Origin of the sequence: Lacinutrix sp. Bg11-31 (assembly GCF_002831665.1) — a bacterium.
GTDB lineage: Bacteria > Bacteroidota > Bacteroidia > Flavobacteriales > Flavobacteriaceae > Lacinutrix.
The window spans coordinates 2364531-2479873 of the sequence record NZ_CP025118.1 but is presented as its reverse complement, the minus strand read 5'-3'; the positions used below and the strand labels follow the sequence as shown (position 1 = coordinate 2479873).

The 115343-nt window shown below is 31.6% G+C and carries 114 protein-coding genes and 1 tRNA gene (2 of these 115 cut by a window edge); 67 read left to right on the top strand and 48 right to left on the bottom strand.

All coding sequences use genetic code 11. From position 1 onward, the window contains the following. The 3 genes from CW733_RS11195 to CW733_RS11185 form a co-directional block, all read left to right on the top strand. On the top strand, window positions 1–817 hold the 3' portion of the coding sequence (locus tag CW733_RS11195) for a deoxyguanosinetriphosphate triphosphohydrolase (RefSeq protein ID WP_100997263.1). The gene continues 524 nt to the left of window position 1, outside the view; 817 of the gene's 1341 nt are visible here — the last part of the coding sequence; its start codon lies off the left edge, out of view; its stop codon occupies window positions 815–817. An 82-nt stretch (window positions 818–899) separates the two neighbouring features. Continuing rightward, window positions 900–4892, top strand: coding sequence for a thrombospondin type 3 repeat-containing protein (locus CW733_RS11190; protein WP_100997262.1), 3993 nt, complete (start codon window positions 900–902; stop codon window positions 4890–4892). A 5-nt stretch (window positions 4893–4897) separates the two neighbouring features. Beyond that, window positions 4898–5617, top strand: coding sequence for a hypothetical protein (locus tag CW733_RS11185; RefSeq protein WP_100997261.1), 720 nt, complete (start codon window positions 4898–4900; stop codon window positions 5615–5617). A gap of 40 nt (window positions 5618–5657) precedes the next feature. Here the strand turns inward: CW733_RS11185 and CW733_RS11180 are convergent, their stop codons facing one another. The 3 genes from CW733_RS11180 to CW733_RS11170 are packed head-to-tail and all read right to left on the bottom strand — an operon-like array spanning window position 5658 to window position 8348. Continuing rightward, the gene (locus CW733_RS11180) at window positions 5658–7430 is read right to left on the bottom strand and encodes a 1-deoxy-D-xylulose-5-phosphate synthase (protein ID WP_100997260.1); all 1773 of its coding nucleotides are present in this window, start codon (window positions 7428–7430) and stop codon (window positions 5658–5660) included. A gap of 31 nt (window positions 7431–7461) precedes the next feature. Further along, complete coding sequence (locus CW733_RS11175; protein ID WP_100997259.1) at window positions 7462–7956, bottom strand: energy transducer TonB; 495 nt, start codon at window positions 7954–7956, stop codon at window positions 7462–7464. After that, window positions 7944–8348 carry a hypothetical protein gene (locus tag CW733_RS11170; protein WP_100997258.1) on the bottom strand — a complete coding sequence of 135 codons (405 nt, stop codon included), beginning with the start codon at window positions 8346–8348 and terminating at the stop codon, window positions 7944–7946. Before CW733_RS11170 ends, CW733_RS11175 begins: the two co-directional genes overlap by 13 nt. A gap of 76 nt (window positions 8349–8424) precedes the next feature. Between CW733_RS11170 and CW733_RS11165 the strand changes: the two genes are divergently transcribed. Further along, window positions 8425–8874 (top strand): nucleoside deaminase, encoded by a 450-nt coding sequence (locus CW733_RS11165; protein WP_100997257.1) that lies wholly within the window; start codon window positions 8425–8427, stop codon window positions 8872–8874. Between the two features lie 50 nt (window positions 8875–8924). On the opposite strand, the gene CW733_RS11160 is transcribed toward CW733_RS11165, so the two are convergent. The 5 genes from CW733_RS11160 to aspS all read right to left on the bottom strand — a co-directional run bounded on the left by CW733_RS11160 (window position 8925) and on the right by aspS (window position 14295). Beyond that, complete coding sequence (locus tag CW733_RS11160; RefSeq protein ID WP_100997256.1) at window positions 8925–9161, bottom strand: hypothetical protein; 237 nt, start codon at window positions 9159–9161, stop codon at window positions 8925–8927. 100 nt (window positions 9162–9261) lie between these two features. Further along, window positions 9262–11040 carry a chloride channel protein gene (locus CW733_RS11155; protein ID WP_100997255.1) on the bottom strand — a complete coding sequence of 593 codons (1779 nt, stop codon included), beginning with the start codon at window positions 11038–11040 and terminating at the stop codon, window positions 9262–9264. Window positions 11041–11106: 66 nt separating this feature from the next. Then, a complete protein-coding gene (locus CW733_RS11150) occupies window positions 11107–11943 on the bottom strand; it encodes a tetratricopeptide repeat protein (RefSeq protein ID WP_100997254.1) in 837 nt (278 codons plus the stop codon). After that, window positions 11915–12475, bottom strand: a complete 561-nt coding sequence (locus CW733_RS11145) for a hypothetical protein (RefSeq protein ID WP_100997253.1) — start codon at window positions 12473–12475, stop codon at window positions 11915–11917. Before CW733_RS11145 ends, CW733_RS11150 begins: the two co-directional genes overlap by 29 nt. A gap of 71 nt (window positions 12476–12546) precedes the next feature. Further along, window positions 12547–14295 carry an aspartate--tRNA ligase gene (gene aspS / locus CW733_RS11140; RefSeq protein ID WP_100997252.1) on the bottom strand — a complete coding sequence of 583 codons (1749 nt, stop codon included), beginning with the start codon at window positions 14293–14295 and terminating at the stop codon, window positions 12547–12549. A 190-nt stretch (window positions 14296–14485) separates the two neighbouring features. Here aspS and CW733_RS11135 point away from each other — a divergent pair, with 190 nt between their 5' ends. Then, a complete protein-coding gene (locus CW733_RS11135) occupies window positions 14486–17110 on the top strand; it encodes a TonB-dependent receptor (protein WP_100997251.1) in 2625 nt (874 codons plus the stop codon). Window positions 17111–17211: 101 nt separating this feature from the next. On the opposite strand, the gene CW733_RS11130 is transcribed toward CW733_RS11135, so the two are convergent. The 4 genes from CW733_RS11130 to CW733_RS11115 are packed head-to-tail and all read right to left on the bottom strand — an operon-like array spanning window position 17212 to window position 23855. Beyond that, a complete protein-coding gene (locus CW733_RS11130; RefSeq protein ID WP_100997250.1) occupies window positions 17212–20715 on the bottom strand; it encodes an efflux RND transporter permease subunit in 3504 nt (1167 codons plus the stop codon). Window positions 20716–20726: 11 nt separating this feature from the next. After that, the gene (locus CW733_RS11125) at window positions 20727–21896 is read right to left on the bottom strand and encodes an efflux RND transporter periplasmic adaptor subunit (RefSeq protein WP_100997249.1); all 1170 of its coding nucleotides are present in this window, start codon (window positions 21894–21896) and stop codon (window positions 20727–20729) included. Window positions 21897–21920: 24 nt separating this feature from the next. Continuing rightward, window positions 21921–23246, bottom strand: a complete 1326-nt coding sequence (locus CW733_RS11120; RefSeq protein ID WP_100997248.1) for a TolC family protein — start codon at window positions 23244–23246, stop codon at window positions 21921–21923. Between the two features lie 3 nt (window positions 23247–23249). Further along, entirely contained in the window at window positions 23250–23855 is a 606-nt protein-coding gene (locus CW733_RS11115) for a TetR/AcrR family transcriptional regulator (protein WP_100997247.1), read from the bottom strand. A gap of 124 nt (window positions 23856–23979) precedes the next feature. On the opposite strand from CW733_RS11115, the gene CW733_RS11110 reads away from it, so the two are divergent. Next, window positions 23980–24954, top strand: coding sequence for a polyprenyl synthetase family protein (locus CW733_RS11110; RefSeq protein ID WP_100997246.1), 975 nt, complete (start codon window positions 23980–23982; stop codon window positions 24952–24954). Window positions 24955–25037: 83 nt separating this feature from the next. Next, window positions 25038–25388 (top strand): hypothetical protein, encoded by a 351-nt coding sequence (locus tag CW733_RS11105; protein ID WP_100997245.1) that lies wholly within the window; start codon window positions 25038–25040, stop codon window positions 25386–25388. A gap of 113 nt (window positions 25389–25501) precedes the next feature. Here CW733_RS11105 and CW733_RS11100 read toward each other — a convergent pair whose 3' ends face one another. The 13 genes from CW733_RS11100 to CW733_RS11040 all read right to left on the bottom strand — a co-directional run bounded on the left by CW733_RS11100 (window position 25502) and on the right by CW733_RS11040 (window position 37211). Then, on the bottom strand, window positions 25502–27502 hold the full coding sequence (locus CW733_RS11100; RefSeq protein ID WP_100997244.1) for a TonB-dependent receptor plug domain-containing protein: 2001 nt from the start codon (window positions 27500–27502) through the stop codon (window positions 25502–25504). A gap of 104 nt (window positions 27503–27606) precedes the next feature. Next, window positions 27607–28458 carry a hypothetical protein gene (locus tag CW733_RS11095; RefSeq protein ID WP_100998792.1) on the bottom strand — a complete coding sequence of 284 codons (852 nt, stop codon included), beginning with the start codon at window positions 28456–28458 and terminating at the stop codon, window positions 27607–27609. A gap of 100 nt (window positions 28459–28558) precedes the next feature. Next, window positions 28559–28861, bottom strand: coding sequence for a hypothetical protein (locus CW733_RS11090; RefSeq protein WP_157811569.1), 303 nt, complete (start codon window positions 28859–28861; stop codon window positions 28559–28561). 150 nt (window positions 28862–29011) lie between these two features. Beyond that, a complete protein-coding gene (locus CW733_RS11085) occupies window positions 29012–29440 on the bottom strand; it encodes a hypothetical protein (RefSeq protein WP_100997242.1) in 429 nt (142 codons plus the stop codon). A gap of 2 nt (window positions 29441–29442) precedes the next feature. After that, entirely contained in the window at window positions 29443–30225 is a 783-nt protein-coding gene (locus CW733_RS11080; RefSeq protein WP_100997241.1) for an ABC transporter permease, read from the bottom strand. After that, window positions 30218–30925 (bottom strand): ABC transporter ATP-binding protein, encoded by a 708-nt coding sequence (locus tag CW733_RS11075; RefSeq protein WP_100997240.1) that lies wholly within the window; start codon window positions 30923–30925, stop codon window positions 30218–30220. The genes CW733_RS11080 and CW733_RS11075 overlap by 8 nt, the downstream gene beginning before the upstream one ends. Next, complete coding sequence (locus tag CW733_RS11070) at window positions 30919–32154, bottom strand: nitrous oxide reductase family maturation protein NosD (RefSeq protein WP_100997239.1); 1236 nt, start codon at window positions 32152–32154, stop codon at window positions 30919–30921. Before CW733_RS11070 ends, CW733_RS11075 begins: the two co-directional genes overlap by 7 nt. A gap of 4 nt (window positions 32155–32158) precedes the next feature. Beyond that, window positions 32159–32596 carry a nitrous oxide reductase accessory protein NosL gene (locus CW733_RS11065; protein ID WP_100997238.1) on the bottom strand — a complete coding sequence of 146 codons (438 nt, stop codon included), beginning with the start codon at window positions 32594–32596 and terminating at the stop codon, window positions 32159–32161. Between the two features lie 29 nt (window positions 32597–32625). Next, window positions 32626–33243: a hypothetical protein gene (locus CW733_RS11060; protein ID WP_100997237.1), complete on the bottom strand. Its 618-nt coding sequence runs from the start codon at window positions 33241–33243 to the stop codon at window positions 32626–32628. Window positions 33244–33388: 145 nt separating this feature from the next. After that, window positions 33389–35359: a Sec-dependent nitrous-oxide reductase gene (gene nosZ, locus CW733_RS11055; protein WP_100997236.1), complete on the bottom strand. Its 1971-nt coding sequence runs from the start codon at window positions 35357–35359 to the stop codon at window positions 33389–33391. A 23-nt stretch (window positions 35360–35382) separates the two neighbouring features. Continuing rightward, window positions 35383–35955 (bottom strand): fasciclin domain-containing protein, encoded by a 573-nt coding sequence (locus tag CW733_RS11050; RefSeq protein ID WP_100997235.1) that lies wholly within the window; start codon window positions 35953–35955, stop codon window positions 35383–35385. A 37-nt stretch (window positions 35956–35992) separates the two neighbouring features. After that, window positions 35993–36496, bottom strand: a complete 504-nt coding sequence (locus CW733_RS11045) for a cytochrome c (RefSeq protein WP_100997234.1) — start codon at window positions 36494–36496, stop codon at window positions 35993–35995. A 181-nt stretch (window positions 36497–36677) separates the two neighbouring features. Next, window positions 36678–37211 (bottom strand): alpha-ketoglutarate decarboxylase, encoded by a 534-nt coding sequence (locus tag CW733_RS11040; RefSeq protein ID WP_232730353.1) that lies wholly within the window; start codon window positions 37209–37211, stop codon window positions 36678–36680. Window positions 37212–37326: 115 nt separating this feature from the next. Between CW733_RS11040 and CW733_RS11035 the strand changes: the two genes are divergently transcribed. The 3 genes from CW733_RS11035 to odhB are packed head-to-tail and all read left to right on the top strand — an operon-like array spanning window position 37327 to window position 41744. After that, a complete protein-coding gene (locus CW733_RS11035) occupies window positions 37327–40083 on the top strand; it encodes a 2-oxoglutarate dehydrogenase E1 component (protein ID WP_100997233.1) in 2757 nt (918 codons plus the stop codon). A gap of 19 nt (window positions 40084–40102) precedes the next feature. After that, window positions 40103–40474, top strand: a complete 372-nt coding sequence (locus CW733_RS11030) for a DUF3887 domain-containing protein (protein ID WP_100997232.1) — start codon at window positions 40103–40105, stop codon at window positions 40472–40474. 43 nt (window positions 40475–40517) lie between these two features. Next, entirely contained in the window at window positions 40518–41744 is a 1227-nt protein-coding gene (odhB, locus tag CW733_RS11025) for a 2-oxoglutarate dehydrogenase complex dihydrolipoyllysine-residue succinyltransferase (RefSeq protein WP_100997231.1), read from the top strand. A 55-nt stretch (window positions 41745–41799) separates the two neighbouring features. Here the strand turns inward: odhB and CW733_RS11020 are convergent, their stop codons facing one another. The 3 genes from CW733_RS11020 to CW733_RS11005 all read right to left on the bottom strand — a co-directional run bounded on the left by CW733_RS11020 (window position 41800) and on the right by CW733_RS11005 (window position 44337). Continuing rightward, window positions 41800–42477, bottom strand: a complete 678-nt coding sequence (locus CW733_RS11020) for a response regulator transcription factor (protein WP_100997230.1) — start codon at window positions 42475–42477, stop codon at window positions 41800–41802. Beyond that, window positions 42470–43273 carry a sensor histidine kinase gene (locus tag CW733_RS11015; RefSeq protein WP_232730352.1) on the bottom strand — a complete coding sequence of 268 codons (804 nt, stop codon included), beginning with the start codon at window positions 43271–43273 and terminating at the stop codon, window positions 42470–42472. The genes CW733_RS11020 and CW733_RS11015 overlap by 8 nt, the downstream gene beginning before the upstream one ends. A gap of 617 nt (window positions 43274–43890) precedes the next feature. Then, window positions 43891–44337: a hypothetical protein gene (locus CW733_RS11005; protein WP_100997228.1), complete on the bottom strand. Its 447-nt coding sequence runs from the start codon at window positions 44335–44337 to the stop codon at window positions 43891–43893. A gap of 198 nt (window positions 44338–44535) precedes the next feature. Between CW733_RS11005 and CW733_RS11000 the strand changes: the two genes are divergently transcribed. Together CW733_RS11000 and CW733_RS10995 are read left to right on the top strand one after the other, a co-directional pair. Beyond that, window positions 44536–45063, top strand: a complete 528-nt coding sequence (locus tag CW733_RS11000) for a phage tail protein (protein WP_100997227.1) — start codon at window positions 44536–44538, stop codon at window positions 45061–45063. Between the two features lie 70 nt (window positions 45064–45133). Continuing rightward, window positions 45134–45934 (top strand): T9SS type A sorting domain-containing protein, encoded by an 801-nt coding sequence (locus tag CW733_RS10995; protein WP_100997226.1) that lies wholly within the window; start codon window positions 45134–45136, stop codon window positions 45932–45934. Between the two features lie 118 nt (window positions 45935–46052). Here the strand turns inward: CW733_RS10995 and CW733_RS10990 are convergent, their stop codons facing one another. Continuing rightward, window positions 46053–46523, bottom strand: coding sequence for an Lrp/AsnC family transcriptional regulator (locus CW733_RS10990; RefSeq protein WP_100997225.1), 471 nt, complete (start codon window positions 46521–46523; stop codon window positions 46053–46055). A 201-nt stretch (window positions 46524–46724) separates the two neighbouring features. Further along, window positions 46725–48089, bottom strand: coding sequence for a saccharopine dehydrogenase family protein (locus CW733_RS10985; RefSeq protein WP_100997224.1), 1365 nt, complete (start codon window positions 48087–48089; stop codon window positions 46725–46727). Window positions 48090–48172: 83 nt separating this feature from the next. On the opposite strand from CW733_RS10985, the gene CW733_RS10980 reads away from it, so the two are divergent. Together CW733_RS10980 and pckA are read left to right on the top strand one after the other, a co-directional pair. After that, window positions 48173–48562: a DUF423 domain-containing protein gene (locus tag CW733_RS10980; RefSeq protein WP_100997223.1), complete on the top strand. Its 390-nt coding sequence runs from the start codon at window positions 48173–48175 to the stop codon at window positions 48560–48562. Between the two features lie 66 nt (window positions 48563–48628). Then, on the top strand, window positions 48629–50251 hold the full coding sequence (gene pckA, locus CW733_RS10975) for a phosphoenolpyruvate carboxykinase (ATP) (RefSeq protein WP_100997222.1): 1623 nt from the start codon (window positions 48629–48631) through the stop codon (window positions 50249–50251). An 84-nt stretch (window positions 50252–50335) separates the two neighbouring features. On the opposite strand, the gene CW733_RS10970 is transcribed toward pckA, so the two are convergent. Then, the gene (locus tag CW733_RS10970) at window positions 50336–51082 is read right to left on the bottom strand and encodes a uroporphyrinogen-III synthase (protein WP_100997221.1); all 747 of its coding nucleotides are present in this window, start codon (window positions 51080–51082) and stop codon (window positions 50336–50338) included. A 26-nt stretch (window positions 51083–51108) separates the two neighbouring features. Further along, complete coding sequence (locus CW733_RS10965; protein ID WP_100997220.1) at window positions 51109–51753, bottom strand: DUF4271 domain-containing protein; 645 nt, start codon at window positions 51751–51753, stop codon at window positions 51109–51111. Window positions 51754–51861: 108 nt separating this feature from the next. Between CW733_RS10965 and CW733_RS10960 the strand changes: the two genes are divergently transcribed. The 3 genes from CW733_RS10960 to CW733_RS10950 are packed head-to-tail and all read left to right on the top strand — an operon-like array spanning window position 51862 to window position 54389. Then, window positions 51862–52584, top strand: coding sequence for a polyprenol monophosphomannose synthase (locus CW733_RS10960; protein ID WP_100997219.1), 723 nt, complete (start codon window positions 51862–51864; stop codon window positions 52582–52584). A gap of 4 nt (window positions 52585–52588) precedes the next feature. Beyond that, window positions 52589–53935, top strand: a complete 1347-nt coding sequence (locus tag CW733_RS10955) for a dihydroorotase (RefSeq protein WP_100997218.1) — start codon at window positions 52589–52591, stop codon at window positions 53933–53935. 7 nt (window positions 53936–53942) lie between these two features. After that, complete coding sequence (locus tag CW733_RS10950) at window positions 53943–54389, top strand: DUF4296 domain-containing protein (protein ID WP_100997217.1); 447 nt, start codon at window positions 53943–53945, stop codon at window positions 54387–54389. A 25-nt stretch (window positions 54390–54414) separates the two neighbouring features. On the opposite strand, the gene CW733_RS10945 is transcribed toward CW733_RS10950, so the two are convergent. After that, window positions 54415–55422 (bottom strand): NAD-dependent epimerase/dehydratase family protein, encoded by a 1008-nt coding sequence (locus CW733_RS10945; RefSeq protein ID WP_100997216.1) that lies wholly within the window; start codon window positions 55420–55422, stop codon window positions 54415–54417. Window positions 55423–55510: 88 nt separating this feature from the next. On the opposite strand from CW733_RS10945, the gene tyrS reads away from it, so the two are divergent. Beyond that, entirely contained in the window at window positions 55511–56821 is a 1311-nt protein-coding gene (tyrS, locus tag CW733_RS10940; protein WP_100997215.1) for a tyrosine--tRNA ligase, read from the top strand. A 416-nt stretch (window positions 56822–57237) separates the two neighbouring features. On the opposite strand, the gene CW733_RS10935 is transcribed toward tyrS, so the two are convergent. The 4 genes from CW733_RS10935 to CW733_RS10920 form a co-directional block, all read right to left on the bottom strand. Beyond that, the gene (locus CW733_RS10935) at window positions 57238–57681 is read right to left on the bottom strand and encodes a YHS domain-containing (seleno)protein (protein WP_100997214.1); all 444 of its coding nucleotides are present in this window, start codon (window positions 57679–57681) and stop codon (window positions 57238–57240) included. A 146-nt stretch (window positions 57682–57827) separates the two neighbouring features. Beyond that, window positions 57828–58808 carry an acyl transferase gene (locus tag CW733_RS10930; protein ID WP_100997213.1) on the bottom strand — a complete coding sequence of 327 codons (981 nt, stop codon included), beginning with the start codon at window positions 58806–58808 and terminating at the stop codon, window positions 57828–57830. 182 nt (window positions 58809–58990) lie between these two features. Next, window positions 58991–59902 (bottom strand): T9SS type A sorting domain-containing protein, encoded by a 912-nt coding sequence (locus CW733_RS10925; RefSeq protein WP_232730351.1) that lies wholly within the window; start codon window positions 59900–59902, stop codon window positions 58991–58993. Window positions 59903–59999: 97 nt separating this feature from the next. Then, the gene (locus CW733_RS10920; protein ID WP_100997212.1) at window positions 60000–61838 is read right to left on the bottom strand and encodes a T9SS type A sorting domain-containing protein; all 1839 of its coding nucleotides are present in this window, start codon (window positions 61836–61838) and stop codon (window positions 60000–60002) included. Between the two features lie 233 nt (window positions 61839–62071). Between CW733_RS10920 and CW733_RS10915 the strand changes: the two genes are divergently transcribed. Both CW733_RS10915 and CW733_RS10910 read left to right on the top strand, forming a co-directional pair. Continuing rightward, window positions 62072–62755, top strand: coding sequence for a response regulator transcription factor (locus tag CW733_RS10915; protein ID WP_100997211.1), 684 nt, complete (start codon window positions 62072–62074; stop codon window positions 62753–62755). Continuing rightward, window positions 62756–63793, top strand: coding sequence for a cell wall metabolism sensor histidine kinase WalK (locus tag CW733_RS10910; RefSeq protein WP_100997210.1), 1038 nt, complete (start codon window positions 62756–62758; stop codon window positions 63791–63793). Here CW733_RS10910 and CW733_RS10905 read toward each other — a convergent pair. Then, window positions 63776–64825 (bottom strand): glycosyltransferase, encoded by a 1050-nt coding sequence (locus CW733_RS10905; RefSeq protein ID WP_100997209.1) that lies wholly within the window; start codon window positions 64823–64825, stop codon window positions 63776–63778. The genes CW733_RS10910 and CW733_RS10905 overlap by 18 nt on opposite strands. 176 nt (window positions 64826–65001) lie before the next feature. On the opposite strand from CW733_RS10905, the gene trmB reads away from it, so the two are divergent. The 7 genes from trmB (at window position 65002) to CW733_RS10870 (ending at window position 69876) form a co-directional block, all read left to right on the top strand. Beyond that, entirely contained in the window at window positions 65002–65676 is a 675-nt protein-coding gene (trmB, locus tag CW733_RS10900; RefSeq protein WP_100997208.1) for a tRNA (guanosine(46)-N7)-methyltransferase TrmB, read from the top strand. A gap of 2 nt (window positions 65677–65678) precedes the next feature. Further along, window positions 65679–66308 carry a LysE family transporter gene (locus tag CW733_RS10895; RefSeq protein WP_100997207.1) on the top strand — a complete coding sequence of 210 codons (630 nt, stop codon included), beginning with the start codon at window positions 65679–65681 and terminating at the stop codon, window positions 66306–66308. 95 nt (window positions 66309–66403) lie between these two features. Then, the gene (locus CW733_RS10890) at window positions 66404–66736 is read left to right on the top strand and encodes an MGMT family protein (protein WP_100997206.1); all 333 of its coding nucleotides are present in this window, start codon (window positions 66404–66406) and stop codon (window positions 66734–66736) included. A 242-nt stretch (window positions 66737–66978) separates the two neighbouring features. Further along, a complete protein-coding gene (locus CW733_RS10885) occupies window positions 66979–68115 on the top strand; it encodes an Mrp/NBP35 family ATP-binding protein (RefSeq protein ID WP_100997205.1) in 1137 nt (378 codons plus the stop codon). A gap of 2 nt (window positions 68116–68117) precedes the next feature. Next, the gene (locus tag CW733_RS10880; RefSeq protein ID WP_100997204.1) at window positions 68118–68360 is read left to right on the top strand and encodes a NifU family protein; all 243 of its coding nucleotides are present in this window, start codon (window positions 68118–68120) and stop codon (window positions 68358–68360) included. A 74-nt stretch (window positions 68361–68434) separates the two neighbouring features. Next, a complete protein-coding gene (locus CW733_RS10875) occupies window positions 68435–69496 on the top strand; it encodes an NAD(P)/FAD-dependent oxidoreductase (RefSeq protein WP_100997203.1) in 1062 nt (353 codons plus the stop codon). 47 nt (window positions 69497–69543) lie between these two features. Beyond that, window positions 69544–69876, top strand: a complete 333-nt coding sequence (locus tag CW733_RS10870; protein ID WP_100997202.1) for a 2Fe-2S iron-sulfur cluster-binding protein — start codon at window positions 69544–69546, stop codon at window positions 69874–69876. A gap of 26 nt (window positions 69877–69902) precedes the next feature. Here the strand turns inward: CW733_RS10870 and CW733_RS10865 are convergent, their stop codons facing one another. The 5 genes from CW733_RS10865 to CW733_RS10845 form a co-directional block, all read right to left on the bottom strand. Next, window positions 69903–70802 (bottom strand): metallophosphoesterase family protein, encoded by a 900-nt coding sequence (locus CW733_RS10865; protein ID WP_100997201.1) that lies wholly within the window; start codon window positions 70800–70802, stop codon window positions 69903–69905. Window positions 70803–70936: 134 nt separating this feature from the next. Next, complete coding sequence (locus CW733_RS10860) at window positions 70937–72115, bottom strand: acyl-CoA dehydrogenase family protein (protein WP_100997200.1); 1179 nt, start codon at window positions 72113–72115, stop codon at window positions 70937–70939. 105 nt (window positions 72116–72220) lie between these two features. After that, window positions 72221–72934, bottom strand: a complete 714-nt coding sequence (locus tag CW733_RS10855; RefSeq protein WP_100997199.1) for a tRNA1(Val) (adenine(37)-N6)-methyltransferase — start codon at window positions 72932–72934, stop codon at window positions 72221–72223. 83 nt (window positions 72935–73017) lie between these two features. Continuing rightward, window positions 73018–73548, bottom strand: a complete 531-nt coding sequence (rimM, locus tag CW733_RS10850) for a ribosome maturation factor RimM (protein ID WP_100997198.1) — start codon at window positions 73546–73548, stop codon at window positions 73018–73020. 193 nt (window positions 73549–73741) lie between these two features. After that, a complete protein-coding gene (locus CW733_RS10845) occupies window positions 73742–74245 on the bottom strand; it encodes a 30S ribosomal protein S16 (RefSeq protein WP_100997197.1) in 504 nt (167 codons plus the stop codon). Between the two features lie 143 nt (window positions 74246–74388). Between CW733_RS10845 and CW733_RS10840 the strand changes: the two genes are divergently transcribed. From CW733_RS10840 to CW733_RS10780, 13 genes are all read left to right on the top strand, one after another. Beyond that, complete coding sequence (locus tag CW733_RS10840; RefSeq protein WP_100997196.1) at window positions 74389–75072, top strand: DUF6252 family protein; 684 nt, start codon at window positions 74389–74391, stop codon at window positions 75070–75072. Between the two features lie 164 nt (window positions 75073–75236). Then, window positions 75237–79628, top strand: a complete 4392-nt coding sequence (dnaE, locus tag CW733_RS10835; RefSeq protein WP_100997195.1) for a DNA polymerase III subunit alpha — start codon at window positions 75237–75239, stop codon at window positions 79626–79628. A gap of 240 nt (window positions 79629–79868) precedes the next feature. After that, entirely contained in the window at window positions 79869–80186 is a 318-nt protein-coding gene (gene trxA, locus CW733_RS10830) for a thioredoxin (RefSeq protein WP_055447606.1), read from the top strand. Window positions 80187–80267: 81 nt separating this feature from the next. Then, window positions 80268–80813 carry a ClpP family protease gene (locus tag CW733_RS10825; protein ID WP_100997194.1) on the top strand — a complete coding sequence of 182 codons (546 nt, stop codon included), beginning with the start codon at window positions 80268–80270 and terminating at the stop codon, window positions 80811–80813. A gap of 117 nt (window positions 80814–80930) precedes the next feature. Beyond that, window positions 80931–81860 (top strand): DUF58 domain-containing protein, encoded by a 930-nt coding sequence (locus CW733_RS10820; RefSeq protein WP_100997193.1) that lies wholly within the window; start codon window positions 80931–80933, stop codon window positions 81858–81860. Window positions 81861–81937: 77 nt separating this feature from the next. Then, window positions 81938–82011 (top strand) — tRNA-Asp (locus tag CW733_RS10815). A 469-nt stretch (window positions 82012–82480) separates the two neighbouring features. Next, window positions 82481–82663, top strand: coding sequence for a hypothetical protein (locus CW733_RS10810; protein WP_100997192.1), 183 nt, complete (start codon window positions 82481–82483; stop codon window positions 82661–82663). Between the two features lie 54 nt (window positions 82664–82717). Continuing rightward, a complete protein-coding gene (locus CW733_RS10805) occupies window positions 82718–82900 on the top strand; it encodes a hypothetical protein (RefSeq protein ID WP_100997191.1) in 183 nt (60 codons plus the stop codon). 54 nt (window positions 82901–82954) lie between these two features. Continuing rightward, entirely contained in the window at window positions 82955–83137 is a 183-nt protein-coding gene (locus tag CW733_RS10800) for a hypothetical protein (RefSeq protein WP_100997190.1), read from the top strand. A 54-nt stretch (window positions 83138–83191) separates the two neighbouring features. Next, complete coding sequence (locus CW733_RS10795) at window positions 83192–83374, top strand: hypothetical protein (protein WP_100997189.1); 183 nt, start codon at window positions 83192–83194, stop codon at window positions 83372–83374. A gap of 54 nt (window positions 83375–83428) precedes the next feature. Further along, entirely contained in the window at window positions 83429–83611 is a 183-nt protein-coding gene (locus tag CW733_RS10790) for a hypothetical protein (RefSeq protein WP_100997188.1), read from the top strand. A gap of 90 nt (window positions 83612–83701) precedes the next feature. After that, entirely contained in the window at window positions 83702–85717 is a 2016-nt protein-coding gene (locus tag CW733_RS10785) for a tetratricopeptide repeat-containing sensor histidine kinase (protein WP_100997187.1), read from the top strand. Window positions 85718–85735: 18 nt separating this feature from the next. Then, a complete protein-coding gene (locus CW733_RS10780; RefSeq protein WP_100997186.1) occupies window positions 85736–86416 on the top strand; it encodes a response regulator transcription factor in 681 nt (226 codons plus the stop codon). A gap of 269 nt (window positions 86417–86685) precedes the next feature. Here CW733_RS10780 and CW733_RS10775 read toward each other — a convergent pair whose 3' ends face one another. Next, window positions 86686–87183, bottom strand: a complete 498-nt coding sequence (locus CW733_RS10775; protein WP_100997185.1) for a DUF456 domain-containing protein — start codon at window positions 87181–87183, stop codon at window positions 86686–86688. Window positions 87184–87416: 233 nt separating this feature from the next. Between CW733_RS10775 and CW733_RS10770 the strand changes: the two genes are divergently transcribed. From CW733_RS10770 to CW733_RS10755, 4 genes are all read left to right on the top strand, one after another. Next, window positions 87417–87785, top strand: a complete 369-nt coding sequence (locus tag CW733_RS10770; RefSeq protein WP_100997184.1) for a BlaI/MecI/CopY family transcriptional regulator — start codon at window positions 87417–87419, stop codon at window positions 87783–87785. A gap of 4 nt (window positions 87786–87789) precedes the next feature. After that, window positions 87790–89250: a M56 family metallopeptidase gene (locus tag CW733_RS10765; RefSeq protein ID WP_100997183.1), complete on the top strand. Its 1461-nt coding sequence runs from the start codon at window positions 87790–87792 to the stop codon at window positions 89248–89250. A gap of 304 nt (window positions 89251–89554) precedes the next feature. Continuing rightward, window positions 89555–90253, top strand: coding sequence for a PDZ domain-containing protein (locus tag CW733_RS10760; RefSeq protein ID WP_100997182.1), 699 nt, complete (start codon window positions 89555–89557; stop codon window positions 90251–90253). A gap of 113 nt (window positions 90254–90366) precedes the next feature. Next, window positions 90367–90843, top strand: coding sequence for a hypothetical protein (locus CW733_RS10755; protein ID WP_100997181.1), 477 nt, complete (start codon window positions 90367–90369; stop codon window positions 90841–90843). Between the two features lie 59 nt (window positions 90844–90902). Here the strand turns inward: CW733_RS10755 and CW733_RS10750 are convergent, their stop codons facing one another. From CW733_RS10750 to CW733_RS10735, 4 genes are read right to left on the bottom strand one after another with little or no spacing between them, the layout of a single operon-like run. Beyond that, window positions 90903–91634 (bottom strand): Bax inhibitor-1/YccA family protein, encoded by a 732-nt coding sequence (locus CW733_RS10750; protein ID WP_100997180.1) that lies wholly within the window; start codon window positions 91632–91634, stop codon window positions 90903–90905. Next, window positions 91634–92509, bottom strand: a complete 876-nt coding sequence (locus CW733_RS10745; protein ID WP_100997179.1) for a hypothetical protein — start codon at window positions 92507–92509, stop codon at window positions 91634–91636. The genes CW733_RS10750 and CW733_RS10745 overlap by 1 nt, the downstream gene beginning before the upstream one ends. Window positions 92510–92563: 54 nt before the next feature. Continuing rightward, window positions 92564–93709 (bottom strand): glycosyltransferase, encoded by a 1146-nt coding sequence (locus CW733_RS10740; RefSeq protein ID WP_100997178.1) that lies wholly within the window; start codon window positions 93707–93709, stop codon window positions 92564–92566. Beyond that, window positions 93706–94677 (bottom strand): lysylphosphatidylglycerol synthase domain-containing protein, encoded by a 972-nt coding sequence (locus tag CW733_RS10735; RefSeq protein WP_100997177.1) that lies wholly within the window; start codon window positions 94675–94677, stop codon window positions 93706–93708. Before CW733_RS10735 ends, CW733_RS10740 begins: the two co-directional genes overlap by 4 nt. A 210-nt stretch (window positions 94678–94887) precedes the next feature. Here CW733_RS10735 and CW733_RS10730 point away from each other — a divergent pair, with 210 nt between their 5' ends. From CW733_RS10730 to CW733_RS10615, 23 genes are all read left to right on the top strand, one after another. Continuing rightward, the gene (locus tag CW733_RS10730; RefSeq protein ID WP_100997176.1) at window positions 94888–95514 is read left to right on the top strand and encodes a cell envelope biogenesis protein OmpA; all 627 of its coding nucleotides are present in this window, start codon (window positions 94888–94890) and stop codon (window positions 95512–95514) included. Beyond that, complete coding sequence (ruvC, locus tag CW733_RS10725) at window positions 95515–96069, top strand: crossover junction endodeoxyribonuclease RuvC (protein ID WP_100997175.1); 555 nt, start codon at window positions 95515–95517, stop codon at window positions 96067–96069. It begins immediately after the preceding gene. A gap of 19 nt (window positions 96070–96088) precedes the next feature. Next, window positions 96089–96673: a hypothetical protein gene (locus CW733_RS10720; RefSeq protein WP_157811568.1), complete on the top strand. Its 585-nt coding sequence runs from the start codon at window positions 96089–96091 to the stop codon at window positions 96671–96673. Further along, the gene (hemW, locus tag CW733_RS10715; protein WP_100997173.1) at window positions 96674–97804 is read left to right on the top strand and encodes a radical SAM family heme chaperone HemW; all 1131 of its coding nucleotides are present in this window, start codon (window positions 96674–96676) and stop codon (window positions 97802–97804) included. Window positions 97805–97806: 2 nt separating this feature from the next. Continuing rightward, on the top strand, window positions 97807–98280 hold the full coding sequence (locus CW733_RS10710; RefSeq protein ID WP_100997172.1) for a hypothetical protein: 474 nt from the start codon (window positions 97807–97809) through the stop codon (window positions 98278–98280). Between the two features lie 10 nt (window positions 98281–98290). After that, window positions 98291–99037 (top strand): cyclase family protein, encoded by a 747-nt coding sequence (locus tag CW733_RS10705; RefSeq protein ID WP_100997171.1) that lies wholly within the window; start codon window positions 98291–98293, stop codon window positions 99035–99037. Window position 99038: 1 nt separating this feature from the next. Further along, the gene (locus tag CW733_RS10700) at window positions 99039–99650 is read left to right on the top strand and encodes a DUF4230 domain-containing protein (protein ID WP_100997170.1); all 612 of its coding nucleotides are present in this window, start codon (window positions 99039–99041) and stop codon (window positions 99648–99650) included. Window positions 99651–99950: 300 nt separating this feature from the next. Beyond that, window positions 99951–100319 carry an MmcQ/YjbR family DNA-binding protein gene (locus tag CW733_RS10695; protein ID WP_100997169.1) on the top strand — a complete coding sequence of 123 codons (369 nt, stop codon included), beginning with the start codon at window positions 99951–99953 and terminating at the stop codon, window positions 100317–100319. 523 nt (window positions 100320–100842) lie between these two features. Further along, window positions 100843–101256 carry a response regulator gene (locus tag CW733_RS10685; protein WP_100997167.1) on the top strand — a complete coding sequence of 138 codons (414 nt, stop codon included), beginning with the start codon at window positions 100843–100845 and terminating at the stop codon, window positions 101254–101256. 3 nt (window positions 101257–101259) lie between these two features. Continuing rightward, complete coding sequence (locus CW733_RS10680) at window positions 101260–101799, top strand: heme NO-binding domain-containing protein (protein WP_100997166.1); 540 nt, start codon at window positions 101260–101262, stop codon at window positions 101797–101799. Continuing rightward, window positions 101799–103757, top strand: coding sequence for a PAS domain S-box protein (locus CW733_RS10675; protein ID WP_100997165.1), 1959 nt, complete (start codon window positions 101799–101801; stop codon window positions 103755–103757). Before CW733_RS10680 ends, CW733_RS10675 begins: the two co-directional genes overlap by 1 nt. 2 nt (window positions 103758–103759) lie before the next feature. After that, complete coding sequence (locus CW733_RS10670; RefSeq protein ID WP_100997164.1) at window positions 103760–104893, top strand: FIST signal transduction protein; 1134 nt, start codon at window positions 103760–103762, stop codon at window positions 104891–104893. After that, window positions 104894–105958 carry an ATP-binding protein gene (locus CW733_RS10665; protein WP_100997163.1) on the top strand — a complete coding sequence of 355 codons (1065 nt, stop codon included), beginning with the start codon at window positions 104894–104896 and terminating at the stop codon, window positions 105956–105958. It begins immediately after the preceding gene. Then, a complete protein-coding gene (locus CW733_RS10660) occupies window positions 105945–106262 on the top strand; it encodes an Hpt domain-containing protein (RefSeq protein ID WP_100997162.1) in 318 nt (105 codons plus the stop codon). Before CW733_RS10665 ends, CW733_RS10660 begins: the two co-directional genes overlap by 14 nt. 9 nt (window positions 106263–106271) lie before the next feature. After that, window positions 106272–106985, top strand: coding sequence for a LytTR family DNA-binding domain-containing protein (locus tag CW733_RS10655; protein WP_100997161.1), 714 nt, complete (start codon window positions 106272–106274; stop codon window positions 106983–106985). Between the two features lie 314 nt (window positions 106986–107299). Then, a complete protein-coding gene (locus CW733_RS10650) occupies window positions 107300–107791 on the top strand; it encodes a CAP domain-containing protein (protein ID WP_100997160.1) in 492 nt (163 codons plus the stop codon). Between the two features lie 123 nt (window positions 107792–107914). Then, complete coding sequence (locus CW733_RS10645; protein WP_100997159.1) at window positions 107915–110515, top strand: T9SS type A sorting domain-containing protein; 2601 nt, start codon at window positions 107915–107917, stop codon at window positions 110513–110515. A gap of 272 nt (window positions 110516–110787) precedes the next feature. Further along, entirely contained in the window at window positions 110788–111765 is a 978-nt protein-coding gene (locus tag CW733_RS10640) for an exo-alpha-sialidase (RefSeq protein ID WP_232730350.1), read from the top strand. A 201-nt stretch (window positions 111766–111966) separates the two neighbouring features. Further along, complete coding sequence (locus CW733_RS10635) at window positions 111967–112176, top strand: hypothetical protein (protein WP_100997158.1); 210 nt, start codon at window positions 111967–111969, stop codon at window positions 112174–112176. A gap of 168 nt (window positions 112177–112344) precedes the next feature. Further along, entirely contained in the window at window positions 112345–112968 is a 624-nt protein-coding gene (locus tag CW733_RS10630; RefSeq protein ID WP_100997157.1) for a hypothetical protein, read from the top strand. 48 nt (window positions 112969–113016) lie between these two features. Beyond that, entirely contained in the window at window positions 113017–114078 is a 1062-nt protein-coding gene (locus CW733_RS10625; protein WP_100997156.1) for an ImmA/IrrE family metallo-endopeptidase, read from the top strand. A 186-nt stretch (window positions 114079–114264) separates the two neighbouring features. Further along, on the top strand, window positions 114265–114819 hold the full coding sequence (locus CW733_RS10620; RefSeq protein WP_232730349.1) for a TlpA disulfide reductase family protein: 555 nt from the start codon (window positions 114265–114267) through the stop codon (window positions 114817–114819). A gap of 6 nt (window positions 114820–114825) precedes the next feature. Then, window positions 114826–115343: the 5' portion of a thioredoxin family protein gene (locus CW733_RS10615; RefSeq protein ID WP_232730348.1), read on the top strand. It continues 277 nt past the right edge of the window; only the first 518 of its 795 coding nucleotides appear in the window; it begins with the start codon at window positions 114826–114828; the stop codon falls past the right edge of the window.

Sequence of the window (115343 nt, the reverse complement as noted above, 5' to 3'; positions counted from 1 at the left end):
AGGTGGCTTGCGTTTAAGTTATGCAACACTTGGTGCTTTTACAAAATACCCAAAAGAATCGTTACCAAAAAAGCCAACTAACCATATTGCAGATAAGAAGTATGGGTTTTTTCAGAATGAAAAAGAAGCATTTATAGATGTTGCAGAAGAATTAGGATTAGAGAAGAGAAGTGAAAAAGATATTAGTTATGCTAGACATCCTTTGGCTTTTTTAGTAGAAGCAGCAGACGATATTTGTTACACAATAATAGATTTTGAAGATGGCATTAATTTAGGGTTAATACCAGAAGCTTTTGCACTAGAGTATTTAATAAACTTGGTTAGAGATAAAATTAAAACCGAAAAGTATCACACGCTTTCTAATACCGAAGACCGTATTAGCTATTTAAGAGCTTTAGCAATTGGAGCATTGATTGAAGAGGCTATTGATATGTTTATGAAAAATGAAGAAGCCATTTTAGCAGGAACGTTTAGTGATGGATTATTAGATAAAAGTAAATACGAAGCCCAAATTGATGACATCATTAAGTTAAGTGTTGAGAAAATTTATCAATCTACAGAAGTTGTTGATAAGGAAATTGCTGGTTATGGAGTATTAAGTACTTTGCTTGAAACCTATACAAAAGCAGTGAATAATTGTTTTGATAATACAGCGTCTAATTACGATAAACTAATTCTAAAAGGTTTACCAAAAACTATAAAAATAGACCAAGAAAGTTTATATGAAAGACTTTTGAGTGTTTGTCATTACATCTCTTTATTGAGTGATAGTCAGGCTATTATTCAATATAAGAAAATAAAAGGGTTTAGTTTTTGATTATAGGATCTTTTAAATTTTAACAATAAAACTCTTAAAGTATTAATAAAAATAGGTATTTTTAAAAACTTAAAAAAAAAACATGAAAAAGAAAATTATTATTCTAACATCTTGCGTTTTAGTATTTATCGCACTCTTTACATTATCCAATAATGAAGAGAGGCAACTTACAAATCAAGTTGCTACTAAGAAAACTCATAAAGAGAACTTGGAAAAAAGCCCATTTAAGGACATGCTTAAACTAAGTAAGCCTGAAAGGAAAGCTGCGGGTTTAACACCTAATAAATATTATGAGCAAGAATGGGAGTTGACTATGAATCCTGTATTAGGAAGACCAACCTATGAAAATTTAAAACAAATTAGAGCAGACCAAGTACAGAAAAGAGATGCTTTTTTAGCCTCTGCAAGAGTGCCTGGAGACGCTATTGATAATAGTTGGATAGAAAGAGGTCCAAACAACGTAGGAGGAAGAACAAGAGCAATTATGTTTGATCCAAATGATTCTACTAACGAAACGCTTTTTGCTGGAGGTGTTAGTGGAGGTTTATGGAAGAATACTAAAATTTCTGATGCTAATACAACTTGGACAAGAGTTGATATTCCAGAAAATTTAGCAGTAAGTTGTATTACTTTTGACCCTAATAATTTCAATATCTTTTATGTTGGAACAGGAGAATCATATGTTAATGGAGATGTTAATGGAGATGGTGTATGGAAGTCTGAAGATGCTGGGACAACTTGGGCTAAAGTATTTGGAGGTATAACAGGACCAACTACTTTTGAGTCTGCTTCAAATATTACAATAAATACGCCTAGTAGTATTACAGGAGATTATTTATCTTTTCCTACTACTGCTTTTGGTACACAAATAACTAATGTAATAAGTAGTGATATAGTATTGATTGAGTCAGCTAGTGTTACTCAAAACGGAAATACATCTACTTCAGCACAAGGTTGTGGAGCTGTAACAAATCCTGCTGCACTTAGTGGTAAAATAGTTCTAATAAGAAGAGGTGTATGTAATTTCACCGTAAAAGTTAAAAGCGCTCAAGACGAAGGAGCACTAGCTGTAATTATGATGAATAATGTAGAAGGACAGCCTGTTCCAATGGGAGGAACTGATCCAGCTGTAACAATTCCTTCTGTTATGATTTCTAAAACCGATGGAGATATTATAGAGGCTGCTGTATTAGCAGGAGCTGTCTCAGGAGATTTAAATCCTTCAACAGATACTTTTACAGGTAACCTAGTACCAGGAATACAGTTTGTAAACGATATAAAGGTTAGAAATAATAATGGTGTTTCTGAAGTATATGTTGCTGCAGGAGATAGTTTTTATGGTGCATCAAATGCAACAACTTATCTTACTGGACCAGAATATGGATTATACCAATCTATAGATAATGGTGTTAGTTGGAATGAAATAACAATGCCTTTAACAGCAGATGGAAATAAACATTGTCCAAATGATATTGAGATTGGTGCTGATAATGATGTCTGGCTTTCTACTACAAATAGCTCTCTCTTTGGAGATGGTGGTGGAAAAATATTTCGATCGGTAGATGGATTAAACTTTACTTTAAAAAGAACTATTCCAACTGCTAGTAGAACACAAATAGCAGTTTCTGCTTCAAACTCAGAGAAAGTATTTGTTTTAGCTCAAGGAGATGATACAAATCCAGTACTTATGGAAAAGACAGAAAATGGTTTTACTACCTCTGTAGATTTAAGTTTGCCAAATGATGCTGATAGTGGAATTGATGCTAATGATTTTACTAGAGGTCAAGCTTTTTACGATTTAATGTTAGAAATTGATCCGAATGATGACGAAACAATTTACGCAGGAGGTATTGATTTATTTAGTTCATCAACTGCAGGTGCAACTTGGATTCAATTTACTCACTGGTATGGTGGATTTGGATACCAAGAGGTACATTCAGATCAACACGCTATGACTTTTGCAAATGGATCTTCATCTGTAGTAGCATTTGGTAATGATGGAGGCGTTTATTTTTCAGCAAATGCTGGTAATACAACAAGCGCAAGAAATAAAGACTTTAATACTTCACAGTTTTACACTGTTGGTGTTGGGCCAACTACAGCCTTTACAGGCGATTATTTTGCAGGTGGATTACAAGATAATGGTACACAGTTATTTGCAAATGCAAATCCTAATCAAACAGATTCTTCAACAGAACCTTACGGAGGAGATGGTGCTTATACTTTTTTCGACCAAGATGGTACAGATAGATATATGATAAGAAATTATGTGTATAATTCAGGTATAAATCTTTTAGACTTAAATACTAATACTAGTATAACTATTAATAATGAAAGTGAATCAAATGGAGCATTTATTAATCCACAAGCGTTAGATTCTAATCTAGATATTTTATACTCAAATTATTCAGCTGGAGGTAACAGTATAATTAGACGATATTCTGGTATAAAATCTCAAGCAACAGTTCAAGGTACAAGTTTAACAGATCCAGAAATGGATTCTACACCGACAGCTTTTACCGTTTCAACTCACACTACAGCTTCTTCAACACTTTTAGTTGGAACTGTTTTAGGTGATGTGTTTAAAGTTGAAAATGCAGAGAGTAACTCTCCTACTTTTATAGAATTAGACTTAGCTAATGTAATAGTCGGAAGTATTTCTGATATTGAATTTGGTCAATCTGAAAATGAAATTTTTGTAACTATACATAATTATGGTGTGCAAAATATTTGGTACACTAATAATAGTGGTGCTTCTTGGCAACAAAAAGAAGGAGATTTACCAGACATGCCTGTTAAAACGATTCTTCAAAACCCATTAAGTTTAGATGAAGTAATTATTGGTACAGAATTAGGAGTTTGGTACACAAACAATTTTTCTGCAGCTAGTCCTAATTGGAATCAAGCTTTTAACGGAATGTCTAACGTAAAAGTGTTAGATTTAGACTTAAGAGATGATAATATGGTCTTTGCAGCTACTTACGGAAGAGGAGTTTTTTCTGGAGAATTTAAAATTGACGGAACTGGTGATGAGGACGGAGATGGTGTTATAAACGATATAGATAATTGTTTAAACACTGCTAACCCTGATCAAGCAGATACAGATGGTGATGGAGTTGGCGATGCTTGTCAAGATACAGATAATGATGGTGTTTTAGATATTAACGATAATTGTCCAACAACAGCTAATACAAATCAATTAGATACAGATGGTGATGGTGTTGGTGATGTTTGCCAAGATACAGATGGTGATGGTGTTGTTGATGCTGTAGATAACTGTATAGATACTGTTAATGCAGATCAAGCTGATACTAATGGAAATGGAATAGGAGATATTTGCGATACTAGTTACACTAATGCAGATAATATTTCTTTAGAAGTTATTTCTGAAACTTGTACAGGAGAAAACAATGGTAAAATAATAGTTAATGCTAACGAGACGTATGTTACTTATACAGCAACTGTTGTTGGTAATGGTTTAAACCTTTCAGAGCAAGTAACATCAAGTTATTCTTTTGAAAACATTGCAGTAGGTTCTTACACTGTTTGTGTTGCTGTTAATGGAACAACATTCGAACAATGTTTTGAGATTAATATAGAAGCCGCAGATGTTATTGATTTACAAATTGTAAATAATAATGATGGTTCTAATATTACTTCTGTAGATGTTAGTAGAGGTACAGCACCATATACTGTTTTATTTAACGATGAGGTAATAACAATAACAAGTGATCCAACTTTTGATTTAGAACTAATAGGTTCTGGAGCATTAGAAATTAAAACAGCTAAAGCTTGTGAAGGAACTTTTAAAGCAACTATTGAAAATGCTTTAAACATTGTAGCGAGTCCAAACCCAGTTATTAACAATCTTAAAATAACATTACCAAACACTGTTACGCAATCTGAAATTAGTGTTCAGGTTTATGATGTAAATGGGAAGTTAGTTATCAATAAAAACTACATAAAAAACAACTCTAATTCTTTAGATGTTCCTTTTGCTAATTTAAACTCAGGAATATATTTTATTAAACTGAATTTAGATACTCCAGAAGTTATAAGAATTATTAAAAAATAAAAGATATGATTAAGAAAATAAAATTATTACCAGTAATACTATTTGTATTTGTTTTAATTACTTCTTGCGGTAGTGATGATGATGGTGGTGGAACTGCAGCTGTAGCACCTACGCCAGAGCCTAATACAGCACCTACAGCAGTAGGTGCACTAACTTACCCAAGTTCAGATTTACTTTGTATAGATAGCACTATAGAGTTTACTTGGTCTGCAGCAACAGACGTAGATGGAGACACTATTAATTATAGATTAACAATTGCACTAGATAGAAATCAAACAAATATTGTAGAGCAAATTACAACTACAGCAACCAGTAGAACAGTAACATTACAAAATGGAACTGCTTATTATTGGAATGTAGTCGCTTTTGATAGTGAAGATGAAGCAACAGCTTCTCAAACTTTTGCTTTTTATACTGAAGGAGATGGTGTATCAAATCATGCTCCATTTGCAGCGTCTTTAAACGCTCCAGCTTTAGATGCTGTTTTTAGTGCAGGAACAACAACCTTAGATTGGTCTGGAAGTGATGTAGATGCAAGTGATACATTAACTTATGATTTGTATTTTGGAGATACTACAGATCCAGCTCAAGTACAATTAGATGTTGCAGCTTCTACTTTTGATGTAACAACAGTAGCAGCAACAACTTATTATTGGAGAATAGATACTAAAGATAATAATGGTGTTAAAAGCATTGGACAAGTTTGGTCGTTTAGTACAAACTAAGAAATAAGTAACTTATATTATTAAATGGCAGACTAAATATTTAGTCTGTCATTTTTTTTAGAAACAAACTTAGATTTTTTGAGTCTAGATGCAGAGATTGTTGCAATTCTAAAACCGTTCCATGTTCTGTAAAAGTATCAGGAACACCTTTTAATATTAATTTATTTTTGTAGTTGTACTTTGCTGAAAATTCTGCAATTGCACTTCCAAAACCACCGGTTATTGCACCATCTTCAATAGAAATAATTGTTTCATGAGTATTAAATATATTCTGAAGCATTGTTAAATCTAAAGGTTTAACAAAACACATATCATAATGTGAAAATGTAGATGTGTCTTCTAATAAATCTAAAGCATCAGTCACATTTTTAGCAATACTACCAATAGAAAGAATGGCTGTTTTTGTTCCTTTTATAAGGCAAAGTCCTTTCCCAATTTCAATTTTAGAAAACGGTTGTCTCCAATCTAAAATTTGTCCTCTTCCTCTTGGGTATCTAATAGCAATAGGATGATCTAAACCTAGCTGAGCAGTGTACATAATGTTACGTAATTCAATTTCATTTCTAGGCGCGAAAATAATAAGGTTTGGAATGCATCTCAAGTAAGCCAAGTCAAAAACACCATGATGTGTAGCTCCATCTTCACCAACTAAACCAGCACGATCTAAACAGAAAATTACCGGTAAGTTTTGTAATGCTACATCATGTATTACTTGATCGTAAGCACGTTGTAAAAATGTAGAGTAAATATTACAAAACGGTACCATGCCTTGTGTTGCTAATCCTGCTGCAAAAGTTACTGCATGTTGTTCAGCTATACCAACATCGAAAGCGCGTTCAGGAATTTGCTCCATCATGTATTTTAAAGAGCTACCAGTTGGCATTGCTGGTGTAATTCCAATAATTTTATCGTTCTGCTTTGCTAATTCAACAATAGTGTGTCCAAAAACATCTTGATATTTTGGAGGCTGTTTTAGTTCTGGTTTTGGAATTAATTCTCCAGTATCCTTATTAAATTTCCCTGGAGCATGATAAGTAACCTGGTTTTCTTCCGCTTGACGTAAACCTTTTCCTTTTGTAGTAATAACGTGTAAAAATTTTGGTCCTTTTACCTTTTTTAATCTTTCTAATTCGTTAATTAAAAGCGGTAAATCATGACCATCTATTGGTCCAGAATAATCAAAATTTAAGGCCTCAAAAATATTATCTTGCTTTTGAGTCCCTTTTTTAACGTTAGTTAAATATTGTTTTAAAGCACCAACACTTGGGTCAATACCAATGGCATTATCGTTTAATATAACTAGTAAATTAGCATCTGTAACTCCAGCATGATTTAGACCTTCAAAAGCCATTCCGCTTGCAATGGAAGCATCTCCAATAACAGCAATATGCTGGGTTTTTAAGTCCCCTTTTAGCTGTGTTGCAATAGCCATTCCTAGAGCAGCAGAAATAGATGTAGAGGAATGTCCAACACCAAAAGCATCGTATTCACTTTCTAATCTATTTGGAAATCCACTTAAACCACCATATTGTCTATTGGTGTCAAAACTTTCTCTTCTACCAGTTAAAATTTTATGACCGTAAGCTTGATGGCCAACATCCCAAACCAATTGATCTTTTGGTGTGTTAAACACAAAATGTAAGGCAATAGTTAAATCTACCACACCTAAACTAGCGCCTAAATGACCTTCTTTAGTAGCTACTATGTTTATAATAAACTCACGTAATTCTTGAGCTAATTCAGGTAACTGCTCTTGTTTTAAAAGACGTAAATCTTTTGGGTAGTTTATATGTTGAAGTAATTTTTGTTTCACTTAACAAAACTACGATATTTAATAATTGTATTTATTCTTCAATATTAAATATTATAGGTAAAATGTAGCTTACAGAAACCGCTTTTCCATCTTTTCTAGCAGGCATTAATTTTGGGAGCTTTTTTAAAACACGTTCGGCTTCTTTTTCTAATTCTGGATAATATGCTCTTGTTCGTTTAATAATTATATTACCAGTATTTGTGATTTCAAAATCTACATATATTTTTTGCTTTACTATTAACTCTAGACTATCAACTACTGTTTTCTTAAAATTGTTTTTAACAAATTGATTTAATTGAGATTGAAATTGCTTTTTATTTTCTTCTTTTGATAATTTTGAAGTAGTTTCTTTAAATTCAGGGTATTCATCTACAATGTATACTGGATAAAGTTCGGTAGGTGAATGTTCTTCAAGTATCATATCACCATCTACAGTAATTACTTTTCCTATAGTAATAATTTCTTTTTTAGGTTTTTGGTATTTAATTACGCTATCTATTCTTTTTGTAGATTCTATAAAACCCAAAACATCAACAACTTCATTTTTTTAGTATCTATTATTTCAATACTATCAATTTTTTGTGGTTTTTCATTTTTAGAATTACAACTAAATAACGATGTTCCCATTACAATTAAAATTACAAAAAAGAATGATTTGTAGACATTATGATTTTGCTGAATTAAACTTAACGGAATTCTAATATTTATAGAATCTAACTTTGTTTGGCTAATATGTCCGCAGATACTTTTGTCTTTTTTTTTAACTAAAAAATCTTGAATTTCTGACACATCCATTTTAGAAAAATCAACTACTGTTTTTGAACATGAGCTACAATAACGACCTTTGCCTTTTGGAGACATTGTTTCCCAGCCTTCGTGACATGGCTCTGGAATTTTAATAGAGAAATATTTTTTCATGGTTAAGAGCTTTTGTTATAATTATCAAAATTCTTGCCGAAGCGTATTATTTAATTTGAAATCGTATTTTTATAGAATGATAAAACCATACGACGATAAATACTTCATGCAAAAAGCATTACAAGAAGCCGAAGAAGCTTTTGAAAAAGGTGAAATTCCTGTTGGTGCTGTTATTGTAATTGAAGATAGAATAATTGCCAGAGCACATAACCTTACAGAGCTTTTAAACGATGTTACTGCACATGCAGAAATGCAAGCTATTACAGCAGCTGCTAATTTTTTAGGTGGCAAATATCTAAAAAACTGCACATTATATGTAACCTTAGAACCTTGCCAGATGTGTGCAGGTGCTTTGTATTGGAGTCAGATTTCTAAAATAGTTTATGCTGCTAGAGACGAGGATCGTGGTTGTATTAATTTAAAGACTAAGCTGCATCCTAAAACTAAAATTGAAGGAGGAATTCTTGAGGAAGAAGCTTCAAAACTAATGAAGCGTTTTTTTATAGAAAGAAGAAACCTAAACTAATACAGGTCATTGTGTAATGAGTAAGACTGAAAATAACAACTAAAATACCGTTATTCTTTTTTTCTGTTTTCTCGTTCACGCATTTTATCAAGATTTTCTTTATTTAATAAATAATCTCTAGGGTTTTTGTCTTTCCAACTATACCATGAAAATAAAGGGATTACAATAAAAAAGAAACCTAATACACCATAACCTATTAATTTTTGTGAATAAGAAACGTCTAAAGCATAACCAGAAGCTATTGAGGCTAAAGAAACAATAAAGAAAAACCAGATAATATATTTCATTTTATAATATGTTTTTATCTTAAAAATGGTGCATTCACTTTGGTGTTTGCTTAAATTTTATGGAATAGTTAAGCCATTGCAAAACTAATCAAATTTAAGATTAAGAAGAAGCATTAATTAATTGTCTTCTATAAGCTGTAAGTAGTTTTGATTTTGAAACGAAGCCAATATACTTTTCATTTTTTATTACCGGTAAATTCCATGCTCCAGAGTCTTGAAATTTTTGCATAACTATTTGCATAGAATCTTTTTCATAAATAATTTTATCTGGAGGATTATGCATTAAAGACTCAACCAAAGTCGAATTATAAAGCGATTGATCGAACATGATATCTCGCACATCATCAAGTAAAATAATTCCAGATAATTTACCGTCTTCGTCTACAACCGGAAATAAGTTTCTAGTCGATTTAGCAACACCTTCGTGAAGCATTTCTCCAAGTGTCATTTTTGGATGTAGTTTAGAAAAACGACTTTCGATTATAGATTCTAAAGTCATTAATGTTAAAACATTTTGGTCTTTATCATGAGTTAAAAGTTGTCCTTTTTCAGCAAGTTCTCTAGTGTAAATAGTGTAATCTATTGCACTTTTTTTAATGCTGAAAGAAATACCAACAGCAATCATTAATGGTATAAATAATTCGTAACCACCAGTAATCTCAGCAATTAAGAAAATAGCAGTTAATGGTGCATGTAAAACACCAGCAATTAATCCAGCCATACCAATTAAAGTAAAGTTGGTTTCGCTAACATTAAACCCTAAACCGATATTGTTTATCACTTTTGCAACTGCGTTGCCAAGAGCGCTTCCCATAACCATTGTTGGAATAAATATACCACCAACACCACCAGCAGCAAAAGTTGTGGTCATTGCAACGGCTTTAAAAACAGTAATGCCAATAAGAAGAGCAATAACCACCCAAATATTATCATTAAAAGCATCAAAAGGTGTTTTGCCTAAAGCCTGAATATGATTTCCTGCAAGTAAATTGTTTATAAAACCAAAACCTTCACCATACAAAGGTGGGATAAAATAAAGCATGATACCAATAGCTAAACCACCAATAATTAATCGCTGAAAAGGAGTCTTAAAGCGCTCGAAAAACTTAAGAATAGCAAAATACATTTTAGTAAAATAAATAGAAGCAAAGCCTGTTCCGATACCTAAAACTGCATAGAAGAGAATATCTTTTATCTGAAATTTATCTGAAAAATTAAAGTTAAATAATAAATCGTCTCCTAAAAAGAAATAAGAAGTAATTACAGATGAGACTGATGCTATAAGTAATGGTAATAAAGAAACAAAAGTTAAATCTAGACTAAAGACTTCTACAGCAAAAATAATAGCAGCAATTGGCGATTTAAAAATAGAAGAAATTGCTCCAGCTGCAGCGCAACCAATAAGTAATGTTCTTGTTTTTCTATTGATATGAAATAGTTTACCTAAGTTAGAGCTTATAGCAGCACCTGATGCTACTGCAGGACCAAGCAAACCAACCGACCCTCCAAAGCCAACAGTTAAAGGAGCAGCAATTAAAGGAAAGTAAATTTTTGAGCGTTTTAAAAACCCACTTTTTCGTGTAAGCGAAAATAGAATAGAAGGAATAGCATGTTCAATAGGTTTTTTACTTACATATTTCACAAATAAATACACTAATAATAAGCCAATTACAGGCAGTATAAAATACAACTGATTTTGAGAAAACACAATACCTTTAGCAAGAAGCGTTTCTATTGTAAACGTAATATTTTTAAGTGTCACTGCTGCTAATCCAGCTAATAAACCAACTAATGCACTTAGTATAAAGGTGAAGTTTTTTTCGGAAATGTGTTTGTATTTCCAAATTAAAAAGCGTTTTAGAAGTGTTCTTTTTGGCATGATTGGTTACTTATATCAAAGTAACAAAAAATCCTGCAAGAAGCAGGATTTTAATATTAAAAGTATTTAGAGATTTTCAATTTTAAATTTGAGGTCTGTTAAATCTTGAGGATAAATTTGTCTCAAGGTCTCTACGTAGGCGCGCTTGTTATTATAACCTTCGTTAAAATCGTCTATGGCTTCATTTATTGTTTCTAAAGCTTTTTTGTTTTTGCCTTCAGCTATAAAAATTTGTGATTTATAATATTTAGCATCTGCGCTGAGGTTACGAGAGTATTCTAATTGTTTGTCGAGATTTAAAAGTGCCTTTTCATAATTACCTGCCTCAAAATAAGCAATGCCATTATATAGGAATGCTGTAATGTCAACGTAATCTTCACCAAATTCTTTGGTTTCTTTAGCGATGTGTTTTTCAAAATAAGCGTTAGAGTTTTTAAAATCGTTTAAACCTAAATAAGCAATACCTCTCCAATAATCTACACTGTGTCCTTGTGGAGCATCTATAAAATCTGGTGTTAATACATCACTAGCATCAAAATCTGCGATTGCTTTTTTATAATCTCTATAAAACCATAAATAAAGATAGCCACGCCATGGAATTCTAGTTACAGAATCGAGTTCTACTGCTTTATTGTATTGTGGTAACCATTTGTGAGGTAAGCCTCTTTTTAAGTCGGCAACAGATAGCTCATAAACACCAGGTTCGTAAGTTGGATCTATTGCAACAGCCTCTGCAATGCCATTTTGAAATGCAGTAGAGCCTTGCCTAAATTGAATTGCAGCTTTATAAGTTTCTTCTGCAAGTGTTATTTTTTCAGAAGCGTTTAAGCTAGCGTCATTTCTGCAAGAAAAAATCACTAGTAAGCAACATAAACTAAGGTATGATTTGAGTGATTTTTCCATTTTCTATTCTGTATGAGATGTAATTGTAATAATTGTATGGCTTATTATTTTTTGGATATTTTAAAATATTCCAGTGTTTTGAGTTTGAAGTAAAGGTTAGTAATTCATCTACTAAATCTTTATTAAGAGGTGTTTCCTCTAGGTCTAAATTCATTTCAATAATTTCAAACCATCCAGCATTACCTTCGCAATTCACTAAAAATCGAAAGTTTAAATACCCAGAATCATTATAATTATTAGTATTGAATTGACTAAATAATTGATCTCTATAATGTTTTTTGTTAATGTTGTATCCTTCTAATGCAGAACCATTGTAAGTTCTTTGTATAAAACCATCTTCACAAAGTTCATATTTATCTTTAAGTAGCGCTTTATCTTGGTCTATATAGCCAATGTAGTTTTGGTAAGGTTTGTTTTCTGTATTGTGAGCTTCTGTGTAATAGTAATAGCCGTAACCAATAATTCCGGCTATGGCTATAATAATTATTAAGAGTACTATTCCAATAATTTTAAAGACTTTCTTTCGTTTCATAAATCTAATCTAACAAAAAAATCCTGCAAAAAGCAGGATTGATTTATAAACGGTTAACTTGAAGGTATAAACTACAAATCAAGCTTTAAACTTAATTCTTTTAACTGTGCTGCGTCAATTGGGGCAGGAGCATCTATCATTACATCGCGACCAGAATTGTTTTTCGGGAAGGCAATAAAATCTCTAATTGTTTCTTGTCCGCCTAAAATAGCAACTAATCTATCTAAACCAAAGGCAAGTCCACCATGTGGAGGTGCACCATATTCGAAAGCATCCATTAAGAAACCAAACTGTGCTTTTGCATCTTCATCGCTAAAACCTAAGTGTTTTAACATGATTGCCTGTGTAGCTTTATCGTGTATTCTTATAGAACCACCACCAATTTCGTTTCCGTTTAATACTAAATCGTAAGCATTAGCTTTAACATCTCCAGGATTAGTGTCTAATAATTCTATTTGACCTGGTTTTGGAGAAGTAAACGGATGGTGCATTGCATGATAATGACCAGTTTCTTCGTCTAATTCTAATAATGGAAAATCAATTACCCATAGTGGAGCAAATACTTTTGGATCGCGTAAGCCTAAACGTGTTGCTAATTCCATACGTAAAGCGCTTAACTGCGCACGTACTTTGTTAGTTTCTCCAGATAGTACACAAACTAAATCGCCTGCTTTTGCGCCTGTAATTTTAGCCCATTTTTCTAAATCGTCTTGATCGTAGAATTTATCTACCGAAGATTTAAATGTCCCATCGTCATTGCAACGAGAATAAATCATACCTAAAGCACCAACTTGAGGGCGCTTTACCCAGTCGATTAATTTATCAATTTCTTTTCTTGTGTAAGCGTTTCCTCCAGGAACTGCAATACCAACAACTAATTCTGCAGTGTTAAAAACACCAAATTCTTTATGTTGTGCAACTTCGTTTAATTCCCCAAACTCCATTCCAAATCTAATATCTGGCTTGTCGTTTCCGTATAAACGCATCGCATCATCGTACAACATTCTTGGGAATTTATCGATTTCAACACCATTTACTTCTTTTAGTAAGTGACGTGTTAATCCTTCAAAAACATTTAAAATATCTTCTTGCTCAACAAACGCCATTTCACAATCAATTTGTGTAAATTCTGGTTGTCTGTCTGCACGTAAATCTTCATCTCTAAAACATTTTACAATCTGGAAATATTTATCCATACCACCAACCATAAGCAATTGCTTAAAAGTTTGAGGCGATTGTGGTAGTGCGTAAAATTCACCTTCATTCATACGAGAAGGCACAACAAAATCACGAGCTCCTTCTGGAGTAGATTTAATTAAATAAGGAGTTTCAACTTCTATAAAGTCTTGGTTTGACAAAAAGTTTCTAACCTCTTGTGTTACTTTGGCTCTAAAAATTAAGTTGTTTTTTACAGGGTTACGTCTTATGTCTAAATAGCGATATTTCATTCTAATATCTTCTCCTCCATCTGTTTTGTCTTCAATAGTAAAAGGAGGAAGAAGCGCTTCGTTTAAGATATTTAATTCTGAAACTAAAATCTCAATATCACCAGTTGGCATACTTGGATTTTTTGAAGCACGCTCTATTACAGTTCCTTTTACTTGGACAACGAATTCACGACCTAGTTTCTGTGCTTTTTCAAGCATGTCTTTAGAGGTTCTCTCTTCGTCGAAAACAAGTTGAGTAATACCGTAACGGTCGCGTAAATCTACCCAAACAATAAAACCTTTGTCTCTTGATTTTTGAACCCAACCAGATAAGGTGATTTCTGAATTTATATGTTTTGCAGTTAACTCACCGCAATTATGACTTCTGTACATGGAATTTTATTTTAAAATGCAAATTTAACATTTATATATTTGACTTTAATTGATGATTCAAAACTTATTATTTTACAATAATAGGTTTGATTTGTTGTTATTTTCTTATTTTTAATTTATTAAAAAACATTAATACTTAGATATTTAACAGTTTTATTGTGTTTTTACTAATTAATTTAAACTATAGATTATGAAAAAAAATCTCTTTATGATGCTGTTCCTATTCTTGGGAGTATCACATCTTATTAATGCGCAACAAGTAACAGGGAAAGTTTCTGATGATTCAGGGCAAATACCAGGAGCTTCGGTTGTAGTAAAAGGAACAACTAATGGAGTAACCACAGATTTTGATGGCAATTATTCCATTGATGCAAATAATGGAGATGTGTTAGTTTTTTCCTACGTTGGCTACAATCTACAAGAAATTACAGTTAATAGTAGTGTTGTAAATGTAACTCTACTGCCTGGTGTATCATTAGATGAAATTGTTTTGGTTGGAAATAGGGCTAAACCAAGAACTATTTTAGATTCTCCTGTACCTATCGATAATATAGGTGTTGCAGAACTAAAAAAAACAGGGCAACCTACTGTAGATAAGATGTTAACTTATAAAGTGCCATCTTTTAACTCTACAACTCAATCTATTTCTGACGGAACAGCACATTTTGATCCTGCAGATTTGAGAGGATTAGGACCAAGTAGAACACTTGTGTTGGTAAATGGTAAACGTAAAAATCAAAGTGCATTAGTATATATTAACGATACTCCTGGTAAAGGAGAAGTTGGTGTTGATTTAAAAAGTGTACCAGCAGCAGCTATTGAACGTATTGAGGTTTTGAGAGATGGAGCTTCTGCTCAATATGGCTCAGATGCTATAGCAGGAGTAATAAACATGGTCTTAAAAAAAGATGTTGAGTTTACTACAGTTAGTGCAAAAGCAGGAGTAACTACAGAAGGAGATGGTTTTAATTTTGGTGCAGATTTAAATACATCGATAAACCTTGGGGAAGAAGGAGGTTATTTAAATTTTACTTTAGGATATTATGAACAAGAACAAACAAATCGCGCAGGAACACCTGGGAAAGATGATTTATTTGGAGTTGCAGCAGACGACCCTACATATGGTTCATGGTTGACAGAAAATCCTGATTTAGGAATGACGGTTGGCCAACCAGAATTAAAAATAATGGATATTTTTGTAAATGCAGGAGCTCCAATTGGTACTAAAGGAGCAGAGTTTTATACATTTGGAGGGCTAACGCATAGAACAGGAAAGAGTTTTGCGTTGTACCGTACACCTTATTGGGTTCAAGATCCTCATAATCTATTACATGATGCAGGAACGGAATATCAAGGTTTTCAACCAACATTTGAAACTGATATTGTAGATAATAATATAACTGCAGGATTTAAGTGGGATTTATTTGGCTTTAATGTTGATTTAAGTGGTACTTATGGAAGAAATGGAGTAGACTACGAAGTTAATAATACCTTGAATGTAGATTTAGGTGCTAGAAGCCCAACATCTTTTGATGTTGGTGCATACACATTTAGTAATACACTGGCTAATTTAGACTTAAGCAAAGAAATTGGAGCGTTTGTAGTTTCTTTTGGTGCAGAAGTAAAAGGTGAACGTTTTACAGCCAAAGCAGGTGATGCAGCATCTTATTATAATCCAACAGGATCGGGAGGAGCACAATCTTTTCCAGGTTTGCAGCCTAGTAATGCTGTAAAAGCTACTAGAGATAATTATGGAGTTTATGGAGCTATTGACTGGGAACCAACTGAAAATATTTTAATTGGTGGTGCTGTTCGTTATGAGGATTTTAGTGATTTTGGAGATAATACCTCATGGAAATTAAACGGGCGTTACTCTTTAGGAGATAAAGGAGCAATTAGAGCTTCTTATGGTACAGGATTTAGAGCGCCTTCGTTACATCAAATTTATTTAAGTAATGTGCAAACGTTAGTTTCTGGTGGTACAATTTCTAATCAAGGAACTTTTAATAATGTAGATCCAATAATTAGAGATGGTTTAGGTGTCCCGCAATTAACAGCAGAAACTGCAAAAAATATTTCTGCAGGAATAACATACAAGCCTTTAAGGAATTTATCATTATCTCTAGATTTCTACAATGTAAAAGTAGATAATCGTGTTTTGTTTACTAATGAAATAGGTTATGATGGTGATGATGGAACAACTAACCCAGTAGAGCAGATACTAATTGATAACTCTATAACAAGCTTAAAATTCTTTGTTAATGCAGTAAGCACTAATACTACAGGTGTAGATTTGGTTGCTAATTATAGAAATATTGAATTAGGTAAAGGTAAATTAACAGCTACATTAGCAGCGAATTTTAATAATACAGAAATAGATGGTAAGATTGATACACCAACTTTACTTGATGAAAATGGGTATGATATTTTTAATAGAAAAGAACAATCAAGAATTCTTTCTTCTAGACCAAAAACAAAAGCATTATTAGGATTTGATTATGAATTAAACAAATGGAGTTTTGCCTTAAATAACACCTATTTTGGGGAAGTGACTTGGCAACATGCTACAGATGTAGATAAAGATCAAACATTTTCAGGAAAAATTATTACAGATTTAAATTTTGGATATGAATTTAGTAATCGGCTTTCTGCATCACTTTCAGTAAGTAATTTGTTAGATGTATATCCAGATGAAATTGAAACTGGTGGAGATGTTGTAACCGATCTTGGAGGCCGATTTAAATATCCTTGGGAAGTTAGTCAATTTGGTACTAATGGAACAACAATTAGTGGAGGCTTAACTTTTAAATTCTAACTTTTATTAGGTTAGCTTTTTAAATAGATTTTAATAAAAACAAAAAAACCAGAGAAGTTAGCTTCTCTGGTCTTTTTGTTATAGGTAACTTACTGTCTATTTTATTCTGTTAACTCTATCGTTTCTTCTTTTTTTTCTTCAGAAGAAAACCGGTCTCTTAACCACATTTTTAATTTCATCGATAAGAAAAATAATATTGGTACTACAATTAAAGTTAAAAATGTAGCAATAAATAAACCATAGATTACTGTCCAAGCTAGTGGTCCCCAAAAAACAACATTATCTCCTCCCATATAAATGTTAGGATCAAAATCCGCAAATAGTGTAAAGAAGTTAATGTTTAGACCAATTGCTAACGGAATTAAACCAAAAATCGTGGTAATTGCAGTTAGTAAAACGGGTCTTAAACGTGCTTTACCTGCTGTTACAATGCTTTCAAAAAGATCTTGACTAGATAAGTAATCTTCTTTTTCTAAATCTAGTTCTGCTTTTTTTCTATCTATAAGAAGTTGCGCATAATCTAAAAGTACCACACCATTATTTACCACAATTCCGGCTAGCGATATAATACCAACCATAGTCATCATGATAACAAATGCGCTTCCCGAAATGACAATACCACCAAAGACACCAATAAAACTAAGAAAAATAGCAATCATGATAATTGTTGGTTTTGAAACCGAATTAAATTGGAATATTAATATAAAAAAGATTAATCCCAATCCAGTAAAAAAGGCACCAACTAAAAAGAGCATTTGTTTGTTTTGTTCTTCAATTTGACCTGTGTAATCAATTTTTATTCCGCTAGGTAAGCCTTCATAAGCTTTCATCTCGTTTTGAATTTGACCTACAATGGCTGCAGCATCTGTAAAACCTGGAGATAATGCAGAATAAACAGTTACAACACGCTTGGTGTCCTTATGCTTTATAGCACTAAAACCTGAGTTGTTTTCATATTTAGTAACAGCAGAAACAGGAACACTTTTTATTTGGCCTGTATTGTCTCTAAACGTAATGTTTTGATTAAATAAAGCGCTTTTATTATATCTATTTTCTTCATTAAAACGAACATAAATATCAAAATCATCTCCATCTTCTTTATAAACACCAGCTTTAGATCCAAAGATAGAATTACGTAACTGTTGCCCAACTTGAGCAGCGCTAATACCTAATTCGCCTGCTTTTTCTCTATCGATGGTAACACGCATTGTTGGCTTGTCTTTATTAACGTCTATTTTAAGTTCATCAATACCAGCAACGTTTTTTGTATTAATAAACTCACGCATATTTTCTGCGACAGCAATAAGTTCATTATAATCATCACCTTCAATCTCTATATTAATTGGAGCACCAGCAGGAGGTCCATCGGCATTTTTTTCTACCGAAATTAAAACACCAGGATAAATACCAACTAATGCAGCTTGTACTTTTTGGCGTAATAACTCACTATCTTCTCCACGTCTAAATTTATACTCACGCATAGAGGCAGTAATCTTTCCTTTATGTGGCATTTCTGCGGCAGATCCACCGTCTGTTTGAGGATTTCCTGCGCCTTCACCAACTTGTGATACTGTACTTTCTACTAAAAAGTTTTTACCAGCATACATGTATTGATCTTGGTTAAGAACTGTATATACACGTTTTTCAATTTCTTTAGTTATCGCATTTGTTTTTTCGATAGCAGTACCTTGAGGGTATTCTATATAAACAATAATTTGATTTGGTTTGTTGTCTGGAAAAAACTCAACTTTTGTTCTTTGCGTAGATAACGAAATACCAAAAGCAATAAAAGAAGCTATTAATAATAAAAATGTACCAATACTTAAAATATAGGGTCTCCAACCTGAAAGTGCACCACGTAATTGACGCTCGTACCAGTTTTCTAAATTTACTAAAGCTTTATTTTGAAAGCTATTTGCCCATTTCCTGATAAAGAAACGATAAGCCCAAAGCATAACAGCTGTAAAAATCATTATAGTTCCTAAGCCTTTATAAGCGCCTCCAAATAGAAGGATAAGTACACCAAAAATAGCAACTATTATTGTTGTTCTAATAATTTGCTTTAAAGGCATGTCTTTGTCTTCTGTAGTCATGAACCGAGACACTAACACAGAATTAAAAAATATAGCAACAAATAATGAAGAGCCTAAAACAACAGATAGTGTAATCGGTAAAATTTTCATAAACTCTCCCATAATTCCTGGCCAAAAGGCTAAAGGTGTAAATGCAGCAACAGTTGTAGCTGTAGATATAATAATAGGGAAAGCTATTTCGCTAATCCCTTTTTTTGCAGCATCAACTCTACTCATACCTTCGTCTTCCATTAAACGGTATACGTTTTCAACAACTACAATACCATTATCCACAAGCATTCCAAGTCCCATAATAAGACCAAAAAGTACCATTGTATTTAAACTTTGTCCAAGTAATTCTAATATCATAAGTGACATGAACATGGACATTGGAATTGCAAAACCAACAAACAAGGCGTTTTTAAACCCTAGAAAGAACATTAAAACGGTTACTACTAGTATAACTCCAAAAATAATATTGTTTACTAAGTCGTCTACTTGACCAATGGTTACAGACGATTGATCGTTAGTTACAGTCACAGATAAATCTTTTGGAAACACATTGTCTATTGCATTTTTTACGATAATTTGAATTTGCTCTGCAGCAGCAACCATGTTTTTACCAGCACGCTTTTTAACGTCTAGCATAACTACAGGTTCTCCATACTCTCTTGCAAATGTTGTTTTGTCTTCTTCTTTAAAACTTACAGTCGCAATATCTTTTAAATAAATAGATTTTCCTTTTTCAGATTTAACGACAAAGTTTTCTAATTCTGAAGGTTTTTCAATTTCTCCTAAAATTCTAATAGTACGTCTTTGTCCACTGGCTTTTAAATTTCCTGCAGACATGGTTAAATTTCCATTATTAATGGCTCCAGTTATGTCGTTAAAAGTAACTTGTGCAGCCATCATTTTATAGATGTCTACTGCAACTTCAACCTCTTTGTCTTGTGCACCACGTATATCTGCCTTTTTAATTTCCGGTAAATCTTCAATTTCATCTTGAAGATATTCTGCAAATTCTTTTAATTTTTGAATTGGATAATCTCCAGAAATATTAATGTTTAGAATTGGCATTTCTTCAGAAAGACTTAACTCAAAAACATCAGGTTCTACTTTTGCTCCATTAAAACTTGGCCAATCTTCACTAGACGTTTCGGTGTCTATTTCGTCTTTAACCTTTTGTTTAGCTTGATCTACGGTAATCCCTTCGTCAAACTCAACAATTAACATTGAATAATCTTCTTGAGATGTTGAAGTAATTTCTACCACATTACTTACCGTTTTTAGCTTGTCTTCTAAAGGGTCTGTAATTAATTTTTCAATGTCTTCTGCTGTGTTTCCGGGATAAATAGAGCTAACATAAATCTTGGTTTCGTTTACTTCTGGGAAATTTTCTCTTGGCATACTAAAAAATGCAGAAATACCTAAATAAAAGATAACTGCAATAAGTACATACATTGTGGTTTTATTGTTAATTGCCCACGATGATAAACCAAATTCTTTATCGACTTGTTTTTTCTTTTTAGTCATTGTTTTTTGGTTTAGTAGTTTATTACTTTAACTGTTTGGCCATCTTTAACACTACGTGCTCCTTCTTTAATAAGTTCTGCGCCAGTTTCGATGTTTTCTAAAACCTCGATAACATCACCTTGAGTTCTTCCTGTTTTAATAATGATTTTACTTACAACACCTTCATCATTATCTTTTTTATCTTTTACAACATAAACGTATTGTTCTCCTTCTGCGTTTTCAGAAATAATACTTTGCGGAACAAGTATTGCTTTTTCGTTTGTATAATCGTTAATTTTAAGCCTAGCTGTTAAGTTTGGCTTAATGCTTCTGTCTTTATTTGGTACTCCAATTTCTACTCTAAAAGTTCTATTTGCAGGATTAATTACTGCTCCAGCCTGACGAATTTTTGTATCTATACTTTTGCCTAAAACAGGAAATTCTACATTAACATTTTTACCTTTTATTACATTAGAAACATAACTTTCTGGCACATCTGTTTCAATATACATATCGTCTAAGTTTACAATTTGCATAAGTGGTGTTTGTCCTGCACCAACAACACTTCCTTTTTCTGTAATAACATCGTCAATAGTTCCACTAAATGGTGCCCTTACTGTTGTTTTGTTTATTTGTTGTTGTAATTGGTTAATTGCTTCTTGTTGAGATTCGTAAGAAGATTTAGCTTGTAAATATTGAATTTCGCTACCAATTTTTTGATTCCAAAGACGTTGTTGGCGCTCAAAAGTTGTTTTTGCTAAGTTAGATTGGATTCTAAATTGTGCTAGTTGTTGACTTAAACCACCATCATCAATTTTTGCTAAAATTTGTCCTTTAGAAACGTGCTGTCCTTCTTTAACATATACGTTTGTTAGGATGCCATTAAATTCTGGTGTAATAATTAATAGGTTTTTAGTTGTTACGTTTCCTTGTAATTCTAAAACGTGATTAAAAACCTCCGCTTTTGCAGTAAAAGTGGTGATTAAAGGAATATTTTGTGTCGTGTCTAATGTTTTAATTCTGTCGTCTAATAACTTTATTTTAGAGTGAACTACATCTTGTTCTGCTACTAATTCTGCTCTTTTTGTACGAATACCTTCTAGGTTATTAGTTTCTAAAACGTTTTCGACTGTGTTTTTTTTATCTCCTCCACAAGAAGATAATAGGAGTGTTACGATTAATAGTGAATATATATATTTCATTTTGATAGTGTTTTTTCGGTTGGATTATTTTTGTGATATGTTATTTAGAACAGTTTCTAACTCCGCTTTTTTGTTAATTACATCTAACATAGTTTGTAATAATTGGTTCTGCGCTGTATATAATTGTGTTTGCGCTTGACGTAACTCGAAACTAGAACCGATACCTTCAAAAAATTTGGTTTGATTCTTTTTTTCAATACGTTCTGCTAACCTTAAATTATCTTTTTTATTATCGTACTCTTCTATTGCAAATTGATATTCGCTTTTTGCTGAAGCTATTTTAAGTTTTAGCTGTTGTTCGGTTTCTTTTAAATTATTTTCAGCAATGTTTAAATTTATTTTCGCACGTTGTGTTCTTGCGCTTTGTAAGCCTACACCAAAAATAGGAATGGTAATTCTAGCTCCAAAATTTGCGGTTCCAACCCATTGTTGGTTGTTATTTAAAAAAGTGAATTTTTGGCTATTCCCTAAATAACCACCACTAATAAAAGCTCCAACAGTTGGTAAAGCTTTGCTTTTTTCAAGTTTGACTAAGAGTTCTTTAGAACGTTTATCGTTATCAGCAATTTTAAAGTCTATTGTGTTTTTAACATCATCACTAATTTCGAATAAAGTGATAGTGATGTTTTGTGCTGCTAAAGTATCTAAACTATCGCTTGTAATAATTACATCGTTAATGTCTTTTCCAAGAGTAATATTCAACATTTTATTTCCAATACCTTGAAGTCTTATAACATTATTAAGATTACTTTTTACACCAGAAAGCGTTATTTTAATTTGCTCAACACTTTCTTCTTCTTCTAAACCATTTTCGAAAATCTTAGTGATGTCATTCAAGTTTTTTTTAAGAATACTTATGTTTTTTTTTAAAATAGAGATACTTTCTTTTGTAAGTAAAACGTTTCCATATGCATTAATTACTGCTTTTCTTATTTCAAGATCTGTTTTTTCTTTACTATTTCTAGAAATCTCTAAAAACACTTTAGATGCTTGAAGTCCAACTAAATAAGAGCCGTCAAAAATTAATTGATTTACTGTTACGTTTGCATTTACAGATTGTTTAGCACCAAAATCTATAATGCCATCGTCTCCAAAATCTACTGGTTCTTTAAACTGTTGTTTAATATTATTAATATAATCGATTGTTGCTCCCATTTGTGGTAAGCCATTTGCAATCGTTTCCCATTGTTGAGCTTTTGCAGAATCAATATTTAAAGTAGCATTTTTAGATTCTCGATTGTTTTCTAAGGCATAATCAATAGCTTCTTGTAAAGAAAACGAGGTTTTGGTTTCTTGACCGTATGCAATTGTGCTAATTATAAAACTAAATAATATGAGTATTTTTCTCATTAGTTAAGATTGGTTTGTGTTAATAAATTTATTCAGTGTTTGCAGTCCTTTATCACTGCAAATAGCTCTTAAATGGTATTCTAAGTAGCTTTCCATTAGATAATCCATTGTAAATAATGTTGAAGGAAAAATGTGGTCGTCTTTAATACCAGACATACCATTAAAGTACATTCTAGAAATAAAATCTACGTCAATGTTTTCTCTAAATAAGTTGGTGTCAACACCTTTTTGTATGCTTTCTTTTACAGAAACATGCATTTTTTCAAATTGTTTAATTTGAAGCTGTTGGTGTATTTGAGGATAATATTTTTTTAATTGATGTTGAGGAGATGTTTTCTCATTTTTTAGATAATTCATCACAAACATTTTAATGTCGTATAATTCTTCAATAGGATTCTCTGATGCATTACAAATGCAATCAATACCACCACAAATGTTTTCAAACATATGTAATGTAGTTGCTTCTACTAGTTTTGTCTTATTATCGAAATGCTGATAAATTGTTTTTTTAGATATGCCTAATTCATTAGCGATATCATCCATTGTAACACTTTTAAAGCCAAGTGTTAGAAACAATTCTGCGGATTTATGTATAATTTTTTCTCTCATAATTTGGTGCAAATATACAATTGGAAACTTTAAAAACAATAAAAGTTTCCAAAGTTTTAGTAATTTTTTAACATAGATTTTTTATTGATTGAATTTATTTAGCTTTTTACATTATTTTTGCGCCATGCAAAACACTCAAGATTACCAAGGCGCATTTTTAGACTATTTAGAAACGTTTTCTAAGGTTAGAGAGCCTAAAAATTTATACGAGCCTATTAGTTATATTTTAAAACTAGGAGGTAAGCGTTTGCGTCCAGTTTTAACATTAATGAGTGCTGAGATTTTTAATTGCGATTATAAAAAAGCTATGAATGCTGCTTTAAGTATAGAGGTATTTCATAATTTTTCGCTGGTTCACGATGATATTATGGACGCAGCACCTCTTAGAAGAGGGCAGCAAACTGTACATGAAAAATGGGACTCTAATACTGGTATCTTATCTGGAGATGCTATGCTTATTATGGCTTACCAATTATTCGAGAATTACGAACCAGAAACATTTCAAGCGTTAGCAAAACTGTTTAGTAAAACAGCTTTAGAGGTTTGCGAAGGGCAGCAATACGATGTGGATTTCGAAACTCGCGAAGATGTTACCATTCCAGAGTATCTAAAAATGATTGAATACAAAACAGCAGTTTTAGTTGGTGCTGCCATGAAAATGGGTGCTATTGTAGCAAATGCGTCAGAGAATGATCAAGATGGTATTTATGAGTTTGGTCGTTTGTTAGGTATTGCCTTTCAATTACAAGACGATTATTTAGATGCTTTTGGCAATCCAGAAACTTTTGGAAAGCAAGTTGGTGGAGATATAATTGAAAATAAGAAGACCTATTTATACTTAAAAGCTTTAGCGTTTTTAAATGCTTCTGAAGCGAGACAGTTAGAGCAATTATTCACTGTTAGTTTGGAAGATAATTTTGAAAAAATTGAAACTGTAAAACAGTTTTTTGTTAAGAGTGGTTCTGCGGAAGCAACCCAAAAGGAAATTGAAAATTATACTAATAAGGCGTTTACGGTTTTAGAAACATTGAATATTTCTGAAGATAAAAAAGCACTTTTAAAAGATTTTGGAAATTCGTTGATGACGCGAAAAGTATAATTTTATAATTCTTACAAAGACATAAAGGCTATAAAACGAAACAAAATTAAAAATAGATTCATGCCTTCTTAGAAATGACAAAGATGAAACTACCAACAACATTTCAAGATTTAATTGAAGAAGCAAATCAATTAGATTTATATAAGAAATTAATTCTTCAACTGAATAAGGATTTTTTGTACGCTAATATCGATCTGGATTTCGATGAAGATATTTTGCCAACAAGTTTAAAATTATTGCTACACGAAACCGTTTATAAGCTTATTCAAGAAAAATTTGCAGAGTATTTAAACCTTCTTTATATTATTGATGTTTCAGAGGATGTTATTAAAAGTTTAGATGGTAGCGATACTTTAATTCTTGCAGAGCAAGTTTTATTTTTAATATTGAAAAGAGAATGGCAGAAGGTTTGGTTTAGGAATGAGTATTCTTAATACTATTTTTAGTTAATTACATTTTTGTTTCAAATTCTAGTATTTCAAATAAAAAAAATCATCAATTAGAATGCTTTAAAGATTGCTCTAATTGATGATTTTTAAAAGTAGTCTTATTTTAAAACAAAAGATATATTCATATAAAAATTACGCCCTTGTCTTGGGATATTATTCCAGTCTGCATAAGTAGAATAATTAGCATCTAACACATTTTCTACACCATATTTTAAAATCCATTTATTGTTATTTGTGTAAAACATGTTTCCTAAATTTAGGTTTACAATCCCATAAGTAGAGGTTTCATCTTCGCCATAGAAACTACTGTATTGGCTTTGGTTGCCATTGCCTTCTAATTGTAAACTTGCATTAAATTTTGAGGTATTATAGCTCGCTTCTGCCAAATAAGAGAAAGGTTTAATATGTTGTAAGTTTTCGTTATTACTACCTTTGCCGTAGTTGTATCCAAGTGTTGCATTAATAGAAAATGATTTAGAAAATTTGTAAGATGAATTTACATAAGTATCAAAAATAGTAGCATTAGGTAAAGCGTTGTATATTCTAACACCATTTGCTCCAATAGTCATTTGGCTTAAAGAAGGATCTATATTTCCAACAATATAATCCATAATATAAAAGTAAGAGGCTTCAATACCTACATGAAATTTATCTGTATGATAATTAGCTTTAGCATTGGCTTCTACTGCTTTTTCGTTTTTTAATGTTGGGTTTCCTATATAATCGTAATTATCGAAACTATTATATAAGAAAAAACCATAACCTTCGCTAACAGATGGTGCACGCTCTCCATAACCTACACCAAAACTATAATCGTAATCCTTTTTTTTGTAGTTATAAGATGTTGCAATACTTGTTAAAAACCGTGTTTTTGTATCTTCCAAATTAGGATAAAAAATGTGTAAACTTTCGAGACCTACTTGTTCTGCAATTTTGTTTTTATGAAAACCAAAGCGTAAAGAAGTGCTAATGGTTTCGTTATCGCTAAAGCGGAAATTATCTTTTGCAAAAACACCTGTATATAGCGTTCTAATATCTGGCCAAGTGTACATAAACATTGCTGGTTGGTTGGTGTCGTTTGGATACATTGTCATTTCTGCAAGAGACCGATTATAAAACCCATTTACATTTAACTGCAACTTATGCTTATTAACGTTTTTTGTTGCTTTACTATAAAAACCATAAGTGTCACTCCAGCCAGGCATATCCATTCTAATTGGAACATCTGGGCGTTTAGAGTCGTCCATAATATGTGTAATGGTATTAAAATAAAGTTTTGTTTCTAGGTTCTGTATAAACGTAGAATCGTTATTGTAATTATGAGTTGCTGAGGTAATTAAAGCTTTAGCTAAAGAGACATCCATAGGTAATGCTGGATAACCAACATCTGTAGCTTTATCGTAAATAATATTAGCATCTATAGATTGGTTTTCTGATAGTTTATAACCTGTTTTTAATGAGATATTATATTTCTGAAATTGGGAGTACAACACTTCTTTGTTGTTTCCTGCATCGTAATTATCTGATTTACGAAAAATCCCATCTGCATTAATATAAAACCGATTACCAGAATATTCTAAGTCCAGACCAGTGGTTTTATAATTCCCATTGGTTTCGTAGCCAAGATCTAAACTTGTTTTTAATCCAGTTTCATTAAATTTTGAACTGGGTAGTTTTAAATCAATTCCACCACCAAGGCAATGTCCGTTTTCTGTTCCAGATTGTCCAGAGCCAATGGTTACTTTTTCTAAATTAGAAACATCTACATAAGAGGTAATTGGGTCCATTTTATCTGTACAAGCACCAAAAATTTGCATGCCATCAATAGTAACATTTAAGCGATCGCTATTCATGTTATTTATTGTTGGTTCCCAAGCGTAGTTACCACGTTTTATCATGGTTATATTATTGGCTTTTTCTAAGTAATTGTCTATGCTCGATAATGTTTTTTCTTGTCGATAATTGCTAAGTTTACGTGTGCCAAATAAAATAACTTCTTCTAATTGAGTAGTATCCTTTTTAATTTTAATCTGTTCTTCTTGAGCAAAAAGGAATCCGCTAAAAAGAAGGCATATTGTGAGTATGATGAAGTTTTTCATCTTAATAAATTTTAGTGTTTTAAAATGCGAGTAAGTATGTTGTTATTAAGCGTAACCAATTAAAATATTTTGGCTACGCTTTTTATAAACAAAAGCGTGTTTGTTTAGAATTCTAATTCTAAATAGAACGAACTTTGTGAGTTTGTTTCAGAGATATCTTCACCTTTTAAAACATCATTTTCAGCATTAAATAGTTTTAAGTTTAAAACCCAATAACCAGTCATGGTTAAAGATAAATTACCGTGATACATAGTATCTGCTGTGTTATAAGTTAAATCTGTGTTATTAGGAGAGCTGTGATTTCCCATTCCTGGCATTCTAGGATCTAATGCAATAGTGTAATTTTCTACACTAGGAAAAGACATCATATTTTCCATTTTAAAAACACCAGCCATAATATTGTTAATTCCAATTATTGGATTATTAGGTTCTATAAGTGCTACAACATAACGACTATCGTCACTACCCATAAAACTAGTTACGTTTTGTTTGGCGCTTTGCATTACTGTAATACTGTCTGTAGCTGTATAATCTACATTATCTATTGAGTAATCTACGCTTAAAGACCAACCAGAACTGTCTAGTGATGTCATTTGATATATTAAATAGCCATTATAAACAGTGTCTTTTCCTGGTGCTTTTGTAATTACAGATTTTGGGCAAGAGTGTTGCATTGTTGGCATTTGCATTATCGGCATCCAGGAAACACTTGCGTTTTCTATGTAGTTATTTGTTGTATTGTCTTTTATGCGAATGCTAATATTGTTATAACCTGTGTAAAAAGTGCCAGAATTATTAAAGAGCTCTATAGTATGTGTACTGTTGGTTAATTCTTTTATTTTTAAAAGGCCTTCAACTTCATTAACGATTCCTGTATCGTTATCATCTTCATCGGTAGAACATGAGGTCGCAAATAATGTAAAAAGGAGGATAGGTAATATGTGTTTTAGTTTCATTTTAATACTATTTAAGTTTTGTTTTTTGATATAATTGTCCTGTTTGAAGCTGTTTTGCTTCAAAAAAGGAAAGTTTGCTCTTTCGAGCATCTAAAAAAATCTAACTTAAATTTGGTGGAGGCGTATCGATATCATAAAACTTTGAAATTGGTAGTTTTAATCTAAAATCGATGTTGTTTTGTAATAGTGAAATTTCTAAATTATTTTTTGGACTAAAAGCGGTTGTTTCAGCAGTAATAAAAACATCTAAACTTGTTTTGTTGGCAGCAGGTAATGGTGCGTCAGAATTAGAATTCGTATTACTTTGTGCGAGTTCTTTTTTTAATTGGCATTTTCCATTACAACCTTTTTGTGCTTCTTTTTGAATACAAAGTGTTTTGGCTATAAAGTCTTGGTTAATCACGAAATTGGTTATAATTACAACATTACTAATGCTATTCGTTAATAAAACGAACGTTAGAAATAATGCAGTGGTTTTATATATAACCTTTAATATCATAGTACTAAATTAGACCTATTTTATCTTGAATAAGATGACATTTGTTAGCTTATTTTAATTTTTAAAGTATTTAAAATAAGTTGCAGTAAGCTGCTGCAAAGTTGTTATTTTTTTTTCAAATACAGAAGGATTTTTTACATCTTTTAAATCACCTATTTCTTCTAAAATGGGTACAAGCACGACGTGAAGTTGATCGTGTGCTTCACCTGTCATATCGCAACTTTTAATAATGTAACTTGTTTGTTTTGATAATGCTTTTCCTACTGTTTCTCCATCTTTAGATGAATTGTTTTTTAGTATAGAGTCTATGCGTTGCATGCTCATATGTGTTTCTTGGTTTGCAACCCATTTTTTGTTATTATTTAGTGTTAAGCCTTCCAATTGAATGGCTAGTACTTCGGTTTTAGAAGTGTCGTTTTTACAAGAGTAGCAACTTATTAATAGTGTTAAAACGAATGCGATATTAGTTATTAAGCGTTTCATAATTAAAAGTCTTTTCTTTTAGATTTAAATACAATGCGGAAGACTGGTAGAATTACCCATATCGTAAGCATTACGAAAGATACAATAAGCCCGAAACTTGTACCGAAAAATTGCTTAAAAACTGCTCCAGTATAACCTAAAAGTGCGGAGATATCTAACTTTAAAAGTATAAGTGTTCTAGATAAATCTATTGGATTTAGCATGGTTCCAATTAACGATATTTTGTCTAAAGGATAATCTTCAAACATAATTAAAGTCATTAAAAATAGGCCGTCATAAATTACAGCAAGAAATAGCCAAAGTAGAATAGCATAACCAAAACCTTTGATTTTATTTTCGTTAGAAAGTGCAATATTAAAAGCTAATGCAGTAAAGATTAAGGTTAAAAATGTTCCTGTAATTAATAATAAAGAAAAGTCCCAAATGGCACTACTTTCAAACAAACCATAAAACACAAACGGAATCCCTAAGCCTAAAATTAAACTCATAGATAAGGATAATGCAACTCCTAAATATTGACCTAAAAATATGGATGATCTTTTTATGGGTTGTGCTAAAAGTAACTCTGTAAATTCTTGTGAATTATAATAATACATAACGCCAAAAATGGTTCCTATTAAAGGTACGAGAACGATTATTACATTCATTAAAGTAATAACTGCTTTAGATAAGTCGTTGTTTAAAAATAGTAACACAACACCAAGCAATAAATAGAATGCAAAATAGACGTAACTCCAACGACTACGCATCAAATCGAAAAAACTATATTTTAATATTTTAAGCATGATTATCTGTTAATATAGACGCAATCGCATGTTCGAAATTTGGCTGATTGGTCTTGGTTTTTAATTCTGAAATAGGTCCTTTAAAGTAAATTTTTCCTTCTAATATAAATACAATTTCATCTGAAATTTCTTCTACAAAACTCATAATATGAGACGTAATGAGGATTGTTTTTCCTTTGGCTTTTTCTGCTTGAATTAAATCTTTTAAACGAATTAATGAAATAGGATCTAAACCTGTTGTTGGTTCGTCCAAAATAATTAATGGACTATCAAACATAAAGGCTAAAACAAGATTTACTTTTTGTTTTGTTCCACCAGAAAGGTTTCCTAATTTTTTATCTAAAAAAGGTTCTAATCTAAACAGCTCTATTAAACGTTGATCTTCATTTGTAGGTTTACGTAAATCTTTAATCATTTTAATTAATTCCTTCACTTTTAAATTGCTTGGAAAATTAGCGATTTGTGGTAAGTAATCAATTTTATGCCTGTAGTTAGAGTTCTTTTTTATGTTTTCTCCAAGTACAGTAATTTTGCCTTTATCTGGAATTACCATTCCTAAAACAGCTTTAATTAAGGTTGTTTTTCCAGAACCATTTGGGCCTAGAACGGCAAAAATACCGCCTTCGTTAATGGTTAAATCTAAGCCACTTAACACTTGGTTTTTACCGAATTTTTTATGTAGATTTTCAATAGTTACCATGTTATTTTTTTTATTTGTGGATTATTATCTAGTAAATCATCTGGAGTGAAAACGGGTGAGACTTTTTCGGAAAAATCAATAATATCAATAAACATACTACGTAATAAAATAATGGTTTCTGGTGTTCGGTTTACTATGTACGAAAACAATTTTACAGGTCTAAAAGGTATATCTCCAATACCATTTTTGTCGAGATCGTAACCTGTATAGTTGCTCCAATAATTTTTATCAAAAACATTGTCATTTACATTACTATTGTATGCAATATCGAAAGAGTTATAGAGGAAATTATTTTCTGTAAACGTATTGGTGTAGCAGGCGCCTTTTACCTTAATTGCCCAACCATTATTCGAGAAATTATTGTGTTTGTAAATAATTCGGTTAGAGCCTTCTATATTAATGCCAATGGTGTTATCTTCAAAAGTATTACCAATAATTTCGGCATCGTTAATTTCTTTAAGTAGCATGCCATAAGATGCAGTTCCCCAATTTTCTTTAAAAAGGTTGTTGTGCATTTTTATGCGTTTGGAGAACATTACAGCAACACCTGCTCCATTGTTTTCGAAGGTATTGTCTTGGTAAATATCATCATTAGAAAACATAAAATGCAATCCATAACGTACGTTTAATGTGCTAACATTATTCTTGATTAAACAATCATCAGAAAATTCTAAATAAATACCATCGCGAACGTGTTGGACAAAATTGTGTTCAATTTGCACATTTTTACTGTACCAAAGTTGAATTCCATTTCCAGAATTGTATTCTTCAACAGCATCTCCAATTATCTTATTATGATACACTTTCCCGTCTCTTGATTTTTCGATATAAATTCCGAAGAAAAGCTTTTCTAAAACTAAATTCTGAATCACAAAATTTTTGCTATTCTTTACACGAATAGCTGCGTAATCTTCGGTATAACTTGTGCCAACATTTATAATAAATAATCCATCAACCGTTACATTGTCTGAAACAACGGTGATTATTTCACCTTTTAATTCGCCATCAATTATAGGGTAATTTTCTCCTATTATTGTAAGTGGTTTATCTACTAAAATAGAATACTCCTTGTAAGTTCCTTTTTTTATAAGTATAGTGTCGAAATCTTTTGCTTGACTAATGGCATCTTTTAAACTAGAAATAGAACATGTTTTACAAACGGTAATAGTTTGAGCAATACTAGTGTTAACCAATAAAATAGCGAATAAAAACAAACTTAGATTCTTCATGAGCCTAGTTTTTTAAATGTGCTATTAACTCTGTCCAAGAATACAACTCTCCGCCTTTTTCTGATTGCATTTTTTTTGCTTCACTCTTGTGTTGAAAAGCGGTTAAAAATGCTCCCATTGGACTAGGGATGTTTTTACTTATTAAATACGTTGCTTTGGTAGCATCTGTAAAAGTTTCAGGTTTTGAAAAATAGTTTGTTAGGTATAATTCTATTTCAGAAGTGTCAAATTCATCAAAATAATTAACCATACATTCTGTTGCATCAAATTTGTAAGCTTTACCTTTTTTGGTAACAAACTCTGCTGCATGTAATTTATCTACAATGGTCATTTTACAAAAGTGGCAACCATCACTACCATATTCTATGGTTTTTGGAGAGACATTACAACTTACAAAAATTAGTAATAATATAAGTGTTAAATAGTGTTTTAGTGTTTTCATTTTTTTAGTGTTTTGAAAATGTAAAATTACTATGTTTTTGTTGTTAAACTCGTTTTTCGACCTAACCAAAAAGCAACAATAGTTAAGGACATGCCTATAAACATTAAATATCCTCCTGTATGTGGTAAAGAAGTAACATCAAAATTTAATAGTTTTTTGAAACCTATTAATGGTGGTTTGTAAGACATTGGTGTACCATCTGGATTGGTTACTTTTATAATAGCATGAGGATCTAAATTTCCGCCATAATCTGTTAGCCAATTGTTAAAGTCGTACATGCCTAATACGCCTAGAACAGACATGAGTAGAAACCAGCCTAAAAAATATTTATAACTTACTTTATTAAAGTAGCCCAATAGTCCAATAATAACACCTAACATAGCCATGCCAAATATAACCTTTGGGAATAATGAGAACTCCCACATTTCGTTTGCTTTTGGTATGGTTTTCATTCCTATGTAGTGATTTAATCCATCTATGTTTTGTAAATCAAATTCTGAAAAGCCTTTAATACCATCAATATAAATATTCATTCCTAAAGGGTCTGGATATTGAGGTGCTCCAAGCATAATATTCCATAAAGGAAATTTGAAAAGTCCTAATAACAGTAATGAGCCTATAATCATTATAATGCTAGCCTTTTTCATGGTGTTTAATATTTAATGTTGTTCTGTCTAGTGAGGTTTCTGAGTAAACAGGATAGAGTGTTTTAAAAAAGAAAGGCGAGAGCGATAATTCAACTCTCGCCTTATTTAGGGAAATAAACACTAAAATAAAATTTCCCTAATATTTTTATTCAATATCTTCTCCAAGAGACCACTTAATTGGTGTGTCTGAATTTGCAGCAGATACTCTTATGTAGCCTTGCATTTCTTGGTGTAATGCAGAACAGAAATCTGTACAGTAAAATGGCCATACACCAACTTGTTTTGGCTCCCAAACAGATGTTTTGGTTTGTCCTGGCATTACTAGTAATTCTGAATTGTTTTGGCCTATTACAGCAAATCCATGAGGTACATCAAAATCTTGTTCTAAATTAGTAACGTGGAAGTAGACTTTGTCTCCAACTTTTACGCCTTCTATATTATCAGGAGAGAAGTGACTTCTAATCGTTGTTAAGTAAATATGTACGTCTTTACCTTTTCTAACAACCTTAGTATCTGCATCAGATTTTGCAGCATAAGGATGTTTGTTATCTGCTAATTTATAGATTTTTTGAGAACGTTCTTTTATTAAACTTGCTTCCATTGCAGCAGCATAATGCGGCTCACCATGTGTAGGGAAATCTAAAAGTAATTCCATTTTATCTCCAGAAATATCATACAATTGTGCAGAATGCTCCATTTCAGGACCTGTTGGTAAATAACGGTCTTTTGTTATTTTATTCATTGCAAACATGTATTTACCTTGAGGTTTTCCTGAATTTCCGCCAGGAATTGTTAAGTGACCAACAGAATAGTATGTAGGTTTTCTATCAATAACTTCCCAAGTCCCTAATTTCCATTTTACAACTTCCGAAGAAATAAAGAATGTAGTATATGCATTTCCTTTTCCATCAAACTCTGTGTGTAACGGTCCTAATCCTGGTTGCTCTACAACTCCAGCTAAAACATCTTCGAAGTTTAAAATTGGAATTCCGTAAGCTTCACCAGCAAACTTTTTGTTTTCAATAGCATCTAACATTTTTGTAAAAGAATGTACCGTTAAATTAGCCGATAGTTTACCATTACCTACAATATATTCTCCAGAAGGATCTACATCACAACCATGTGGTGATTTTGGAGTTGGTAAGAAATATACAGCTCCAGGAACTTCTGATGGGTTAACCACACGTACTTCTTTTTTCATGGTAGATGTGGCAGTATGTGTGCTTTCATCATAAACATTATGTGCGTAATTAGCAGGCATCATTGTTCCGCCACCATTATTAACATATTCTTCAATTTTTTTCCAGTTTATAGCTGCAATAAAATCTTTGTCATTTTGCGAAGCGTTAACCTCTAAAAGTGTACTAGCTTCTTCTGTATTATAAGTGGTAAAGAAAAACCATCCATGAGATTTCCCACGTCCAGGATGTGATAAATCATAGTTGAACCCTGGCATTAGTACCTGAAATTTTATATCCATTTCTCCAGTTTCAGGCGCTACACTTATAAAAGATAAGGCTCCTTTAAAATTACCTTTGTACTCTTTTATAGGCATGTCGCGTTGTGGAATTGGAACAGAAAAACGTGTTCCAGCTACAACATATTCTGTGTTCTCTGTAACAAAAGAAGAACTGTGATTTCCTGCGCTATTAGGAACTTCAATAATTTCTGTTGTTTCAAATGTTTTTAGGTCAATTTTTGCAATTCTAGGTGTATTGTTTTCATTTATAAAAATAAAACGACCGTCAATTTCACCTTTAGTTTGAGAGATGTCTGGATGGTGTGCATCTCCCCAAGGAATAAAACCATGAGAGGTATTTAACATTGGTTTGGTTTCTTCAGAATACCCATAACCTGATGTTGGGAACTGCGAGAATACAGGAATTTCTTTAAACATTCTACCAGAAGGTAAACCATAAACAGTAAGGTTACCACTGTAGCCTCCAGATAAAAAGGCGTAATGCGAATCGTATTCTCCAGGAGCAACATATACTCTTTCTGCGACATTACTAGCTAAGGCTCCAGATTTTTGACCTGAATTGCTCGAATTATTACAACTCGAAAATGTTACTAGAACACCTAAAATTGCAAGGGTTGATTTTAATATATTTTTCATCTTTATTTAAATTAGTGTTATAATTATTCAGTTGGAGGTAATAATACTTTGTCAATTACATGAACAATACCATTACCAGCTTTTATACTGGCTAATATTTTTGCGCCTCCAATCATAGGTTCTCCATCTACTACCTCTACTTTTACATAGTCGTTATTAGCTTGACCTAGTTTTTTAAATTTCTTTAAAAAATCTTTAGAGTAGTTTCCAGGAGTAACATGGTATTTTAAAATATTTGCTAAGGCGTTTTTGTTTTCTGGCTTTAGTAAATTCTCGACTGTACCTTCTGGTAAAGCTTCAAAAGCTTCATTAGTTGGTGCAAATACCATTAACGGTCCTGCATTTACTAAAGCATTTTCTAATTGAGCAGCTTGTACCGCAGCGACTAAAGTTGTATGATCTTTAGAGCCAATAGCTATGCTTAAAACGGTCGTGCTTCCATCGTCTTCAATAAAAGCTTGACCAGTTCTTTCTGATGATTCATTTTTAGTTTGCGAACTTGTAGCTGTCGATGTTGCTTCTTTATTTTCAGTTTTACATGAGATAATCAATGTTAAACATGCAAGCCCTAAAAACAGGTGTTTAAAAGTTTTCATTGGTTTGTGTATTAAGGATTATAGGTATTGTAAAATATTATTTTAGAGTTCTAAAATATTCTAAAACGGCTCTAGCATCTTTTTCTGTAAGACCTTGATTTGCCATTGGTGAACCATTGAATTCCATTAATAACTCTTTAGCTAAAGGGTCTTTTTTAGTCATTTCTTCAGGATTTAAAATCATGTTCATTACCCATTCTGGAGATCTTCGTTCTAAAATCCCTGTTGGAGCTGGACCCACAAATTTTTTGTCTACTCTATGGCATGCTGTACACATTTTCTTGTAAACATCTGCTCCATGAGCCACCATTTCCTGGTCTATAGCAGCACTTAAATCGACCGATTTAACTGGGCCAATACCTTTATTGTCTAAATCTATTTTTTTAGATGCAGGTGTTTTTTCTGCTTTAGGAGCGGTAGTTTGCTCTGTTGGTGTCTTTTTTTGGTAAGAGAATTTTTCTTTCTTTTTTTCTTCTTTGCCTCCACAACTTAAAAGAAGTGTTACAAATAATACCGTAATTAGTTTTAGTGTTGTTTTCATTGTTTATTGATTTTATAGGGCAAAAATAAAACGATAAACAGACATAAAACATGACAAAAGTCATAAACTAGGATAATTTTATCTTAATTAAAATTTAGGCATTATTAGGTTTCGCAATTGACTAATTATTAATTAGTTGCATTTGTTTGTAAACAAATAAAAATAAGATTAAAAATGAGGTTTAAAAATAAACTCTAATAAATGGAGCCCAAGCATTAGCATAAATACTTTTATTTTCATCATAAAGTAAATCGTAACGTACACCAATTGTAATATTATTGGTTCTATAACCTGCTCCAACAAAAAAGGCAGGAGTCCAATAGCTATCATCGGTAATATCTGGATTGTCAAAATTTCTACTAACACGGTTTTGTTCAAATTCACCGGATAATTGAATTTCTTTAATAGGATTATATAAACTAATGATACTTCCACCTATAATTGTCGATTTAGCAATATTTTTCTGGCTGTAATATGTGCCGCTTAATCCCAGGCCTAAAGAGAATTGAGAATCAAAATCGTAAATAGCACTAGGTGATAAAGTGGCACTAAAAACCTTGTTTCCGGTGCTTAATCCTAAGCCACCTCCAAAACGAACATGTTCCCAGAAATCGCTTTTTTGTTTATCATCTTGAGCTGAAATAGTAGAGAAGCTGAAGAGTAAAATGGCGAATAATGCAATTAGTTTTCTGAAAGAATGTGCTTTTAAAATCATAAAAAAAATATTAGATTGTTAAGAAAGACATAAATATAAGAAAAGCATAGCTATTTTTAGAGAAAGTTGTATTTTTGATAAAATTTGTTGAAGCGAACACGACTTATACCTAATAATGGATAAATATTCCTTTTTAAACGCAGCACATACAGCATACTTTGCTGATTTATACGAACAATACCAAGTAAATCCTGATTCTGTAGAACCAAGTTGGAGAGCCTTTTTTCAAGGTTACGATTTTGGTAGTGAGAATTATGGCATGGATGGAGACATTGTAGAAGGAGTTTCTACACAAATACCAGAGCATGTTCAAAAAGAATTTCAAGTTGTAAAATTAATCGATGGCTATAGAAATCGAGGACATTTATTTACTAAAACCAATCCTGTAAGAGCACGTAGGAAATATGCGCCAACTTTAGAGATTGAAAACTTTGGGTTAACATCTTCCGATTTAACAACTGTTTTTAGTGCAGGTGAAATTTTAGGCATTGGAGCACAATCGCTTCAAGAAATAATTAAGCATCTTGAAAGTATTTATTGCGATTCTATTGGTGTAGAATATATGTATATTAGAAAACCTGAAGAGATTCAATGGATTCAAAGCAGGTTGAATATTAATGATAATCAGCCGCAGTTTTCTTCAAACCAGAAAAAACATATTCTTAAAAAACTTAACGAAGCTGTGTCTTTTGAGAGTTTTTTACATACAAAGTACGTTGGGCAAAAACGTTTTTCTCTCGAAGGAGGAGAAGTTTTAATTCCTGCTTTGGATGCCATGATTGAAAAAGCAGCAGAATTAGGAGTTGAAGAGTTTATAATGGGAATGGCACATAGAGGTCGTTTAAGTACGTTAACAAATATTTTCGGAAAAAGTGCAAAAGACATTTTTAGTGAATTTGACGGTAAAGATTACGAAGAGAAAGTTTTTGATGGTGATGTAAAATACCATTTAGGCTGGACAAGTAAAAGAAAGTCAGATTCAGGAAAAGTAATAAGATTAAGTATTGCACCAAATCCATCTCACTTAGAAACTGTTGGAGCAGTAGTAGAAGGTATTGTGAGAGCAAAACAAGATAGATTTTATAAAGACAATTTTAGTAAAGTGCTACCAATAATTGTTCATGGAGATGCAGCAATTGCGGGTCAAGGTTTGGTATACGAGTTAGTGCAAATGGCACAATTAGATGGTTATAAAACAAATGGAACTATACATATAGTTGTAAATAATCAAGTAGGTTTTACAACAAATTACTTAGATGCTAGATCTAGTACATATTGTACAGATGTTGGTAAAGTTACCTTGTCACCAGTTTTACACGTTAATGCAGATGATGCAGAAGCGGTAGTTCATGCTACATTATTTGCTTTAGATTTTAGAATGAATTTTAAGCGTGATGTATTTATAGATATTTTAGGATATAGGAAATATGGGCATAATGAAGGAGATGAGCCACGTTTTACACAACCAAAATTATACAAAGCGATAGCAAAACATGCTAATCCAAGAAATATATATGCAGAAAAATTAATTGCTGAAGGCGTTATTGGTAAAGACCATGTTAAGCAATTAGAAAAGGCCTATAAAGATAGTCTAGAAGAGAAATTAGACGCTTCAAGAAAAGAAGATAAAACAGTTATTACACCATTTATGGAAGCAACGTGGAAAGGTTTCACGCGTGTTGATGAAGTAGAAATGATGAAAACTGTAGACACCAAAGTCTCTAAAAAGAACTTGGCAGATATTACTAAAGTAATTTCAAATTTACCAAAAGATAAAAAGTTTATTCGTAAAATTGAAAGACTAATAAAGTCTCGCCAAACTATGTTCGACGACAATCAATTAGATTGGGCAATGGCAGAACATTTGGCTTATGGTTCACTTTTAACTGAAGGTTATGATGTTAGAATCTCTGGGCAAGATGTAGAACGTGGTACGTTTTCACATAGACATGCCGTAGTAAAGGTAGAAGATAGCGAAGAAGAAATTATTCTACACAATAACATAAGTGAAACGCAAGGACAGTTTCATATTTACAATTCATTATTATCAGAATATGGAGTTGTAGGCTTTGATTATGGTTATGCTATGGCAAGTCCAAAAACATTAACTATTTGGGAAGCACAATTTGGAGATTTTAGCAATGGTGCACAAATCATGCTAGATCAATATATCTCTGCTGCAGAAGATAAATGGAAGTTACAAAACGGATTAGTAATGTTACTGCCTCATGGTTATGAAAATCAAGGAGCAGAACATTCTTCGGCTAGAATGGAACGTTACTTACAACTATGTGCAAAAGACAATATGTATGTTGCAGATTGTACAACGCCAGAAAATATGTTCCATTTGTTACGTAGACAAATGAAATCTAATTTTAGAAAACCATTAATAGTATTTACACCAAAGAGCTTATTGCGTCATCCTAAATGTGTGTCTACAGTAGAGTCTTTTGCAAATGGTAGTTTTCAAACAGTAATACATGATATTGAAGCAAAAGCAGATAAAGTAAAAACATTAGTGTTTGTAACAGGTAAGTTTTATTACGATTTAGATGAAAGACGTGAGCAGCTTAAACGTGAGGATGTCGCTATTATAAGAGTAGAGCAATTATTTCCATTACCAGCTGATGAAATGCGTAAAGCATTAAAAAAATATAATAAAGCAGACGATATTGTTTGGGCACAAGAAGAACCAAGGAATATGGGAGCTTATGCACACATGTTAATGCATTTTGATGAAACTAAAACCTTTAGAGCAGCATCAAGACGTTCTTATGGAGCGCCATCTGCAGGAAGTTCTGTGCGATCTAAAAAGCGTCATCAAGAAGTTATAGATTACGTGTTTGATAAAACAAAAAATAATCAGCGTTAAGCGCATAAATTATAATATTATGAAAAAAATTATATTAATTATAGTTGCAGTATTAAGTTTTTCTTTAGGTTTTTCTCAAACCGAAAAAGCAAATTATAAAACAGTAGTTTCAGGTTTTCAAACTAATTATAATAATGGAGATTTTGAGAGTGTATACAATATGTTTAACGCAAATTTTCAAAAAACATTAACGTTAGAGAAAACGAAATCTTTTTTCAAAACAAATATTAATGCTGAAGCATTAGGAAAGATTAAATCAGTAGAATTAAAAGAAATAATAAGAACAGGTCATAACTACAAAGTGATTTTCGAGAACGGAGTTGGAGAAGCTTTTTTTCTTTTAGATAAAAATAATAAAATTGGTGGTTTACAAATGTATTCATCAAAATAATAAAACAACAGTAACCAAGACATTATAACAAAATTACATTACGATGATTTTAGAAATGAAAGTACCTTCGCCAGGCGAATCTATTACAGAAGTTGAAATAGCAGAATGGTTAGTTCAAGATGGTGATTATGTAGAAAAAGATCAAGCTATTGCAGAAGTAGATAGTGATAAAGCTACTTTAGAATTGCCAGCTGAAGCTAGCGGAACAATAACTTTAAAAGCTGAAGAAGGTGATGCTGTAGCAGTTGGAGCGGTTGTATGTTTAATAGATACAAGTGCTGCTAAGCCAGAAGGGGCTTCTGATGCGCCAAAAGCAGAAACTAAAACAGAAACTAAAGAAGAAGCACCAAAAGCAGCTGTTGAAGCAACAAAAGCGACTGAGACTAAAACCTATGCAACAGGCACAGCAAGTCCTGCAGCAAAAAAGATTTTAGCAGAAAAAGGAATGGACGCAAGTACAATTTCTGGTTCTGGAAAAGCTGGACGTGTAACTAAAGACGATGCTGTAAATGCTGTGCCTTCTATGGGAACTCCAACAGGAGGAAATCGTGGGTCTTCAAATTCTAAAATGTCTATGTTACGTCGTAAAGTAGCAGAGCGTCTAGTGGAAGCAAAAAACACAACAGCAATGCTAACTACTTTTAATGAAGTAGATATGTCTCCAATATTCGCGCTTAGAAAAGAATATAAAGAAACGTTTAAAGCAAAACATGGTGTTGGTTTAGGGTTTATGTCTTTCTTTTCTTTAGCTATTGTTCGTGCATTACAAATGTATCCAGCAGTTAATTCTATGATAGATGGTAAAGAAATGAAAACTTTCGATTTTGTAGATATTAGTATTGCAGTTTCTGGACCAAAAGGTTTAATGGTTCCTGTAATTAGAAATGCAGAAAATTTAACGTTTAGAGGTGTAGAATCAGAAGTAAAACGTTTAGCACTTAGAGCTAGAGATGGTCAAATTACTGTAGATGAAATGACAGGTGGAACATTTACTATTACCAATGGAGGTGTGTTTGGTAGTATGTTATCTACTCCAATTATTAATCCACCACAAAGTGGTATTTTAGGAATGCATAACATTATTGAAAGACCAATTGCACTAAATGGAGAAGTTGTAATTCATCCTATGATGTATGTTGCTTTATCTTACGATCATAGAATTATTGATGGAAAAGAAAGTGTAGGTTTCTTAGTCGCTGTTAAAGAAGCATTAGAAAACCCAATAGAGTTATTAATGAATAATGATATAAAGAAAGCTTTAGAGCTTTAGTAATACAATTTTATATAAGTAAAAAAACTCCTCTAATTAGAGGAGTTTTTTGTTTTTAGAAGCTGTCGTTCTCTAAAGAGACCATTTTGTTTTTTAAAGCATAAATCACTAATCCGGCAACATTTTTGGCTTCAGTTTTTAAAAGTAAATTGTTGCGATGGCCTTCTACTGTTCTTGGGCTTATAAAAAGTTTTTCACCAATATCTGTAGTTGTAAGTTGTTTGCAAATTAGTTCTAATACTTCAATTTCACGCTTAGTAAAGTAGTTCGCATCGAACGTCGATTTGGTTTTTTTATCTTTAGGATTTGTAATGCTTTCATGTACGTATTTCATTACTCGTTCATCATAATGGAATCCTTTTTTAGAAACTTCTTCTATAGTGTTTATCATAAGTGCAGGAGTGCTGTTTTTTGCTAAATAGGCAACAGCTCCAATAGATATCATATTTAAAATAAAAGGTTTGCTAAAATAACTGGTTAATGCTATAACCTTGATTTCAGGAAATTCTTTTTGAATGATCTTAGTAACTTCAACACCATTTAAACCTGGCATTTTAAGATCTGTTACTACTATCTCAGGTAGTTTTTTTGCATCACGTAATTGCTGTATTAAATGCTCACCATCTTTAGCGTCAAAAAGAATGTTTATATGTTCTTCGTTTCCTAAGATAGCTTTTAGACCTTGAAGGAATAGAAGCTCATCGTCTGCTAATACTATATTTATTTTATTCATGGTATTTACATTTTATAATAAAAAGACTACCATTGTTTTTAGTGCTTTCTATTTTTAGTACTCCATTTAAAATTTTTATACGACTCTTAATGTTTTGCAGCCCTATTCCAGATTCCTTATCAATTTCAGATACAATAAAGCCAATCCCATTATCTTGATATCGTATTTTAAAGCCTGTAACGTTTTCTTCCATATAGATAGCTAATTCCTCGGCTTTTCCATGTCGTATAGAATTGTTCATTAATTCCTGAATAATTCTAAATACATGTAATTGATTAGTTCTAGATAATTGAGTTAAGTTTTCTATATTATGCTCGATTTCCAATGTGGTATTCGCAGAAAAATCATCAAATAATTCTTCTAATGCAACCTTAAGTCCAAACTCATCTAAAATTGGCGGCATTAAGTCATGTGCGATTTTTCGTGAACTTTCAAGTGTGGTTGATGTTATTTCTAATATCTGACTTAATGAAGCTTTTTGTTTTTCATTTAAAGATTTGTCAGCCAAAAGCACGTTAGTAGATAGGCTAACAATATTAAGTTTTGAACTAATAGCATCGTGTAAATCTTGAGCAATGCGCTTACGTTCGGTTTCTTGAATAGCAATTGATGTTTGTAATATTTTATGTTGATTTTCAAGTTTTAACGCAGATTTTTCTAATTCTTTTTGAACTATTTTTTGTCTTGAATAATGAAAAAACAGAATTAGTCCAGTAGTTGTTAAAACTAAGAAAATGATGCCATAGACTAAAGCTTGAATTACTAATTTTTCGTTTTCCATAAGCTCTTTTTCCATTCTATTAAAATTAGTATTAAATAGCCAACATAAAACACTTTGTTTAAAAACCAGACATTAATTGACAACTCTCTATCTATTGTAATAATAAGATTGCCTAATATAAAAATAAGTGCGCTTACAGATAAGTATATTAAAACGGCAGAATTTATATACATATACTTTCCTGGTTTTCCCAATGAATTATACAAGTGAATAATTGAATAGATCACTAAGGGAAAGGAGGTTAATAGGATTTCTAATAAATTAAATTTTATAAATAATGATGAATTATTAAAATATTGAATACTTAGTGTTAAAGCAACCAATACAAAAATTACATTAACCCAATTTTTTTGTTTTTTTGTGAATAAGCATTTATAATAGAGAGACAAAAAAACAAATTGAAAAATAAAATAAAAATGAGATAAGAATAAATTGTTTTTTATTCCAAAAAATTCGACAATAATTATACTTAAGCTTAAAACACTAAATGTTAAAATTAGATAAATAGCAAAGTACTTAAGAGTCCTGTTTCTTTTGTTTGAAAAGCAGCTATATGTGTATAATATGGTGTTAATTAAAAGTAATAATACTCCAATGTTTTTAAATATCTCATCAATTAATTTCATTTAAATTTATGGGTTAAATAATGGGCTGTTTGGGTCGCAATTGTTAGGACAAGGTGCTGTGAAATCATAAACACCACTTCCACCATTTAATTTGGTTACAGCAATTTCAACTTTTCTGTCTTTGCATCCAGACGATTTTTCATCATGAACAATATCTCTATGTATGCCATTACAGTCTTTTATTGTTCCTACAAGTAGTAGTTTTTCGGTTTGTGGTGTTGCTGGTGTTCCATCTGGTCTTTTAATAGCCATATATGCACGAACGCCAGTATCTGTATCGTCATTTAATGTGTATTTACCAGACCCATCATTTACCAGTATATTCATTTCTTCTAAACAGGCAATTAAATCGTTAGATGGTATTAAAAAGGCTTTAGCATGAGTTGCGTTTTCATCTTGCCATTTTTTTGCATATGTAATCGCATAATTAAAATCAATTTGTTTTGCTTTCATAGTTTTTAAATTTTAATAGATTAATAGATTTTAAAGTTACTGAATTTAATGACACCAATAAAGGAGTGTTTAAAAATCGGGTATTTCTACCTGATTTTATTTTTAAGTAAATTTACGCTGCTAAAGCCTGTGTTAAAACATTATTTTTGAGATAGTTATTAATCTATTAATCTATTAATCTATTAAAATTTAAAAATTATGGAACAGTTTATTGCACAAATTATGATGTTTGGTGGAAATTTTGCACCACGAGGTTGGGCGCTTTGCGACGGGCAATTATTGGCAATCTCTCAATACCAGGCATTATTTTCGCTTTTGGGAACTAGTTATGGTGGTGATGGTAGAACCACATTTGGTTTGCCAGATTTAAGAGGCAGAGTGCCAGTTCATGCTGGTGATGGCCCAGGGTTGCCTTCTGCAAGATTAGGCCAAAAAGGAGGAGAGGCAGCGGTAACACTTAATGTTAATCAAATACCAGCACATAACCATAGCGCAGCTATACAAGCAGTTAGCCCGCTTCCAAGAGGCGGAGTTACTGTAACAAACCCAGCAAGTGCTTATAATGCTGAAGGCGGAGTTTACGCAATGGGAAAAAATGCGACAATGGCATCAGATAGCGTTTCTGTTGGACAAACTGGAGGTAATCAAGGGCATGATAATATGCAGCCTTATCAAGTTGTAAATTATATAATTGCTTTAGATGGTATATTTCCATCAAGAAGCTAATTAAAAATTTAATCAAAGGCAAAAGGAGTATAATCCTTGCCTTTGGTTTTAAATATTAAAACTTATTATTATGAAAAAAAATTACATTACAATAACATTATTTTCTTGTTTTTTAATTTTGAGTAGTTTGATTTTAGAGGCTCAAAATATAAATTTCACTATTGATACTGCAGTAGATAATGGAGTTAGTATTACTGAAACACTTACGGTAGGACCTGACACTTATGTATTGCAAATTGATGTTGCTGGTACAGGAGCTGAAACTATTGTACCTTTATCTGGAACTGATTTAATATTTTATTTAGGTAGCACAACTCCTGCAAATACATTTATTATAACACTTACAAAAAATGGTAATCCTACAAATTTTAAATTAAACGGAATGGATTATGATACGTTGGAAGATGGATTTATTTCACTTGTAAACCAAGATGATTTAGTGATTTCATCAAATCAAGAGTATTTAGTTGGTGCAGGTGCAGTTAATATTGACAATGCAACAAATGCTTCAAATATTACTGCATTTAAAATACTTCAACCAGATGTGAATGATAATACCGATTTTGCATTTCACAATATTGAGCTAGATGTTCTTGATACATTAGGTGTAGAAGCGTTTTTGTCGTTAGATAATCAAGTTGCTATTTATCCAAACCCATCTAATGGAAACATAACTATTAAAAATTCTGGTGCAACTTTAAATGAAGTTACCGTTACAGACATTAACGGTCGAACAATTGAGGCCATTAATTTAAATGGAATAACAACCGATAAAAACTTAGATTTAAGTTCAAAATTATCTTCAGGGTTATATTTTGTTTCTATTGTCTCTGAAACAGGCACAATCACTAAAAAGTTAATTATTGAATAAATAATTAACTTTTAAAATAGAAAGCTCCTAAATTATTTTAGGGGCTTTTTTTGCTAGTTTGAGTATTTCCATTTTTATAGGCTTTGAAGCTTTGGAGGTAACAGAAAACTTTTACATCTTATATCTTAATCTGTCTATCAATTTGTTGGTTTAAAGAAATAAAAGTTTCTGTTCTCGATACACCTTCTATAGATTGAATGTCTTTATTTAAAACATGCATAAGGTGTTCATTGTCTTTACAGAGAATTTTAATAAAAATACTCCAGTTTCCTGTGGTATAATGGCACTCTAAAACTTCGGGTATTTTTTTTAGCTGTTTTACAGCTTCGGGATTACTCATTGCTTTGTCTAGATAGACACCAATATACGCCATAGTAGTATAGCCTAGTACTTTTGGGTTTATAATAAACTTTGAGCCTGCTATTAATCCAGATTTTTCTAACTTTTTTAAACGTTGGTGTATTGCAGCTCCAGAAATACCAACTTGTCTCGCAATTTCTAGAATAGATGTTCTGGCATCTTCCATTAAAGCACGAAGTATCTTTTTATCGATACCATCTATATGTATGTTTTGATTTATAACTTTCAAGTGGTTATTATGTTTTTAGTTTAAAACATAAAAGTACTAAAATAGTATGAAACTGAAACTTTAATTTAAAACGATGCTAAGGTAAGTGCGTTAAGGATAGAAGTGGCATCCTTTTTTTGCTGCCATATATGGCAAAAAAAGATATAACGTAGAGCCTGACCAAGACAATGCCCTTAGGCTTGCCTTGGTAACGCCCAAATATTATACGTGTAAAGGATTGTAACCTAAATAGGGCACTTTTTTCTCTTTAAAAATGATGCCATAATCTTCTAGTTCTTCTAAAATTGGCTCGTAAACTTCTTTGTTTATTGGTCTTAAAACACCAGGAGTTGTAATTTTCTTGTTAAGTATTGCCATTGCAGCCATGGCTACTGGTAAGCCAACTGTTTTTGCCATTGCAGTGTAGGTTTGGTCCTCTCCTAAAGTCACCATTGTTGAGTCTATTTGGTGTTTTTTACCGTTTAACTCGTAACCAAATTTATGGTACATTACAATCATGTCTTTATCTGTAGGGTCTAGTGTCCAGCTATCCATTAATATTTTTTGCAATATTTGTGCTGGTGTTGCTTTTTTAAGCGTTACCATTTTTGTTGGGCTGAAAATATCTAACTCTTCTAGTTTATCCCAAACAATATCATCTTGGTCAATTTTTAGTGCGTGTCTAAATTTAATTTCTACAGAATCTGTTGGACTGTATGGTAGAAAAGAGTTGACGAAATCACGATAACTCATGTTTTCGCTATCGTCTATTGTGTAGCTGTCGTCTGTTAGGCCAAGTGCCGCGAATATATTCCAAGCACGACTAAAACCAACTTTTCTTATAGTTCCACGATATAATGTTTTAACATCGTCGATACCATAAATACTTTGGTATTTTAATGAATCCCTATTAGCGTAGGCTTCAAAACGGCCAAAACCATCGACTTCTAAAAATTCTGTACGTCTAAATAAACGGTTGTATGGTATGTATTTGTAGGTGCCTTCTTGTAAGAATTTTGCAGCACTACCTTGTCCTGCAAGGACTACATTTCTTGGGTTCCAAGTAAATTTGTAGTTCCATAAATTATTATCACTTTCTGGTGCAACTAATCCTCCTGTAAAAGATTCGAACAAAATTAGTTTTCCACCTTCGGCTTCAATTCTGTCAATTACTTGCATGGCACTCATGTGGTCGATTCCTGGATCTACTCCAATTTCGTTCATAAATACTAAACCTTTTTCTTTTGCTTGTGCATCTAAAGCTTGCATTTCGTCGCTAACGTAAGAAGCTGTTACCATGTTTTTATTGTAGGTAATACAGTCTTTTGCAACTTCAATATGAAAACGTGCTGGTAGCATAGAGATAACCATATCTGCTGCTTTTACAGCTTCAAGTCTAGATTTCGCGTTAAATACATCTAAAGCAATTGCAGTTGCATTTTTATGATTATTTGTAAGCTTTGATGCATTTGCTATGTCTAAATCACCAACAGTTATATGAAGGTTTTCAGTTTCAGACTTGTCTAAAAGATATTTTATTAAATAAGATGCAGATTTTCCTGAACCAATAACTAAAATGTTTCTCATATTAAGAATTGTTAAGTAATTTTGTGTTTAAAATGCGAATGTAATAAATGCTATCGTTATTTAAACTCAAATAATAAAGATATATGAACAAAAAGATGTTAATTTTAGCTTCAATTTTTGGCCTGTTGGCTGTAATAATAGGTGCGTTTGCAGCTCATGGTTTAAGGCCAAAAATTTCTGCAACGTCATTACAATCCTTCGAAACTGGGGTGAGATACCAAATGTATCACGCATTTTTGCTTCTTTTTATTGGGAATATGGAAGTTGTTAACAGAAGAAATAAAAAAATAATTTATTATTTAGTACTATTTGGTGTGCTTCTTTTTTCGGGCTCAATTTATGCTTTAGCAACGAATAGCCTTACTGGTTTTGACTTTAAATCTATTGGTTTTATTACACCTTTAGGAGGGTTGTTGCTTATTTTGGCATGGCTAGTATTGTTAATAAACTTTGCAAAAGCAAGTAAGAATTAATGCTTATTTGTACTAATATCTTATAATAAAGTGTAGTTTTGTAGTCTAATAACAATAATCTAAATTATGGTAAACCATACACAATCTACGAAAACGATTTCGTTAGAACAATACGGTATTAAGAACGCTAATGTTCGATACCAATTATCTCCTAAAGAATTACAAGAAACAACAATTGAGAAAGGACAAGGTGTGCAATCATCTTCTGGAGCTTTAGCTGTTAATACAGGTGAGTTTACAGGGCGTTCTCCAATGGATCGTTTTATTGTAAAAGACGATATTACAAAAGATCGCGTTTGGTGGGGAAATATAAATATTCCTTTTGATTCAGATAAGTTTGATGCCCTTTATAATAAGGTTGCAGATTATCTTTCTGAAAAAGAAGTGTTTGTAAGAGATAGTTATGCCTGTGCAGATGAAAATTACAAATTGAATATTCGTGTAATTAATGAGTATCCTTGGAGTAACATGTTTGCTTATAATATGTTTTTACGTCCAACTGAAGCAGAGTTAAAAAACTTCTCTCCAGAATGGACAGTAGTAAACGCTCCTGGTTTTATGGCTAATCCTGAAGAGGATGGAACACGCCAACATAACTTTGCAATTTTAAATTTCGAAAAGAAAATTGCGCTTATTGGTGGAACGGGTTATACTGGTGAAATTAAAAAAGGTATTTTTTCGGCTTTAAATTTTATTCTTCCTGTATTTAAAAATACGTTACCAATGCACTGTAGTGCAAATGTTGGTAAAGAAGGAGATACATCTATTTTCTTTGGTTTATCTGGAACTGGAAAAACAACTTTGTCTACAGATCCTGACAGAAGTTTAATTGGTGACGATGAACACGGTTGGACTGCCGAAAACACAGTTTTTAACTTTGAAGGTGGTTGTTACGCTAAAGTAATAAACCTATCTCAAGAACAAGAACCAGAAATTTTTGGAGCAATAAAAGAAGGAGCTATTCTTGAAAATGTTAAAATGAATGCTAAAGGTGAAGTAGATTTTGAAGATACTTCAATTACTCAAAATACAAGAGTAAGTTATCCAATTCATCATATTGAAAATATTAGAGTACCATCAACAGGTGAAAACCCTAAAAATATCTTCTTTTTAACAGCAGATGCTTTTGGTGTATTGCCTCCAATTTCAAAATTAACACCAGGTCAAGCTGCTTACCATTTTATTTCTGGTTACACTGCTAAAGTAGCAGGAACAGAAGCTGGTATTACAGAGCCTGTACCAAGCTTTTCGGCATGTTTTGGTGCGCCATTTATGCCATTACATCCTACAAAGTACGCAGAGATGTTAAGTCGTAAAATGCAGGAAGCTGGTGTAACTGTTTGGTTAGTAAACACTGGTTGGACTGGTGGACCTTACGGTATTGGTAGTAGAATGAAATTAAAGTATACACGTGCAATGATTACTGCTGCTATGGATGGTTCTTTAGAAGAAGCAAACAAAGGAAATTACCATACACATTCTATTTTTAAAGTAGAACAACCAAGAACTTGTCCTAATGTACCAACATCTGTTTTAAGTCCAAGACAAACATGGAATAATGATGAAGGTTATTATGCAACTGCAGATAAATTAGCACGTTCGTTTAAAGAGAATTTTAAACAGTTTGAAGACAATGCTAATGATGCTATTTTAGCTGGTGCTCCAAATGTTAAATCAGAAACACTTTAGAATTTAACCAAAATATACATCATAAAAAAGGCTTCTCAATCGAGAAGCCTTTTTTATGATGTATATTTATTAAGGTAAAAGACTTTATTTTTTATTTACAATTGTAATGTACTTCTTTAAAGCCATTGTCATAGAAGGAGTCTCTGGAGTTGGAGCAGCAATATCTACTCTTAACCCTTTTGCTTCTACTGCTTTTATAGTAGTGTTTCCAAACACCGCAATTCTAGTATCTTTTTGTTCGAAATCTGGGAAATTATGAAATAAAGAATCTATACCACTTGGGCTAAAGAATACTAATATATCATAAGTTACATTTTCTAAATCAGACAAATCGCTAATTACAGTTTTGTAAAAAACAGCTTCTTTCCATTTTACACCTAAAGCATTTAAAACTTCAGGAACTTCTGCTTTAAGCTTATCTGCAGCAGGAAGTAGAAAATTTTCGTCTTTATACTTTTTAATTAAAGGAGAAAGCTCTGTAAATGTACGTTTACCAACATAAATTTTACGTTTTCGATACACTACATATTTTTGAAGGTAGTAAGCTACAGCTTCAGACTGGCAGAAATACTTCATACTGTCTGGTACTTTAAAACGCATTTCTTCGGCTACTCTAAAAAAGTGATCGACTGCATTTCTACTTGTTAATATTATTGCGGTAAACTTACTAAGATCAATTTTTTGTTGTCTAATTTCTTTAGAAGGAACGCCTTCAACATGAATAAAAGGACGAAAATCTATTTTAACTTTCTGTCTTTCAGACAAATCGAAATATGGCGAATTTTCAATTTTAGGTTCTGGTTGGGATACTAAAATGGTTTTCACTTTCATATTCTAATAGCTTTTTTAAGACCTTATTATAGTGTATATATCTTATACAAAACTAGATAAGGTGAAATTTCAAGTGCGCAAAGATACAAAATAAAATATAGCCAATTCTTTTTTATAGTTTTAAGATTATCTTTTATAAATATTAGAATACCATAAACATTAATTAATATTAAAAGTATTATAAAGACAGAAGTGCTAATTCGTGTAGGATACCAAGAATATATTAAAATAGCATTTATAGGGATTAATAGTAGACCTAAGAAATTTTTATAACTTACTTTTTGAAAAATGTAGTTATCGATTATAGAGTCCATATTAAGAATACTACTCACTAAACGCTCTAATAATATTTTAATAAGTATTAGCATACCAATACCAAAGGCTAGTTTAGGAGGTGTTAAGTATTCGGCTTCAGGTATGCTTATGCTTAGATTAAAGCATAATAAAATAAAAACAGACAATCCTATAATAAGGTTTGTAAATAGTAAGCCTTCGAACACATCAATAAATTTTTGTTCTCGCGAATACACTTTTAAATATCTAAAGTTTATTAACAACATTAGGAAATCTTGAAAGCGCTTTGGAAACAAAAGTTTAGCGATTGCAACAAGAACAAGACAAATTATTAGTGAAATGGTATAAAGCTCGGTTGAAAGTACTTCTCTTAGCATGCTGTAAAATTATTATAAAATTCTTAAGAAGACGCATCATTTATTAAGAAATTTTTATAAAAAACTAATTGCCAAATATGTACATTTGCCATAAATTAAAAGCTATTAATGCAAGACGCTGTTGTAATTATACCAACTTATAATGAAATTGAAAACATTGAGGCAATTGTCGATGCTGTTTTTAGTCAAGAAAAAACGTTTCATATTCTGGTGGTAGACGATAATTCTCCAGATGGTACAGCAGACAAAGTTAGGGAGCTTCAGCAAAGATATCCTGAGTCTTTATTTTTAGAAGTTAGAAAGGAAAAATCGGGCTTAGGTACTGCATATATTCATGGTTTTAAATGGTGCCTAGAAAGAAAGTATGAGTATGTTTTTGAAATGGACGCTGATTTCTCTCACAATCCCAAAGATCTAATAAGGCTTTACAATGCATGCCACAAAAAAGGAGCTGCTTTAAGCATTGGCTCACGTTATGTGAAAGGTATTAATGTTGTTAATTGGCCTTTAAGCCGAATTATATTATCTTATGGAGCCTCTATTTATGTGAAAATTATTACTGGAATGCGCATAAAAGATAGTACAGCAGGTTTTATTTGTTATCATAGGAGTGTATTAGAAAGTATTAATTTTGATAATATTAAGTTTATAGGTTACGCATTTCAAATTGAAATGAAGTTTAAAGCCTACTTAAAGCATTTTAAAATTGTAGAAGTACCAGTGATTTTTACAGATAGAACAAAAGGAGAATCTAAATTAAGTACTGGTATTATTTCTGAAGCTGTTTTTGGAGTAATCTCAATGAAATTTAAAAGTTTATTCAATAAATAAAATAATGAGCGATAAAATAACACTTATTAAAAATGCCAAGATTGTAAATGAAGGCACTATTTTTAATGGAGACATATTAATTGAAGGTGAATTTATTACTAAAATTGATACATCTATAAGTGCAAAATCTTCAAATGTAAATGTATTTGATGCCGAAGGGAAGTACGTTATTCCTGGAATGATAGACGATCAAGTGCATTTTAGAGAACCAGGTTTAACGCATAAAGCAAATATAGAAACGGAGTCTCGTGCAGCAATTGCTGGTGGTATTACATCGTTTATCGAAATGCCAAACACCAATCCACAGACTACAACCATAGAAAAGCTTAACGATAAGTTTGCGATAGCAAAAGAAACCTCTTTTGCTAATTACTCTTTTATGTTTGGTGGAACTAACGATAACCTTGAAGAGATTTTAAAAGTCGATCCAAAACAAGTTGCTGGATTAAAATTATTTTTAGGTTCTTCTACAGGAAACATGTTGGTTGATAATCCTGAGGTTTTAGAAAAAATATTTAAAAGTACAGATTTGTTAATTTCTGTTCATTGTGAAGATGAAGCAACAATTAGAGCAAATACAGAAGTGTATAAAGAACGTTATGGTGATGATATCCCTGTTAACTTTCATCCAATAATTAGAAGTGAAGAAGCTTGTTATTTATCGTCTTCAAAAGCTATTGAATTAGCAAAGAAAACTGGAGCAAGATTACATGTGTTTCATGTGTCGACAGGAAAAGAAACAGAATTGTTTAGTAACAAAATTCCGTTAAAAGATAAAAAAATCACTGCCGAAGTTTGTATTCATCATCTTTGGTTTAGCGATAAAGATTACGACGAAAAAGGAACATTAATTAAATGGAATCCTGCAGTTAAAACCGAAAAAGATAGAGAGCAATTACTAAAAGCATTGCTAGACGATAGGATAGATGTAATTGCAACAGATCACGCACCACACACTCTTGAAGAAAAAAACAATGTGTATACTAAAGCGCCTTCTGGAGGACCATTAGTACAACATGCTTTACCTGCTTTGTTAGAAATGCATCATCGTGGACAAATTTCTATTGAGAAAATTGTGGAAAAAACAGCACATAATCCTGCTATTTTATTTAACGTAGAAAAACGTGGGTACGTTAAAGAAGGTTACTATGCAGATTTGGTTATTGTAGATTTAAACAATCCATGGACAGTTACAAAAGATAATATTTTATACAAATGCGGTTGGTCTCCTTTTGAAGGCACAACTTTTAAATCTCGTATTTCTCACACGTTTGTAAATGGTGGATTGGCTTATAAAAACTTCAAGTTTTACGATACTAAATACGCTAAACAATTAACATTCGATAGATAATATTTTCATGAAGCTAAAACACCTTTCATTTTTATTATTGTTTTTAACATTAAGCTCTTGTTATAATGTTGTAAAACCAAATAAACCAAATAATCTTATTTCTGAAGACAATATGGTTAATGTATTGGTTGATATGGCTATTATGTCATCGGCTAAAGGTGTTAATAAAAGTAGGCTAGAGAAAAATGGTATTGTTCCAGACGAATACATCTACAAAAAAAATAGTATAGACAGTTTAACTTTTGCAGAAAGTAACGCCTATTATGCTTTCGATATTAAAAAGTACGATGTAATTTACAAACGAGTAAAAGATAGTTTAACTGTTATTAGAGATAAATACAAGGCTATCGATACAAAAGAGAAAGAAGAAAAAAAGATTAAAGATTCTATTAAAAAAGCTAATGTAAATATAGACAAGGGTATAAATACTAATCCTAAATCTAAAAAAAAGTAATTAATCCAATTGCTTTAACTAAGAATTAGTTTTCTTTTAAATAAAGTTTACAAACTTCTTTTATTTCTGTTTCTAAATTAGAGTATTCAAAATCTACATGCGCTTTAATTTTATCACCATTAAATAGAGATTCCGATACTAAAGAGTCTGCAAGTTGTCTTGTTAAAACTCTTCTTTTTCCTGTAACTTTATGTTTTAACCAATCCAGTCTCCAGCCTATTTGCAATAACCAACTTTCGGCCTCTTTTTTAGGTGGTTTTACAGCTAAAGCGTCTGCACAAATTGTCAATAGTTTTTTATAACTCCAATTATTGGATACTATAATAAAACGCTCATTTTTAACATCGCTTTGCATGAGTAAGAATAGTGTGTTTACAACATCGCTTACAGCTACACAACCTACACTGCCCTTAGTGTAATACTTTAAACCATTAGCTACAGTTTTAATAATAGAGCCACTTCCATAATTCCAAATACCAGGACCAATAATAACACCAGGATTAACAATTACAGCATCTAAACCTTCTTGAGTACTTCGCCAAACTTCTAGTTCTGCACCATATTTAGTAATAGCATATACACTATTATCCGCTTCAGGATTCCATTCTGTATCTTCTGTAGTTGCAACGCCAGGTTTTGGTTCGCCAATGGCAGCAATAGAACTTATGTAACACAATTTAATAACATTAAAAGCAATAGAGAGGTTAACAATGTTTGCAGTGCCTTCTACATTTGTTTTCAATAACAAATCGAATTTATCGGGCTCGAAAGATACGAATGCAGCACAATGGTAAACGTGTGTAATGTCTTTAAAAGCTTCAGTTAAAGCTGGAATATCATTTAAATCTGCTTCAACCCAATCTATAGTATTAAAAAGTGTTTCAGCATCATTGGTATAATAGGAGAAAATACGTTTTACGGTATCAAATTTTTTTTCATTTCTATAAATAGCACGAACGGCTTGCTTTTCCTCTAATAATTTAAAAAGCAAATGCGCACCTACAAATCCGGTTCCTCCTGTAACTAAAATCATAATTCGAAGGTAATAAATATTCAATATTGTAAGTTAATTATATAGCTATTTTTATATTTGCTATTCAATACACAAAATCAAGCATAAAATGGCTAATACATTTGTAGAAGAATTACGTTGGAGAGGTATGTTACACGACATCATGCCAGGAACAGAAGAGCAGTTAAATAAGGAGATGACAACGGCTTATATTGGCTTCGATCCTACTAGCGATTCGCTTCATATTGGTAGTTTAGTGCCAATTATTTTATTAGTACATCTAGAAAAAGCAGGACACAAACCTGTTGCTTTGGTTGGTGGTGCTACAGGAATGATAGGTGATCCTTCTGGGAAAAGCGATGAACGTAATTTATTAGACGAAGTAGCTTTGGCACATAATGTAGCCGGAATTAAAAGCGTTTTATCTCGATTTTTAGATTTTAACTCTTCTAATAAAAATGCTCCAGTTTTAGTAAATAACTACGATTGGATGAAAGATTTTAGCTTTATCGATTTTGCTCGAGACGTTGGTAAGCGTATTACAGTAAATTACATGATGGCTAAAGACTCGGTTAAAAAACGTTTATCTGGAGAAGAAGGCAACGTTGGAATGAGTTTTACAGAATTCACATACCAATTAATTCAAGGTTACGATTTTCATCATTTATATAAAACAATGGGTTGTAAACTTCAAATGGGAGGAAGCGACCAATGGGGAAATATAACTACAGGAACAGAATTAGTAAGACGAATGCACGATGGTGATGATCAGGCAAAAGCGTATGCCATGACGTGTCCATTAATTACAAAAGCAGACGGTTCTAAATTTGGTAAGAGTGAAGGTGGCAATATTTGGTTAGATACAGATAAAACATCGGTTTACAAGTTCTACCAATTTTGGTTGAATACATCAGATGATGATGCTGCTAAGTATATTAAAATATTCACATTTTTAGATAAAGCAACAATAGAAACTTTAATTGCAGAACATAGGGAAACGCCACATTTACGTTTATTACAAAAGCGTTTAGCTAAAGAAGTTACTACGTTTGTACATTCTGAAGACGATTTTTTAAATGCTGAAAAAGCCTCTGGAATTTTATTTAGTAAAACCTTTAATGAAGACATACGCACACTAGACGAAAACTTGTTTTTAGATGTTTTTGAAGGTGTATCTCAAGCCGAAGTTACTAAAGCAGATTTAGAAGAAGGACTAGATATGATTGCTGCTTTAGCAGATAAAACTAACTTTTTAAAGAGTAATAGCGAAGCACGAAGAGCGCTTAAAGAAAACGCTGTGTCTGTAAATAAAGACAAAGTAAAAGAAGATTATAAAATTACTGCTCAAGATTTAATACACGATAAGTACGTAGTATTAAACAAAGGGAAGAAGAATACTTATATTTTAAAAGTGGTTTAAAACCTAATACTTTTAAGCCTACAGGCCTCACAAGTTTTTTAAACCTGTGAGGTTTTTTTATTTTAAACCAGTCTAATATGTTTGTCTATTTTCAGCGCAAGTTTCAAAATTTAGAAATAGAATTAATTAGTTTAATTAATCAGCTCTCCTCTTTTTTAAAAGAGGAGAATAAATTTATCTTTTCCTTAAAAAATATAAAGAAAGAGGAGTTAAATTAGGCCTATCTACTTAAAAAGTTACAAACCAAATTTAAAACTAGTCCTCCTAAATAATTTCAATCCACTTTTAAGGCTTTAAAAATTAAAATATTAAACACAAAAAAAGCCCGAATGCAAAGCTGCAATCGGACTTATAAAAATTAGTTAACCAACTAAAAACTAATTTTTCTTTCTCATAACTATTAAACAATCAATAAATCAATGTTTTTTACCAATAGTCTTCCAACTTTGGTCGGCTTTTTTTATTAAACCTTTCACATCTTTTCCTAACCACGACTTTAAAGTGTTATTTCCCCAAGAATTATAGAATAAATAAAGCTTGTTATCTCTAATCTCAAAAGTTTCTGGATCTATAGAAACCTTCTTATTGTACTCTGCAACTGCATAAGCGCAGTAGCCACCATATTGTGGCACGTATTTATTAGGGTTTGCTGTAAACGTATCTAAATGTGCTTGAGATGTAAATTTATATTTAGCACCATCGTAAGTGGTGGTAAAATCTTTATGTCCTTCTATAGCTTTATTTTCGAAATAAGAAACCACATCGTAACCTTCGGCTACAAAACCTTTTTTGGTATTGTAATCTGTTTGCGCTTGGCTTGTTATTATTCCGAAGAAAAAAAAGTATAGTATATATTTCATGCGATTTTTATTATGGTTTTTTATGGTCACATGCTGTTCGCTATTACTGTTTTTTTTAGCGATAAAGTTTTTGCAGCTCGTTTCATATCACGTTTGTCGGAATATATACGAAGAATTTACAAAGGCGGTTTTGTTTTTAGCAATTTTTATAAAACCATAAGGTTGCAGCCTCTAATATCGCTAGTATCAAAACGTCCAATAACCTCAAAAGAGCCATCGTTATTTACTCGACCTAAATCTTGTGTTGCAATAAAAGAGCAAGAGTTAATGTTTGCAAGATCGATAACATTAATACCACCAGTTTTACCACTGTTTTGTATTGTTAAAGCATCTTCCGTATCACGTGTTATAATACGCATCCAATTTGGGTAGTTAAAAACACCATTACCTTTAGAATAGCCTTGACTTAAAAGCTCGGTCATGCCATATTCGCTATGTATCGCGTTTACGCCAAAACCAGATTTTAAAATACTGTGCAGTTCTTCTCTAACTAATTCTTTACGTCTACCTTTCATGCCTCCAGTTTCCATTATAATGGTATTGTTGAGGTTAAAAGCATAGGTTTCTACTAAATCTAGCAATGCGAATGATACACCAATAAGCAACACCTTTTTACCTTCGCTATCCAAACGTTTTAAGGTTTCGCTTAAAGCGGAAAGATTATCCAAGTAAAACCCACTTTCTGGGTGGTTAGAGTCTTTAATCAAACTATCTACCATATAGATAAGAGACGAGCCTTCGCGCTCTAGATAACTAGGTAACAATGCCAATACAACATAATCCTTAATGTCGCCGTAAAACGCATTAAAACCATAGTTAAAGCTGTCTTCGTAGATAGAAACATCTGTAATATAATGCTTGCTAGTTACGCTACCTGTAGTGCCACTACTAGCGAATGTTTTTGCTATGTTGTTTTTAGAACTTAATATGTGATGCGACTTAAAAAACTGAATAGGTAAAAACGGTATGGCTTCTACTGTTTTTATATCGCTTGGGTTTTTGTAGAGTAAATCGCAAAAGGAACGATAGACAGGATTGTTTTCAAACTGAAACTTAAAAACTTGTAAAGCCATAGTGTTAAACCCGGCTTCGGTTTTAATGTTGAAAATTTGCTTTGGGTCTATCATTATTAAATGCTATAGTAGTTTACTATAGCACAAAAGTAGTAAATTAAGGTGGTGATTTTAAAGATCTCGTTGTTAAAACGAGATAAGTTCTATTTGCTGTTTTTTATAAAAAATAGAATTTCACTTAAATAAAAAGAGCGTTACCAATGGCAACGCTCTTTTTAAAAGTATAAAAAATGTAATTACTTAATCACTAATTTTTTAGTAGTTGTAGCTCCATTCTGGCTTAATTTTAAAATGTAAACACCAGCATTTAAATTAGAAACATTTAAACGGTCAGACTTTAAAACAGTATTAATAACTTGTTTTCCTAAAACATTGTAAACAGAAACAGTTGTTGTAGCATTGTTACTTGTTTTTATGTTTACAAAACCATTAGATACAGGATTTGGGTAAATTTTAAAATTAGTAACTTCTAAATTATTTTGGTTAGATAAAGTGGCGTCGTCAAATACTGTTGATACTCTAACATTATCTATAGTTATAGTTTCATCACTACTAGAATTTGACTGTCTAAAAGCAATAGCATCTATAGATGTGGCAATGCCAGATCCTCCTGAGATTGATGTGCTAGATACGTTTACAGGATCAACCCATAATAGAACAGCTGAAGTAGCGAAATTATATTCTATAACTATTTTGTAAGTAGTGTTAAAAGTTAAATCTGAAGGCCAAGTAGAGGTTGCGGTAGAGGAAAATGCTGATATACCAACTGAAAAATCACCAGACCCAGTAGGAGGAACAATATCTGTTCTAGCAGCAAAAGTACCTGTATTAAAATGCGCAAAATATTCACTATCAGTACCCGAAATAGGAGCTGTATCTGTTACGGAAAGATCGAAAGCAAAAAAAATGCTACCAGAATTTACTGCTGTAAAAGTTTTATTAACATCTTCTCTACCTCCACTTCCATGAGACATTACTAATTTACCAGAAGAAATATTTATAGGGTTAGATCCTGCTCCGCTATGTGATGCCCAACCACCATTAGGTACAAGATTGCCATCTGAATAGCTAAAAGCATCTGTTAAAATTGTTTGCCCGTAAGTAAAAGAGCAAATAATAGTAAATAATAAAAAGTAAATTTTTTTCATAGTAATTGTTTTTTTTTAGTTGTGTCCCACAAATATATGTATAAAAAAAGGCTGATAAAAAAATTATCAGCCTTTTAACAATTACTTAATATTGGAGTTATTTAATTACTAATTTCTTAGTAGTTGTAGCTCCATTTTGGTTTAGTTTTAAAATATATACACCAGCGTTTAAACTAGAAACATTTAAAACAGTGTTGTTTACTGTTTGTGATAATACTGTTTTTCCTAAAATATTAAAAACAGTTACCTTAATAGCTTCGTTAGCCGTTGTAGTAATGTTTACAAAACCTGTATTTGTAGGGTTTGGGTATACTGCGAAGTTTGCTTTAGCTTCAAAAGAAGTTGTACTTAACGTTAAATCTGTAAGCGTACGTGCTGTAACTTGTGGCGCACCACTAAATTCACCAACTAAAACAACGATGTCTCCAGATGCTGTTGGTATTGCTTGCCCAATGTAATCTGCTTCACTAAAGTTAGTTCTAAATACCATAGAAGCACCATCGTTAATTGTGTAATCTGTAGCGTTAACAAAACTTCCTGTTTCTGTAAATGTAGCACCTACTATTTTTACTAATTCAGATTGGTAATCTGCATAGTCTGTTAATAAAGTTGCAATAGTAACTACTTCTGGAGTAACTGCTGTACTAGCTACTAAAGTAGCATCTGCAGAAGGATTAAATTGTAAAACACCATTAAATATAGATACTCCACCTGTAAGACCGCTCATTCCATCTGCTTCAGCAAATGTAGTTGCAATATTACCAGGAACATCGTCAATTAAAACACCTGCAGAGGCATCTTGAATGTACTTTTGGTTTCTACTTGTTCTTGTGTAAGTTACTACAGGTACACTTTGTAATAAGTATGTTCCTCCAGTTCCGTTTAAATCAACATCTGCTCTTAATGCAGCAATATCTGCAACAGTTGTTAAAGAACCTACAGAGAAATTTACAGTAACATTAACTGCAGGAGTAATAGGTGTATTACTATTATCTACTAATTCCATAAAAATAGTGTAAGACTCACCATCTGCAACCATTATAGCTTGGTCTGCTGTGTCATATTTAAACTCGTCAAAAGTACCACCTGGTGTTGTTAATATTTGGTGTATGTGTCCATCACCTGTTCCGTTAGCTACCATAAAGTTTTGCACAGTTGTAGTTACATCTACAGATGTAGTTCCAGGTGCATACTCAGTTCCATTTACTGGCGCGGTAATACTAAGAGAAGGCGTTGTAGAGTTATTCATGATGTCATTCCAGTTCTCGGCAACACGAACACCATCTATAGCTACGCTAGGAATATTACTTGATTGACGAAATGCAATTGCGTTAATAGCGGTTCCTGTGTTTCCTGTGTTTGTAGCTTCTGGAGCTGCTGGCTCAGTTACTGCAGCAGCAGATAATACGTGTAAATTAGAAACTCCAGTAGCAATCTCGTAAGAGAAAACTAATAAGTATGTTGTGTTTAAGGAGTAAGGTGTAGTGCCGTAGGTTAATGTAGAACTACTTGTTCCTATTCCAAAAAGAATGTCTCCATTACCATCATCTTTTGCTCCAACTCTTGCTCTAAATCCACCAGAGTTAAAGTGGATGAAATAGTTTCCACTACCAACTGCACTTAAATTTATTAATGCACTTGCGTATACGGTTCCAGTTGAGATTTCTGGGAAAGCTCTGTTTATATCTTGTGAAGCTCCTGAAAAAGTAGCATGTCCACCAATTCCTGAAGAGGGATAACCAGTCATTGTTAAACTTGTTGGCGCTGCAACATAAGCAACTGGATCTGCAGATCCAGAATGCAGAACCCAAGCACCACCACTCATAGTAGTTAAATCTCCGGCAGTTGTTCCATAATCAAAATCTTCTGCCAAAATTTGAGCAAAAGATGCTGAACTTAGTAAAATCGATAATAATAAAAAGTAAATTTTTTTCATAATTGAATATTTATATTTATGCTACAAATATAAATATAATTTCTCGCTTAGCGCTAGTCTATAGGTGGTTATAGTTTGTAATTAACGATTAAATAACATAAAAACAAGATAACTTGTTGAAATTGAAGCCTAAAGATTTTCAATGTTATTATAATGTTACTAATTTGTAATTTTTTAAGAAGTATTCTAATAGTTTTATCTTTGACACTAATAATATTTAATTAAATACTTCGATGAATAAAGAAGACATTAAAATACTACTTGTAGACGATGAGCCAGATATTCTAGAAATTGTTGGTTATAATTTATCGCAAGAAGGCTACCAAGTTTTTACAGCAAGTAATGGATTAGAAGGTGTTGCTAAGGCTAAAGCCGAAAAACCACAACTTATAGTGTTAGATGTTATGATGCCAGAAATGGATGGTATTGAAGCTTGCGAACTTATTAGAAAAGTACCAGAGTTAAAAAATACGATTATTACTTTCTTAACAGCTAGAGGAGAAGATTATTCGCAAGTAGCAGGTTTCGATGCTGGAGCAGACGATTATATTACCAAACCAATTAAACCAAAAGTGTTAGTTAGTAAAGTAAAAGCTTTATTAAGACGTTTAAAAACAGAAGATGCAAGTATTCCTGTTTTAAAAATTGGAGATATTATAATTAATAGAGAAGAGTATAAAGTATCTATTAAAGGAAGAGATATTATTTTACCAAGAAAAGAGTTCGAATTACTATCTTTATTAGCATCTAAACCAGGAAAGGTTTATAAAAGAGAAGATATACTTAATAAAGTTTGGGGAAACGATGTTGTTGTTGGAGGTAGAACTATAGATGTACACATTAGAAAACTTAGAGAAAAAATTGGAGATGCCTCTTTTAAAACCGTAAAAGGTGTTGGGTATAAGTTTGTAGAATAAATGGAAATGAAAAAGACCTATAAATTTGCTTTTAAAACGTCGTTGCACATTACTGCTGTATTAACGTTAGCTATGAGTATCTTTTTATATGCTTTTTATACTATAAATTGGTTTCATCTTTTATTATTTGCTTGTGTTTGTTACGGTTTAGCCTTTTCTGTAATTCAATATCGCGCTCAAAATTTTATTTATAAGCGTATTAATAAAATATACGAAGACCTTACACTTTTAGAGTCTACAACTTATAGAAAAAGACCTGTTACTACAGATATGGCAACACTTACTGCCGAGATAGATAGGTTTGCTAGAGATAAAAAAATTGAAATTGAAACGCTTAAAATTCGAGAAGAATACCGAAAAGAGTTTTTAGGAAATGTATCTCACGAATTAAAAACACCACTATTTACAGTGCAAGGTTATCTTGAAACACTAATTGATGGTGCTGCAGAAGATGAAAAAATAAGAGAAAAATACCTCGATAGGGCAAGCAAAGGCGTAGAAAGACTAGTCTATATTGTAAAAGATTTAGATATGATTACTAAACTTGAGGCTGGAGATGTTCGTATTCAAACAGAATCTTTTAATATTATTGAGTTAATAGAAAGTGTTTTCGATTTGTTTGAAATGAAAGCAGCAAAAAAGAAAATAACGCTCACTTTGGATAGGAGTTATTTAAAGCCTATTCTAGTAAAAGCAGACAAAGATAAAATACAACAAGTACTCACAAATTTAGTGGTAAACTCTATTAAATACGGTAAAGAAAAAGGGACTACAGAGATTAGTGTAGACAATCTTATTAAAAATAAAGTTATTGTTCGTGTTACAGATAATGGAGAAGGTGTAATAAAGGAGAATATTCCAAGATTGTTCGAACGTTTTTTTAGAGTAGATAAAAGTGGCTCTAGAAAAGAAGGTGGTTCTGGTTTAGGCTTAGCTATCGTAAAACATATAATCGAAGCACACGACGAAAAAATCTACATTGAAAGCGAATTTGGTGTTGGTAGCGAGTTTTCTTTTACACTAGAAAAGACTAAATAATACATCAAGATTTGGAGTGCTGTATTCCATATTTAATCCATTAAAAGTTTCTACTTTCTTTAATTCATTTAAATTAAAATCTTTTTGAGAGCAAGTAGGTGTAAGTTTTAAAGTGTTAAAACGTTTTGCCAAATATTCTTGTTCAAATTGTCCTGGTGTTGGTATAAAAAAAGCGTGCTTTCCTAATTTTGCTAAATCCATAACTGTAGTATAACCAGAACGACAGATTACAATATTGCTGCTGTTTATTGCTTTCTCTAAAGCTTCAGAAGTCATAAAATTATAAACAGTAAACTTTTTCGTTATATTTTTAGTTTGCTCAGTTTCAATTTTTCCTTTTACAAATAAAACAGAACCTTTATAATAGTGTAACTCCTTTATTAGTTTATTCTCTAATAAAGAGCGTTGTGGTTCTGGACCGGACAATAGTACCATGAGATCGTACTCCGTTTTAGCTTCCGTTTTATTAAGCCGGCTTAAAGGTCCTAAATACTTAATGTTTAGTTTTGTTTTTTTTGAAATATGCCCAAGTCGTCCACTTAAATTAGCTTCATTTTTAAAATCGGGAACCCAAATTTCTTTAAATTTTTTAAGCTGAAGCTGATTTAATTTCGAACTAAAATAAGTAGTGCTACCACTTAATACATTTAATTGGTGTGTAATAATTACAGACGGAACACTTTTACTATAAATACCAAAACGACAATCAGATATTATACCATCAATTTTATGATGGTTAATAATGCGTTTAATAATTTGTCTTTCGGCTTTAAGCGTTTTTAAAATATGTGGTAATTGCGTAAATAGTTTTAAATCTAAGTTCTTTCCCTTTTTTTGATATTGGATATTAAAAGCAGGTAATGTTATAGATTCTAGGTTTGGAAATTCTTTTTGAAGTAGCAACAAAGCATCACCATCACTCGCAATAATTGGAGTGAAATTACAATCTAAAAGCCAGTTAATTATAGGGATACATCTTGTAGCATGCCCAATTCCCCAATTTAGTGGAGCGACTAGAATTTTTTTCTTCATATTAAAAAACAAAGGTAATCATTATCATGCGCTTGGAAAATTAAGAATCTAAAAACACAAAATTTCAGCTTTTAACCTGCACGAAACAGGAAGCGAAGCAATACTTTTATTGCTCTATCTCTAAGGTAGTAGGTTTCAAAAAATTCTTTATTTTTACCAAAAATTAATTTAAAGCAGTGGGAAGTAAAAATAAGCTTAAGCGATTTAACGAAAACGAAACGTTCTCTAACGTATACCAACCTAAACGAGACGATTTAGTTGGTACAGATTACGAAATGAAAGGCCATTGGAACGAGAAACATTTTAAAAATAACAATCCGTTAATTTTAGAATTAGGCTGTGGAAAAGGAGAATACTCTGTAAATCTTGCCAAAAAATATCCAAACAAAAACTTTATAGGTGTAGATATTAAAGGTGCACGTTTTTGGAGAGGAGCAAAAACAGGAATCGAAGAAAATATTCCAAATGTTGCTTTTTTAAGAACACAAATAGAACTTATCGATCATGCATTTGCAGAAAATGAAGTCGATGAAATCTGGATTACCTTCCCAGACCCACAAATAAAATATAAGCGTACAAAACACAGAATGACAAATTCTGAGTTCTTAGAACGCTATAAAAAGATTTTAAAAGAAGATGGTATAATGAACCTAAAAACCGATAGCGAGTTTATGCACGGTTATACACTTGGGTTATTACATGGTGCAGGACACGAAGTCTTATATGCAAACCATAATGTATACAAACAAGAAGGAAGTCCAGAAGAAGTAACAAGCATTCAAACACACTACGAAAGCATCTATTTGGAACAAAACAAACCAATTACGTATATTAGATTCAAAATTAAATAAACTTGGAGATAACAATAACTTTTGGTATTGCGTTAATAGTAGCTTTGGTAGGTGTAATTCCGCCAGGATTGCTAAACATGACAGCTGCAAAAGTTAGTATAAAAGAAGGGCACACTAGAGGTTTAGTATTCTCTGTTGGTGTTTGTGTAATTGTTATTTTACAAACATTAATAGCGCTCATTTTTGCACGATATTTAAGCAACCATTCAAATGTTGTAGATATTATGCAACGTGTCGCTTTTGTGTTGTTTGTACTCATCACAGTTTACTTTTTAGTTGTCGCTAAAAAAACAGATAAGCCCAATGTCGAGTCTAATGTTAGAAGTAAAAAGAGTCGATTTTTTCAAGGTGTATTATTATCTGCTTTAAATGTATTTCCAATTCCATATCAAGCATATATGGCAATCAATTTTGTGTCTTTTAATTGGATTAAGTTAGATCCACTAGGCATAACAACTTATGTAGCTGGAGCTGCAACCGGAACTTTTGTAATGCTTTATATTTATGTTTTCTTTTTTGAAAAAATAAATAGTAAAAAAATAAAATCTCAAAAAGGCATGAACTATACTATTGGTATTATTACTGGAGTAATTTCAATAATTACTTTAGTAAATATTATTAAAGAGATGTAATCGATTTAGCGATTTTTTAAAGTAAATTTAAACAAAAAAAGGAATATTTAAAAGAATACATTACCTGACAATTTAAAAACAATAGCAATTACCAAATGAAGCCTGAAACTCTCAATTTCTTCCAGAAAGTGTATCAAGTCGCAAAACTAATTCCTTACGGAAGAGTAACAAGTTATGGAGCCATTGGTAATTATCTTGGAGCACCAAGAAGTGCAAGAATGGTTGGTTATGCAATGAATGGTTCTCACGAAAAAGACGTGCCAGCACATCGCGTTGTCAATAGAAAAGGATTGCTTACAGGAAAGCATCATTTCGATGGCACAAACTTAATGCAACAACTGTTAGAAAGTGAAGGTATTGTTGTTATCGAAAACCAAATTCAAGATTTAAAAACGGTGTATTGGGATCCCTCAAAAGAGTTGTTGTAGAGCAGGATTAACTATTGTTTTCTAATTTTTCAAAAATTCAAAAATAACAACAATTTCAACAATTGTTTTTGATTATTGCATCATATAAAAATCTTCAAACCAACCACTTTATTCTTCAAGCTTTAAATAGTATCTTTGCCTTTAGAATCAATCTTAATAAGAAGATAATTAAAAAACGAATTTTAGATTGAGATAAGGAAGTATTTCTTCTTTTTTCTCTTCTCTATTGTCTATAATAAAATATGAAAATCACAAAACAAGATATATTAAACGCACTTAAAACTATAACAGTTCCTGGCGAAGGACAAAATATGGTAGAAAGTGGAGCAGTTAAAAATGTAGTTACTTTTGCCGATGAGGTAATAGTAGACATCACAATAAAAAATCCAGCTTTACAAGCACGTAAAAAAACTGAAGTAGAAATACTTAAAGTTATTCACGAAAAAGTGTATGCAAAAGCGCAGGTAAAAATAAACATAAAAGTAGAAGCTCCAGAAAAAGCTGCTACTAACGAAATAAAAGGAAAGTCTATTCCTGGAATTCAAAATATTGTAGCAATAGCTTCTGGAAAAGGAGGTGTTGGGAAATCTACCGTTACAGCAAATTTAGCTGTAACATTAGCAAAAATGGGTTTTAAAGTAGGTGTTTTAGATGCAGATATTTATGGACCATCTATGCCAATTATGTTCGATGTGGAACTAGAAAAACCATTGTCTGTAACAATCGACGGGAAATCTAAAATGAAACCTGTAGAAAATTACGGTGTAAAAATACTATCAATTGGTTTCTTTACTAAACCAGATCAAGCAGTAGTTTGGAGAGGACCAATGGCATCAAAAGCATTAAACCAAATGATTTTCGATGCTGCTTGGGGAGCATTAGATTTCTTACTATTAGACTTGCCTCCAGGAACTGGAGACATCCATTTAAGCATTATGCAATCGCTTCCAATTACAGGAGCAGTTGTTGTTAGTACACCTCAAAATGTAGCATTAGCAGATGCCAAAAAAGGAGTCGCAATGTTTCAACAAGAAAGCATTAATGTTCCAGTTTTAGGAATTATAGAAAACATGGCATACTTTACACCAGAGGAGTTGCCAAATAATAAATATTATATCTTCGGAAAAGAAGGTGCTAAGCATTTAGCCGAAGATTTAAATGTACCACTTTTAGGCGAAATACCTTTAGTGCAGAGCATTCGTGAAGCAGGAGATGTTGGAAGACCAGCAGCTTTACAAACTGGAACACCTTTAGAAAAAGCGTTCGAAACAATTACTCAAAACGTAGTACAAGAAGTAGTAAATAGAAACGAAAATTTACCTGAGACCGAAGCAATAAAAATCACAACAATGGCTGGTTGTTCAGCAGTAAAAAAATAATTATGAGCGGAGAAGAACTAAGATTGAATGTAGAGAAAGCCCTCGACGAAATTCGTCCGTTTTTACAAAGCGATGGTGGTGATATTTCATTATTGTCTATTGAGGACGATAAAATAGTAAAAGTACAATTAGAAGGCGCTTGCGTTGGTTGTAGTGTAAACCAAATGACACTAAAATCTGGTGTAGAAATGACTATTAAAAAATACGCGCCTCAAATCGAAGCAGTTATTAATGTTGAAGCTTAAAGCTTGAATGTGACTTATGTCACATTTATTTAAAAATCGAAACTATAACTTTGTCTTTTTGAAATTTACAATTCATGATTAAAACAGATATACTTATAATTGGTGCTGGACCAACAGGCTTATTCACAGTTTTCGAAGCAGGTTTGCTAAAACTAAAATGCCATTTAATAGATGCATTACCTCAAGCAGGAGGACAATGTTCAGAGATTTATCCTAAAAAACCCATTTACGATATTCCAGCTTATCCCGAAATTCTTGCAGGAGATTTAACCCACAAGTTACTAGAGCAATGCAAACAGTTCGAACCTGGTTTTACATTAGGAGAACGTGCAGAAACTATAGATAAGCAAGAAGATGGTTCTTTTATTGTTACAACAAATAAAGGAACAAAACACCAAGCTCCAGTTGTGGCAATTGCTAGCGGATTAGGAAGTTTTGAACCTCGTAAACCACTTATTCATAATATTGCAGACTTTGAAGATAAAGGTGTAGAGTATATGATTAAAGAACCAGAAATGTATCGCAACAAGAAAGTTGTTATTGCTGGTGGTGGAGATTCTGCTTTAGATTGGAGTATTTTTTTAAGTGATATCGCTTCAGAAGTTACATTAATACACAGAAGAAATGAGTTTCGTGGACATTTAGATTCTGTAGATAAAGTACAAGAATTAAAAGATCAAGGTAAAATTAACTTAGTCACTCCAGCCGAAATAGTTGGAATTTTAGGAACTGATAAAGTTAAAGGTGTTGTTGTAAAACAAGCCGCACATATAGAAAAAGAGTTCGAGTTAGAATGCGATCACTTTATTCCATTATTTGGATTGTCTCCTAAATTAGGACCAATTGCAAATTGGGGATTAGAGATAGAAAAAAACGCTATTAAAGTAAATAATGCATTAGATTATCAAACAAATATCCCAGGAATTTATGCAATAGGAGATGGTAATACTTATCCAGGGAAATTAAAACTAATTTTATGCGGATTTCATGAGGCAACATTAATGTGTCAATCTGCTTACCAAATAATTAACCCAGGAAAACGCTATGTATTAAAATACACAACAGTTTCTGGTATCGATGGTTTTGATGGTTCAAGAAAAGAAGCGCCAAAGGCAGTTGTAAAGAAAATAGAGTAAAAAGGCATTACACTTGCTATAGTTTTAGTGTATTAAAAAGAAAACGTTTGGAACAAGACATAAACATTACAGTTACAGATAGAGAAGGAGAGGTTCATAAAATTCTTGCACCAACAGATATGGCAATGAATTTAATGGAAGTTGTACGTTCTTACGAGATCGCTCCAGAAGGTACCATAGGTATTTGTGGAGGCATGGCAATGTGTGCTTCTTGCCAATGTTATGTAACAAGTGATACGAAGCTTCCAGAAATGCAAGACGATGAAGAGGCTATGCTTAGCGAGGCTTTTCACGTTAAAGAGAATTCGCGTTTAGGTTGCCAAATACAAATGACTCCAGAAATGGAAGGTTTAGTTGTCGAGTTAGCTCCAGAGTCTTAAATTCCTGCGAATAGAGGAATCTTATATTAATCAGCCCTATAATTCTCCAAAGCAATAGGTCCTTCTAGCAACACGCGAACAATTTTTAAAGCACCATCATCGCTTGTGGATATTTGCCATTTAATAAGTGAGATTTCGCCATTTTCTATTTCAATACCAGTTATACTTCTTGGATGCACACAACTACCATCGTTAAAAAAGGGAATATCTCCAGGTTCAGGAAAACGAGGTCTGTGCGTATGACCAACAATAGTAATTAAATTGTTATTCTCTGTAATCCACTTTTTAGTTCTACGTTCTACTTTAATAAGCTCTTTGTAGTTTTTTGCAGGACTAGTAGGATCTGCAACTCCCATAACATTTAGAGGTTTCCATAGTAAGCGAACCATAAACCTACTCCATTTCCAAAACGTATAGTTCCACCAATCCGCTTGATGACCATGTGTTAAAAACACTTCTTGGTCTGTTTTGCAGTGTTTTAAAACAATACCTTCATGGTATTTAATGTCTTTAAATAATTCGACATCTTCACCAGTTTTAGCATCAAAATAAGTCGATAAATGCTTTTTTACATATTCTGGGTTTCGGTAAACCATATCATGGTTTCCCCAAATCATGTGTAGTCTATTGTCCTTATGAAATAGCTTCATAAGCATATAGATATTTTTATGTGCATTTAAAATAGATTCGAATGAGAGGTTTTCCCAAAGCTCATCGCCATCACCAATTTCGCAATAGTTAAAGCCTTCAGCAAAATAATGTTTTAAAGCATGAAAGTAGATGTTTCGGTTGTTAGCAAAATCGTCTGCAAAACTATTATCTCCACGATGGCAATCGCTGAATAATATAATTTTAGAATTATTGTCAAACTCGACAATTTTAGCTTCTTTATAAGCACGATCTAATCTTTTTTTAGATGAAAACATAGAGGTAAATGTAAACAAATTTCAATAAAAAATGCGCTTTAGTAATAAAGCACATTTTTTATAGTTTTAATCTTTCAGCAAAACACAAAAAAAATATTTTGCTATTGAGTGAATTGTTAAATGTCGTTTAGCGACTATTTGAAGGCGTTTAAGCCAGTAACGTCTAGTCCAGTAATAAGTAAATGAATATCGTGTGTACCTTCATAAGTTACTACGCTTTCTAGGTTCATCATGTGCCTCATAATAGAATATTCTCCACTAATACCCATGCCACCTAGCATTTGTCTAGCATCACGAGCAATAGTTAAAGCCATATCTACATTATTACGTTTTGCCATAGAAATTTGTGCAGAAGTTGCAGTTCCATTCTCACGCATTACACCCAATCTCCAAGCTAATAATTGTGCTTTTGTGATTTCGGTAATCATTTCGGCTAATTTCTTTTGTTGCAACTGAAACTGTCCAATTGGCTTACCAAATTGAATACGTTCTTTACTATAACGTAGCGCAGTATCGTAACAATCCATAGCAGCACCAATAGCTCCCCAAGCAATACCAAAACGAGCAGAATCTAAGCATCCTAAAGGTGCTCCTAATCCAGATTTGTTAGGTAATAAATTTTCCTTAGGCACTTTTACATTATCAAAAATAAGTTCTCCAGTAGCACTTGCTCTAAGAGACCATTTGTTATGTGTTTCGGGTGTTGTAAAGCCTTCCATGCCACGTTCCACCACTAAACCATGAATACGTCCACTTTCGTCTTTTGCCCAAACAACAGCGATGTTACAAAATGGTGAATTCGAGATCCACATTTTTGCACCATTTAAAAGATAATGGTCACCCATGTCCTTAAAGTTTGTTACCATTCCGCTTGGGTTAGATCCATGATCTGGTTCTGTTAAGCCAAAACTTCCAATCCATTCACCACTAGCTAATTTTGGAAGGTATTTTTGGCGTTGTGCTTCGTTTCCGTATTTCCAGATTGGGTACATAACTAAAGACGATTGTACAGACGCAGTACTTCTTACACCACTATCTCCACGCTCAATTTCTTGCATAATTAAACCATAAGAAATCTGGTCTAATCCTGCTCCACCATATTCTTCAGGTATATAAGGTCCAAAAGCACCAATTTCTGCCAATCCACTAATAATAGATTTTGGAAATTCAGCTTTTTGAGCAGCTTCTTCAATAATAGGTGAAACGTCACGCTTAACCCATTCTCTGGCTGCGTCACGTACTAGTTTATGCTCTTCTGTTAAAAGTTCGTCAAGATTGTAATAATCTGGTGCTTCAAATAAATCTGGCTTCATAAATGTATTTTATATCTTCATCGTTAGAGGATTCTCAAAAATGAAGGTGTTATTTTATTAGTTTCACAAAAATAACTAAAATGCTTTCATTGCCCAATATAAATATCACATTTTAAGATAAAAATCTTTGGTCAAATTCATATAGTCTTCAGTGTAGTCGTGTCGTGCGTTTTCAATAACGAGTTCGTTAATTTTTATATCGCTTTCGCGGAAAGACATTGCGATTAAAGAACGTTTTATTCCTGAGTCATTAGTGCCTCGAACACGAGTGATTTTATTAGCTTTTATATTTACAACTGAAGCTAATGCAATAAATTTAGCTTCTTCATTAAACGGAATAATAGTACAAAACGTACCATCCTCGATTAGTAATTTCGAAACGCTATCTACCAAATGTTCAAAAGGCATCGCATCTTGAAAGCGTGCTAAATCACGTTGTTTATTTTCGGTTTTGTAATCTTCAGCATAGAAAGGTGGATTGCAAATAATAAGATCGTATTTGTCCTCAATCTCTTCTGTGAATTCTGCTAAATCTGCATGGTAACAAAACAATCTGTCGCTCCAAGGCGAGCCTTCAAAATTGTCAACACATTGCTCGTAAGCCAGTTCGTCTATTTCTAAAGCATCAATAACTTCTGCGTCACAGCGTTGTGCTAACATTAAAGAAAGGATGCCTGTTCCTGCTCCAATATCTAAAGTTGCAAAAGGCTGTTTTTCTATTGAAGCCCAAGCGCCAAGCAAAACACCATCTGTGCCAATTTTCAAAGCGCATTGGTCTTGGTTGACTGCGAATTGTTTAAATTTAAAAGGTTTATTCATGTTTTTGTCATTTCTGCGAAGGCAGAAATCCATTTTAAATTATGTTTTGTATTGTAGATTCCTGCCTTTTAAAGGAATAACAATTATTCCTCAAGATACAAGTCGATCAAACCTTCTGGAGTGTCAACAAAAATAATTTTATTCACTTTATCTACTTTCGAAATAAATTCATCATTCATTGGTATTAAAATTTCAATACCATCTCTATCTATTTCAAAAAGAGACTGAGAAGTAGAATCGTTAACGCCTTTTATAATACCAACGTTTCCAAAGTTTTTATCTTCTACTTTAAAGCCAATAATTTCATGAAAGTAAAATTTATCGTCCTCTAATTCTGGTAGAAAAGTTAAAGGTAGATAACATTCGCATTTCATTAACGCATCAGCATCTGCTTCAACATCGACATCTTCAAATTTTACACGAAGCAATTCGCTTTTATGTAATTGAGAGCGCTCAATAAAAAACGGAATCAAATTACCACGTAAATCTATAAAAATAGCATCTAGATTGTCGTATAAATTAGGTTCGTCTGTATCTAGTTTTATTAACAACTCGCCTTTAAAACTATATTTTTTAACAATTTTACCTAAAAAAAAACACTCTTCTTTAGTCATCGAAAGTATTATTTATCGTTTCCGCAGTTTATGCTGAATTAGCTTCAGTAAAACGGAAATCTCATTAATGTATAAATCCCATTTTTTAATAGGATATGTTCAATTGTATTTTTCGCAATTTCAGAATACTATTTCACATAAAAAAACTCCGATAAAGAATTATCGGAGTTTAAAAGTATAAAAAAATAATTTTCTATTCTTCTTCTTCGTTTGTTGCTGCTTCTTCAGCTGGAGCTTCCTCTTCAACAACTGGAGCAGCTGCTGCGATTCTTGCTTCGTTAGCTGCTTTTTCAGCTGCAAATGCTTTTGCTTTAACATCAGCTTCCGCTTTAGATAAACCATCTTTTTTAGCATCTACTTTACCACCTTTTTCTTCTAACCAAGTAGCGAATTTCTTCTCAGCTTGCTCTTCAGTTAAAGCACCTTTACGAACACCACCAGCAAGGTGATTTTTCAATAAAGCACCTTTGTAAGATAATAATGCTTTGGCTGTATCAGTTGGTTGTGCACCATTCTGTAGCCATTTTACTGCTCCATCAATATCTAATTCGATAGTTGCAGGATTAGTGTTTGGATTGTAAGCACCTAATTTCTCTAGGTATTTACCATCTCTTTTCGCGCGAGCATCTGCTGCTACGATCCAGTAATAAGGTTTCCCTTTCTTACCATGTCTTTGTAATCTTATTTTTACAGGCATAAAAATTAATTTATGAGGTTCGCGACCTCTATTATTAATAAGTCTGCAAAGATACAATTTTTATTTAAATACTAAGTTTTTAATGTAATTGCATCTCATTGTGATTTTTTATTTTATTTTTGAGTTCTCGAAACAAAAAAACTATGAAAAAAATTATTGTTTTAATTCTAGTAACTTTTACCTTTTTTGGCTGCGCAGAAGATATAGAATTTAATACACCATCCTTTCAAGGAGAAAAAGACGGCAACTTATGGGAAGCTGTAACATATAAAGCTAATGTTAATAGTTTAGGCGAATTAACAATTGTAGCTTCAGATAATTTTGAAACTATTACTTTGGAAGTTAATTCGTTAACTTTAGGAGCACATGATGTAACAGAAGCAGTTTCATCAGGTTCTATAGTGGATATTGATGAGGTTTTATATTCTTCAAACAATTTTCCAGATCCAAGCGTTCAATTATACCCAGCAGCTGGAGTGATAGATTTAAAAGAAGTGAGTGTTGAAGGTGGTTATGTTTCTGGAGAATTTTATTTCAATGCATTTAATAGTTCAGGATTAACTTCAGTAAATATAAATAAAGGATTTTTTCATAAAGTACCTTTAGTTGGAGTAGCTATTGGTTCAGGAGGAATTGATGTGCCTTGTGCTACAGCGTCAGCAGTAGTAGCTGCAACTTTAATTAACTACAATAGTGTTTCTCCTGGAGATGCTAACTTTGTTGATGTGTGTAATGCGTACAAAACAGCGCTTACAACACAAAAAACAGCTTGTGGTGATGATGATGGTTCTATACAAGCAAGTATTGACGGTTTAAGTTGTATATAATTATATTATAAAATATTTTAAAGCGCAGACTAAATTTTAGTCTGCGCTTTTTTTTTGTTTAAAACTGTTTATAACTTTCGGCTTAAAAAGGTGCATTTTTTTGTAATTTTATAAGCTCTGTTTTGCATGACTAAACAGCTTCAAAATTCTCTAAAAAACAATACATGTATTTAATATTCGATACTGAAACAACAGGTTTACCTAAACGTTGGGACGCACCATATACAGATACAGATAATTGGCCTAGATGTATACAAATTGCATGGCAATTGCATGACGAGATGGGAAACTGTGTCGAGAGTGAGGATTATTTAGTGAAACCAGAAGGTTTTAATATTCCTTATGATGCTGAGAAAATTCATGGTATTTCTACGGAATTAGCCCAAGAACAAGGTGTTGCTTTGTCTGAAGTTTTAGAGAAATTTAATATAGCATTAGGGAAAACCAAATTTGTAGTTGGACAAAATGTAAAGTTCGATTTAAATATTATGGGTGCTGAGTTTGTGCGTGGAGACGTTGCAAATCAGCTTCAAGAATTACCGGTTTTAGATACCTGTACAGAGCATACAGCAAAATTATGTGAACTTCCTGGAGGACGCTATGGTAAATTTAAATTACCAACATTAACAGAGTTACATCAATATTTATTTAATCAACCATTTGGAGAAGCGCATAATGCAACAGCAGATGTCGAGGCAACAACACGTTGTTTTTTAGAGTTAATTAGAAGACAACAATACACGAAAGAGCAACTTGATGTTGAGTTAGATTATTTCAAGAATTTCTCTGAAGCGAATCCACAACCTATAAAATTAATAGGTTTAAAGCACATTAACCTTAAAAAGGAAAGTGCTAAAATTAATGAGAGATTACAAAAAGCTCAAGCGGTCGATCTGTCTTCCGATGAGATAAAAGAGAATATAGCAGACTTACAATCTGTAGACTTTGTGCATTTGCACAATCATTCGCAGTTTTCGGTATTGCAATCAACAATGAGTGTTGCAGATTTAATTACTGTTGCTGCGCAACATGGAATGCCTGCAGTTGCCTTAACAGATCATGCAAACATGATGGGCGCTTTTCACTTTGTTAATGCAGCAAATAAACATAATAAAGGTGTTGAAGCAAAAATAAAAGAAGCTGAGTTGTTGGGAAATACAACTTCGGCTAAAAAAATAAAGCCAATTATTGGTTGTGAGTTTTTTGTTTGTGAAGACCATCTAGATAAAAGCCGAAAAGATAATGGTTATCAGATTGTTTTAATGGCCAAAAATAAAAATGGTTATCATAATCTAGCAAAATTATCATCGCACGCTTATGTAAGTGGATTTTATTATTTACCAAGAATTGATAAAAAACTTATTGAAGAATACAAAGAGGACTTAATCTGTTTAACAGGAAACTTGTATGGAGAAGTGCCAAGTAAAGTTTTAAATGTAGGAGAAAACCAAGCAGAAGAAGCTTTAATTTGGTGGAGAGACACTTTTAAAGACGATTTGTATGTTGAGTTAATGCGCCATGATCAGGAAGATGAAAACCGTGTTAATCCAGTATTAATAAAACTCGCTAGAAAACATAATATAAAACTTGTAGCATCTAATAATACATACTACGCAAAGCAAAGCGATGCGAATGCGCACGATATTTTATTGTGTGTAAAAGAAGGTGAAAAACAAGCAACACCAATTGGTCGTGGTCGTGGTTATCGTTACGGTTTGCCAAACCAAGAATACTATTTCAAGTCTGGTGAAGCCATGAAAAACATCTTTAAAGATGTGCCAGAAGCAATAAGTAATATTCAAGAAGTAGTAGATAAAATTGAAGGTTATCAACTAGCTAGAGATGTTTTATTACCTGCTTTCGATATTCCTGAACAGTTTGTTCACGTAGAGGATACAACTGATGGTGGAAAACGTGGAGAGAACGCATTTTTAAGACACTTAACTTATGTAGGTGCTAAAAAGCGTTATGGTGAGGAGCTCTCTGAAGAAGTTGTAGAACGACTTGATTTCGAGTTAAGTGTTATTGAAAAAACGGGATATCCAGGTTACTTTTTAATTGTTGAAGATTTTATTCGCGAAGCACGAAAAATGGATGTTTCGGTTGGACCAGGTCGTGGATCTGCAGCTGGATCCGTAGTTGCTTATTGCTTGTGGATTACCAATATTGATCCTTTATTATACAATTTGCTTTTTGAGCGTTTCTTGAATCCGGATCGTGTAAGTATGCCAGATATTGATATCGATTTTGATGATGAAGGTAGAAGTCGTGTTATGGATTATGTAATCGATAAGTACGGAAGTAGCCAGGTAGCACAGATTATTACTTATGGAACAATGGCTGCAAAGTCATCGATTAGAGATACTGCTCGTGTTCTAGATTTACCACTTTTTGATGCAGATAGGATTGCGAAGTTAATTCCAACAATGTCAAAGTTGGGTAAGATTTTTGGTTTATCTGAAAAGGAATTAGGAAGTAAATTTAGAGCTGAAGATTTAGAAAAAATAAACGAGCTTATAAATATTTCTGAAGGGAATGATTTGCAAGCCGAAACCGTAAACCTCGCAAGATCACTTGAAGGTTCGGTAAGAAACACAGGAATTCATGCTTGTGGTGTAATTATTACACCAGACGATATTACTAAGTTCGTGCCAGTAGCATTGGCAAAAGATTCCGATTTATATGTTACCCAATTTGATAACTCCGTAGTTGAAGATGCAGGTTTGTTGAAGATGGATTTCTTGGGATTAAAAACACTGACTTTAATTAAAGATACCGTAAAAATTGTAAAAGCAAAACACGATATTTTATTAGATCCAGATACCTTTCCGTTGGATGATGAAGAGACTTATGCGTTATTTCAAAGAGGAGAAACTGTTGGAGTATTCCAGTATGAATCTCCCGGAATGCAGAAGCATCTTAAAGATTTAAAGCCTACGGTTTTCGACGATTTAATTGCCATGAATGCATTGTATCGTCCAGGACCAATGGAATATATTCCAAGTTTCGTAAAAAGGAAACATGGAGATGAAGATATTGAGTACGATTTACCAGCAATGGAAGAGTACTTAAAAGAAACCTATGGAATTACCGTTTACCAAGAGCAAGTAATGCTACTGTCGCAAAAACTAGCAGATTTTACCAAAGGTGAAGCCGATGTTTTGCGTAAGGCCATGGGTAAAAAGCAGATTGCAGTACTTGATAAAATGAAACCAAAATTTATCGAGCAAGCAAGTGCTAAAGGTCATGACCCTAAAAAACTTGAGAAAATTTGGAAGGATTGGGAAGCCTTTGCGAGTTATGCGTTTAACAAGTCTCACTCTACTTGCTATGCTTGGATTGCATACCAAACTGCGTATTTAAAAGCGCACTATCCTGCAGAATATATGGCTGCTGTATTGTCTAATAATATGAACGATATTAAGCAGGTAACTTTCTTTATGGAAGAGTGTAAACGTATGAAATTACCTGTGCTTGGACCAGATGTAAACGAGAGTTACTATAAGTTCTCAGTAAATAAAGATAATGCTGTACGTTTTGGAATGGGAGCAATAAAAGGTGTTGGTCATGGTGCAGTAATGACGATTGTAAATAATAGAAAAGAAGATGGACCGTATCTATCTATTTTTGATATTTCTAAACGAATAGATTTAAGGGCCGCAAATAAAAAAGCGTTTGAAAACCTTGCTTTGGCAGGCGGATTCGATTGTTTTGAAGATGTACATCGCGCACAATACTTTCAAAAAGAAGGTAGCGATTTAACCTTCTTGGAAAAAGCTATTAAATATGGTGCAAAGCATCAAGAAAACGAAAATTCCTCTCAGGTTAGTTTATTTGGAGGCGCAAGTGATGTGCAAATAGACGAACCGCTAGTTCCGCCATGTGAAACTTGGGGGACTATGGAGAAATTAGCACAAGAACGAGAAGTTGTTGGTGTCTATATTTCAGGGCATCCTTTAGATGATTTTAAAACCGAAATGAAGAGTTTTTGTACTGGGACGATTGCTTATTTTAATAATTTAGCAGAACATGTAAATAAAGATATCACTTTTGGAGGTGTGGTTACAGATGTGCAGCATCGTGTAAGTAAACAAGGAAAAGGTTGGGCGTTATTTACGATTGAAGATTATACAGATACGTTTGAATTTAGAATTTTTGGAGAAGACTATTTAAAACACCGTCCATTTTTATTACAAAACACTTTTGTGCACGTTAAGAGTTTTGTGCGAGACGGTTGGGTAAATAGAGATACTGGTAAAAAGAGCGATCCTAGATTGCAGTTTAATAGTTTTCAGTTGTTGCATGATGTTATGGATAAGTATGTTAGAAAACTATCTATACAGTTAAATATTAAAGAATTGGATTCTGATAAAATTAGAAATTTAAAAGACTTAATATCGATGCATCCAGGCAATCATTTACTTGATTTTGTGGTCTATGATAATAGAGAACAAATAAAATTAGAAATGCCAAGTAGAAGGCAGAAAGTAAAAGTATCTCAAGAATTATTGAGTGCTTTGGATGAAGACCAAGTGCTTTATAAGTTGAATTCTTAATTAGGATAATTATTTTAACTAATTTAGCAATTGTAAGTGCTCGCGCAAAGGATTGAACGGCATGTTTGAGCTCCTTGCAAAGAGCGAGTAGTGAAAGCCTGGTTTATGCGCTCAAATTAAAATAAGCCCTATCAATGCAGCTATAAGTTAAACAAATAATAAGTTTGTAAGCTTTGGAATATTTTTTGACTAAGTTTGTATATTAGAAGTGAATAAACACACAATTAAATTTATATAATTATGGCATTAGAAATCACAGATGCAAATTTTGAAGAAACAGTATTAAAGAGCGATAAGCCAGTAGTAGTTGACTTTTGGGCAGCTTGGTGTGGACCTTGTAGAATGGTTGGGCCAATTATTGATCAAATTAGCGATGAGTACGAAGGTAAAGCTATTGTAGGTAAATTAGACGTAGATGCAAATCAAGAATTTGCAGCAAAATACGGTGTAAGAAACATACCTACAGTATTAGTATTCCAAAACGGAGAAGTTGTTGGAAGACAAGTAGGTGTTGCACCTAAAACTGCATATGCTGAAGCTATCGACGCTTTACTATAGAAATATATTTTCATAAAGAATTGATAAAGGTTTGCTGTAATAGCAAACCTTTTTTTATTTTAGTAAAAAAGTAAATAATAAATGAGCAAAATAACAAAAGCGCAAGACGCAATAGATAGTAAATTACTAGACGAAAGAAAAGTGTTTCTTTGGGGAATGGTAGATGATAAGAGTGCAAAGCACGTTATCGATAGATTAATGTATTTAGATAGTTTAGAAACTAAAGACATTACTTTATATATTAATAGTCCAGGAGGTTATGTAACGTCTGGATTTGCAATGTACGATACTATTAAATCTTTAAAAAGTGATGTGTCTACTGTATGTACAGGTTTGGCGGCTTCTATGGGATCGATTTTATTGTCGGTTGGAACTAAAGGAAAACGTTTTATCCAACCTCATGCACGTGTGATGATTCATCAGCCAAGTGGTGGAGCTCGTGGACAAGCAAGTGATATTGAAATTACTGCTAAAGAGATTGTAAAAACAAAAGAATTAAGTGCTAAGATTTTAGCAGATAATTGTGGGAAAACGTATGAGGAAGTAATGAAAGATTTTAATCGTGACCATTGGATGGGAGCAGATGAGTCTTTAGATTATGGAATTGTAGATGGTATTATAGAATAAGAAAAATAGAAACTAAGGTATTGGAGAAAGATAAGAGATTGTAGCGTGTAAGTTTTGCGTTTATCTCTTATCTTTTTTCTTTATTATAAATGTGAAACGGTCTAGTGTCTAAAAAAGATGAATTTACAAGACGAATTAAATAAAGCAGGCGGATTTAAAAATCTTGAACACTTGGCAAAACAAGTTGTTGAAGGTTTTATTTCTGGTATGCATAAAAGCCCGTTTCATGGTTTTTCGGCAGAATTTGCTGAACATAAAATTTACAATCAAGGAGAAAGTACGCGTCATATAGATTGGAAACTCTTTGCAAAAACAGATAAGCTATACACTAAACGTTATGATGACGAAACAAATTTGCGTTGTCATATTATTTTAGATAATAGTAGTTCGATGCATTATCCTGAAATAAAAAATTTCGCAATAGATAATTTAAATAAAATTGCATTTTCTGCATTAGCAGCAGCTTCGTTAATGCATATTCTTAAGAAACAACGTGATGCTGTTGGTTTAAGTATTTATAGTGATGCTTACGATTTTTATTCTAGCGAAAAAGGAAGTGAGCGTCATCATCAAATGCTTTTAGCGCAGTTGAGTAATGCCGCTTTAAGCAAGTCTAAGAACAAGCAAACGGAAACATACCAATACTTACACCAAATAGCTGAGAAAATACACAGACGCTCTCTAATTTTTGTGTTTACAGATATGTTTCAGACCTCTACCGATGAGGTTAAGTTATTTGAAGCGCTAAGGCATTTAAAACATAATAAGCATGAAGTGGTGCTTTTTCATGTTTTTGATAGAAGTAAAGAACTTGCTTTTGATTTTGATAATAAGCCAAGGCGTTTTGTTGATGTTGAAACCGGAGAGCATATTAATTTGCATAGCGATCAGGTAAAAGCTAATTACGAAGCTTTAGTTAGTGGTTATTTTAATGAATTGCGTATAAAATGTGGTCAAAACCGTATTAAATATGTAGAAGCAGATATAAATAAAAATTTTGATGCGATCCTAACTAGTTATATGTTAGAGCGTCAAAAATTTATTTGATTTTTTTTTAAAAAAAAAGCACAAAAAGGTTTGCAATATTAATAAAGCGGTTTATATTTGCACTCGCAATATGCAACGGTCTGGTAGTTCAGTTGGTTAGAATGTCGCCCTGTCACGGCGAAGGTCGCGGGTTCGAGTCCCGTCCAGACCGCAAGATTGCTAAAAGCTTCAACCTAGTTGGAGCTTTTTTTTAGCAATAAAATTAGTTGTGTTGTTTGATGGGTGTAGTAGTCCATCATGCTGGTATAGAGCTAGTTAAATAGCTTGAGCCGATGAGAAGCTTTCCTTTTTTCTTCCGTTTACGGAAAAGAAGATCGGGATGCTTTTTTGTTTTACAGTGTTTTATTTACTGTTTAACGTAATTTTTAATAATAAAAAAGTAAATTTATCCTTTCGTCTTAATATTGTTGCATTTAATCGATTATGTTCACCTAATCTGCTTGTTAATAATATATTAGCACTTCTTATTGAATCCCTTTGCGATAAAACGCATCAATAAGAAATCCATTGTATAGACTTATAGTCTATTTTACTAATTATTTATTTTTTAGTGCTACAAAAGTGGTAGCATCTGCCATTTTATTAAATTAAAATTAATAGCAAATATAAAATATATAATTATGAAATTCCTTAAATTAACATTAGTAGCAATCTTTTCTATCTCATTATTAACAGCAGTTTTACCATCTAACGAAACTGAGCCAACGGCTGAAACAACAAACCACGAATTATCTAAGCCAAATATAGATTTAACAGCCTTTATTGAAATAAAAGCTAAAAAGAGAGTTCCTACTGAAGGATAGACTTTTACAATTTACACAGTACAAAACTAAAATTAATACCCTTAATAGCACATTATGAAATTCCTTAAACTAACATTAGTAGCAATCTTTTCTATCACATTATTAACTGCCGTTTTACCATCTAACGAAACAGAGCCAACAGTTGAAACAGTAAACCACGAATTGTCTAAGCCAAGTATCGATTTAACAGCCTTTATTGAGATAAAAGCTAAAAAGAGAGTTCCTACAGAAGGATAGACTTTTACAATTTACACAGTACAAAACTAAAATTAATTCCTTTAATAGCACATTATGAAATTCCTTAAAATAACATTAGTAGCAATCTTTTCTATCACATTATTAACTGCCGTTTTACCATCTAACGAAACAGATCCAACAGTTGAAACAGTAAACCACGAATTGTCTAAGCCAAGTATCGATTTAACAGCCTTTATTGAGATAAAAGCTAAAAAGAGAGTTCCTACAGAAGGATAGACTTTTACAATTTACGTAGTACAACACTAAAATTAATTCCCTTAATAGCACATTATGAAATTCCTTAAACTAACATTAGTAGCAATCTTTTCTATCACATTATTAACTGCCGTTTTACCATCTAACGAAACAGAGCCAAAAGTTGAAACAGTAAACCACGAATTGTCTAAGCCAAGTATCGATTTAACAGCCTTTATTGAGATAAAAGCTAAAAAGAGAGTTCCTACTGAAGGATAGACTTTTACAATTTACGTAGTACAACACTAAAATTAATTCCCTTAATAGTACAATATGAAATTCCTTAAACTAACATTAGTAGCAATCTTTTCTATCTCATTATTAACTGCCGTTTTACCATCTAACGAAACTGAGCCAACGGCTGAAACAATAAACCACGAATTATCTAAGCCAAATATAGATTTAACAGCCTTTATTGAGATAAAAGCTAAAAAGAGAGTTCCTACAGAAGGATAAAATACTTTTGGAGCCTTTGCAATTGTAACTTTTTTATGGCTGTTTTTTTATTTTATTTAGTTTAAATTTGATAAAACCAAAGCGCCAACCTTGAGATACTCAATTTTTTTTATTCCTTTTTTCTCTGTTTTTTTTTGTTTTGGACAAGAAAGCTCATCGAATAGTACTCTTGATTCTATTTTAATTTTTAGGAACAATTCTAAAAACATTGATTTCACTTTTGAAGAACGAATTGTTTATGCAAAAAAAGCAATAGATTTTTCTAGCTTTTATGCTCAAGACTCAACAGAAATTAAAAGTTATAAAGCATTATCTTCTGTTTATTTGAATCAATGGGATATAGAGGCACTTAAATCGGTTAATTTTAAAATTTTAAAATTAGCAGATAAGAGTAGAGATACTATAGCGTCTGCAAATGCAAATTATATTTTAGGTTTTGCTTATCACGACGAATTAAGATTGGATAGTGCATATTTTTATTATTCAAAAGCTGTTAAGCAATTTAAGACTTTAGAGAATACTAAAAGTTATTTAGACGTGTTGATTAATATGAGTGATATTCAACATTCTGAGCGTGATTATATTGGAGCGGAAATAAATGCAGTAAGTGCTTTAAAAACATTAAAGAATCTTCCTAAAACAGATGAAAATATTGAATTACAATGGTCTAGGTATAATTTAATTGGTATAATTTCTGGGGAGCTTAAAAATTTTGAGAAAGCACTAGAATATCACGAGTTAGCTTTTATCGCTATAAAAGGACATCCAAATGAATACTTTTATAGAGTTTACTCTAAGAATAATATAGCTTCTATTTACAGAAGATCAGGAGATTATAAACAAGCAGTAAAATTATTTAATGAAATATTAGAAGATAAAAGTTTGAAAACTCGAGATTCTTCAAGTTATGCTAACATTACAGCTAATTTGGGATACTCTCTATTTTTAAGTGGAAATTATAATAAAGAAACTATTAGTGCATTATTTAAAGAATCGTTTGAGCTAACAAATGTATTAAATGATAAAATAGCAATAATGGCTACTAGTGCTTATTATTCGGAATTTTTACAAAAGGAGAACCAAAAAGATTCAGCTAAAAAATATGCTAATTTGGCTTATAAAATAGCTAAGAATACAAATACAAACGACTTTATATTTCAGACATTAAAAATAAAATCGGAACTTGAAAAAGACTCTTCTAGTATATTTTTAAATGAATACATAAAGTTTAACGACAGTTTGATAACTGCCGAACGCTCCATAAGAAATAAATTCGCTAGAATAGATTACGAAACAGATGTAATAATACAAGAGAAAGAAGCAATTTCTAAACAAAACCTTTGGTTATTAATCATTTCTATAGGGCTCTTACTTTCTATAGTGTTTTTATATGTTATTAAGACACAGCGTGAGAAGAATAAAGAGCTCCAACTTGCGCAACAACAACAAGAAGCTAATGAGGAAATCTATAACCTTATGCTATCTCAGCAAGATAAAATGGATGAAGCTAGGGCTTTAGAGAAAAAACGAATTTCTCAAGAAATACACGATGGTATTTTAGGTAGATTGTTTGGTACTAGATTAAGTTTGGATAGTCTTAACATGTTGAATACAGAGGAAGCTATTGTTAGTCGAGAAAATTATATTAAAGACTTAATGGAGATTGAAAAAGATATTCGGAAAGTATCTCACGATTTGAATACCGATTTTATTTCGCATGCTAGTTTTTCTGATATGATAAGCACATTGGTCGAAACACAATGCACAGCTTACAATTTAAATTATAAAACTAAAATTGCTCCTGAAATAAAATGGGATAATTTAACCAATAAAACTAAAATTCATATTTATAGAATTGTACAAGAGTCACTTCAAAATATATACAAACACGCAAAAGCTAAACTTGTAAATTTAACATTGCAACAAGAGGATAATTTAATATCTTTATGCATAATAGATGATGGCGTTGGGTATGATAAATCGAAACAAAAAGAAGGTATAGGTTTAAAAAATATTAAATCTAGAGTCGAAGCCATTTCTGGAATACTAGAAATAGCAAGCCAAATTAATGAAGGCACGACAATAAAAATAAAAATTCCAATTTAATACAGAAAACACTTTGCAATGGCAGAAACAACCATTAAAATATTAATGACAGACGATCACCCAATGATTATTGAGGGTTATCAAAATACTCTGTTAGCAACAAAAAAAGAATCACAGAATCTTATTATAGATTTTGCTACAAACTGCGACGAATCTTTAGAATTAATTAATAAGTCTATTTCGCTTGGTGAGTTCTATACTGTTTACTTTTTTGATATTAGTATGCCTCCATCTAAAGATGGTAAATTTAAGTCTGGTGAAGATTTGGCAATGTATGTTAGAGAAAAATCGCCTAGATCTAAAATTGTAATGCTAACGATGTTCAATGAGTCTTATCGTATTCATCACGTAATAAATAAAATTAATCCAGAAGGATTTTTAATAAAAAGTGATTTAACTTCAAGAGAATTAGCAAGTGGTTTCCAGGCAGTTTTAAATAATCCACCTTTTTATAGTGGTACTGTAAACCAATCAATAAAAAAAACACGATTTAGTAATCTAGAAGTAGACGAGGTTAACCATCGTATTTTATATCTTATTTCTAGAGGTATTAAAAATAAAGATATTGCTAAAGAAATGGGACTTTCTTTAAGTAGTATAGAAAAGAAAAAGAAACTTTTAAAAGAAATATTTAAAATTGAAGAAGGTGACGAAAAAACACTAATTGAAAAAGCCAAAGGCTATGGTTTTATTGATTAATTACGGATTTTTCTTACTTAAATGTTAATTTTTTTAAAAAACACGATTATTTTGTAATCATCAAACGTACTGGTTTTATTGATGTTTTTAAAGATTTGTGTTTTTTAGTTACGGTAAAAACCGTAATTGCGTAGTTTTATATTATCTAAATTTGTCTTATCAACAATCATAGGTAACTGAATTCAATATTCAATTAGGATTTAGTTGGTAATAGCACATTTACACAAACCTTGTATTTTCTTCTCAGGAATTACAAGGTTTTTTTTATTTTAAAAGATTACGTTTTTATAATCCCAAACTAGATTAATAAACATTCCAAAGTATATTATTGCTACAATAAACTTTATAAAAGTTCCTGTAATAAAACCTAGAAAAGATCCAAAAGCTGCTTTTAATGCCGTTTGAGAATCTGCTTTGTTAGATAATTCACCTATAAGAGCACCAACAAAAGGCCCAATAATTATACCTCCAGGAATTGGAGCTAAAATCCCAACAATAAGCCCAATAGTTGTACCAATCATTCCAGCTCTAGTTCCTCCAAACCTTTTCGCACCTATTGCAGGAATAACATAATCTAATGCAAAAACTAGTAATGCAATAACTAATGTAATCCCTAAAAACGTCCAGTTATCTGGTATAGCATCAGTAAGATAAAGCAATAGTAAACCAACCCAACTTAAAGGAGGTCCAGGTAATATTGGAAGAAAACTTCCAATAAGTCCAATAATCATGAAAAGGAAGCCAAGAATGGTTAAAAAGATATCCATAGTAGTATTTTATTATATGACGCTTTAAAAGAATAAAAGTTACATTTATAACTAAAAAATTAGTTTAAACTAAAAAAATAGTTATATTTGAACTAAGTATTTAGTTTAAAACTGTAGAAATCGAATTAAAAATACACCAATTTAAGGTGAAACGAGCATGTTAAAAATTTTACCATTTAAGAGAATGACTAAAAGCGAACAGCATGTAACAAAAAAACAAATAATATAGGCACATGAAACAACTTACAAAAGCAGAAGAAGATATCATGCAAGTACTCTGGCAATTAAAAAAAGCCAATGTAAAGCAAATAATAGAAGAGTTTCCTGAGCCAAAACCAGCATACAATACTGTTTCTACTATTGTTAGAATTTTAGAAAATAAAGGTTTTGTAGATTATGAAAAGAAAGGGAAAGGGCATATTTATTTTCCGTTATTAGAGAAACAAGACTACAGTAACCAATCTATAAATAAACTAGTAGATAATTACTTTCAAGGCTCTTTTAAAAGCATGGTATCTTTTTTTATGAAGAAAAACGATATCAATTTAAACGATCTAGAATCTGTTTTAAAGGAAATAGATAAAGACACAACTAAAAAATAATATTATGCTACATTATATTTTACAAACGATCGTTTTTCAATTATTGTTTTTAATGGTTTACGATGTATTTTTAAAGAAAGAGACATTCTTTAATTGGAATAGGTTTTATTTACTGGCTTCGGCAGTATTATCTATAGTGTTGCCATTTGTAAAAGTAGATAGTTTTAAAACAGTAATTCCTAAAGAATACATTTATAGTTTGCCCGAAATTATTATAGGCAAAGCTAATACTACCCTAAATAGTAGTATAGAAGGCTTGAGTGCAGAAAGCGCTTCTAGTTTTGTTTTTAGTTGGTACTATCTTATATACTTAGGTTGTGCAATATCATTAGTCTTATTTATTTTTAAGTTTTATAAGTTAATAGCAATGGCTTATAAAAACCCAAAAATTAAATTTGAAACAGCCTTTTTAGTTGAGTTGGCAAATAGTAAACATGCCTTTTCGTTTTTTAATTATATTTTTTTAGGAAAAGACATAAACCCGGAAGATAGGCAGACTATTTTAACGCACGAGTTACAACACATTAAAGAAAAACACAGTGTGGACTTACTGTTTTTCGAAGTTTTAAAAATCCTTTTTTGGTTTAATCCATTAATTTATATGTATCAAAAAAGAATAGCTAATTTACATGAGTTTATAGCAGATTTTAAAGCAGTAAAATCGAGTAGTAAAGTCCATTATTATCAAAATTTATTATCACAAGTTTTCGATACCGAAAAGGTGTCATTCATCAATCCATTTTTTAAACAATCATTAATCAAAAAACGAATCATTATGTTAAGCAAATCAAAATCAAAACAAATTCATTTAGTAAAGTATTTATTAGTATTTCCAATGGTAATTGGGATGCTGTTTTATACATCTTGTTCAAGTGATGAAAAAATTGACAAAGCTATCGCTATAGAACTAGATGCAGAACTTGAACAGGCTGTTGAAGAATTTAGAAATCAATTGAATACTCAAAATAGTAATTTTTCTAAAGAAGAACGTTTAGAACTTGCAGAATTTATTATTGATGAACTTAAAGCTAATCTTGAAGATAATGAAACTAGTAGCGGCACATTAACAACACAAACAGCTAACCAAGTAATAGAAATCGAAGAAAATATCTCTTTCGCCATAATTGGTCAAGTTCCTGTTTTTCCAGGTTGTGATACTTCAGCTTCAAACGATGATCAAAGAAAATGTTTTAGTGATAAAATTAATAAAATAGTAGCCAACAATTTTAATTTAGATCTTGGTAAATCACTAGGTTTAAAAGGGAAACAGAGAATATATGCAAGATTTACTATTGATAAAGAAGGAAACGTTGTAGATGTTAAAACTAGAGCACCACATCCAGAACTAGAAAAAGAAGCAAGAAGAGTAGTTAAACTTATTCCACAAGTGCAACCAGGAAAGCATGATGGAAAACTTGCTAATATAACGTTCGATCTACCAATAATGTTCAACGTTAAAGAATGATTAGAATAAATATAGTAGCATTAATATCTATTAAAACCGAAGCACAGTCTTCGGTTTTATATGTTTTAAATAGTTTTATAACTAACAGGAGTTTTTTAAAATCATAATATTACTTAAAAATTGTAACATCAAAAAGCAATCTATAAATTAGCAAAGCGCAGTCTTAAAACTGAAGAGAATAAAAATTAAAACAAGCATTGTTATTTGTCGATAAAAACACTTTTAGTCTTTATAGATTTAAATTTTTATTAGATTGTAGCTTGATCGATAAATATAAAATATATTAGATTTCAAATTAGATTAAATGAAAAAACAATTACTGTTTTTTGCCACCTTTTTAAGTTTCATGACGCTGTCGTTTGCACAATATTTAGATTGTAAAAAGACATGTGTAATAGATAAAATAGTTCATGAAGGTGCTTTTTTGGGTGTGCAATTTGTAAGTCCATGTGATAAAGATACTAAAACAGATAAAGGCGTTGTTATCTTAAGAGTGGTAACAAAAACAGCAGCGGCAGGTAACGATTTTAAAATCTATGATATTGTATTAAAAGTTAATAATATAGAAGTTAATAGAAGAGGTGATGTAATGAAATTAATAAAATCTTACACGCCTTTCGATGCTGTAGATTTTACTATTTTAAGAAAAGGAAAAACCATTACAAAAATAGTAACTTTAGGTGCTAAAACAACTAGGGTTGTACAAGAAGAAGTATGTTGCGAAGAAACAGTGTCTTTATTAAACGAGAATAATATTAGCGTTTTCCCAAGTCCAGCAGCAGAGAATTTAAGCATTTCGTTTAAGACTTTAATCCAAGGCAATTATAAGTTTGGTATTTATATGGCAAATGGAGTGTTGGTAAAAGAGTATTCTAAAAGACTAGATTCTGGAAAATTAAAAGAAATAATACCCGTAAATAAGCTTCAAGATGGTATTTATATTATAAGAATAACAAATATAGATGCTACATTCTCAAAGCTTTTTGCTGTAAATAGAGAATAGTAATTTTATTATATATTTTAAAAACCGAAGCATGAGCTTCGGTTTTTTTATTTTAAGATAATATATTGTACTTTTCAGTTTTATACCAATCTAAATTGGTGTTAGTTAAAGCCATGCAAAAAACCTTCATTTTTTTATTAATTATTTGCGCAACATCTTGCGAGTACTTTAATGCGAAAAAAATAACTTCAGAATCTATTTACAACGAAGAAATAAAAATGGTCAACTGGAATGCTGTAGATACTTATCCAGCGTTTTCTGCTTGTGATACTTTTGAAACAAAGGAAGAGAAGAAAACTTGTTTTGAAAACACATTATCACAACACATAACGTCGCGTTTACAAAATGAAACGATTGTTGTTTCTCAAGATATAGAAGACACTGTGGTGTTAGAGTTTCAAATTTCCGAACTAGGAGAAATTACAATTAAGCATATCGATTTAAACGAAACTACCGAAACAGAAATTCCCGAAATTAAAAACATGATTGCAAATAGTCTAAACACTTTGCCTCAGGTTTTTCCTGCTATTAAACGTAATCAACCAGTAAAAACGGAATTTAAATTACCTATAGTTATTATTGTTAATTAGGTTAATCTGCTCATTATCCATTTTAGTAAAACTCTTAAATAAGAGTTTGTATGAAGAATTTAAAACCTAATAGCTAACTTTTTCATCAACCTCAAAATCTCCACATACAACCAAACTATAGTTACCAATAAGCCATAACAAGCCATCCATTCTTTATATTTTGGAGCTTTGTTTTTATAGCGTTCTATAAAATCGAAATCTAATAAAAAAGATAAGGCCGCAAAAGTAGCAGCGACAACATTAAAACCTATTGCAAGCCAACTTGTTCCCGAAATAAATGAACGAATACCAAAAAAACTTAAAATCCAAGAAATAATATACACTAGAAATATGGCAGAACAAACCGTTATAATAACACTTTTAACCTTTTTTGTTACCACCATAATTCGTGTTTGGTAAAGTATTAATATGGTGAAAAAAGTAATAAGAGTTACGCCAATTGCTTGATAAGGCATTTCTGGAAATTGCGCTTTTATATAACTTGTAAAACCGCCTAGAAAAAATCCTTTAGCTATAGCGTATAAAGGTACTAAAATATGAGCCCATTGTTGCCTAATAGAAAGTACAATGCTAATTACAATAGCAGCAAGCATTCCACCAGTTCCATACCATTTTATATTTGTGCCATTAGCATATAATTTCCAAATAAGAATAGTAATTGTTGTGGTAATAAAAAGCATAGCTAATGTTTTTATTACAATACCAGAAACCGTCATTTTACTTGATGAAACTTGGTTGTCTTGCCAGAAATATGGTGTAAAAACTGGATTAGAAGTTTTTAAAAGAGACATTATAAATTAAATTTATATCCAATAGCAAAATCAATTGAAAAGTTGCCTTGAGCGTCTAAAGCAGCTGCGAAAATAGAATCGTAAACTAAAGTTAAATACCCATTTCCTAATTTAATATCTGCACCTAAACCAAATATAAAAGGAGCATCGAAACCTGTAGCATTATCTTCTACTGTTATTAAAGCACTAGCATCATTAGGATCTACAATTGTATATGTTATTTTAGAACTAGTAAAAGTGGCAAACTTTGTTTGCGCATAAATATTAAAATTAGCTTTATTAATAAAACGATAACGATAGCCTAAAGCAATTTGAGTTGCAGAATATTGAAATTCATCACTATCTGTAGTATGTCTTACATTTAAAAAACCAGAATGTGCTGAGTCTGCATTGTCTGATGCTACTTCTAGTTCTGTTCCAAAAAGTGCAGCTTTTTGGTTTTTAGTGTTTTTGTTAAATGGATTATTAGTAACGCCTCCAAAAACGCCTAATCTTAGTTTTACTTTAGATCTTGGTTTGCTTGCAACGTAATTAGAGTCTTTAGAGCTATTATATTTATCTATAAACGATTTAAGACTGTAAGTCGTTAAATTTACTTTAGAAACATCCATAGACGTTAATTTTGTTAGTGTAGGCCTATATTCTTCTTGGTATTTATTGTTTGTGCCTTTAGTGTTTTTAAGCTCAATAATTTTCCCGTCTTCGGTTTTAATAAAGTAGCGATATTGCTCGTTTATAGTGTTCCAAAGTAGATCTAAAGCACCTTCTGTTTCAGTTTTAAGTTCTAAAGTTTCATTTCCAACAGTGTAAGTTTGTTGAGAGAAAGTAAAATTGCTAAAAGCAAGTAAGCTAAATAATAAGATGAATTTTTTCATAATGTAAGTAGATTGGATTCTTTGTAAAAGTAAATATTTTAACTGACTTATATATTACTTACTAAAACTTCTGTCTTTCCATTTGTATTTTGTAAACAAAGAAATAAAGGCAATATAAACGCTAAAGAAAGGATATAAAAAAATTGAAAATATAAAACTAGATAACTGATTTTCTTGATCAAAAAATCTAGCAGTTTTAAAAAGTAATAAGAAATCAACAAGGCTTTTTATTATAAAAATATAAAGAATTAGTTTAAAATGAAGCAACCCAAGCAGAACAAACGTTAAGCCACAAACTAAAACAGCATTCATTAATAGAACAATTAAGCCAACCACTTTTCCAAAAGTAGAGTTGTAGCTTGATGTTTTTGCAGCCCAACGCTTGCGTTGAGATATTAATGTTTTAAGTGTTGGTTGTGCTTTCGTTTTTACAATTGCAGATTCAGATTTTAGAAACTTAACATCGCTTTTATTATTTTTAATTGTTTTTTGAAGCAGAAAAATATCGTCTCCACTGGCAATTTCGTTATTACCATTGAAACCATTAAGGTCTAAAAATAATTCCTTTTTGTAAGCCAAATTTGCACCATTACACAAAAATGGTTTACCAATACCAAAACCACCAATTGTAGCACCAATTAAACTTAAGAAATCTAATAATTGAAAGCGTTTTAATAGCGAATCTGTTTGGTGGTAAGTAACTGGAGCAACAACCATTTTGCATTGTTTTTTCTGTATAAAACAATCCAGAGTGTCGAGCCAGAATTTTGGCAGTACACAGTCCGCATCTGTGGTTACAATCCAATCGTATTTTGCTATTTTTATAGCTAAAGTAATAGCGTCTTTCTTTGGTGACTTTGAAGTTCTTACGTTATTAATTATTTTAATATCTGTTAGAGTGATTCCGAATAGACTAGGTATTATATCGTTAACCTTTGAAATAATCTCAACCGAATCATCACTAGATTCATCATCTACAAAAATAAGTTCGTAATGCGATTTTGGATAATTTAATACTTCAATTGAAGCAAGCAATTCTGGTAAATTTTTAGCTTCATTTCTAAACGGAATAATAACCGATAATTTAGTTTCAGCCTTTAGGTCTTCAGCTTTAAAATAATCAACTTTATCGAAACCAAAAGCGAGCACTAAAATTAGTAGCAAATACAAAATGGTTATTACTGTAAATAGTAAAATCATAATGAATTGTTTTGTTTGTCGAAGTTAAAATTAAGCACATAATAGCTTCCAAAAACACTTGGAAGCACAAAATTTAGCAGCCACATTATAGTAATAATACATAGAATGGTAAACTCATTCACACCTGCAAATGAAAATAAATAGACTGCAATACTACCTTTTACAACCACATCGAAAATAAATATTGATGGAATTACAGAAGCTAATAAATACATAGATGTTATAATTACCATGGCTTCTATATAGTTTAGTTTTACGCCAAAAAGCTGTAGTAAAAAATAAAACTGAAACGAAAATACCAAGTAACGTACTATTGAAACTAAAAAAGTAAGCGCACTAATTTTAAAAGGTAAGTCTTTTATAAATTGCTTTACTTTTTCAATAGAGAATCCTTTTATTTTATACTTTTTCTGTTTTATTCCGAAGAGCGATAAACCGAAAATAACTAAAATAATAATTAAGAATCGAGACACTCTATGCGTACTAATTTCAATAGGATAGTGTTGCGCAAAGAAAAAGAAGCCTATAACTCCAAAAACGACAGTAACTGCCATTTGCATTATATTACCAATTAGGTTTAAAAGTACAATACGCTTTCTGTAGTGTTTTGCATAATAGATGGCTTTTGCGCCATATTCACCAATACGATTAGGTGTAAAAAGTGATGCTGTAAGCGAGCCTAAACTTTGTTGTAAAGCTTCTAAGAATGTCGTTTTTTTAATAGAAGAAACTAATGTTTTCCATTTTAAGGTTTCCAAAAACCAGTTAAAACTGCTTAAAAACAGTAGCAAAAGAATGTTTTTAGTTGAAAAAATGTTATTTTCAGTTAAGTAAGTCGTGAATTCAGAAAAGTCTAAAGTGTTATTATTTACCAATTTGTTGTAAATAAAATAAAAAGCACCAACAACTATGCTTAATTTAATAAGTACAAAAAAGAATTGTTTAGTTTTGTATGATGGTGAACTCATTTTAACCTTTTTAATTTGCTAAAAAATTGTTGTTTTAAAGTTAAATTTCGTCTTTTTCTAATTCCAGAACGATGCTATGCAATTAGAAAAAGTCTTCATTAAACTTTAAAGCTCCTAATTTTCGCTTAAATTTAAAAAGTTAAAACGAATTCAATGCGTTGTGCAAAGCGTTATTGAATAGTGTTTGCAAAATAAACCAAATATTACAGAATGAAGTCCAAATTTAATTTCTATTGTCTTTTAGTCTTGTTTTTAGTGAGTACTTTAGGTTTCTCTCAACAAGAAACTAGTAAGTGGAGAGCCATATTTGCTGTTGGCTTAAATAGTCCGTCGCAAAGTGGATTAGTAGAGCCTTTTGAAGCTAAAAGCACTAATTTCCCAACTATTAATTTAGGAATTCAACACCTATTTAAACCGCAATTAGGAGTCAAATTAGATTTTGCATATAATCGTTTTTCGAACGCAGATAATACTTTAGATTTTAAAGTTAATTACACAAGAATAAACGCTCAGTTTGTTTATGATGCTACTAAAAACCTAGCGTTTTTACCTTTAGAAATGGGCTTGGTGTTACATGCAGGACCAGGTTATACCATGATAAAACCTTTAGATATTTACAGAGAAAATAAGAACTCTTATTTAAATGCAATGGCAGGAATAGAGCTAAATTATAGCATTTCTAAAACAGTTTCTTTATTAATAGATGGATCTTATATAAAAGGTTTTGCTAAGGGTTTCGATCCAGTAATAGAAGGCGCAGGAAGTTTTAATGGCGATTTATTAACTGTAACGGTTGGTGCTTCAATTTCATTAATTAATTGCAGAACGTGTAATTAAATGGCAGAAGAAAAAATAATTTTAGGTATCGATCCAGGAACTACAATTATGGGTTTCGGCCTTATAAAAGTGGTGAATAAAAAGATGCATTTTTTGCAACTTAACGAGCTCGATTTAAAAAAGTACGACGACCATTATCTTAAACTTAAACTCATTTTCGAACGTACCATCGAGTTAATAGATACACATCATCCAGACGAGATTGCTATTGAAGCACCATTTTTTGGTAAAAACGTGCAGAGTATGTTAAAACTTGGTCGTGCACAAGGTGTTGCTATGGCAGCAGGTTTATCTCGTGAAGTTACAATTACCGAATATGCTCCAAAAAAAATTAAAATGGCAATTACCGGAAATGGGAATGCTAGTAAAGAGCAAGTAGCTAAAATGTTGCAAAGCATGCTTGGGCTAAAAACGTTACCTAAAAATTTAGATTCTATGGATGGTTTGGCTGCTGCAGTTTGCCATTTTTATAATCAAGGTCGTGTTGAGATTGGTAAAAGCTATTCTGGTTGGTCTGCTTTTGTTAAGCAGAATGAGAAACGCGTTAAGAAATAGCCTTGTCATTCCGGAGTTTATGCTGAGCGCTGTCGAAGTAAAGGCTGGAATCTATTTTAATTTATATATGAAATATTCAATACTTATATTATTTATCTTAATATTCTTTATCAGTTGTAAAACGGAAAATTCTAAAAAAATCTATATTGTAACTGAAGATGCCTATAATAAAGAGAGGAAGGAAAGATTGGATTCTACTTATTTAAAGAAATATACGGATAAACAAAAACGTGTTTATGATTATCAATATAGAGTAAATGATTCTCTTTTAAGTCATTATTTTCATGTTGAAAAAGAAATTAATAATAGTAAATACATTAAGATTTTTGAGGTGGTTTGCCCAGTTGTAGATTCAATCGTTTGTAGATTCAACAATAAGAATATTAAGATTTACAAATACCTTTTTGATGAAATAAATATATCTGATGATAGAACAGACTATTATTTCGTAGATGAATTAGGAATTGTCTTTTCGCAAAATATGGCATGGAACATTAAATATTACTATAACCCAAACGAGTATGAATCTATTCAAGATTTCATCAAATTAAATGAAGATAAATTCAAGTCAAGTTTTAACATGAAACAAGAGATTAAAAATTAAATGAGTGGTATTTATATTCATATTCCCTTTTGCAAGCAAGCTTGCCATTACTGCGACTTTCATTTTTCGACTTCGTTGAAAAAGAAAGACGAACTTATTAATGCATTAATTTCAGAAATAGAACTCAGAAAAAGCGAGTTTAAAAACACAACTGTAGAAACTATTTATTTTGGAGGAGGAACACCATCGTTGTTAACTTCAGAAGAAATAAAAAGAATAATAGATTCCGTTTACAAGCATTATAAAGTTTCAGAAGATCCAGAAATTACTTTAGAAGCAAATCCGGACGATCTATCAAACAATCGAATAATAGAACTATCTAAAAGTCTAGTAAATCGATTATCGATAGGTATTCAATCCTTTCATGAAAAAGATTTAAAACTCATGAATCGTGCGCATAATACTCAAGAAGCAAAACAATGTTTAGAAGAAGCAACAAAGTATTTTAATAATATTTCTCTCGATTTAATTTATGGTATTCCAAATACTACAAATAAAGAATGGCAAGAGAATATAGACATTGCTTTAGGTTTTGGTGTCAACCATATTTCAAGTTATGCACTAACTGTAGAGCCAAAAACCGCTTTAGCTTCATTTATAGAAAAAGGTGTAATTGATAATGTAGACGATGCTTTAGCAGAAGAGCAATTTCATATTCTAGTTAATACATTAGAGGCGAATAATTTTGTGCATTACGAATTGTCTAACTTTGGAAAAGAAGGATTTTTCAGTAAAAACAACTCTGCTTATTGGCAAGGCAAACATTATATAGGTATTGGTCCATCGGCACATTCGTTTAACGGAAAAGAACGTGGTTGGAACGTGAAAAACAATACAAAATACATTAAAGCAATAGAAAATAACGAGTTACCAATAGAGACAGAAATCTTAACAAAAACAGACCAATATAACGAGTATGTAATGACAGGTTTAAGGACAGTTTGGGGAGTTTCGATAGAAAAGGTAAAAACAGATTTTGGCACTACTTTTGAAACCTACATGCTACAACAAGCACAAAAACATATTAAAGAACATTTATTGTATATTGAGGATAAAAAACTAAAAGTCTCAAAAAAAGGCAAATTTCTAAGCGATGGTATTGCTAGTGATTTGTTTAAAATTAATTTATAAGAATGAATAGCACTAAGTTTTCAAGGTTTTTAATTATAATTTTCATCTCTTTTGTAACCTTTAATTGCGGTTCTTCAGACGATGGAGGTAATGGTAGCGATGTAACCATTTCTAATAAAGCAAAAATAATTGGTGTTTGGTATGAAACAGATAAATGCCAAGAACAGAACATTTACACGTTTAATACAGACCTTAATTACGAGCTTTTAGATTCTGGAAATATAGATTGTAATACTAATGAGTTTACCACTTATAAGTTTACAGGAATTTATAATATTATTAATAGCGAGTTGTTTTTTAACCAAGAAACAGATGAAATTATTACACAAGGTACAACTCTAACAACTCAAGATTTTGAAGCAAATTCTTCAACAAAATATACAATAGAAACTTTAAACGATACGAATTTAATAATAAAAACAACTATAACTTCAGATTCAGGTATTAGAACCTATAGTAATAGTTTTGAAAGATAAAAAAGATTAAATGCTAGCAACAATACAAATAAATTCAAAAAGAATTAAAATAGACTTATCTAAACCATTAGACATTTCTATGCCTTTGCGCGCTTCTATTAAAAACGTAAACGCATGGTATATAGACGAACCAAAAATTGAACCTGTAAAGATTGACGAATGGGTTGCTAGTGTAAAAGAAGGTGCAGCTATTAATTTTAATAATATCTCATTCAATCCACATGCTCATGGTACGCATACAGAAAGTGTTGGACATATTACAGAAAAATTTTACAGCATAAATAAATGCTTAAAACGCTTTATGTTTACTGCCGAAGTAATTACGGTTGCTCCAGAAATGGTTGGAGAAGATAAGGTGATCTCTAAAAAGCAAATTCAGTATTTGTTAAAACGAAAATTGCCAGAAGCATTGGTTATAAGAACAATGCCAAATACTAAAGATAAAAAATCTAGACAGCACTCACATACCAATTGGCCTTATTTAACAGAGGAAGCAGCGCACTACATAAGAGAAAAAGGTATCCTACATTTATTAATAGATTTGCCAAGTATTGATAAAGAAAAAGACGAAGGACAATTATTAGCACACAAAGCCTTTTGGGATGTTAATGGAGAAATAAGAAAAGAAGCTACAATTACAGAGTTTATTTATGTGCCAAATAAAGTGGATGATGGAAGTTATATTTTAAATCTTCAAATTGCTCCTTTCGAAAACGATGCTACACCAAGTAAGCCTATTTTATACAAGATAGAATAATATGGAAATAATTTTTGGAATCATATTTGGTGGTTTATCCGCTTTAGGAGTATCTACTTATATTAAACACATTCAAGGTAAGAAATTAGCACAAACACAATCTGTAATTCTTTTAGATAAGATTAAAAAAGTATGTAAAATTATTAGTGTAGAAGGTGATTTCGCCGAGATTTATCATTACGAAGATGTAAAGGAGCGGTTTTTAAAACTGGTGTCAAGCACTAAAAAAGCATTAGTAATTATTGATGCTAAAGCGCATGTTGGATTCGATTTATCTAAAATAATTATGGATGCCAATCCGCAAACTAAAATGGTGACTTTAAAACATTTTCCGCAAGCGGAAATACTTTCTATAGAAACAAATTTAAAGTATTACGATAAACAAGATGGAATGTTTAATAAATTCCAGGCCAACGATTTAACAGACTTGCATAACGAAGCTAAGCTTCATATTAGAGAAAAAGTACCACAAAGTGGCTTATTCCAAATAGCTCAAAAAGAAGCCTTAGATTCAATATTAATTATTGAAGGCATTGTTCAAACTATTGGTTGGGAGCTAGATTACACAGCATTAGAGGTTGCAAATAATGAAATTAAAGAAATAAATAAATAGGTAATACCGTGTTAAGTAATTTTATGCGTATCTTATCGTTATTAATAACACTTAGCATAATATTTTTTTGTAATGCTATGTAATTGTTATAGTTAGTTGTTATTAATATAGTTTTATGATTATAATAATAAACCCAGCTATTATGAACAAATTTTTACAATACATTAACCAAGTTTTAGAAAGTTTAGACATACACACAAGTATAAGTTCCAATTTCAATTCCAGCAAATCTTCAACTAATACACGTTCCAAAAATAATCGTTTAGAAGAAAATTAATTTTTTTCTTGTAAATTCATTGCATGAATATAGAGCAGGTTAGAGAATATTGTCTTAGTAAACCGCATACAGAGGAAACTTTTCCGTTCGATCAAAACACATTAGTTTTTAAAGTAGCCGGAAAAATGTTTGCCTTAGCTCCTTTAGATAAATGGGAAAGCGGTTTGGCTTCATTAAACCTAAAAGCAGATCCAGACTATGCTATAGAACTTAGAGCAGATTACCAAAGCATAGAGTCAGGTTGGCACATGAGTAAAAAGCACTGGAATTCTGTTTATATCTATAAAGGCGAATTACATCTAAAATTTATAATGGAATTAATAGACCATTCCTACGACATGGTTATAAAAGGGATGACTAAAAAAATGCGTCAGCAACTAGATAAAAAATAACTCATCGACACTTTATTGCTATTTAACGACACAAAATCTACGTAGAAAGAATAATAAAAAATTAGAGAGTATATCATCTTAATTTTGAACTATAATTAATTAAGGGCCTCCATAATATGATTTTTTTTAGTAATAACATTCTCTCAAAAGTATTTACAATTAATAAAATTTCCTCGGTAAAAAAGAGCAACATAAAAAAAAAACTAAATACAAAAAATTGTAAAAACTTACACGATAGTTTAAAGCAATTAGAGTTTATTTCTTTCTTTGAAATGTATTTAGATAAGAAAAATGAGGATAGTTACTCTTTAAGCTTTATTCAAGAACTTGAAAATATTAGATATTACGCAGAGGTAAATACTTTAAAATCTATAGAATACTGTAAAGGTTAAAAACAAAAACATTACCACTCGTCGACACTTAAGCGTTATTCGGCGATACTTAAATAACTCTAAACGAGTTTTAAAATTAAAGATTTTTTAATTACGTTAACTTTACAGTTATTCAAATTAAAGCCCTCTTAATGGTAAAAAAACTTAAAATTCTTCTAATAGAAGATGACATGATCGAAATTATGAAATTGAACAGAACAATTTCTACTTTAAAATTAGATCATAAAATTATTGAAGCCAATAATGGCGAAGAAGCTCTAGAAATTTTAGAAAAAAAAGATAATCTACCAGATATTATTTTGTTAGATTTAAATATGCCGAAAATTAATGGTATTGAGTTTTTAAATATTTTAAAAAAGGATGATGTATTAAAGTACATACCTACAATAATTTTGTCAACTTCTAATAACCAAAAAGATTTATTAGAGTGTTATAAAACAGGAGTTGCAGGTTATGTTATTAAACCATTAAAATATGAGGATTATGTTAGTAAAATTGAAAAATTATTAGCATATTGGAGTATCAATGAATTAATAGTAGTTTAAAAAATGAAAGGTATAGTTTTTACAGAATTTTTAGAGTTAGTAGAGAGAAAATTTGGCCTAGAAATGGTTGATAATATTATAACTAGTTCTAAGCTAGAGTCTGAAGGTGTTTATACAGCAGTAGGAACTTATAGTTTTTCAGAAATGTTACAATTATTAGAACATTTAAGCGAAAATACAGGTATCTCAATTGATAATTTATTATTGGTTTATGCAGAACACTTTTTTAGTGTTATAGAGAAAAGTTATCCAGGGCTTTTAGCAACTTATAAAGATCCTATAGAAATGATTTCTTCAATAGAAAATCATATCCATGTAGAGGTTAGAAAAATTTATCCAGATGCAGAGTTACCAACTTTTGAGGTTGTAGAGAAAACTAAAAACTCTTTAGTAATGATTTATACATCAAGTAGAGCAATGCATCACTTTGGCTTAGGTTTAATGAATAAAACATTTGAGCACTTTAATTCATCAGCTACAATCGCATTAGAAAAAATAAAAGAAGACGGAACTGAAGTAAGGTTTATTATTCATAAAAATTAATGAGTCAGGATAAAGTAGAAATATTACAACGTGCTTTAAAAAGAGAAAAGGCTGCTAGAAAAGCAGCTGAAAAAATTCTTGAAGAAAAATCAAGAGACCTATACTTTACTTCCCAAAAACTAGAATCATTACTAGACGAGAAATCATCTCAACTTCAAGGTGTTTTTGAAAACATTGTAGATGCATACGTTGTTATGGATCTAGAAGGTAATTTTATAAAATTTAATGAAGCTGCTACCAAATTATTTGGGTACGATATAGCAGTAGACAACGTAAATGTTGTTAATCTTATTTATAAAGAAGATTATAAATACGCGATGTCGTCTTTTATAGATTTACAAACTAAAGGCCTTTTTAAAAATTACGAAGCCAGAGTGTATACCAAATATAAAGAAGTAAAATGGGTACACATTAATGCTAGTCTTATTTTTGATAAAGATAAAAAACCAGTTGCAGCACAAGGTATTGTTAGAGATGTTACAGACCAAAAAGCTTCTGAAGACAAATTAATAGAATCAGAAAATAGATTAGCCTCTCTTGTTGTAAACCTTGATAGCGGTATTGTTTTAGAAGACGAAAATAGAAATATAGTACTCACAAATAATAAGTTTTGTGAACTTTTTGGTATAGATGCAAATCCTAAAGATTTAATAGGTATGGATTGCGTTGCGGCATCAGAACAAAATAAAGTATTGTTTAAAGATCCTGAAGGATTTATACAAAGAATGCGAGCTATTGATGTAGATGAAAAAGCAGTAATTAGTGATGAATTAGAAATGTTAGATGGTAAAATTCTAGAACGCAATTACATGCCAATAACAATAGGAGAGGAGTCTAAAGGGTTTTTATGGACCTTTACAGATGTTACTTTAAAACGTACTTATAGTAAAAGTCTTGAAGCGCAGAAGCAAAAATATTATAATATTATTGCGAATATGAATTTAGGAATGGTTGAGTTAAATAATAACGACGAAATCCTAATGGTAAACCAGAGTTTTGAGGAAATGTCTGGCTATACTGAAGCAGAAGTTATAGGGAAGAATGCAATAGAACTTTTTTCGTCTAAAGAAGAAGCAGACTTATTAAAAGAGGAAAGGAACAAACGTAAAAAAGGGGAATCAAACTCTTATGAGTTTAAAGCCATTTGTAAAACTGGTAAGACTAGATGTTGGTTAGTAAGTGGTGCGCCAAATTATAATATTGATGGAGACGTAATTGGATCTATTGGAATTCATTTAGATATTACTGAAACTAAAAATTTAGAGCTTCAAAAAGAAAAACTACTTGAGGAATTAGGAAAAAGTAACGACGAGTTACAAGAGTATGCGCATATAGTTTCTCACGATTTAAAATCGCCATTACGCAGTATAGATGCCTTGGTGAGTTGGATAAAAGAAGATAATCAAGGCAAATTAGATGAGGTGAGTCTTCAAAATTTTGATCTTATAGAAACCACTTTAGAGAAAATGGAACAACTTATTACAGATGTTTTAAACTACTCTAGTGTTGGATCGGATATTTCAGAAAAAACTGATGTCGATTTAAACAGTTTAGTAAGTGAGTTGGTTACTATTTTATATATACCAGAGCATATTACAATTAAAAGCCTTAATGTTTTACCTACAATAAAAGGAGATAGAACGAGGTTGCAACAAGTGTTTCAAAACCTAATTAGCAACTCGGTTAAGTTTATAGATAAAGAAGTAGGTAGTATTATTATTAATGTAGAGGATTTTAAAAGTCACTATAAATTTTCAATACAAGATAATGGTATAGGTATTGATAAAAAATATCACGATAAAATATTTAAGATATTCCATTCATTAAAGAAAAGTAAAAACTCTTCAGGAATAGGCTTATCTATCGTTAAAAAAATTGTCAATTTACATGAAGGAGAAATATGGTTAGATAGTGAGCCAAATGTAGGAACTACATTTTATTTCACTTTAAAAAAATAAAAATGAAAACGCTCCAGATAAAAAAGAAGAAAGATCAAGATTGGGATTATTTATCTCCTAAACTAGAATTAAAAAAGCCACTAGTTTTAATTCTAGGAAATAGATATATGCTTGAAGATACTACTATATATAAACAAGTTAGAGATTTGTTTCCAGATGGTCATTTAGTATTTGGATCTACAAGTGGAGATATTACTGCAGATGTGGTAGATGATGAAAGTATAACTATTACAGCAATAGAGTTTGAAAAAAGCACCTTTCAAATAAAAACAAGTAACGTTTTAAATGCAGATTTAGACAGTTTTAAAACAGGTAAATATTTAGTAAGCGAGTTTCCAACAGATAATTTAAAACATATTTTTGTAATTTCAGAAGGTAGTTTTATTAATGGAAGCCAGCTTACAAAAGGAATGAATGCAGCAACACAAAATAATACTTTAATTACAGGAGGACTTTGTGGTGATGCAGCACGTTTTGAAAAAACAGTAGCAGCATATAACGAAAACCCAAAACCAGGCGAAATTGTTGCCATTGGTTTTTATGGAGATACGTTTGAATCTACTTTTTCTATTCATGGTGGATGGACACCTTTTGGACCAGAACGTATTGTAACAAAATCGGAATCTAATGTGTTGTTTGAACTAGACGGAAAGCCAGCTTTAGATTTGTATAAAAAGTATTTAGGAGACAAATCTAAAGAATTGCCTGGAGCAGCATTATTATATCCATTAAACGTAAAGTCTGAAGGCGAAAAACAATCGTTTGTACGTACTATCTTAAACATAAACGAAGATAATAACACCATGATTTTGGCTGGAGATATTCCAGAGAATTCTAAAGTACAACTCATGATGACTAATGTGGATAATATTGCAAATGCATCAGAACGTGCTGCAAGACAAGCATTGGAGTTAAGAGAAACAAAACCGCAACTAGCATTGCTTGTAAGTTGTATTGGTAGAAAGCTAGTGCTAGATCAACGTGTAGAAGAAGAGATTGAAGAAGTAGTAAACGTGGTTGGAAAGGATACTACAATTTGTGGGTTTTATTCTTATGGAGAAATTGCGCCTTTTCATGGCGAAACAAATTGCCAATTACACAATCAAACCATGACTATAACGCTTATAAGCGAATAAATGAATTCACTATTAAAACGTCAAATACGTAAATATTTATCTGAAGATTTAGCAACAAATGAAAATTTAAAAAAGTTTTTATTTGCTGTTAATAGCTCTTATAAAACGTTCGACGATCAGTTTGCAATGCAGCAACGTGCTATGACAATTAGTTCCGACGAGCTATTTGAAGCTAATCAGCAATTACAACAAGAAGCAAAAGGGCAGCAAGAAGTTATAGATAAATTAAAACATGTCTTAGATACCTTAAATTTTTATAATCTACCAGAGAATCTATCTGCGGATAATCTAGAGTTAGATGGTTTAAAAATGATTGAATTTATTGGTAATCAAACCAAAGAAATTGTTCAAATAAACAAACAAAGAGAAACTTTACTTTCAGAATTAGCACATCAAAATCAAGAACTAAGTGATTATGCACATATGGTATCTCACGATTTAAAATCACCATTACGTAGTATAGATGCATTAACATCTTGGTTAACCGAAGATTATAAAGATGTGTTTGATGATAATGGTAAAAAAACATTAGACCTTATTAGGGATAATGTAGAGAAAATGGATACCTTAATCAATGGTATTTTAGAATATTCGACTATTGGTAAAAACCAATTAGAGGTTTACGATGTAGATATAAAAAATCTAATTGAAGATATATTAAATAGTATACAAGTTCCAGAACATATTAGTATTACAAAATCCAATATGCCTATTATACAAGGAGATAAGTATAGATTGCAACAACTGTTTCAAAACCTAATTGCTAATGCTATAAAGTATAACGGTAAGGATAAGGGAACTATTGATATTGGTGTAGAAGACAAAGATAATTATTGGCAATTTTATATAAAAGATAACGGAAAAGGTATTGAAGAAATTTACTTTGATAAAATTTTTAAAACCTTTGAGAAATTAGAAAACAACCCAGAATCTTCTGGTATTGGTTTGTCTATTGTAAAGAAAATTATAGATTTATATGGTGGAAAAATATGGATTGAATCTCAAGTCTCTATTGGAACCACTTTTTATTTCACTTTAAAAAAATCTCCAAATGGAAAAACCTAATCAATCTTATATTAACAACTTGTCTGGAGGTGATGAAGCCTTTAAACAAAAACTAATTGAAGTTATTAAAAAAGAGTTTCCAGAAGAGAAACAAATCTATTTTGATAATTACAATGCTAAAAATTATAAGTTAGCAGCAGATAATGTGCATAAACTTAAACATAAAATTAGTATTTTAGGCCTCGAAAAAGGATATGAAAGCGCTATAACGTACGAGAATAATTTAGAAGAAGGAAAAACCGAAGGGAAAGACCAATTTGAAGCGATACTTAACAGCATAACAAAATATCTAGAGACTCTTTAAATACAACCTATGAATTGCATTATCATTGACGACGAAGCTACAGCAAGAATGATTATTACACAATTATGCTCAAAGCTACCAAGTCTTAACGTTTTAGAAGAATTTCCTAACGCAATGCAAGCCATAAAATATTTAAATCAAAACGAAGTTGATTTAATTTTCTTGGATATACATATGCCAGATTTTACAGGTTTCGATTTTATAGAGACACTTAAAAATCCACCAAAAATAATCTTAACAACATCAGATCCTAATTTTGCTATTCAAGCGTTTGAGTACGATTGTATTGTAGATTATTTAGTTAAGCCAATTACGCAAGAGCGTTTTGATAAAGCCATACAAAAAGCAGAATCTAAACAGATTAAACCAAGTCAAACCGTATCAAAAGGAGAAAAGGTAGAAGCCACTTCTGGTAACGATTTGTATGTAAATATAGATAGACGTTTAATTAAAATAGATATCCCAAGTATTTATTTAGTGGAAGCAAAAGGGGACTATATTCAAGTTAAAACTGAAGATAAAAACTACACAGTACACTCTACATTAAAGAAAATTGAAGACAAGCTTCCAGATAGTTTATTTTTAAAAGTGCATCGTTCTTATATTATAAATATTAAAAAAATAATTGATATCGAGGATAACAGTGTGTTAATTAAAAAAGATGTTATTCCTGTAAGCAGATCTAACAGGCCAGAACTAATGAAACGTCTAAATTTGCTGTAATTAAGTATTTAAGCTATTATTTAAATCGTTTAGTTTAACTTCAGTTTTGGTAATAGTGCGTTAACCAAAAAAACAATCTCAACACAATCATTTAAAATACATTTACATTTACAACTGTCTTCAAAAAGGATAGATTGTATATACTTTAAATGGTCTTTTTGTCTTTAAAAAGATTCCATAACACTGCTAATTAAAATTGCCAGCGTTTATCTTAATGTTTAAACCATTCGTCTACACATAAAAGTCACCTAATCGAAAAACATAAAATTCAACTGCCTTTTAAATTAATTTTGTCATCAAATAAACCAATCGTGATGAAAAAATTAGTTTTAGTAGCCGTTTTATTTAGCGCCTTTTTTATGTCTTGTTCTGTAGAAGAAGAGAATACTACTCCAGAAGAATACAAATTAGAAAACATAAGTGTAGAATATACACAATTAGATTATGAAATTGCTGAGCTCATTAATGCCTACAGAATATCTCAAGGCCTTAATACTTTAAATATATTAAATGCAGCATCTAAAGAAGCTACTAAGCACAACCAATACATGGTTAATAAAGGAGTGCCAAGCCATGATTTTTTTTATTTAAGATCGCAAAACCTAAAAGAGTCTGTTAATGCTAAAAATGTTTCAGAAAATGTTGGTTTTGGTTTTAGTAATGCACAATCTTTAGTTGATGCTTGGATAAATAGCGAAGGGCATAGACAGAATATAGAAAATCCAGACTTTACAGATTTTGGGATTTCAACTCAACAAGACGAACAAGGTAAAAATTATTTCACCAACATCTTTGTAAAACTGTAAAGTGAAATCGCTTATCTACAGATAATAACCATTCGTCTACACTAAAATTACACTAAACGAAAAACATGATTTAAAACGAGTTTCTAAAGTAAATTTGACTTGCAATTAAGAAATAAACAAACCATGATAACAAAAAAATACATATTAAAAAATCAAATATTAGTAATTGCAATATTATTTTTTAGCTTAACAGGTCAAGCACAAAACATTCCTTTTAATTGTGATTTTAGTGCTTATTTATTTCAGTATAACGATGTTTATGCAATAGATCTAGCTTCTGGTAACTCTTATCTTGCTGCGGCAGATATTACACCAGGAAATATAAATGCAACAGCTTATAATCCAGCAGACGGTTATATTTGGGGTTATTTAAGTACACCTTCTAAAACTATTGTTAGAATTGGTAACGATTTTCAAACAACGTCTTTTACTATCCCAGAATTAACGACTGGCAATAAATATGTAGGAGATATAAGCACGCAAGGTGTCTATTATTTTAAAGCAGGAGGTACAACCTATTATAAAATAGATTTAGATCCAAATTCTGCAACATACACACAATATTTATCTGCAGAGACATTATCTCAAAACATTAGTATTCACGATTGGGCTTTTAATGCAGTAGATGGTAATTTATATGCAGTAGAAAAAAATACGAATATTTTATATCGTATTAATCCAACAACAAGTGTTGTTGAGGCTTTAGGCGAAGTGCCAATTTTATCTGGACTTAACTACACTTATGGTGCTGTTTATTTTGATGCTTCTGGGCGTTTTTACGTGTCGGCAAATCAAACAGGAACTATTTACGTTATTCAAAATGTGCAAAATTTAGATGCAACATCAAGTATGGAATCTAACTTGTTTGCTTTTGGTCCATCAAGCGCAAGTAACGATGGAGCACGTTGTCCAACAGCTCCTGTTGCTCAAGAGATTTGCGATAATGGTATAGATGATGATGGTGATGGTTTAATAGATTGCGAAGACCCTTCATGCTCAGGTTTTGGAAGTTGTGCAGTAATTGCAGCTCCATCTACAGCTAAAGATGGTGGTTTAGAAAGTAACGGAAGATTATCTGAAGCTATTAATAAACGTAATTTTAATCGTGCTAAAAAAAGCTACAAATTCGACCAACTAACGGCAAAAAGAGTAACCAAAGCATCTAAACAAGCACAAAGAAGTTCGTTTACAGGTTTTCAATTGCAAGATTTTATTCCATTAACAATAATTAATGAAGATTACGTAGTAGACTCTACTCCTTTAGATTTAGTAAATATTACTAATGCTACCGAAGTGTATTCTGTAGATTACATGGAAAACGATGCTTCTATAGCTTCAATATTAGCCTTAAAAACAGAAAACGGAGTTTATGAGCATACCAAATACATTTGCGATAGATTATTAGGTGCCGAATTAATTACAGTATCTACTATAGAAATTAATGACCAAGCTTTTATAAAAGCAATTATAAAAAATGCTGATGGTTCTTTCGAATACGTTTTAAGCTTATCTGCTAAAGTAGAAAATAACGATGCTAATTTTGCGATAGAAAGTCATTGGAATTTAGATTTATATGAAGAAAATGTAACCTTTTACAACTTCCAAATCTGGTCAGACTCTATAGATGATTTATATAGCTTAGCACAAGAAGTATTAAATTTATTAGATACAGAAAAAACAATATCTGGCTACCAATTATCTCCACCACCAACGGTTTTTGTTAGAAAAGGAAAATATAATAATGGAGCATTAGATCTTCAAATTATAAACACCAATGCAACTAATAATGTTGCTTTCGACTCTGGATTTAGAGTAACCGAAACTAGTGCATTTAACTACACAGCATCTAATCTTAATTTAAACGGAAATTACATTACAGACCTTACTGTACCAACTGGGCATTTGTTTGATGTAGGTTTTAGAATTGGAGATGGTGTAAATACACCAGACGATTTATTTATGTCTGATGGTCCTTGGGGAATCGACGATTCTCAAGCCACTACAGCTGTTAATAACTATACTATTGCGGCTAATACAAACACATTTCAAACAGAAGATTTTCCAATAGAAAGAAATCTAACGCTTAATGCAACAACAAGCACTTATTTTGCGGCTTATAGAGCATTAACACCACGTTTTAAAGCAGTAGACTTAACAGATTATAATAACTTTAAATTAAAAGCAAAAGGTACTGGGAACTTAGAAATTACACTAGTAAAACAAAGTATTACTAATTGGGATGAGCAATACAAAACAACTATTGCTTTAACAGATACTAATCAAGAGTTTGCCATTTCGTTTTTAGACTTTACATCGTCTTTAGGCACAACATTAAATGCTAACGATATTGTAACTATAGTATTTACAATGGTAAGCGAAGATGGTACAAGCGCAACAAAAGAAATGCAATTGCAAGATGTACGTTTCTCTAATGGCAATACATTATCTCTAGATAATATAGAAATAGTAACTAATGCACTTGCAGTGTTTCCAAATCCAATGCTAGATAACGCAAACATACATTTTACGCTAAACCAAAGTGAAACTGTACAATTAGAAATCTATAACCAATTAGGAGTAATAGTATATCAAACAACAATAAAAGCGCAACCTGGTAAAAACCAAATTGCAATAAGTAAACAAAATTTAAGTACTGGATTATACATCTGTAAATTATCAAGTACGCAAACACATTACAATCCCTTGAAGTTACTAGTTAAGTAACACTTACATTTAGTTTTTTTGATTAATAGCGAGAGAAATGGGCAAAAGAGAAATCTTTTGTCCTTTTCTTATTTGCAATAGTTTCTAATAATTTAAGATGTTTAGTGCAGCAAACGACTAAGAATTCTCTCTTATTTATCGAGATTCTTCGACTCTAATTATAATCCAAAAACGCTAAGTAAAAAAAACACCAAATAACACTTCCATTTTATAATCCTTCTTTAAGTAGTATATTTATACTATTAAAAGTAATCCCTGAAAATCAACAATACGTGATATTAAAAAACACACATTTACTAGTGTTGTCTTTAAGTCTATTTAGTTTAGGCTGTAAAGATACCACGACCACACAGCCAAACACATTAAACTTAGAGGCAGCCACAAATAAAGTCCAATTATTAGGTGAAGGAATCATATCTACCGGATTGTACGAACGTGATCTTGCAATAGCACCAGACGGAAATCAATTAATCTACACTTTAGGAGACTACAAACAAGAAAAAAGAAGTTTGGTGCAAATAAACAAAGTAGATGGTAAGTGGAGCGAACCCGAACTAGTAGATTTTTCTGGTACATACCAAGATATAGAACCTTTTTATGCAAACGAAGGTAATACCTTGTTTTTTGCATCTAATAGACCAATGGATAATAACACTAAACGTAAAGATTATAATATTTGGTGCAGTAACAAAGTAGATGGTAAATGGAGTCAACCAAAACCATTAAACAAAACTATAAATACAGAGCAAGACGAATTTTATCCTTCTGTAAGCAATAACGGAAATTTATATTTTACAGCCACAAAAGCCAATGGTATTGGTAAAGAAGATATTTTTATGGCTAAAAAAATTAATGGAGATTACCAAAAAGCAACCGTTTTAGATAGTACTATAAATACAAAACATTACGAGTTTAATGCCTTTGTAAATCCAGAAGAAAATCTATTAATTTTTAGCTCTTATGGTAGAGCAGATGGCTTTGGAGGAGGTGACTTGTATTATAGCGTAAAAGATAAAGCAGGCAATTGGAGCCTCTCTAAAAATATGGGAGAAAATATTAATTCGATAAAATTGGATTTTTGTCCTTTTGTAGATGTTAACCAAAACAATTTATATTTTACAAGCGAAAGAATAGTAAACGATTCTACTAAAATAAATTCTGTAAAAGAATTAAAAGCATTTGCTAATAGAGCCCAAAATGGAACAGGGAATATTTATAAAATTGGATTTGAAGCGTTGAATTTAAATTAGAGTTTTTGTAACTTGAGTTGTTATTTAGAAGGCTAAGGAAACTAGAATATGGTTTTAATTGATAGTTTATAACGTAGCTAATGACTGAAGAATTTCTTCTTTTTTAATATATTAATTACTGAATCTTTTTAGCTATAAGCCTTGTTCTATAACTGAGGTTTGTGCCTCTATTTTTGTAGTAAACATATTAAAATATAGAAAATGAATAAAATTAAACTTATTGAAGGTCGTATTATACAGGTGATTAATGGTGAAAAAGTAAGTGTCTTTAAAGTAGAATTACCTTTTTTAACTGAAATTAAAATGTGGCCTAGTGGTATTGAAGTAGATGTTATTAAAATAAAAGGAAAATATAAAATAACACCTTATGGTTGGGGCGGGAATTTTATTTATACTGAAAAGGTTGGCTAGAAATTGTTTATAACTTTTTACAATTTAATATAAAAATTATATAATCAAACATACAATTTAAAATGATTATTATATATTTGTAATTCAAAAAAATATCTCTGTTACAGCAGAGATATTTATAATCGGTTGCATCCGATTATTGTATAATATTTAAATATAAATAATTTTATGATTACAAATTTACAAAAAAAAACGGAAAACCCGTCATACAAAAGACGATTAGCATCCTTAGAAGGTTGCCAAAATGATTTGAAGAACGAACTTTTATTGATGTTTTCAGCGTTTTATAGCGCTTTAAATAATTATAAAGAAGAGGTCGTTCAAACGCCTCCTGAGGCTAGAGCTAGAGGGTTTGAAGCTTCGCTTTTAAATTCCAAAATGATACAGAGTATTCAAGAGCATTTTCCAAGAAATTGGAAGTTTGGTAAATACAAACGATTTACACTTCGTATTAATGGATATATTATTCTTTTTAAGAAGTTTAATCAGAAAGGATTACCAATGAATATTAAGACTAAATCTGTGACAGCTATCTCTCAGCAATTATCAATTCCGTTGTTTGATGATACTACATTCGTTGCTGAGCCTATATTGTTTTTTGGTTACAGTAAAGATAGTATTGGTAGAATAATTAACCCGAAACTTGTCTATATAGATGAAGACCAAGTTAAGTGGGAAATTAATAGAGATAGTGCTTCAACTGTTAAAACAATTTCTATTTCAAAAGAAGAAAAAATCGCTATGCCGAAACTGCGATCTGAAGTTGTTAGAAAAAACGTTTCGAATAAATAATTAGAATTGGATGCAACTTTTTATTAACTAAATAAACTAAATAAAAAAATGGAACTTAATTATAAGCAGTTAATTTTTGCACGTGAATACAGAAAATATTCACAAACAGACTTAGCTTCTCATATAAATGGATTGTCTCAGTCAAATTTATCAAAATTTGAAAAGGGTTTGGGAACTCTTTCAGACGAAATTGTTCAAAAGATTATATTATTCTTAGATTTCCCAGAGAAGTTTTTTGTTAGAAGAATTTCAAATAGAGTTGAAAATGCTCATTACAGAAAAAAGTCAGCAATAAATAAATCTACTAGATTAGATATTGAGTATGGTAATAAAATAATAGGGTTTATTATAGATCAAATGACAAACTCTGTAGAATGGCCAGAATTTTTATTGAAACCAATTGATATCGAAGATGGGTTTTCTCCAAAAACGATAGCAAAGTACATTAGAAAACAAATGGGTTTAGATATTGATATGCCTGTAAAAAACATCTTTAATTTATTAGAAAGTAATGGAATTATAGTTGTTCAATTTGATACAACTGAAAAATTTGATGGAGTTTCTTTTCTTACAGATAAAGGGAATCCAGTAATTGTTATAAATAGTAACTTCAGTAATGATAGAAAACGTTTTACTTTATCACACGAATTGGCTCACATAATAATGCATATTGCAGGAGGTTTTCTGATACCAGAATATCGTAATGTTGAGAATGAAGCTAATGATTTTGCTTCAGAATTTTTAATGCCAGAAGAGCATATTAAGCAATCACTTAGAAATCTAAAACTATCAGAATTGGCAGAACATAAAATTTACTGGCTAACTTCTATGGCTTCTTTAATTAGAAGAGCAAAAGATGTTGGAAGTATTTCCTATGACAGATATAGGTACTTAAATATTGAGTTAAGTAGAAAATGGGGAAGAAAAAGTGAACCAGTAAATGTTTTCATAGATGAACCGAAGCTTTTTTTGACTTCTTATAAAATGCATAAAAATGATTTAGAATATTCAGATTTAGAATTAGCAGAAGCTTTTGGTTTACCTTTAGATGTTCTCAAAAGATTTTGTGACTTTTCTAAAGGTAATTCTAAATTAAGAGTACTCTTATAATAAATATAGAATTAAAATAAAAAAACGATTTGAACTAAAGTTTAAATCGTTTTTTTATACCCTAAAAACAAAATTCTAAAATAACAACCAATCAAAACCCAATCAAAACCCAATCAAAAAAAACAAACCCAAATTAAACCTTTTGTAATTTAAAAAGTCTAATGTTTTTAAACCCTTCTTATCTTGGTGAAGACATTCTTTTTAAAACAAAAGCCACAACTACTATTATTTGTAATAGTAGTATTCTGTTTTTGTGTAAGCTGCAACAAGACTAAAACAGATATTGTTGCTACAACAGCAAGTAATAGCACAACTATTAACGACAGTATTCCTGTTTACAATTTTGATCAACTAGAACCTCTATTATATACAGATAGTAACAAAACATATATTGTTAATTTTTGGGCAATGTGGTGTGCTCCTTGTGTTAAAGAGTTACCGTATATACAAGAATATCAAAAAAAGCATCCCGATACAGAAGTAATATTAGTGAGTCTAGACTTTACAAAAGATATAGAAACTAAGCTGAAACCATTTTTAAAAGAAAAAAACATTACTTCTAAAGTTGTGTTGTTAGACGACCCTGCATCTAACATTTGGATAGATAAAATAGATCCAAATTGGTCTGGAGCAATACCGTTTACAGTTATTTTTAATAATAAAAAACGAGCTTTTTACGAGCGGTCGTTTGAAAATGTAGAAGACTTAGAAAACGAAATAAATAAAACAATACATAAATAATTTAAGATGAAAAGAATAAGTGTAGTATTTACTATGGTTGCCATGTTAGCAATTGTACTGGTATCATGTAAAAATAAAGAAAACCATAAACATGATACAGCTTTAGAGCATAAGGAACATGAACATGGTCCAGATAGTGAACACCATCCAAAAGATGGAAAAGGAAAACATCATGATGGAGACCGAAAAGGTCCACCACATGGAGGAGATAGAAAAGGACCACCAAAAGGAGGAAGTCCAGAGCAAACAAAAACAATAGAGGAAATTGGAGGTTATAATATTGGAGATGTAGCAACCGATTTTAATCTTAAAAATATAGATGGTTCTATGGTGTCTCTTGCAGGTGTTGAGAATGCTAAAGGCTATATTGTAACTTTTACTTGTAATGAGTGTCCTTTTTCAAAATTATACGAAGACCGTTTAATCGCGTTGCATAACACATATGCTCCACAAGGATATTCTGTAATTGCAATAAACCCAAATAGTCCGGAAAATGAAAAAGAAGGTTATGCAGCAATGCAAAC

What these genes read in the sequence shown, in the direction of transcription:
- pckA (WP_100997222.1), top strand. Translation starts at nt 48,629, where the DNA reads ATGGTAAACCATACACAATCTACGAAAACGATTTCGTTAGAACAATAC.
- CW733_RS10980 (WP_100997223.1), top strand. Translation starts at nt 48,173, where the DNA reads ATGAACAAAAAGATGTTAATTTTAGCTTCAATTTTTGGCCTGTTGGCT.
- CW733_RS10865 (WP_100997201.1), bottom strand. Translation starts at nt 70,802, where the DNA reads ATGTTTTCATCTAAAAAAAGATTAGATCGTGCTTATAAAGAAGCTAAA.
- CW733_RS11105 (WP_100997245.1), top strand. Translation starts at nt 25,038, where the DNA reads ATGAAACTACCAACAACATTTCAAGATTTAATTGAAGAAGCAAATCAA.
- CW733_RS11135 (WP_100997251.1), top strand. Translation starts at nt 14,486, where the DNA reads ATGAAAAAAAATCTCTTTATGATGCTGTTCCTATTCTTGGGAGTATCA.
- CW733_RS10745 (WP_100997179.1), bottom strand. Translation starts at nt 92,509, where the DNA reads ATGAAAAAATTCATCTTATTATTTAGCTTACTTGCTTTTAGCAATTTT.
- CW733_RS11035 (WP_100997233.1), top strand. Translation starts at nt 37,327, where the DNA reads ATGGATAAATATTCCTTTTTAAACGCAGCACATACAGCATACTTTGCT.
- CW733_RS11005 (WP_100997228.1), bottom strand. Translation starts at nt 44,337, where the DNA reads ATGAAAGCAAAACAAATTGATTTTAATTATGCGATTACATATGCAAAA.
- CW733_RS10755 (WP_100997181.1), top strand. Translation starts at nt 90,367, where the DNA reads ATGCAAAAAACCTTCATTTTTTTATTAATTATTTGCGCAACATCTTGC.
- CW733_RS11170 (WP_100997258.1), bottom strand. Translation starts at nt 8,348, where the DNA reads ATGAAAAAATATTTCTCTATTAAAATTCCAGAGCCATGTCACGAAGGC.
- CW733_RS10700 (WP_100997170.1), top strand. Translation starts at nt 99,039, where the DNA reads ATGGAAATAATTTTTGGAATCATATTTGGTGGTTTATCCGCTTTAGGA.
- CW733_RS11130 (WP_100997250.1), bottom strand. Translation starts at nt 20,715, where the DNA reads ATGACTAAAAAGAAAAAACAAGTCGATAAAGAATTTGGTTTATCATCG.
- trxA (WP_055447606.1), top strand. Translation starts at nt 79,869, where the DNA reads ATGGCATTAGAAATCACAGATGCAAATTTTGAAGAAACAGTATTAAAG.
- CW733_RS10630 (WP_100997157.1), top strand. Translation starts at nt 112,345, where the DNA reads ATGATTACAAATTTACAAAAAAAAACGGAAAACCCGTCATACAAAAGA.
- CW733_RS10810 (WP_100997192.1), top strand. Translation starts at nt 82,481, where the DNA reads ATGAAATTCCTTAAATTAACATTAGTAGCAATCTTTTCTATCTCATTA.
- CW733_RS11015 (WP_232730352.1), bottom strand. Translation starts at nt 43,273, where the DNA reads ATGGAAAAAGAGCTTATGGAAAACGAAAAATTAGTAATTCAAGCTTTA.
- CW733_RS10935 (WP_100997214.1), bottom strand. Translation starts at nt 57,681, where the DNA reads ATGAAATATATACTATACTTTTTTTTCTTCGGAATAATAACAAGCCAA.
- CW733_RS11040 (WP_232730353.1), bottom strand. Translation starts at nt 37,211, where the DNA reads ATGATTTTAAAAGCACATTCTTTCAGAAAACTAATTGCATTATTCGCC.
- CW733_RS10730 (WP_100997176.1), top strand. Translation starts at nt 94,888, where the DNA reads ATGAAGTCCAAATTTAATTTCTATTGTCTTTTAGTCTTGTTTTTAGTG.
- CW733_RS10655 (WP_100997161.1), top strand. Translation starts at nt 106,272, where the DNA reads ATGAATTGCATTATCATTGACGACGAAGCTACAGCAAGAATGATTATT.
- CW733_RS11020 (WP_100997230.1), bottom strand. Translation starts at nt 42,477, where the DNA reads ATGAATAAAATAAATATAGTATTAGCAGACGATGAGCTTCTATTCCTT.
- CW733_RS10820 (WP_100997193.1), top strand. Translation starts at nt 80,931, where the DNA reads ATGAATTTACAAGACGAATTAAATAAAGCAGGCGGATTTAAAAATCTT.
- ruvC (WP_100997175.1), top strand. Translation starts at nt 95,515, where the DNA reads ATGGCAGAAGAAAAAATAATTTTAGGTATCGATCCAGGAACTACAATT.
- CW733_RS10780 (WP_100997186.1), top strand. Translation starts at nt 85,736, where the DNA reads ATGGCAGAAACAACCATTAAAATATTAATGACAGACGATCACCCAATG.
- CW733_RS11065 (WP_100997238.1), bottom strand. Translation starts at nt 32,596, where the DNA reads ATGAAAACACTAAAACACTATTTAACACTTATATTATTACTAATTTTT.
- CW733_RS10750 (WP_100997180.1), bottom strand. Translation starts at nt 91,634, where the DNA reads ATGTCTCTTTTAAAAACTTCTAATCCAGTTTTTACACCATATTTCTGG.
- CW733_RS10845 (WP_100997197.1), bottom strand. Translation starts at nt 74,245, where the DNA reads ATGCCTGTAAAAATAAGATTACAAAGACATGGTAAGAAAGGGAAACCT.
- CW733_RS11185 (WP_100997261.1), top strand. Translation starts at nt 4,898, where the DNA reads ATGATTAAGAAAATAAAATTATTACCAGTAATACTATTTGTATTTGTT.
- CW733_RS10740 (WP_100997178.1), bottom strand. Translation starts at nt 93,709, where the DNA reads ATGATTTTACTATTTACAGTAATAACCATTTTGTATTTGCTACTAATT.
- CW733_RS11150 (WP_100997254.1), bottom strand. Translation starts at nt 11,943, where the DNA reads ATGGAAAAATCACTCAAATCATACCTTAGTTTATGTTGCTTACTAGTG.
- CW733_RS10765 (WP_100997183.1), top strand. Translation starts at nt 87,790, where the DNA reads ATGCTACATTATATTTTACAAACGATCGTTTTTCAATTATTGTTTTTA.
- CW733_RS10930 (WP_100997213.1), bottom strand. Translation starts at nt 58,808, where the DNA reads ATGATAGACCCAAAGCAAATTTTCAACATTAAAACCGAAGCCGGGTTT.
- CW733_RS10960 (WP_100997219.1), top strand. Translation starts at nt 51,862, where the DNA reads ATGCAAGACGCTGTTGTAATTATACCAACTTATAATGAAATTGAAAAC.
- CW733_RS11050 (WP_100997235.1), bottom strand. Translation starts at nt 35,955, where the DNA reads ATGAAAACTTTTAAACACCTGTTTTTAGGGCTTGCATGTTTAACATTG.
- CW733_RS11085 (WP_100997242.1), bottom strand. Translation starts at nt 29,440, where the DNA reads ATGAAACGCTTAATAACTAATATCGCATTCGTTTTAACACTATTAATA.
- CW733_RS10890 (WP_100997206.1), top strand. Translation starts at nt 66,404, where the DNA reads ATGAAGCCTGAAACTCTCAATTTCTTCCAGAAAGTGTATCAAGTCGCA.
- CW733_RS11120 (WP_100997248.1), bottom strand. Translation starts at nt 23,246, where the DNA reads ATGAGAAAAATACTCATATTATTTAGTTTTATAATTAGCACAATTGCA.
- CW733_RS10695 (WP_100997169.1), top strand. Translation starts at nt 99,951, where the DNA reads ATGAATATAGAGCAGGTTAGAGAATATTGTCTTAGTAAACCGCATACA.
- CW733_RS10970 (WP_100997221.1), bottom strand. Translation starts at nt 51,082, where the DNA reads ATGAAAGTGAAAACCATTTTAGTATCCCAACCAGAACCTAAAATTGAA.
- CW733_RS10685 (WP_100997167.1), top strand. Translation starts at nt 100,843, where the DNA reads ATGGTAAAAAAACTTAAAATTCTTCTAATAGAAGATGACATGATCGAA.
- CW733_RS11060 (WP_100997237.1), bottom strand. Translation starts at nt 33,243, where the DNA reads ATGAAAAAGGCTAGCATTATAATGATTATAGGCTCATTACTGTTATTA.
- CW733_RS10645 (WP_100997159.1), top strand. Translation starts at nt 107,915, where the DNA reads ATGATAACAAAAAAATACATATTAAAAAATCAAATATTAGTAATTGCA.
- CW733_RS10880 (WP_100997204.1), top strand. Translation starts at nt 68,118, where the DNA reads ATGAGCGGAGAAGAACTAAGATTGAATGTAGAGAAAGCCCTCGACGAA.
- CW733_RS10915 (WP_100997211.1), top strand. Translation starts at nt 62,072, where the DNA reads ATGAATAAAGAAGACATTAAAATACTACTTGTAGACGATGAGCCAGAT.
- CW733_RS10905 (WP_100997209.1), bottom strand. Translation starts at nt 64,825, where the DNA reads ATGAAGAAAAAAATTCTAGTCGCTCCACTAAATTGGGGAATTGGGCAT.
- CW733_RS11000 (WP_100997227.1), top strand. Translation starts at nt 44,536, where the DNA reads ATGGAACAGTTTATTGCACAAATTATGATGTTTGGTGGAAATTTTGCA.
- CW733_RS10635 (WP_100997158.1), top strand. Translation starts at nt 111,967, where the DNA reads ATGAATAAAATTAAACTTATTGAAGGTCGTATTATACAGGTGATTAAT.
- CW733_RS10735 (WP_100997177.1), bottom strand. Translation starts at nt 94,677, where the DNA reads ATGAGTTCACCATCATACAAAACTAAACAATTCTTTTTTGTACTTATT.
- CW733_RS10825 (WP_100997194.1), top strand. Translation starts at nt 80,268, where the DNA reads ATGAGCAAAATAACAAAAGCGCAAGACGCAATAGATAGTAAATTACTA.
- CW733_RS11160 (WP_100997256.1), bottom strand. Translation starts at nt 9,161, where the DNA reads ATGAAATATATTATCTGGTTTTTCTTTATTGTTTCTTTAGCCTCAATA.
- dnaE (WP_100997195.1), top strand. Translation starts at nt 75,237, where the DNA reads ATGTATTTAATATTCGATACTGAAACAACAGGTTTACCTAAACGTTGG.
- CW733_RS10680 (WP_100997166.1), top strand. Translation starts at nt 101,260, where the DNA reads ATGAAAGGTATAGTTTTTACAGAATTTTTAGAGTTAGTAGAGAGAAAA.
- CW733_RS11190 (WP_100997262.1), top strand. Translation starts at nt 900, where the DNA reads ATGAAAAAGAAAATTATTATTCTAACATCTTGCGTTTTAGTATTTATC.
- CW733_RS11095 (WP_100998792.1), bottom strand. Translation starts at nt 28,458, where the DNA reads ATGAAACTAAAACACATATTACCTATCCTCCTTTTTACATTATTTGCG.
- CW733_RS10760 (WP_100997182.1), top strand. Translation starts at nt 89,555, where the DNA reads ATGAAAAAACAATTACTGTTTTTTGCCACCTTTTTAAGTTTCATGACG.
- CW733_RS10625 (WP_100997156.1), top strand. Translation starts at nt 113,017, where the DNA reads ATGGAACTTAATTATAAGCAGTTAATTTTTGCACGTGAATACAGAAAA.
- CW733_RS10775 (WP_100997185.1), bottom strand. Translation starts at nt 87,183, where the DNA reads ATGGATATCTTTTTAACCATTCTTGGCTTCCTTTTCATGATTATTGGA.
- CW733_RS10950 (WP_100997217.1), top strand. Translation starts at nt 53,943, where the DNA reads ATGAAGCTAAAACACCTTTCATTTTTATTATTGTTTTTAACATTAAGC.
- CW733_RS10885 (WP_100997205.1), top strand. Translation starts at nt 66,979, where the DNA reads ATGAAAATCACAAAACAAGATATATTAAACGCACTTAAAACTATAACA.
- CW733_RS10800 (WP_100997190.1), top strand. Translation starts at nt 82,955, where the DNA reads ATGAAATTCCTTAAAATAACATTAGTAGCAATCTTTTCTATCACATTA.
- CW733_RS10670 (WP_100997164.1), top strand. Translation starts at nt 103,760, where the DNA reads ATGAAAACGCTCCAGATAAAAAAGAAGAAAGATCAAGATTGGGATTAT.
- CW733_RS10925 (WP_232730351.1), bottom strand. Translation starts at nt 59,902, where the DNA reads ATGAAAAAAATTTACTTTTTATTATTTACTATTATTTGCTCTTTTACT.
- CW733_RS10920 (WP_100997212.1), bottom strand. Translation starts at nt 61,838, where the DNA reads ATGAAAAAAATTTACTTTTTATTATTATCGATTTTACTAAGTTCAGCA.
- CW733_RS10705 (WP_100997171.1), top strand. Translation starts at nt 98,291, where the DNA reads ATGCTAGCAACAATACAAATAAATTCAAAAAGAATTAAAATAGACTTA.
- nosZ (WP_100997236.1), bottom strand. Translation starts at nt 35,359, where the DNA reads ATGAAAAATATATTAAAATCAACCCTTGCAATTTTAGGTGTTCTAGTA.
- CW733_RS10710 (WP_100997172.1), top strand. Translation starts at nt 97,807, where the DNA reads ATGAATAGCACTAAGTTTTCAAGGTTTTTAATTATAATTTTCATCTCT.
- CW733_RS10855 (WP_100997199.1), bottom strand. Translation starts at nt 72,934, where the DNA reads ATGAATAAACCTTTTAAATTTAAACAATTCGCAGTCAACCAAGACCAA.
- CW733_RS10910 (WP_100997210.1), top strand. Translation starts at nt 62,756, where the DNA reads ATGGAAATGAAAAAGACCTATAAATTTGCTTTTAAAACGTCGTTGCAC.
- CW733_RS11030 (WP_100997232.1), top strand. Translation starts at nt 40,103, where the DNA reads ATGAAAAAAATTATATTAATTATAGTTGCAGTATTAAGTTTTTCTTTA.
- CW733_RS10945 (WP_100997216.1), bottom strand. Translation starts at nt 55,422, where the DNA reads ATGATTTTAGTTACAGGAGGAACCGGATTTGTAGGTGCGCATTTGCTT.
- CW733_RS10875 (WP_100997203.1), top strand. Translation starts at nt 68,435, where the DNA reads ATGATTAAAACAGATATACTTATAATTGGTGCTGGACCAACAGGCTTA.
- CW733_RS11070 (WP_100997239.1), bottom strand. Translation starts at nt 32,154, where the DNA reads ATGAAGAATCTAAGTTTGTTTTTATTCGCTATTTTATTGGTTAACACT.
- odhB (WP_100997231.1), top strand. Translation starts at nt 40,518, where the DNA reads ATGATTTTAGAAATGAAAGTACCTTCGCCAGGCGAATCTATTACAGAA.
- CW733_RS11145 (WP_100997253.1), bottom strand. Translation starts at nt 12,475, where the DNA reads ATGAAACGAAAGAAAGTCTTTAAAATTATTGGAATAGTACTCTTAATA.
- CW733_RS10790 (WP_100997188.1), top strand. Translation starts at nt 83,429, where the DNA reads ATGAAATTCCTTAAACTAACATTAGTAGCAATCTTTTCTATCTCATTA.
- CW733_RS11110 (WP_100997246.1), top strand. Translation starts at nt 23,980, where the DNA reads ATGCAAAACACTCAAGATTACCAAGGCGCATTTTTAGACTATTTAGAA.
- CW733_RS10985 (WP_100997224.1), bottom strand. Translation starts at nt 48,089, where the DNA reads ATGAGAAACATTTTAGTTATTGGTTCAGGAAAATCTGCATCTTATTTA.
- CW733_RS10965 (WP_100997220.1), bottom strand. Translation starts at nt 51,753, where the DNA reads ATGCTAAGAGAAGTACTTTCAACCGAGCTTTATACCATTTCACTAATA.
- CW733_RS11080 (WP_100997241.1), bottom strand. Translation starts at nt 30,225, where the DNA reads ATGCTTAAAATATTAAAATATAGTTTTTTCGATTTGATGCGTAGTCGT.
- CW733_RS11155 (WP_100997255.1), bottom strand. Translation starts at nt 11,040, where the DNA reads ATGCCAAAAAGAACACTTCTAAAACGCTTTTTAATTTGGAAATACAAA.
- CW733_RS10770 (WP_100997184.1), top strand. Translation starts at nt 87,417, where the DNA reads ATGAAACAACTTACAAAAGCAGAAGAAGATATCATGCAAGTACTCTGG.
- CW733_RS10665 (WP_100997163.1), top strand. Translation starts at nt 104,894, where the DNA reads ATGAATTCACTATTAAAACGTCAAATACGTAAATATTTATCTGAAGAT.
- CW733_RS10955 (WP_100997218.1), top strand. Translation starts at nt 52,589, where the DNA reads ATGAGCGATAAAATAACACTTATTAAAAATGCCAAGATTGTAAATGAA.
- aspS (WP_100997252.1), bottom strand. Translation starts at nt 14,295, where the DNA reads ATGTACAGAAGTCATAATTGCGGTGAGTTAACTGCAAAACATATAAAT.
- CW733_RS10650 (WP_100997160.1), top strand. Translation starts at nt 107,300, where the DNA reads ATGAAAAAATTAGTTTTAGTAGCCGTTTTATTTAGCGCCTTTTTTATG.
- CW733_RS10805 (WP_100997191.1), top strand. Translation starts at nt 82,718, where the DNA reads ATGAAATTCCTTAAACTAACATTAGTAGCAATCTTTTCTATCACATTA.
- CW733_RS11165 (WP_100997257.1), top strand. Translation starts at nt 8,425, where the DNA reads ATGATAAAACCATACGACGATAAATACTTCATGCAAAAAGCATTACAA.
- CW733_RS10795 (WP_100997189.1), top strand. Translation starts at nt 83,192, where the DNA reads ATGAAATTCCTTAAACTAACATTAGTAGCAATCTTTTCTATCACATTA.
- CW733_RS11100 (WP_100997244.1), bottom strand. Translation starts at nt 27,502, where the DNA reads ATGAAAAACTTCATCATACTCACAATATGCCTTCTTTTTAGCGGATTC.
- CW733_RS10860 (WP_100997200.1), bottom strand. Translation starts at nt 72,115, where the DNA reads ATGAAGCCAGATTTATTTGAAGCACCAGATTATTACAATCTTGACGAA.
- CW733_RS11125 (WP_100997249.1), bottom strand. Translation starts at nt 21,896, where the DNA reads ATGAAATATATATATTCACTATTAATCGTAACACTCCTATTATCTTCT.
- rimM (WP_100997198.1), bottom strand. Translation starts at nt 73,548, where the DNA reads ATGACTAAAGAAGAGTGTTTTTTTTTAGGTAAAATTGTTAAAAAATAT.
- CW733_RS10720 (WP_157811568.1), top strand. Translation starts at nt 96,089, where the DNA reads ATGCTGAGCGCTGTCGAAGTAAAGGCTGGAATCTATTTTAATTTATAT.
- hemW (WP_100997173.1), top strand. Translation starts at nt 96,674, where the DNA reads ATGAGTGGTATTTATATTCATATTCCCTTTTGCAAGCAAGCTTGCCAT.
- tyrS (WP_100997215.1), top strand. Translation starts at nt 55,511, where the DNA reads ATGGCTAATACATTTGTAGAAGAATTACGTTGGAGAGGTATGTTACAC.
- CW733_RS11075 (WP_100997240.1), bottom strand. Translation starts at nt 30,925, where the DNA reads ATGGTAACTATTGAAAATCTACATAAAAAATTCGGTAAAAACCAAGTG.
- CW733_RS10840 (WP_100997196.1), top strand. Translation starts at nt 74,389, where the DNA reads ATGAAAAAAATTATTGTTTTAATTCTAGTAACTTTTACCTTTTTTGGC.
- CW733_RS11115 (WP_100997247.1), bottom strand. Translation starts at nt 23,855, where the DNA reads ATGAGAGAAAAAATTATACATAAATCCGCAGAATTGTTTCTAACACTT.
- CW733_RS11045 (WP_100997234.1), bottom strand. Translation starts at nt 36,496, where the DNA reads ATGAAAACAACACTAAAACTAATTACGGTATTATTTGTAACACTTCTT.
- CW733_RS10675 (WP_100997165.1), top strand. Translation starts at nt 101,799, where the DNA reads ATGAGTCAGGATAAAGTAGAAATATTACAACGTGCTTTAAAAAGAGAA.
- CW733_RS10995 (WP_100997226.1), top strand. Translation starts at nt 45,134, where the DNA reads ATGAAAAAAAATTACATTACAATAACATTATTTTCTTGTTTTTTAATT.
- CW733_RS10660 (WP_100997162.1), top strand. Translation starts at nt 105,945, where the DNA reads ATGGAAAAACCTAATCAATCTTATATTAACAACTTGTCTGGAGGTGAT.